This window comes from Mesorhizobium sp. 43Arga, assembly GCF_053714255.1.
Genome location: NZ_JBSKBO010000001.1, coordinates 169,340 through 279,604 on the forward strand (window position 1 = coordinate 169,340; position 110,265 = coordinate 279,604).

Consider the following 110,265-nt stretch of genomic DNA (forward strand, 5'->3'; position numbering starts at 1 on the left):
GCTTGAGCGATGAGGGCAACGCAGCCTCCTACCGGCGGCCGAGCAGAAGGTCGTCGATGTCGTCGCCCGACTCGGCAAGCTCCGAGCGGTCGTCATCGCCGCCCGCCGGCGCTTCGTTCTCGAAATACTGGCGCGCAAATTTCGCGGTGATCGTCGGCAGTTGCTGTTCCGCTGCGGCGTTCATCAGTTCGCGGGCGCGGCTGAGCAGTATGCCGGGGCGGCCGTCGGAGATATCGCGCAGGACTTCGATCGAGCCTGGCTCGAACGGGAGCAGATCATCCTCAGCGCTGTCGATGCGCGCATCTTCGAGATACACACGGAGCAGCTCTTTCGCTTGGTCAACGTCCTTGAGGCCGTAAAGCACGACCACGGACGACGTGTTGCTCGGCGACACCTCGAACGGCGGCAGCCGGTTTTCTTCCCAGAACCGCTCCAGCACCTGCGCTGCGCGGTCATGGAAGGTGAAGATCATGTGCAGCCGCGTCGCGTAAGGCGTGCTTTCCAGCAGGTCCCTGATCCTGCCGATCTCGCGCGAGCGCTTGGAGGCATTGACGGAGCGGTTCGTCGCCAGATCTTCGAGCTGATCGATCATTAGGAACAGATGGTCGATGCCCGCTGCGGCGAGGACCGCAAGGGCGAAATCAAGATACTGAATGCCGTTGCGAAGCCGCGCCGTCGGCGAGACCGCGCCCAGCTCGGCCTTGAGCTGTTTGCCGCCACCTGTCGCGAACGCATTGACGAGTTCCTGGCGCAAGGGGCCGCTCGTACCGCCGATATTGATCCAGGCGTCAGCAACGCCTGCGGCGATCCCGTTGGCGTCATCGCTCTGCGCCTTCCCGGCGATCAGCGCACGGCATTTATCGAAAACCGACTCGCCGGGCGACGGTGCCATCGCGAGGTCGAGGACCGCGTTAAACAGAACCGGATAAAGGCCGGTCGCGTTGAGATTGTTGAGATTGGCGAACGCCGCCGCGACCGGCGCGCCTTTCTTCGCGCCCGCCTTCTCAAGGGTGGCCGCACCGAGATCCGCGTTGATCTCGCGGGCGACTTCCTGCATCAGCGTCGTCTTGCCAAAGCCGGTATCGGCGCGCTGCCCTTTCGACCAGAGGAAGCCAATGGCCTGTCCGCCCCGCACGCAGCCGCGAATGAGCTTCTTGCGAAATTCATTGGTCTCTTCCGGGAACACGGACTCGCTGTACGGCTGCTCGCCATCCTTGATGCGGATCGCTTCCGCCGGGAAGGGATTGCGATCCAGCTTCCACGCCTCTTCCATATGATCAAAGACATCGCTTGACATTGCTTTCTCTCCTTCACTTCAGTTGGGGTTGGATCGTCATCTCGTAGCGCCGGCTCCCGCCGCGCCGGTACAGCGGCTCGGACACGGGCTGGCGCGTCGTTCCCAGGTGCAGCAGGACGCGGGATTGGATTTCGGGCAGCGCGCCGCCCGACAGGCGCTCTATGACCATGTCGACAAGCGCGCGCGTCACGCGGCAGCGGAACGCTGCATCGGCTCTTACCTTGTAGATCGGGATATAGGGGGCGGACAGGCTTGTATCGGCCGCCTCCGCCTGCTTGCGGTAGGCTTCGACAATGGCCGCCGCGATATCGCGTTCATAGCGCGCCATGTCGCGCCGGACGATGACGACTCTCGCGCCGTCCTTGATGTCGGCCGCGAGCCAGATCAGGTTGAAACCCTCAAAGCTGCTGACATAGCGCGACTGGTCGAGCACGCGGAGCTGCGAACCCCAGCTTTTCAGAATGTCGATATCCGTTGCGCCGATCGGCAGGCCGTGCGCGGCGAACGCCGCGACGGCAAAGGCGTCGTTGATCGCCTGCGTCAGCGCCTTGCCGGTGGGCTTCGCTTCGTTGTCGCTGCCGAACCGGCGGCGCACAGTGGCGACGATTGTTTGCTTCACCGCAGCTGCGTCGATGCCGCCGCCCGGCACCTGGGGTCGCAGCTTCTCCGCAATCTGCTCCGCCCAATATTGCGTTCCGCGGCCTTCGCGCGCGGCAGCATCAACTTCGCTTTCGCTCACCTCGGGACAGGCGATCGGCGCGGACTGAAGCTTGCTGATCAGCGAGCGAAAATAGGGATGCGCCTTGTAGATAGCGCTCGCAAGACGATCGCAAAACGCGGCGACATCGTACGCGGCGAGGTTCGCCACCTCGCGTCCCTCGGCGGTCAGCGCGTAGGGGCGGTCGCGATGCGCTTCGACATAGCGGCGCGCCGAAGGCACCTGCTGGCGTTCGACGAACCCCAACCTGATCGCCTCAAGCAGCACTTCGGCGGTCGGAGCCCAATAAGCGTCCTTGTCGCCGACGCGGCTTGCGGTCCGCCGCCCGATCTCCTGCCGGGCCAACTTGTCGACTGTGCCGCTGTAGCGCTGACGGGCCTCCTCGAAGGTCGCGCCTTCCCGAAGCCCAATGAGTTGATCGCGCATATGGGCGAGGATTTGCTGAAGTCGGGGAATGGTGTCCTTGTGTTCGCTCATGGCGGCATGATGCACAATGTCACGTCTCCTTGCAAGAGATATGAGCAAGTGATATTCAGACGCCGCCAGTAGACGGTCAGGTTCTACTCGAGCGCGGTGCCGCTGAGGGCGGCGACCAGGTCAGCCTCCCATTCGTTGGGCGCGCCTTCCTCCATGGTCAGCGTGATTGCGACGGGAGGGAATTCTGCCCCAAAGATATATGTTCGGCTCCAGCGCGGGTTGGCGATGCAATGCCGACTAGTCAGTGCGCCGGGGCGCACTCAGGAGGGATTTTGGACAGCTATCGTGTGGGTGTAGTTCTCATCATCGCCCAGCGCGGTGCGCCGGACGAGATGAAACTGAGAACTCGTATGTTTTGTTTTTTCTACATGATTCCAACCGGAATATCCTGAATAGGCCGAGAATGGTCGAGACACAGTATTTGGATGTGGAACCGGGCAGACCCTGCTATCCATAATTTATGATTGAGGAAGAAATCATTGCTTGGCTTTCGCAGGCGCGCGCGCCTATCCGGCGCGATGGAGTCATGTCGTCAAGCGAAGTGGCGGAGGCCGTCACAGCCTATCTCGATAATGGTCTTAGCTTGTTTGAGGATGCGCTGCTCCTCTGCAAAAACGGCAGAGTGTCACGCGCTGCGGCGCTGGTAGTCCTCGGACTGGAGGAAGTCGGCAAGGTTCCTTTGCTTGTCAACGCGTTTCTGCGCTTTGAGCATGGCGTCGATAAGGAGGCTTGGAAGGCGTACTGGAAATCCGGCGGCTCGCATAAGGCCAAGCAGGCGCTCATTCTTGGATACGGGAAAATCATCCGCCACCAAGTCGATGGCGATCCCGTATTTTCGCGACGGCTCTACAGACATTACGCTCCGGAGAATGTTCTGGAAGCGCTGGATGCGTTCAAGCAATCAAATTTTTATGTCGATCTAAGGCAGGACGGGATACATGCGCCGGGCAATGACGAAAGAACTTTGGCAGCCTTGGACTACCTGCTGACTTTCGGGCAGGAGCGCGCCGACAGCTTTTGTGCTTGGCATGTTTCGGCACGGCGAAGCGCCGACCAGCTGGACGTTGCGCTCGGCCGCAAATCCGTCGCCCGGTGGACACCCCATTACGCAGTGCCTGAAGTCCGCGCGGATATCCTCTACCAAGCCGCGGCGCTCAGCGCCTCTCACGTCCCGGACTACGGAACCTTTTGTGACTTCATTGCGCAATACAAGGCTAAGGTCTCAGAGAAGCATTTTAAGGAAGCGCTGATTTCGCTGGCGGGACTGCTGAAGGACCGGGTGGACGGAACAGAGGCGTTGCCGCTTTACTACGCCCGGTATCTGAATGCCTTTAAGCTGATGATCAGCCTCTCCGATCAGAAACAGGTTTTGGGCGCGAGCTTTGGAAAAAAGCTCCGGGAACTGCTTTTGCCCGGAAGCAAAAATGCGGCCTAGCCTGCAGCGCACCGGCAGCCCGCTTTTCAAGCAGAAGGTGGTTCGCCTTAAGCGGGGGGCAGCTCGATCCCTATGCCCCAGCTCCGCACCGGCCAGGAGTCGCCTGCCTTCTCCTCCACCGTAAAATGAAAATCCTTGAACCGCCGCGCCTCTATGCGCGGCAGCATATCGGAAAACTGCGCTCTCGTTACCTCCAGCGAAAGGCTCAACGACGGCAGGGGGCTGGCCTGGAACAGCGCGCCCGCATCGGGGAACTCTGTCTTCATGGGCGTCGGCGCCATGATCATGACGACGCCTGGCCACATGAAGGCGGCGTTCGGCATGATCAGCGTGGCAGGCAGGATAATGTAGGTGAACTCGACCGACTGCCGGGGCGGTCCCGGCTGGACGACCTGGCCGAAATTGATGCCGGGCGCGCCGACGATCTCGCCGCGCCAATCGCCGGCAACGACCGGCGGCAGCTGAAGGCCGCGGGTCTTTTTGCGCGCGGTCATTCCGTCGAGGCGACGGGAAGCGCGGCGATATCGACGCCGGCGATTTCCAGCCGCTGCCGCGCCGCCGCGACGACCTCCGCGCCGAACCGGCGCGCGTGCCGCAGGACGATGGCTTCGCCGGTCAGCTCCGGCATGTTCCGCTCCAGCAGCATCGTGAAGCCATCGGTGCTTTTGGCGCTCATGGCCCAGTCCTGAAGGGTCTGGACCTCGCCCACCCGCGCCACTTTCTGCCTTGTGCGCGCGAGCCGGGTAGTCTTCCCGCGCTCCTCGGACAGGACATGCTCGAAGGCATGGATCGTCTGCCAGAAATCATGCTCGACGGTTCCCGGCTTTTCCTTCGGCAGTACCGAAACCAGCCGGCGGAAAGCTGCATCGGCGACGCGCGGCTCGCCCTTTTCCCGGGCGTTCCTGATCCATGATCTCAGCCCGTCGGGATCGTCGCAGTTCTCAATCAACTCCAGAACCTTCGCCACATCGGTCATGCTGTCCTCCCTAACCCTCTGATTTACCGGCAGATTGTTGTATAACTGTTTTTAGCCCTTCCGGGGCTAGACTCCAATACAAATCAATCAAATGTCTTGACCAGTCCCTGCGAGGCAGATTATTCTATATGTACGTTTAGCCTTTGGAGGGCTAAAATCAAATGGAAACCAATCTGCGCACGCTGGGAAAGGCCGAAAGCAAGGTGGTGCTGTCGCTCCGCGAGGAGGGCCGCTCGCTGGTGCAGACGGCGGACATCTTCGATATTCTCGGCCCGGACGTACACGAGACCGCCGCGCGCAAGGTCATCCGCAACCTGGTCCGCAAGGGCTGGCTGTCGCGCATCGTCGGCGGCAAGTACATGCTGCTCCCGCCGGAGCACGGCCCCGAGAATCTCGGCGAGAATAACGTTCTGGCCCTCGCCGCCGCCGCCGTCGAACCCTCCTATATAGGCTGGTGGTCTGCCGCCTCCTGGCACGGCTTCACCACGCAAAAGCCGATGACGGTGTTCGTCGCGGTCACGCGCCAGACGCCAGCGAAAGTGATCGAGGGCAGCGCGGTGCGCTTCGTCAAGGTCACTGATCGCAAATTCTTCGGTTATGAGCCGTACGACGTGTACGGCCGCATAGTGGCGCTCTCCACCCCCGCCAAGACGCTTGTCGATTGCCTTGACCGCCCTGACCTCGCGGGCGGCCCGGCGGAACTCGCCCGCATCACGCACGAGGCGCTTGCCGACACCGACGCCGGGGATGTGCTGGAAGCCGCCACGGCCATGAAGTCGAAGGCGGTTCTGCAGCGTCTCGGCTTTCTTTCCGATCTGCTGGGCAGAAAGCTGCCGGAACCCGTCAGGGCGGCCATGCGCGCGAAAATCCCCGGCAGCTCCCGCTCCTATTTCGGGCGGGCAGAGCAGCGCGACGGCGATATCGGCTATGTCGCCGCGTGGGGCCTGTTCGTGCATGCGCGCGAAGCAGACCTGCTGGCCGAAGTGCCGCGCGTTCGCGGGCGGGAGGAAAGTTGATGCTGTCCGCCAACGACCTGCGCAAGGTGGCGGCGCGTTCGGGCGCGCGCGATATCGGCAATGTTGAGATCGACGTAATCCTCACCTACCTTCTCCAGCTCTTCACCGAAAGGGGCATTACCGATCATGTCGCCTTCAAGGGCGGCACGATGCTGCGCAAGATGGTTTTCGGGCCGCGCGGGCGCCTGTCAACGGACCTCGATTTCACACGCCGCACAGACATTCACGTCGATGACCTGATGCTGATGATGCTGGAGGCGCTGAGCGAACCGTATAACGGGCTGTCCTTCCGCTTCGACAAGGACAAGGACTGGTACCTGACGGACGAAGGCTGCGCCGCTAATCCGGTCTGCTTTCACGCGGATAATGAGAAAGGCGTAAAGATCAAGCTCCAGGTCAGCACGCGCGAGACGCCCGTCATGCCGGTCGTGCCGGTGGCGCAGATCGACCAGGATTATTTCAGGTTTCTGCCGTTCAAGCCCGCCGCGATTCCTTCGATCGCCTTTGAGGAGGCGATTGCCGAGAAAATCCGCGCCGCCAGCCAGCGCTCGAAGATACGCGACCTGCACGACCTGGCGGAGATCGCGCGCCGCGCGCTCGACCGTGACCTCGTGCGCGGCCTCGCCGTGCTGAAGCTCTGGAACAGCGGCGGCGCGGGCCTTGACTACGATCGGTTCGCCGCGCGCGTCAAAGGCGGCGGCGACTACGATATCGGAGACCTGACGGCGCTCCTGCGCAAGGATGAAAAACCCGACCTTGACGGCACGATCGGCCGCGTCGTTGGCGGCTTCCGTTTCCTTGCCGATCTTACGGACGTCGAGAAAACGCTCGCGGCGGACGGCGCGCAAAAGAACCGCAAGGAAGAAGCAGCGCTCATCGAAGCGCTGCGCAAACCTCGCTAGGCCAGCCTATTGACTGGAAAGAGAGGGTGCGGCAGCACCCCTGGCCCTTGCCGAAAGCGGGCGGCTCCGGGTCGATGCCTGGCGAAGGCGCATCGGAAGGGAGGGCGGGCAGCGCCCGTCCTGGCCCCTGTTTCTGCCTGGGATCGTCACCCGCATGGGCGCCGACGGCCTGCCGGCGTGCCGGGGCAGCCGCTTTCCTGCCACGGCAACACAGGCTTGCCGCTCCGGCCACGATCTGCATAACTATGCGCAGGCTTGGCAATTCACTTCGGCGCCGAAAGGTTAATGGGCGCGGGGGATGTATCGGGGCGGAATGACCAAGAAAACACCGAAGTCTGTACTCGAAACCATTCTCGACTGGTCGGCGGATCGTTCCGCCTGGCAAAGAGATGCCTTGCGCCGCATCGTAACCGGCGGAACCCCAGACGAAGCCGGCCTGAACGACATTCTGGCTCTTTGCAAAAAGGACCACGGGGCTCAGGACATAACACTGGACGCGGCCGTGCTGGAAGCCGCGCATCTGCCGGCCAATCCGCCCGGCGGCGCGTCGATCGCGCTGGCCGCGCTCAAGGACGTCCTTGGCGTCAATCAGCTGGCAAACGGCCAGACTCTGAAGTTCGAGCCCGCTGGGCTCACCATCGTCTACGGGCCGAACGGGTCGGGAAAATCGGGTTACGCCCGTGTTCTCAAGCGCGCCTGCCGCGCACGCAAGGCCGGCGACATCATGCCCGACGCCTACAACCCCGCCCCGGCGGGCAAGGCGACCGCTAACTTCTCTATCCAGAAGAACGGGACGCCGGAGCCGGTCGTCGCCTGGACCGACGACGGCAAGCCTGACACGGTGCTGTCGGCGATCAGCGTGTTTGACCGAGACTGCGGATCGGTCCATGTGCAGGAGAAGAACGAAGTCGCTTTCCGGCCTTTCGGGCTCGATATTCCCGACGACCTCGCCGGCGTTTGCCAGGCCCTCAAGCAGAAGCTGACGGCCGAAGAAGCGCAGCTCAAGGCGCGGCGCGACCCCGTCTATGAAAAGCCGACCTGGAACGCCGCCACCGCCGTGGGCAGGATCATGGCGGCGCTGGCTCATGACACCGACCCTGGGCCGCTCGAAAAACTGGGAGAGATGACCGAAAACGAGCGGGCAAGGCTCGCGCGGCTTGAAGAAGACCTCCTCAAAAACCCCGTGGACGCCGCTGCCGAGCAGCGCCAGTTCGCAACTGAGGTACGCCAGCTGACCGAAACGCTGGATCGCATAGCGGCAACCTATGCGGATGAGCCTCTCAATAGGCTTAAGGGGCAGGCCGATGCGGCGCGCGATAGGCGGGGGGCGGCGGACATGGCCGCGAAGAACGCTTTCGACGGCCTCGCCATCCCCGGCGTAGGCGGCGAAGTGTGGCGCATACTTTGGGAGGCCGCCCGGCGTTATTCTGAAGAAGTCGCCTATCCGGCGGCTCTCTTTCCGCCGGCGAGCGACGAATCCTGCGTCCTGTGCCATCAGGCGCTTTCACCGGGCGCGAAGGCGAAGCTGGGAAGTTTCGAAGATTTCATAAAGGGGGACTCGGAAGCGCAGGCCACAGCCGCAGAACGGAAGTTCTCCGGCGCGCTCACGGCCTTCAAGGGGCGGAAACTGGAGGTGCGACTCATCGGCCAGGCAAGACGCCGCATTGGCCTCCAGCACCCGGCTCTCGCAAGAAGCGTCCTGCGTTTTGTTGCCAGCGCAGACCTGCGGCGCCTGAGGTGCCTCAGGGCGCTGGCCGCCACTGACGCGCTTGTTCTTCCCCCGTTCTCCCCGTCGCCAAAGCCGCAACTCGAACAGCTGGAAGAAGAGCTTCTGGCCTACGCCGCCCAGCTCGACGAGGCTGCCGATGCCGAAGGGCGGGAGCGCCTCCTTCTGGAGCGCGACGCCCTGAAAGACCGGGCCGCCGTCCCCGGCCTTCTCGATACGGCCAAAAAGGAAATTGCGCGCCTTGGGGAGCTGCGGATCATAGCAGCCTGCACCGCGGACCTCACCACCAACGCCATTACAAAGCTTGGCAATGAGATCGCGGACAACGTCATTACCCCGAAGATGCGCGACCAGTTCCAGTCCGAGATTGTGCGCCTTGCGGCAGAAAAGGTCCGGGTCGAAATCGTGCGCTCCGGAGGGCAATACGGCTCTCCCAACTACCAGGTGCGGCTCTTTGCCAACCCGAAGACGAAGGTTCACATGGTCCTGAGCGAAGGAGAGCAGACTTGCGTTGCGCTCGCCGCGTTCCTCACAGAGCTGGCGACCGCGCCTCACAAATCAGCGCTCGTTTTTGACGATCCGGTCACGTCGCTCGATCATCGCTGGCGGGATAAGGTTGCTGACCGCCTCGTTGAAGAAGCCAGAATCCGGCAGATCATCGTCTTCACCCATGACATGGTTTTCGTGAACGACCTTCACGACAAGGGCGCACGCGAGGGGATTCCGCTGAAGCTGGTGAGCCTGTCGCGGGGGCCAGCCGGCACGGGTATGGTGAACGAAGGTCTCCCCTGGCAGCATGCCGGCGTCCGGGACCGAGTCGACAAGCTTGAAAAGGCTGCGCGGGAAGCCCGCAAGCTTTACGACGCGAACGATGAGGAAGGATACCGCGATGCCGCGGTGAAGATTTACGACCGGCTTCGCGCCACATGGGAGCGCGGGCTTGAGGACGTGGCTTTTGCAGGCGTCATTCACCGGCACCGCGACTATATCGACACCAAAAATCTGCTGCGGGTAACGGCCATCGAGCCATCTGACGTCGAGGTTTTCCGCAAGAATTTCAAAAAATGCAGCGACCTTGTAGACGCCCACGATCCCTCGCGGGCGCGGGACGGCACGGTTCCTCCGCCCGACGATATACTTGCCGACATCAAGACGCTGGCAGACTGGGCCGAATCGATCCGGACAAGGCAAAACGCGCTTTACTGACTGCACGAACGCCCGCCAGAAAGTGTCAAGCACACGTCCTCGTCATCCCGGCGAACGGACGACACAATTTGGAAGGTCGATGAAGCGCGGATATCGCGTCAAATCCGCCTGCTAGACGTTCCCCAGCACTTTTATGGCTGCCGTTTTCGGATCGCCGAAGAAGATGGGGTCCACATGCTCCATGATATCTGCGCTCACATCCAGGAAGTTGCGTTTGTTCTCGATAGGGATGAGCGAACGTTTCGCGCCATTGTCCTTGGCAACCTGAAGCGGCTCCGTGAGCGAACGGAGCGGCTTTATGTTACCCTGAACGCTCATGTCTCCCAGCACGAGCAACGCCGGGCTGACAGGCGCTTTTCGAAGCGCCGAGTACACCGCTACGAACAGCGCGACGCCGACTTCCGCCTCGACGCGATTCCCTAACAGGTCGATCATCTCGACATGTACGTCGGAAGTCTCCAGGTCACGGGCAATTCCAAGCTCTGCCTTCTTCGCATGCATGTGGCTATAGGCGCGCTGCACGGATTCCTTCATCGCCCCGAAGATACCGCCGGCGGTCTTGAGTTTTCCCGTGCCGCTCGAAACCGACACTTCAAGGCGGTACAGCCCCACTGTGCCGTCCGATGTCACGCCGGCGGTGTAAACCGTCCCCGGAGGCAAGGGGTCCGCGGAAATCAAATCCCGCCCGCCTTGCTCCGGCACACCAACGAATCTCTCCTCACCGCTCTCCTGAAGCGTGTAGCTGAAGGAGGTCTGATAGTATTCAAAGGAGCCCATCTTCTTGAGCTGCTCCTTCACGCGCCGCCTTCCCTCAAGAGCCAGCTCCAGTATTTCGGCAAGCTCTTCCTGGCTCACTTCACCATGAGGATGAAGGATTTTAATCAAGCCCGAGACGGTTTTTCTGACAGCTTTCCGATCGCGCGCGTTGAGATGCGCGCCCAGTGAAAAATGACGGTCGATGATCTCGGTGAAGTTATGCTTCCTCATCTCGCGCAAGGCTTCGGCGAGATAGTCCACGACAAACCCGTAGTGGTCCGTGAACAGCTGGTTCCGCATCTGGGGGATTTCCCATCCCGGAACATAGAAATGCAGGCGGTCAATGAACGCCATGTCGTCGCGAATGGTATCGGGCATGGGCGCGAACAGGTGGCCTGTCTGAACCATCACGTCGATGGGCTGATTGGTGTTGCCGAACATCGCGATACTGGCATCCCCGGCGACGGCTTCCTGTCCGCGCTGAAACGTGCCGGACTCGCAGTAGGTTTTCATCGTGGTGATGACTTCCTTGGGCATCTTCTGCAGGTCGGCGACTTCGTCAAAACCGACCACGTCCCAAATCTGGACCATGCCCTTCTGCCGCCCGGACATATGGCCGAAGAGATTTGCGACGGTGCTGCCGCCCGTCAGCAGCGCCGTGTAGGGCGATACTTCCTGGACGACATAGCTTTTGCCGGTCCCTCGCGGCCCCAACTCGACAAGATTGTAGTTGCGCTCGGCAAGGGGGATGAGGCGGACCAGGAAAAGGAGTTTCAGCCGCCGGGACATCTCTTGCGGTTCATACCCCATGCTGCGGATCATGAGGTCGATCCACTCGTCGGTGGAAAACTCCTTGCGGACGTTGCGATACTCATCCAGATCAAAGGTCGCGATCTGGATCGGCGTGAGCTTGTCGATCCAGAACGGGTTCTTGCCCCTCGATTCCTCGTCGCTCTCGAAGCGCATATCGACCTGCGCCCAGACTCCGCCCATGAGCAAGCGCTCATACTCGCGCACGTACTGGCTGGGAATGTGCAGAAACTTGTTGTTGAAGTTTACGCCTTCCGCCCAGTAATCCGAGTCGACAAGACGAACCTTCAGTTTGTCGATGAACGAATATTTCCCCCGTTCCTTGACCTTGCTTTGCGCCTTGGCCGCTTCGTCCGGCCTAATGTAGTTGTTCGCCAATGTCTCGTTAACGACCTGCAGGCCCATCTGGATGGAGACCTCGTCCGACGACGCGCAGTATTTCCCGAGAAGGAACTCAAGCACAAAAACGGGAACGTTCGCGCCGACCTTGACCTTGCGGACAAGATCCTTGCGGACGACCTTGCCGGCAAAGAGTTGATTCGCCTTGTCGTCAAGTCCGTCGCGGGCCGGCGGGGTTCCGTTACTCATGCTTAGACTCCAAGGCGAATGGGTATGTCGGCGGAGGACCGGAACAGCTCCGCGTCCGTGGCCGGGTCTTGTATGACGATCCGAAGGCTGGGAACGCTCTCGTCGCTGAGCAGGAAGGCGACTGTGACCGGCTTTCCGGCCTGCAGCTTGATGCAGCCCGTCGTCCGGTCGAACTCGCCGTCCACAGCCATGCCGACGGCGCCCACTTGCTTGCCGTCAAATATGAGCAAAGGCCTGACCAGCAGATCGCTGGAAAAGAGCGAAAGATTCTTGCCGTCAAGGTGAATGCTCACGCTGAAAATGCGGTTCGTCACCGCGTCCGGCATGCCGCTGGCGGTTACGGGGCCTGCGGATGGACGGTCGCGCGCAGGGGCTTTGGTGCGTACCGCAACGACAGGTATCACCAGCTCCTGCAATGATGGGCCGCCGTGATGGAAGGCGAGATCGCCTCCGCTCTTGAAGACCCCGCTGCCAAAGGGGAACACGAAATCCAGATCGGAATCATATCCAAGCGCCGCAGCCGTCACGCGAATGCAGCCAGGAGGGGTTGCGCCGCCGCGCCCGATCCAGCAGCGGCGATGGAGTTCGACCTGATCCCCTCCCGGAGCCTCGATCCTCATCGACTCGTCGCGGTCGGAAGGATGGAAAAGATGGCCGTGGTCCGCCGTCAGAATGTAATGCTCTATGCCGGCAGCAGCGAGCTTGCGGACCGCTCTCGCCAGATTGTCGATGACGGTGTCCATGACCTGTCGCGCCGCGTGCGAGAAGCCCGCTTCGCCGGCATGATCTATCTCCTGCGAGCGCACGATGACGACCTGCGCCCCCTCGATCTTCTTTGCCAGCCTGGACGGCTGAAGGCTCAGCAACTCATCGAGCGGCATATCGACGAGGCCGGGAATCCGCGAGGCAGCGAATTTTTTCCGCGCAGTGAGGTCCGGAAGGAAGGCGTCGTCGATCTTCGCGCCGAGGGTCCCCTTCTGCTCGACTACGCTGAAACTGGAAGCCGCGCCCGGCTGAAGCGCGGCCATGCAGACCGGCGTAATGCTGGGAAGTGCGCAGACCGCGGGCCGGACGCTTACTTCCGCCGATTTCGGCAGCCGGTCCGCCAGCTCGACGCCCATCTCGAAGCGCATCGCGTCGACGAAGAAGTAGGCGACCGGCTTTGGCTGCTCGGATACGACCTCGCTATAGATGCGGGTTTGGTGCAGCGAGTGCGGTACGGCCCACTTGGCCGCGACGAGAGCCTTCGCGAACCCCTCCGCCATGACGCGGCACGCTTCATCGTAAGCATGCCGGACAACGCCGAGGGGCCGTTCGTCGGGATGGTCGTCAAGATTGACGATCCAGGCTTCGAGGCGCCGCTGCGCCTGGTCCAGTCGGAACCATCCGTCTCTGGATGCGTAAGCTTCAATCCACGCGCCTGCATCGCCCGCGGCTTTGCTTGCCTCCGCCCGGACACTGACGCTGAGGCTGCCGAGTTCTGCCATGCGGCGGCATGCTTCCCACTGGGCTTTGCGCTCAACATCGCGATCAAGCCAGAAGCTGTGTTCCCGCTCGCCGATGATGGCGAGGGCCTCGTCGAACTCCCTGCGTGCGATGAGTTCCCCGCAGTGCGCGAGAAGCGCCCGCTCTTCGAAGCGGAAGGTATCTATTGATCCAAGGGCGCTGGCGGGAACGGAATCTTCGCCAAGCCCGAGTTCCGCTTCCACGCGATCCGCGATCGCCGGATATTGGGCGGCGAACCTTGTGCGCAGGCTCCGCGCCAGATCGCTGACGGCGGACTCCTCCTCCTTGGTTCTGGCGGCCGGCACCGCGTCAAGCGCCGGGGGCGGGGCACAGCGCAAGTCCTTCCTAAATTCCCCGGCAAGAACATAGCGCAAAGCGATGGCCCGCAGTTTCGCAAGGGAAGCGTCCGGAAGCTCCAGCCCGAGTTTGGAGCGCACCAGCTTGACGAGCTCACGGACGGCTTCCTTCGCCTCGATCTCCGCATCACGCTCGTCGCCGGCAAGCCAGGCAGCAAGAATTCCGTCGTGCCCGATGTTGTGAAAGATGGATCGCAGGACCGACGGCGCCGCCGCTTCCGACGTGTCCGACGCGGCGCGCGCGAGGTCGTCGTAAGAAACGCGCTCGGACCCCATCATGTCATCGATGACCCCGTCTGTGTAACGCTGCCGCAAGACGTTACGCGCATAGCGCCTCAGCTGCGGCTCGTAAGATGCCCCGGCCTTCTCCAGCTCCATCAGTACCGAGCCCTGGTGATCGCGCTCACAGCCGGGCAGATAGACCACCACGCATTCGGAAGGGTCGTCGCCGCTGACATAGGGCTCGACGGCGGCGCGCAGCTCGAACATCGAGCCGCAATATTCGGCCAGCCGCACCGACAGCGCTTCTATAGCAACAGATACGGGATCGTTGCCGGTCCGCGCGCCGCCGCGAACCTCCCGGACGTAGGACACGAATTCCTGGCGGGGATCGTACCAGACGACGACCTTGCGGGCTTTCAGCTTCTCGGCGAGCTGCTTAGATATGTAATCATGCAATGGATTCATTCAGCCAAAAACCCCCGCTTCAGTTTTGGACAATTCATGGAAACGGGCGGCGAACCACCGGATGCGAGCAACGCCGTCTGACACCGCGTCGCCTGACGTCGCGACGATGTAGGGGGCTACCTTTGGCAAGAGGAGAACCAGCAAAAGATCGGAAGAATTCCGGTCCAGTAGGAAGCGGCCTTCTCCATTTTCAGTTAGCTTTTTCGCGAAGTCGTCAAGCGCTGCCTGAGCGGCTGCCGTCATCGGTTCGGGCACCGCTATCTGCTTGCGAATACCCTCCGGCGAGTGAAGACGTACGGGTTGCAGGGCCTCATAAAGCGGACCTGCATTTCGACCAAAATCAACATCAGGAAACCATCCGCGAACCCGCGCGACAAAGTCATAAACGTCCGTGAAAACCCCGCCGTGCTCGCGCTGCCGCCGCTCAGTTTCAGCAAACAGGCTTCCGATCGTCATGTCGCCCTGCCGAACGGCGTGTCCCAACATGACGAGAAAATTCCGCTCTGCCTCCGAGAGCGACCCCGTGACAGGCTTATAGCCGAGATCGTGTTCGACCTCATTCCAGACGTGCGCCATCATGCTGCAAACCTGGATCTCGCAAGGCACGTCCGACACGTTGGCGTAGGTGCCGATTACGTCGGAATCGGGCAGAAACGCCTCTATGTGGGACGCCCGATAGAAGTTGTTGTGATCGGCCGCATTCTTGTCTTTTCGCTCAGAAACCGGCGACTTCCCTTTCTGATCAACGAAGCGCTTGCAGACCAGCTGGACGACCTGATCCTCGTGGCGCTGCTCATAGGTCGCTATGCGCACGGCGGCGAGATCACGGATTTCGTCAAAGACCGACTGCACGCTTGAAAGATTCTTCTTCCCGGAGGCCGCAAAGCGGCGCAGCTTCCCCTCCAGGCTCTTGGGGCTCTTGGCGCGAAACGTCACCTGCGCCCGGATGGCGTTGCCCTCGACAATCTCGAAGCGGCAAATCTCCGCCACCCGCGCCGACAGCTTCAGATACCGGTCGTATTCACGATGGTAGCGAAGAACGGCATTCTTAATCGTGTCTTCGGAGATCGCGCTCAAGCCGACCTCCGTGTTCTCGTTCTAGGAGTGGCAATTGCCCCCTTACCCAGTAATTCGTTGAGCGCCGTCTTTATCGCTACTGACGTACGTTCCCTTATAAGTTCCTTGATGATGTCTTCGCGCGCTGACGCCGGTGTCCATCTATCACTCTCGCTCTTGAACCAAAGTTTATCAACCAAGCCGTGAGCAATAGCGAGGCTGCGGTCTTCAGCACAGTTTGGTACGACGCGCTCTGGCCACAAGCGCATCGACAGGCGGGTCCAATCCAACTTTCCAGCCACAAGGTTGTCCCAAGTACTCTTGAGTTCAGCCTGCCAAGGCTTGTTCTGAGATACGAGCGGCCAGAGCGGCGCGAAGCTCGCAATTACGCTGTCATCTAGGTCGACCGACCAAAGCCGTGCGATCTGTTTCACACTATTGAGGAAATTCGTCAGTTCGTCGACAAACGCCGCTTGCGCTTCAATTAGCTTTCTCTGCACCGAAGTGGGGCTAGCCCCCGCCTCTGCTCGAAGTGCTTCGAGTTGCCGCTGCTCATGAGCGAGCTTGGGAACAACATAATCGTTCTGAATTCGGAACAGCGAATCGTTGGAGAGGCTTTGGGTGTAAACCCATACCGAGTAGCTTGCCGACGGCGTTGCCAGCTGCCAATATATTGGACCCTTTCTGCGGCTCTTCGAATAGTTTTTGATATGCGCAGAAAAGAAGTCTTGTGCAATAAATCGGCGCAGCTCCCCCTCTTCGAGGCAATTGTGACCAATCTCGGTGTAGACTGATTCAATGCGCTTAATAATGTCATCCGGGTGACCCGGATCATCCACCAAGATTCCTCCGCAATCCACGAAAGGAGCTTCACCAAGGGGTAGCATTCCTGGGCTCCGGGCTTGTGGCAAGTCAAACGGGTCTGGTTTTGGCGGTCTTGAGCGCTCACCTGTGACGATGCGGATATCGAAGCGGCCAAATGCAACCCCAACCGACCATGAAATGGTGTCCAAGGATGACGGTTCGAAAAAGTTGGGAACCGCTGTTGGCATCAGCCAGCTGGATTCTTCAGATGAAATTTCAAACAAAGAACGGCATATGCGGTCGATCTCATTCGTTATAAGCGCGATCTCCTCCTTGCGGTCTGCAACCTCACTCTCAGGTCTCACCAACTCCGCAGGCCCTAAGAAATTTCTTGATGTTTCGTCAAAACAGTAAGATGCGCACGATATGCTGATCAGTTTCTGCGCAGCATTCCTCAGAATATTGCGAATGGGTTCATCCCAGTTTGGAACGGGTATGCGGCCGATGGCACCGCTTTGCTTATGGAGTCCACACGTATCCCGTACAAATGCGCGAATTACCCCGCTATTCAGGTAAGACATTAAGGGTAGTATGTCCTCATCATCGTGAGGCAGAATAGCCTTTCCTTCACGGGTGGGAAGGAATCCGTTGGGCAAAACGGAGACGTGAAAGGCACTGGACTGCTTCGGGAATGAGAGCCCCTTCTTGAAGTAGGCATGAGTGCCAGATTGGTCATACGGGCGCCAATTGTCTGAAGAGAGCATATCAACCCACGGCCCGCTATTTGGCGATTGCCAATCCGCAATTCCAAGGTCTTGTCGCCAATAAGGCGAATACTCCCCGCCGTTTGAGAGCGGCGCCCACCGATTGTCAGCTCCAAGAGAAGCCGTGGCAACTTCAAACCAAGCGAGATACGTGCGTGAGGCTTTATTTGAGCCGAGTCCCCGTGGAAGGTCAGCAATATCAGCCAGTCTGCGCCATTTCGTCAGCTTCTCAAGAACAGAGTCTGGGACCGAATACGCAAGTACACTGTCTGGCAATTTCGTTAGTTCGTCCGTATTCTTCCAGTGCCAATACGGAGATGCCGGCAGAAGACTCTTTTCCTTATCCGAATGCTCACGTGCGTCAATGAATGCGCACGCTTCATTCGCGTTGTGGGCGAGAACGTATGCACACACTTGGACGTTTGCGTCCAAGACTCCCCACCCTAGATCTGCCAGCAACGTGAGTCGCGGGTCGGACGACAGTAATAAATTCCGAAAACCGTCGAATGTCGCTTGGGTAATGAACGTACGATCAGTTATGCAACCGACCGCGGCAGCACCGAGTTCACGCGCGCGTCGAACGAAAGCAGCGTAGAGGTTTCCCGCATCCAACGGATGAAGCCGGTCAATGGAAGATGGAGGCGGCGCACCGAATGGCGGATTCATGAGTGCGACATCGAATCTGGTGCGCAGTAGATCGATGAGCGCAAGACCGTGAGCTGTGTCGTCCGCAAAGAGACGCCGGCGCACGTTTGCGCCACCAGTCGCCCTCTCCGCAAAACTCCTTAGCGCCTCAAGGAGACGGGCCTCGGCTTCTTGGAAGAATTCGTCGTCGTCGATGCCCGACAGATCGAAAGCTCCCTGTTTAGGGTCTGGTCCTAAGCCTGGTAAGAAACCGGTCGTTTCACTTGCTTTGACAAACTGCTCTCGCGCACGCCGCAACTCTGAGGCGATTGCATCTTCCGCGCGCAACAGAACGCCCAGCACCCCCGCCAGCCGACTTTCAGCAACCATCTTCTTGAAGAGGTCTCCGAGTAGCGGAAGATCGAGACTGGCGGCGAATTCGTCCAGTAGAGCCGCGTCGTCAGGTATGGGCTCTGCGACAACAATATGGGTACGCTGAATCCGCGGTCGCTCGGAAGCAACTACACCAAAATCTTTCCATGCCCGCTGCGCGCGAAGCCACAGCGCCAAGGCAGCAATTTGCGAGCACCTTGGGTCGATGTCCACGCCGTAGAGATTATGCTCGACGATCAACCTTGGTATCGCACTACGCAGGCAGTCTAAATCGGGGTAGTCGTCCTTCAATGATTTGCCGGTCGCCTCAGACTCTACGGCGACCGCGACCGACCAAGCTTCCTCATAAATTGCGATTAGTAGGTCGAAGCTATAAAGAAGAAAATGTCCAGAGCCACACGCGGGGTCGAGAACGCGGATGTCTCTAGGGTCTTTTCTTGGGCGCATCTGTAGCGTCTCGCCATCAGCGGGCCGGAGATACTCACATAGGTCGGTGAGTTGTGAATCGTCACCATACATGTCAGTCCAGATACGTCCGAGGGTGTTATCGACCAAGAATTGAACAACGTAACGTGGAGTAAAGAATTGGTTTCGAATTGCTAGTTCACGACTGTTACGCGGTATAGGATTTTTATCACGTAGAACTCGGCGCTCTTCGTCGCTGTTAAAGAATTGATATATCCAACCGATTGTTTCGTCCTCGCTCCACACTCCGGATAAATCGGCTGAGTTAAGAAGCTCAAGAAGAGTTTCGAACGTCTGCCGCTTCGGCCACAGCACAGACGCGGCGTCGCGCCGGTCGAACAGAACCTTGATCTCTGTCGAGAACTCATCGAAGAGGCTCTCGATATAAAGACGATAGCCTGCGGCGTCCGGCAGCAGCCCGACACCGGGCGCCAACCCGCAAAATTCCTTATAGCCAGACGACTGCTCGCCCCTGGTGATGCACTCCTGCACCAACTGACGCGCTTCAAGCATCTTGAGCGCGACAAACCGATTCAGGGTCGTAAACGCTGCATCGCGGACATATTCCGTAACGGCCTCAACCGTATCCGCCCCCGCCGCAATCTTGTGTTCAATGGCGGCAACGATCTTCCCCCTGTGAGACTGCTGGCGGGCCGACAAATGTGCGCCCCCCTCCGGCGCAATGACGCCGCTACGCAGCACGTCAAACGTCCCTTCGAGCTGCTCCGAAAAATCTACGTCGAGCAGCCTTCGGGCCCGCTGGGTAGCGCGTTCGATCGCGCTGCGTGTTGCCTTATCCATGCCGCCCGCCCGTCATTGAACGATCACTTTCTTGCCGGTCCCGATCAGGCGCGAGCACTCCTCGCGAATGCCTTGGAGCGCGGCTTCCAGCTGCTCTTCGGTTTCGATTCCTCCCGAGAAATATCCACCCAGCCTCACTGTCGCGACGCGGTCGCCGTCGACGATACGGTGCAATTCCGCGATAGCGTCATGAAGGCGGCTCTCGCAGGCATCCAACTCCGAACGGAGTTGAGGGATAGGGACTCTGTCCTGATCCCGGACGGTGCCGCGCTGAAGCGGAGCGGCCAGTCTGTCGCGCCGCTCGGGTGGGATTTCTTCCCATCCGGGTGTAAGCGTCAGACGTTCCAAGGCTTGCGCGTAGGCCACGATCCGCGCGCCCATGGCCTCCTCGAACCGGCGGGCATACTCGGCGTTGATCGCAGTCGCATGTTGCTCGATCGCCGGCAGTTCGCGGTAGAAGGTCTCCCGCTGGAGATAGTCTTCCAGCTCTTCTGCCTTGACGCGCAGCTCATCGGCGATATCAGATTCGTTCTGCAGGAATGGCCATGCCGCGTTCTGCGCCTCCCGCGCGCGTTCCAGGTCATTCAACCGGGGTTCCGTCAGGGCCTGCTCAAGCTCTGTGGCGCGCTTGATCGCGTCCTTGATCGACCGGTGCGAGGCGTTGAACGCGGCGATGGCGTTGTCTTCCGAGCCGCGCAGGACGGCCTTCATCTCACCCAGCGCACCTTCAAGAAGGCCCGTGCCCGGCAGCCGGTATGCGGTCAGCCGCCCCAGCGCGGCTGCGACTGGGTCTTCGTATCGCGCGACTTCCTTGCGAATTTCGGCCACGATGGCGCCGGCGTTCAATTCGCGCACCTCAGTTCCGAAGGTATCGCGGAACGCCTCGGAGGCCTTCACCAACTCTTCGAATTCGATCCCTTTCTTGGGCCTGAAGGAGGCCTGGCGGAAGAAATTGTTATTCGAGAATGTGTCGCGCGCCTCGACCCCGGTCGCGGAGTCGATGGTCTGGCTGCGGCTGGTTACCTGTATCTTTCCGGCGCGCAGCAGGGAAAGAACCAGAAGCCGCACGACTTCAAAATCCCAGCCAAATGGCTCTTTCGCAAACTCGTCGGTAAGATATCGCCCGCTCGCGGTGTCGCCGTAATTGGCCCTGTCTTCTATGCGAGACATGACTTCGGCCATGGCGCCGCTTTCGACGCGGAACACGGTCTTGTTTTTTTCGTCGCGCAAAAGGCCCAGCGTGCCGAACACTGCCGGAAGCCCCTGCAAGTTCTCGGCGACAAAGAGGGCCTCCAGCCCCTTCTTCACATCGGCGGGGCGGGCGGCCGCTTCCTTGAAACGGTCGAAGACCTCGGGCAGCACGTCCCCGAGAATATCGGCGGCGCTCCTGCCCACATCAACAGCCCGGTCATCAGGGCTGCGGTCATTGCCGCGGAAGCTGACGCTGCCTGCAAGGCATGCGACCTTCAGCAGGCGGCGCAGTTCGTCCTGGTGACGCCGCTGCCTGATCTTTTCCTCGCCAATCAGCGCCGTTTCATCGGCTGTCTTCGCTTCGCGCTCCTTCCGCGCGAGCATTTCCCTCGACCGGAATAGCTCGACCGTTTCCCGGTCGATCGCGTCGTTAAGCGCAGCGGACCAGAACACATTTTTCCGCTCCTGCTGGCTGCGGGTGCGGAGTTCGCTGGCCTGCGCGTTGAAAGCGGCGCCATCGTCGGCAAGATGCACATGGAACATCATGTCGCCGCCAACGATTTCACGCCCTTGAATGGCAAGACCAGCCTTGAATGTCTTGGTGTCAAACAGCGTGTGGCTGGGCTGGGGCTGCCAGAACGAGGCCAGTATCTCGGAGTAGATTCGATGCGAGTCGCCCGGTTTGGGGCTGATGCCGTTGCGGATGCGCTCCCAGTCGTCTTCCGCGGGCGTGGGGATGCGATATCCGTCATCGCCAAGGCGCACCTTATTGGCCGCCTCCAGCTGGCGGAGCGCCTCCTTCACCGCCGCGAGCTGCGAGTCCGCGGCAACGCCGGGATGCAGTGCCGTGGCGATATTCTCCGCCGTGCGGTGGACGCTCTTCACATATTGCAAAAGGCAGATCACCTTCGCGACCGGCTGTGCGAGCGGGTGGTCCAGCTCCTTTGAAATGGCAGAAATCTTCGCTCTGACCTCGGAGCCGATATTGCCTTCGACCAGGTCGTAGACTTGATCCAGACGGGCCACGGCGCCGACCGTCTTGTCTGCCAGGTTGACGGCAGGGTTTATCAGCAGCTGCTGCGCAAGCTTGATGATGGTGCGGTTAGCGCCGCCGACATGCTTGCTCGCCCCGCCCTGCGTCCGCAGACCGGAAACCACCTGGATGATGAGGTCGATCTGATACGGAAGCAGCGGGTAGAGATCGATGAAGCCTTCCCGCGTCAATTCAGGCAGCTTGATATCAGCGGTGAGCCGCGTGTGCTCGGTGAACCGTCCGCGATGCTGGTCGAACAACTCTCCCAGAACCTTTTCGGCAGGCCCGTCCTTCGAAAGGACGCGCCGGCTCGTCACTTCCGAAATGTCGGACGGCTCCAGATGGACCTGCAACGGGAAGCGGTCCATCAGCCGGGCGAGTTCGATCTTCTTGTCGTCAAGGCCGCTGACAAGCTCGCCGAGTTTTTCCTGGGAGGTGACGACGATCCAGTGCTTGCCGCGCCCTTTCACGCCCAGGTTCTGCACGACGGCTTGCAGGTCCAGCATCTTCTGGACGTCGCGGGCAACGAACTGGCCCACCTCGTCGATCACGAACATCAAAGCCTGGCCGGGGCGCCTGCGCTTCATCAATTCATTCGCGCGCTCGGCAAGCTTGCCCGGCGAAATATCGGCCTTGTTTTTGACCGCCTTCACCCATGAATCGGCCATGGGATACGTCTCGGGATCAAGGCTGTGAAGCACGCGACTCGCCTCGCTGAGTGCGAACGCCACTTTGCCCTTCTCGGACGCCCATTCCTTGCCGAAGAGCCGATGGTACTCGGCCTCAAAATCTTCGAGCCGTCCTTTTTCCTCCAAGCCGATCTCAAGCTCGGACAAATCCAGATCCTTCGCGTAGCCAAGGCTCTGGAGAAAGAGGCCGTACATGATCTCGGTAAGAGACTGGTTGCCGGTCCTTATGCCGCGGTCGGTCGAAACGTCGAAAATGACGGCGTGAGTCGGGATTTTCTCATTGATGGTCTTGAGAAGAACCTGAAGCTTCTTGACGTCGGCTTTCTGATTGTCCCCGACTCTTTGAGCGAAGCGGTCGGCAGCAGGAACACCGGCGATCACGCGGTTCTCGATCGAGAGGCCGAGCATCTTCGCAAAGCTTGACTTACCCGAACCGAAGAAGCCGGAAACCCATATCGCGATGCCTTCGTGAGGCTTGTTAGGAGTTTGGCTATACGCGTCAAAAATGCCAGCGTAATGAGAACGAATAGCATCCGTAACGACATATTCGCCGATTTCATCGCGGATAACATCGTCTCTGGTCTGATCGACCTTGATGACTTCTTCTATGGGGCGGTGAACATCGTTCGCGAACAGGTTTTTGATTGTTTCGGTCATTATTTGGCCCTGTCAGAAAATTTTGGGGCGATAATTGTGTTCAGCCGCCAGCACGCCCATAAAGCGAAGACCCGCCGCCCCATCCAGATCACCCGGGTAAAAGAGCACGGTCGGCACCGTCACATGCCCCTTCAGCTGCTCCAGCAGCGAAAAAGTCCGGTAGACGGGAAAAAGTGCGCCGGTGCGCATGATGAACACAATATCACGAAGGGGATCGGGATCGCCCGGCATCTGCGCCGCCACCAGGTCGACGAGAGGTGTATAATCAGAAAGGACCGAATGCACCGTCTGGACGATCGTGTCCGTTCCCTGTTCGCGCTCTGCGTCGAACCACTCCTCCAGCGGCCGTTGCAACGTCATCGCCGCGTGAAGGCATTCAGCCAGGGAAATGCGCTTGATCCGCTTCCCCTTTTGCGTGAGTCGCGTTTCCAGCAGCGTTATCTGCCTTCTGAGATCAAACTCTTCTTCGGGATTGTAATGAAAGATAGCATAGGGCATGTCATGATAAGCGCTGATCTTTTCTCTGGGATCTGGCAGAACGAGAATAGGCTCAAGGTCATCTTTCAACCGGTGAATCATTGGATCAGCCAAACTCATGCCGCCATCCTCCCGGCATATTCAGACGCGTTGGCGCACGGCAGCGTCAACTGCACGAGGCTTCCGGCAACCTGGTAGTCCAGCTTGCGGTACTGATGCAACCGCAGCAGATGCTCATGCACCCGATCAGGGCCAATCAGGAGCAGCTTCCACAGTTCGCTGGCCGGCACGCGCGCGGTCGATTTTTCTTCTGTCGCGATCGCGTGGCAGAAGTATAGGAATAAGTCGTCTGACAGCTGCAAAGAAGAGAACTTCTTCGCCGGCCCGTCGCCTTCGAGAATACCGAAGTCCCGGGCCATCCGCAGCAGGTCTCTCGCGGTGCGAACGGCGCCGTACTCGGACAGAGGCGCCCGCACGGCGTTCAGGGCTTTCCAGGACTGCCGCACGTACGGCACAGCATCTTCCGAGCGCAGAAGAAGACGGCCGGATTCGTATTGAGGATACAGCCACTCCTCCAGGAACAGGGCGTATATTGTCTCGCGGAGACCGACCCAGAAGTGAAGACACAGCTTCCAGTCGAGGATATTGTAGTGTTTTTGCGCGAGTTCGATCAGCGGCTTTGCCTCGTCCAGATCGCGGAACCTGCGCCGAAGGGTGGACCGCACTTCCGTCTTCCATCCTTCGCTGCGAAAGCCGCCCTGGAAGACGCGATCAAAGTTTTCGTCGAACGACTGCCGCGGGCTCCATTGCTCAAACAGTGTGTAGGCCTCCTCGACGAGGGCGCCCTTGCGAAGAAGTCTTTGAGAAAACGGGTTTGTAAGATTTTTCACGCCTTACTCCCTGCCGAGTAAGGAACTGCGAGGGCGCCCGGCTCCCCGCGTGCGAACCCCAGCGCGAGCAGCGCGATATCCTGGTCCGTATAGGCAAACGGCGCGGGCAGCGGCACGGCGCGACCCTCTGCCGTACGCCGCAGTTTTGAGAACATCTCGGACTCGGCGTCCGTGATTGAAGCGAATGAGTCGAGCACCGCTTTCAGGTCATCCCCTTGAAGACTTTCCAGTTTCTGGAAAAAGGGAACCCATTCGTCGGCATGGTCAAGCCAGTGCTCCCAGCGCGCATCGAATTCGTCTTCAACGTCTTCCGGAAGCTGCCAGAGGGTTACGCCAGCAGGAGGCGCGAAAACTTCGCGGCAACGATGGGCCGCGACGGCAAAAACGGAGCGGGCCTGAGCGAAATAATGGGTGCGCGGGAATCCCCGGCGGAGAGTAGCTGCGCCGAGCCGGCCGAGCTGGCCGCGGGTATTCCACCATTTAGCCAGGTCCATCTCGCCGAACCGGGCGACGACCAGGCGAAGCTTGAGCAGGCGGTCGAAATCAAGGGCCGAAGACATCAATGGTCGCGCTCCCGCAGCCGGGGCGCGATAACATCTGCGGACACCACGCCGGGGCTCGTCACTCCAACTGATTTCCTATGGCCCCCTGATATACCCCGCAAGTCTCTTCCCCCTCAGCGTTTCTGCCTGTACAGCTCCGTGGACGGCGCGGCGCTAATACGCGTCCTCTCGCCGTCTGAGCCTCCCGCATGCCGGGCCACATAATCGCGCATGAATTCGCGAAGCACCTGGGCGGCGGGCGTGTCATGCGCCCGGCACGCATCCAGAAATTGCTCGCGAAGTTCACGCTGCACCCGTATGCGGAGCCCGGCATCCTTCATGAGGCGGGAGTGTAGCCAATGGATACACAAATGAATAGCGGTTTGTGATAGTTAAACATGCCGGCGAGCCAGAGATGTTTTTTCCATAAATAAATTCAATTACGCTCAAGCCTACTTCGCCGGCGTGTTCCCGAGCCACATTTGGCACGAAGGATCGTCGCCCGCGTGGGCCGAGACGCCCTGCGGCTCAGGGGCGTCAGCCCAGAGCCTGACCCGTCGCGCCGTAGCGAAGCGAGGCGGCAGGGACGCGCGCGTCAACTTGCTACTGATCGACAGATCATTAATGGCTACACTGCGGTCACCAACCAGGGGGGGCAGGATGACCGAAAAGAAGGATGCGCCGAAGATTGCGATTCTGGGTTGGGGGTCTCTTGTCTGGGACGAACGGCCAGAGTTCGACCAGCATCACGAAGAGTGGCTCCCGGATGGCCCTGTTCTGAAACTGGAGTTCTCTCGCATTTCCGAGACCCGCAAGGGCGCGCTCACACTCGTGATCGATAGCGAGAACGGCTCCGGCTGCGTCAGCGCATATGCGATCAGTACCCGCAAGAATCCTGATGACGCGATCGCCGATCTGCGCTGCCGGGAAGGCACGGTCATGAGGCGGATGGGATTTTACTTTCGTGACGGCAGCCGGACCTGCGAGCCGGACGTCCCGGATACGATAGCCCCCTGGGCCGCTGAGAAGGGATTCGATGTGGTGATCTGGACGGGGCTGCCAGGCAATTTCAAGCGGGAGACGGGCAAGGACTTTACCGTCCCGAACGCGATCAGCCACCTCCAGTCGCTAACGCCCGCGGGCAAAGCGCTGGCAGCGGCGTATGTCTGGCGCGCACCGGATTTTGTGAAGACGGAACTGCGGGCGGTGCTCCAGGTTGCGCCATGGTTTCCTGCGCCGCAAGCTGCCGCCGACGCGGAGGATGCTGGATGAAGATGGCGGCAGGAGCCTGGACACCAATCCAGAACCGGCCCGAACCTGGCCGCTCCTATCTGATCTGCGCCACCTACGGCGGCGTGCAGACCTGCGATGTCGCCTTCTATAACGGCACACGCGCCGACGGCTCGCACCGGTGGACGCTCGGAATGGCAAATGGCACCGCGGTCAGATTTCTCATGCCGTCGCATGCTGCCCAGATCAATAGCATCCTACATGATGGGCTTTTTGGCGGGTAAGTTTTGCCAGTTTCTCTAACTTATTGATATTATTGGCGATATGGCGGAGAGGGAGGGATTCGAACCCCCGATGGGCTTGCACCCATGCCGCATTTCGAGTGCGGTGCATTCGACCACTCTGCCACCTCTCCGCGGTCATGGTCGGCCGTTGCCGGCGCGGCGCACTAGATAACGGCTGAACGGGCAGGTTACAAGGCCAAATCCACCGATATTTGGCTTGTCATCCGGCCTGCGGGGCAAGCACCTGAGACAGGGCAGGTCTTTGCTGCCGAACCCATGCGGTTTCAGCGGCCAACCACGCATCCTCGTCGTCAGGCGATGGCAACGCCGGGCGGTGAGATTGACATGCCCGGTCTTTGCCGGCCAATGGCAGTCTTGCCAATGACCGTTTGCCTTGACTCCACCGCAACCTTCGGTTAGGGACAGCGCGCAATCGGCGTGGAGGGTTCTTCCGCGCCGCTTGTTTTTTGAACCCGCAGACTGACAAAAAGACGGCCGAACCGCCTCAGGCGGTTCATCGAGGCCGACCGAACAGCGAAAGGCAAAAAATGTTCGCAGTCATTAAAACGGGCGGTAAGCAGTATCGCGTTGCCGCCAACGATCTCCTGAAGATCGAAAAAGTCGAAGCCAATGTCGGCGATATCGTCGAGATCGGCCACGTGCTCGCGCATGGCGAGGGCGAGAACGTCACGTTCGGCGCGCCGTTCGTCGATGGCGCTCTGGTCACCGCCGAAGTCGTCGAGCAGGGCAAGAACCGCACGGTCATCGCTTTCAAGAAGCGCCGCCGTCAGAATTCGCGCCGCAAGATCGGCCATCGCCAGCTTTTGACCACCGTGCGGATCTCCGAGATCCTGCTGGGTGGCGCGAAGCCCGCCAAGAAGGCCGCCGTGAAGGCGGAAGCCAAGGCTGAAATTGCTGCCGACGCTGCTCCGAAGGAGGCCAAGGCCAAGAAGGAAGCTGCCCCCAAGGCAGACGTGACGGCCGAGACCGCCGCCGCGCCGCTGTTCAAGGCGCCGAAGGGCGAGCCGGACGACCTGACCGTGATCAAGGGCATCGGCCCGGTCGCCGCCAAGGATCTCAACGAGCAGGGCATCATCACCTTCGCGCAGCTCGCCAAGCTGACCGACAAGGATGTCGCCAAGATCGACGAGCACATGCCGTTCAGCGCCGATCAGATCAAGGACTGGCGCGAACAGGCCAAGGAACTGGCGAAGAAGTAGTTTTTCCGGCGAAACATCCGCCGGATCGGACTTGAAACGGAACGCGAACGCGTTCATAAGGCCTTTTAGGCGCCTTGCGGCGCAACGGAGTTAGTTAGATGGCACACAAGAAAGCTGGCGGCTCGTCGCGCAACGGTCGCGACTCGCATTCCAAGCGTCTGGGCGTGAAGAAGTTCGGCGGCGAAGCCGTCATCCCGGGCAACATCATCATTCGTCAACGCGGCACGACCTGGCATCCCGGCGTCAATGTCGGCATGGGCACGGATCATACCCTTTTCGCGCTCGAATCCGGCGCCGTGACGTTCAACAAAAAAGCCAATGGCCGAACCTACGTATCGGTCAACCCGATTGCCAAAGCCGCGGAGTAGCCGGTTCCGCACTAGAACACCGGCACCCATCTCGGGAACCGGTGTCTGGCAACGCCAGGAAAAGGATCAGGGGAGATGGGTTTCCATCTCCCCTTTTTCTTGTGCCTGGAGGACTTTGAAATGGTTGCCGAAGCGGAAGACTCAGAAGACGAAAGTTACGCGATAGACTGCCCGGTGCTGGTCACCGAGCGGCTGGTGATGCGGGCGCCGCGCGAGAGCGACATCGCGCAACTGGTCGAGCTTGCCGACAACCGTCATGTCGCCGAAATGCTGGCGCGAATGCCACACCCCTATGGCGAGGCCGAGGCGCGGGCATTCCTGGCCATGACGCGGTCGCGCCGCGCCGGCATCGCCTATGCCTTGACGCTGGCCGGCACCGACACTTTCGTCGGCTGCGCGGGCCTCAACACCACCGATCGCGGGCTGGAACTCGGCTACTGGATCGGCGAACCCTACTGGAAGCGCGGCTATGCGACGGAGGCCGCCCACGCGCTGGTCGACCTCGCCTTCCAGAAGACATCGGTCCAGGTGCTGCATGCCTCGACGCGGGTCATCAATCCGGCCTCGCGCCGGGTGATCCACAAGTGCGGTTTCCAGTATGCCGGCCAGGGCATGCTGAACTCGATCGTCGCCGGCCAGGTGCCGGTCGAGCGCTACAGGCTGGATCGCAAGACTTGGACGAGCCTGCGCAACTGGGTGCATTTTTGATGGACGGCGCCGGGCAAGCCAATGGTCGATGACAGCAACGATATTGAAACGATCGAGATCGCGCCGATAGCGCCCGATCACATCGAAAGCTTCCATCGCGCGCTTGATCTCGTGGCGCGTGAGCGGAAGTATCTGTCCTTCCTCGAGGCGCCGCCACTGGACCAAACCCGGCGCTTCGTATCGGACCGTATCGCGGCAGGCGATCCAGGTTTCGTCGCCGTTGTTCGTGGCGAGGTTGTCGGCTGGTGCGATATCTCACGCCATGACCGGCTCATCTGTGCCCATCGCGGCAGCCTCGGAATGGGGATTGTTGCCTCCCATCGCGGGCGTGGCCTCGGACCGCGGCTTATCAATGTGACCTTGGCGCAGGCACGCAAGGTGGGCCTTGTCCGCGTCGAGCTGTCCGTACATGCCGACAATGTCCGCGCCGTCGCTCTTTACGACAAGGTCGGGTTTGTCAGGGAGGGTGTGCAGCGCGACGCTATCCGTATCGACGGGCAATATGGCGATACGATCATGATGGCGATCGTCGAACGCGAAAACGCAGCCGGATGAAGAGCCATCAGCTCATTTCGACCCACACGGGCAGGTGGTCCGAACCCGCTGCTTTCCGGTCGACCCACAGGCGCTTCAGCGATCTGGCAAGCGACGCGCTGGTGAAGACATAGTCGATGCGCTTGTGGCGGCTGGTGTTTGCCGGGTCCTTGGGGTCGACCCAGCTGGCGAGATCGTCGCCGGCAACGTTGAGGCGCACGGCGGCATCGACGGCGAAGTCGGCGGTCAGCGGCATGCCGAATTCATGGTCCGGCCGGCCGGCGAGTTCGATATATTCGGGCGAGCCGGCCAGCATGTTGAAATCGCCCATGGCCACAAAAGCCTCGGGATGCGGCAATTCCGGCAGGCCGATCTCGGCGACGCCGGACAGCGCACCGCCTTCGAGCGCATAGTTCAAAAGGCGCCGGCGCAAGAACTGGATCTGCCTGGTGCGTTCGACCGGGCTGCGGTGATCAAGATGGATGGAATAGAAGCGAATGAAACCAAGCGGCGTCTCGATCAGCCCTTCCAGCGCGCCGCGCTGGAAATTCATCATCTCGAAGCTGCGGCTGCGCGGCAAAAGCAGGTTGCGCGACAGATGAATGGGCGTCTTCGACAGCATCATGTTGCCGAGCTGGAAGGTGGTGGTGATGGCGCGGCCGTTCTCGATGCGCGAGCCGATATTGGCCTCGAAATTGCTACCATAGACGGCGAAATAGTCAGGCAGCGCCTCGCCGATCTCGGCGACCATGTCGCGCCCGCCATTTCTAGGATTGTTGCGGGTGACCTCCTGCAGTGCAACCACGTCGGCGCCGCGCACGGCGTCGGCGATACGCTCGACATCGTATTGCCCATCGAGGCCGATGCCGTACTGGATGTTGTAGGTTACAAGCTTCATAGCAACATGTCTCCGGCCGACCCCACGCGGCCATTGTCATAAAACGGCCTCGCCCTTGACCGCGCCTTGGTTTAGAGCAAGGCCCAAGGTTTAGAGCAATGCCGCAAGGCCAATAAAAGAAACTGCAATCCCATGAAATTTCTCGATCAGGCCAAGGTCTATGTCCGCTCCGGTGACGGGGGCGCCGGTTCGGTGTCGTTCCGGCGCGAGAAGTTCATCGAGTTCGGCGGGCCGGATGGCGGCGACGGCGGCCGCGGCGGCGATGTCTGGCTGGAAGCGGTCGACGGGCTGAACACGCTGATCGACTATCGCTACCAGCAGCATTTCAAGGCCAAGACCGGCGTCCACGGCATGGGCCGCAACATGACCGGTGCCAAGGGCGCCGACGTCACGCTGAAAGTGCCGGCCGGAACGCAGGTGTTCGAGGAAGACAATGAGACGCTGATCTGCGACCTCACAGTGGTCGGCCAGCGCTTCCTGCTCGCCAAGGGCGGCAATGGCGGCTTCGGCAACCAGCACTTCAAGACCTCGACCAACCAGGCGCCGCGCCGCGCCAACCCCGGCCTGCCCGGCGAAGAGCTCAACATCTGGCTGCGGCTGAAACTGATCGCCGATGCCGGGCTGGTCGGGCTGCCCAATGCCGGCAAGTCGACTTTCCTGGCCGCCGTCACCGCCGCCAAGCCGAAGATCGCCGACTATCCGTTCACGACGCTGTATCCCGGCCTCGGCGTCGCCCGCATCGACGCGCGCGAATTCGTCATCGCCGATATTCCCGGCCTCATCGAGGGCGCGCATGAGGGCGTCGGCATTGGCGATCGCTTCCTCGGCCATGTCGAGCGCACGCGCGTGCTCTTACATCTGGTTTCGGCGCAAGAGGAAAACCCGGGCAAGGCCTACAAGACCGTGCGCGCCGAATTGGAAGCCTATGGCCACGGGTTGACCGACAAGGTCGAGATCCTGGCACTCAGCCAGGTCGACACGCTCGATGCCGATGAACGCAAGAAGAAGGTCGCCTCGCTGAAGCGTGCCGCAGGGCGCGCGCCTATGCTCTTGTCCGCCGTCACCGGCGAAGGTGTCGAGGCCGCGCTGCGGGCGCTGATGGCCGTCGTTGCCGAGGCGCGGGCGCAGATTGCCGCCCCGGTCGAGACGCGCTGGGAAAAGTAAGGCCATGCAGTCGCTGAAAAAATACCGGCGCATCACCGTCAAGATCGGCTCGGCGCTGCTCGTCGACCGCACGAGCGGCCTGAAGCGCGACTGGCTGGACTCGCTCGCCGACGATATTGCCGTGCTGGCCCAGGGCGGTGCGGAAATCCTCGTCGTCTCCTCCGGCGCCATCGCGCTTGGCCGTACCATCCTTGGCCTTGGCAAGCGCGCGCTGAAGCTCGAGGAAAGCCAGGCGGCGGCGGCCGTCGGGCAGATCGCGCTCGCCGGCGCCTGGTCGGATGCGCTCGGCAGGGGCGCCCTGAAGTCGGGCCAGATTCTGCTGACCCTTAGCGACACCGAGGAGCGCCGCCGCTATCTCAATGCCCGCGCGACGATCTCGACATTGCTCAAGATGAAGGCGGTGCCGGTGATCAACGAGAACGACACGGTGGCCACCTCCGAAATCCGCTATGGCGACAATGACCGGCTGGCCGCGCGCGTTGCCACCATGATGGGCGCCGACCTTCTGGTGCTGCTCTCCGACATTGACGGGCTCTACACCGCGCCGCCGGCGCGCGACCCGCAAGCCAGATTCATCCCGGTGGTCGACCGCATCACGCCCGACATCGAGGCGATGGCGGGGGCTGCCGCCTCCGAACTGTCGCGCGGCGGCATGCGCACCAAGCTCGATGCCGGCAAGATCGCCACCGCCGCGGGCACCGCGATGATCATCACCTCGGGCACGCGGCTGTCGCCGCTGATGGCGATCGAGCGCGGCGAGCGCGCCACCTTCTTCCGACCGAGCGCCAATCCGGTCAAGGGCTACAAGACCTGGATCGCCGGCCAGCTCGAACCGGCCGGCCGGCTGACGGTCGACGCCGGCGCCGTCGGTGCGCTCGCATCGGGCAAATCGCTGCTGCCGGCAGGCGTCAAATTGGTCAGCGGCAATTTTTCGCGCGGCGATACGGTGGCGATCCTGTCGCCCGAGGGCCGGGAGATCGCGCGCGGGCTGGTTGCCTATGATGCCGCCGATGCCGTAAGGATCGCTGGCCTGAAGACGGCCGAGATCGAAACCGTGCTCGGCTACGAAGCGCGTTCGGCGATGATCCACCGCGATGATCTCGTGGTGAGTCACGCGGGAGGCGACATAAGCGGAGGATGAGCCATGCTGAAGCTGCATGAAAAATCCGGGGATGACACCGTGGCGCTGATGGCCGATATCGGCCGCCGTGCCCGCGCTGCCGCTCGACCGTTGGCCATCGCCTCCACTGCCGCCAAGAATGCCGCGCTGCTTGCCATGGCAGACGCGATCCTTGCCCGCGAGCAGGACATTATCGACGCCAATGCCATCGATGTCTCGAATGGCGAGGAGTCGGGACTGTCTGCCTCCTTCATGGACCGGCTGAAGCTCACTCCGGCGCGCATCCGCGCTATCGCCGACGGCATCCGCGAAATCGCCGAACTCAAGGATCCGGTCGGCGACGTGATCGCCGCATGGCAACGGCCGAACGGCTTGCGGATCGAACGCGTGCGCACGCCGCTCGGCGTCGTCGGCGTCATTTATGAGAGCCGGCCGAACGTGACGGCGGATGCCGGCGCGCTCTGCCTCAAGGCCGGCAATCCGGTGATCCTGCGCGGCGGCTCGGATTCGCTCAATTCGTCCGCTGCCATCCATGCCTGCCTGGTGGAGGGCCTGAAGGCCGCCGGCCTGCCGGAAGATGCCATCCAGCTGGTGCCGACCACCGATCGTGCCGCCGTCGGCGAGATGCTAAAGGGGCTAGGTGGTGCGCTCGACGTCATCATCCCGCGCGGCGGCAAAAGCTTGGTCGGCAGGGTGCAGAGCGAGGCGCGCGTGCCGGTCTTCGCCCATCTCGAAGGCATCTGCCACCTCTACATCGACCGCTCCGCCGATCTCGACATGGCGGTGAAGATCGCCGTCAACGCCAAGATGCGGCGCACCGGCGTCTGCGGCGCCGCCGAGACGCTGCTGGTCGACCGTGCGGTGGCGTCCACGCATCTGGTGCCGATCCTCGATGCCTTGCGCGCGGCCGGCTGCGAGATCCATGCCGATCAAGAGGTGCTGAAGGTGTTTTTCGACGCCAAGCCGGCGACCGACGCCGACTGGGTGACCGAATATCTCGACGCCATCATCGCGGTGAAGCTGGTCGACGGCATCGGTGGCGCGATCGAGCATATCGAGACCTTCTCCTCGCATCACACCGAGGCGATCATCGCCGAGGATCCCAAGGCCGTGGAACGGTTCTTCAACGAGATCGATTCGGCGATCCTGCTGCACAATGCCTCGACGCAGTTCGCCGACGGCGGCGAGTTCGGCATGGGCGCCGAGATCGGCATCGCCACCGGCAAGATGCATGCGCGCGGGCCGGTCGGCGTCGAGCAGCTGACCTCGTTCAAATATCGCGTGCGCGGGTCGGGACAGGTGAGGCCTTGAGCGCTCCCCTTACCCTCCCCCTTGTGGGGAGGGTGGCGAGCGCAGCGAGCCGGGTGGGGGAACGACGCTGAATTCCGCGATACCCCCACCCCGTTCCGCTTCGCGGATCGACCCTCCCCACAAGGGGGAGGGTGAGAACGCCGTTTCTTCCCGCTATCTCCGCATGCCGCATGCTGAGAAAGGCCTGGCCGTCGGCCTGTTCGGCGGCTCGTTCAATCCGCCGCATGCCGGCCATGCGCTGGTCGCCGAAATTGCGCTCAGGCGCCTGGCGCTCGACCAGCTTTGGTGGATGGTGACACCGGGCAATCCGCTGAAGAACACGAGGGAATTGGCGCCGCTGGCCGAGCGGCTGCAGCTGTCCGAGCAGATCGCCAGGAACCCGAAGATCAAGGTCACCGCCTTCGAGGCGGCGCATCATGTGCGCTACACCGCCGACACGCTGGCGCTGGTCAAGGCGCGCAATCCCGGCGTCGATTTCGTCTGGATCATGGGCGCGGACAGTTTGCGCGATTTCCATCGCTGGCAGCGCTGGCGCGAAATCGTGCTGACGTTCCCGATCGCGGTCATCGACCGGCCAGGCGCGACGCTGTCGTTCCTGTCATCGGTCGTCGCCAAGACGTTCGACTATGCCCGCATCGACGAAGGCGACGCGCCGCTGCTTGCCCGCATGCAGGCGCCGGCCTGGACCTTCATCCACGGCCCGCGCTCCTCGCTGTCGTCGACCGCGATCCGCAAAATGGCGAAGGGTTAGGGCCCGCACGGATCTTCCTTCTCCCCTTGCGGGAGAAGGGAAGACCACCGATGTCGTTTTTGCGGGGGCTTTTCGCCGCCGCATAGGCGATCTTGTCTGAACATGGTCACTCCCGTGAAGCACCATACCAAAATCGATCCGGAGCACGGCAGCGCGCCGACGCCGCTGATCGCGATTGCCAGTGTCATCGCGTCGATGGCGCTGATCGCCATCGGCAACGGGCTGATGTTTGCCTACATCCCGGTCCGGCTCGGCGTCGAGGCCTTCGATCCGACCTGGGCCGGGCTGATCGTCACCGGTCTGTCGGCCGGCGGTCTTGCCGGCTGCATCCTGACCGGACCGCTGGTGCGCAGGGTCGGCCATGCCCGCGCCTTCATGGTGCTGTCGGCGCTGATCGCGCTTTCCAACGCGGCCATCGGAGCCGGTCCGCACCCCGTGCTGTGGATCGGCGCGCGCGCCCTCTACGGCTTTGCCATATGCGGCCTGTTCATCGTCGCGCAGAGCTGGCTGAACGATGCCGTGGCCAACGCCATACGCGGCCGGGTGATGGCCTTTTTCTACGTCGCCTATGTCGCCGGGCTCGGCGTCGGCTATGCGACGCTGGCGCTGGTCGACATCAAGACCGCGGACGCTCCCTTGATAGGCATAGTCTTCACCGCTTTGTCGATCCTGCCGGTCGGCATGACGCGGCTGGCGCAGCCGCCGGCGCCGCAGGCCGCCTCGGTGGCGCTGCGCCGGGCGTGGCGGATTTCACCGGTCGGCGTTGCCGGCATGCTGGCGGTCGGTGGCCTGTCGATGTCGATTTCCGGTTTCGCGCCGATCCATGCCACGGCCAAGGGCTATAGCCAGGCCGATGTGGCATTGCTGCTTTCGGTGATGCCGCTCGGCACGCTGATCCTGCAGCTTCCCTTCGGCTGGATTTCCGACCGCACCGATCGCCGCTACGTGCTGATCGGGGCGTCCGCGCTGGCCGCCGCGGCCGGCATGCTGGCGCTCGGCTTCGACGGCGGCGCGCTGCCGGCGCTGCTGGTGATCTATGTCTTGTGGGACGGCGCTTCGGAATCGATCTATTCGCTGTCCAGCGCGCACGCCGCCGACCGCGCCGGCAAGGACGATATGGTGGCGCTGTCCAGCTCGCTCCTGTTTGCCTGGTCGCTATCGGGTTTCATCGTGCCGGGCATCGTGACGGCGCTGTCGGCGGTCTTCGGCACACAGGCCTTCATCTATGTGGCTGTCGTCATCGCCTGCGCCTTCTGCCTGTTCGTGCTGTTGCGCGTGTTCACCACACGGGCCGCCACCGAGACCGGCAGCTTCGCACCGATGACGGCGCAGGCGCCGCTGCCGGTGGAACTCGCCTATGCGCCGGACGAGATCGCAGGCCGGGCCAAGGACTGAAGGCTGTTTCTCTTCGCAAGGCCGTAGGGAAACGCTACTTGCCTTTCCCGGGAAAGCGCTCGGGACGCCCCCGCAATCGCCTACTGCTTGCGGGCCTCCGGCGCCGGCGCTTCCGGCGGCGGCAGCGGGATGGAGATGCCTTCTGCGTCAAAGGCCTGCTTTGCGCGCTTCGTCATGTCGATATTCGTGGAGAAGTAGTCGGCGGCCGAAGTCCAATAGCGCAAGGTAAGCGAAACGGTCGTGTCGCCGAGGCTGGCCACGAAGGCGACGGGCGCTGGCTCACGACGGATGCGCTTCTCGGCGCCGGCAATGGCAAGCAATGTTTTCTGGGCGCCGTCGATGTCGTTCCACGAGCCGATGCTCAAGCCGATGTCGGCGCGGCGCACGCCGTTGCGCGAAAAATTGCGCACAGGCTGGTTCCACAGCGTCGAATTGGGCGCCAGTATGTAGACGCCGTCGGGGGTCCTGAGCCTGGTGGCGAACAGGCCGATTTCCTCGATCGAGCCTGATATGGCGCCGACCTCGACGGATTCGCCGATGCGGAACGGCCGCAGCGCCAGAAGCATGATGCCGGCGGCGATGTTCTGGAGCGTGCCTTGCAGCGCCAGGCCGATGGCAAGGCCGATGGCGCCGATCGCGGCGATGATCGAGGCGGTCTGCACGCCGAACTGGCCGAGCACCATGATGACGACCAGGATCAGGATGGCGTAGCGGACGATCTTGGAAAAGAAATGTCGCAGCGTCGCGTCGAAACCATGGATATGGCCGAGGCCAGCAAAGATCGAGCGCTCGGCGAGGCCGGCGACGATGTAGCCGACCACCAGCAGGATGATGGCGCCGATGGCCGAGAAGGAATAGGAGACGATCAGCGTGCTGAGCTGCGCCAGGCCGGCCTGGACGGTGAGAAGGGTGTTTTGCGGGTCGATCGGCATGGCGGGATTCCGGTTGGTCGGTCAGCCGATAACCCATGCCAGACGGCTGGGTTCCGATCTTTTTTGCGCCCCGCATGGAACAAGCGGGCAACCGGCGAGTTCGCGTGAGTTGGGGCTGCGTCTTGAAACTGCAACGGAACTCTGCCTATTTAAGTGGTGTCACCTGCTTTTGAGGTGATTTGGTTGTTCTTGCTGCGAAAGGAAATACACTGAGAACAGCACTGCGGAAGAAGGCCGACATCGTGCCTTCGCCGGCCGGGATCAGCGTAAACGACGCCGTGTCCCGCGCCATCGACACAGTCCTTGCCAGTCTGGAAGACTCCAAGGCCGAAAACATCGTCTCAATCGACATTCAGGGGAAATCGAGCCTCGGCGACTACATGGTCGTCGCATCGGGCCGATCGCACCGTCATGTCTCGGCTGTCGCCGACCATCTCCTCAAGGCGCTCAAGGATGCCGGCCTCGGCACGGCGCGCGTCGAGGGGCTGTCCGGCGCGGACTGGGTCCTGATCGATTCCGGCGATATCATCGTCCATGTCTTCCGCCCCGAAGTCCGCGAATTCTACAATCTCGAAAAGATGTGGCAGGCGCCGGATCTCGAGGAAGAGACCCTCCACTGAGCCGCCTTGTTTTGATGCATGTCATTGCCCAAAACCGCCTCCCACTTTTGGGTGACATGCATTAGCGGCTTATAGAGGCGAGGATGAAGATTTCAGTTCATGCCGTGGGCCGAATGAAAGCCGGCCCCGAGCGGGAGTTGGCCGACCGCTATTTCGAGCGCTTCGCCAAGAGCGGGCCTGCGGTCGGGCTCGAATTCGCCGGGATTGTCGAGATCGCCGAGGGCCGGTCGCAGAGCGCTATCGAGCGCCAGCGCGACGAAGGCTCCCGACTGCAGGCGCAGCTGCAGCCGGGCACGGCGCTGATCCTGCTCGATGAGCGCGGCAAGAGCCTTTCCTCGCAGGATTTAGCCAATCGCATCGGACAGTTGCGCGATGGCGGGCGCAAGGCGCTGGTGCTCGCCATAGGCGGCGCAGACGGCCATGATCCGCCGCTGCGCGACCAAGCCGATCTGGTGCTGTCGTTCGGCGCGCTGACCTGGCCGCACCAGCTGGTGCGGGTGATGCTGGGGGAGCAGCTCTACAGGGTGGCGACGATCCTCTCCGGCCACCCCTATCATCGCGCGTGAGCCTGCCGCTAGAGTTGCCGCCAGCGGTGATTCGTCGCCCATTGCCCGGATTTCCGCCCCAATGCCGCGCCAGACTCAAAATCTGTCGTTCTGATGCACGCCGTTACCCCAAAACGGGGACCACTTTGGGCAACATCCATTCGGGGACCGGCTCGTCAAACATGGTTGATGATTCGTTAACGAAGCCGCGGATAGTATAGATCGCGAATGTCTGAAGGCTGGAAATCGACACCGAGCCCAACAGGGGGCTCCTGGCGCGCGCGCTGCGGCATCGCGGTGACGGCGATCCTTTTGTCGTTCCACGCGGCGCGAGCCGAGAACACGCTCGACATGGCGCCCGATCCCGACCAGAGCCGGGCCGAATATGAGCAGGTTTCCAAGGAAATAACGCTGTCGTCGGAACGGCTTGCCAAGCTCGCCGCCGATATCGCCGCGGTCAAGAAGGACCATGCCTCGATCACCGCCGCGCTGATCCAGTCGGCGATGACCGAGCAGAAACTTGGCCAGGACATCGAGGACATCGGCGCCAAGCTGGAAGGGCTGAAGGACCAGCAACAGAAAATCCGCGCCTCGCTGATCGCGCGGCGCGACGTGCTGGCCGAAGTGCTGGGCGCGCTGCAGCGCATGGGGCTCAACCCGCCGCCGGCGATCCTGGTCAAGCCGGAGGACGCGCTGTCGTCGGTGCGCAGCGCTATCCTGCTCGGCGCCGTGGTGCCGGAATTGCGCCAGCAGACCGACAGCCTGCTGGCCGACCTCAAGGAGCAGACCCGAGTGACGGCCTCGATCGAGGCCGAGCGGGCGCGGCTGACGGACGCCGTCGGCGAGCAGGTGGCGGAAAAGAAGCGGCTCGGTATGCTGCTGGAAGCCAAGCAGAAGCTCGAGGCCGATACGCAGGCGCAATTGGCGGCCGAACAGCAGCGTTCCGAGCAGTTGGCGGCCAAGGCCTCCAGCCTGAAGGACCTGATCGCCTCGCTCGAAGCGCAGGCCGACAAGGCCCGCAAGGCCGCGGATGCCGCAAAGGCAGCCGCCGCGGGCCAGCCGGGTGGCGTTCAGACCACTGATGGAAACGATGGCGGCGACAAAACCGCATCGCTGGCGTCACTGCCGGTTCCCGAAGGCAACCGGCTCACCGCAACGGCCCCCTTCTCGGCGCTGCAGGGGACGATCGCGCTGCCGGTCACCGGCCGCATCAAACGCCGGTTTGGCGCGGACGACGGTAACGGCGCAGTGATGCTTGGTGACATGCTTGCGACACAATCAGGAGCCATCGTCACGGCTCCGGCGGATGGGAATGTGCTTTATGCGGGGCCGTTTCGCTCTTATGGTCAACTCTTGATCCTCAATGCCGGCGACGGCTATCATGTCGTTCTGGCGGGGATGAGCAGAATCAGCGTCGTGACTGGCCAGTCGGTGCTCGCAGGAGAGCCGGTCGGCGCGATGGGAGAGGCCCGGGTGGCAAGCACCTCGGTTTCGAAGAATGGAAATGCCACACCGGAACTCTATGTCGAGTTCCGCAAGGATGGAAAACCCGTCGATCCGGCCCCATGGTGGGCGGACCGTTTTTCTGGAAGGACGTGAAATGATGCGGAAACTGTCGCTTCTGTTTGCCGGTGCGCTGATGGGCGCATCCGCCATGAGCCTTGTCTATGGGGCTCCTGGCTCGTCGGCGAACGCTGCGGGATCGGAGACCTACAAGCAGCTGGCGATCTTCGGCGACATCTTCGAGCGGGTGCGGGCACAATATGTCACGCCGCCCGACGACAAGTCGCTGGTCGAGAACGCCATCAACGGCATGCTTTCCTCTCTCGATCCGCACTCCTCCTACATGAATGCCGAACAGGCGCAGGACATGCGCGTGCAGACCAAGGGCGAGTTCGGCGGCCTCGGTATCGAAGTCACCATGGAGAACGACCTGGTCAAGGTGATCACGCCGATCGACGATACGCCCGCCGCCAAGGCTGGCGTGCTGGCCGGCGACTACATCGCCAAGATCGACGGCGAAGAGGTTCGCGGCCTGACGCTCAACGACGCGGTCGAGAAGATGCGCGGCCTGGTCAACACGCCGATCAAACTCACCATCCTGCGCCAGGGCGCCGACAAGCCGATCGAGCTGACGGTGGTGCGCGACATCATCAAAGTCAAGGCGGTCAAGTTCCGGGTCGAGAACGACATCGGCTACATGAAGATCACCTCCTTCACCGAGAAGACCTATGACGACCTCGAGAACGCCATCGACACCATCAAGAAGCAGGTGCCGGATGACAAGCTCAAGGGCTATGTGCTCGACCTGCGCCTCAATCCGGGTGGCTTGCTCGACCAGGCGGTGAGCGTGTCCGATGCCTTCCTGAAGCGTGGCGAGATCGTCTCGACGCGCGGCCGCGATCCGAAGGACGTCACCCGCTTCGACGCCAAGCCGAAGCAGGTCGACGACGTCAACGGCAAGCCGATGATCGTGCTCGTCAATGGCGGCTCGGCCAGTGCGTCCGAAATCGTCGCCGGCGCGCTGCAGGATCTGCGCCGCGTCACAGTGGTGGGCACGCAGTCCTTCGGCAAGGGTTCGGTGCAGACCATCATTCCGCTCGGCGAGAATGGCGCGCTGCGGTTGACGACGGCGCTCTATTACACGCCGTCGGGCAAGTCGATCCAGGGCAAGGGCATCACGCCCGACATCAAGGTCGACCAGCCGCTGCCGCCGGAACTGCAGGGCAGGGACCTGACGCGCGGCGAGTCCGATCTCAAGGGCCACATCAAGGGCGCCGACGAGAGCGCGACCGGCTCGGGCTCGGCAGCCTATGTGCCGCCGGATCCGAAGGACGATCTGCAGCTGATCTTTGCCGAGAAGCTGCTGCGCGGCGAGAAGACCGATCCGGCCTTCCCGCCCAATCCGGAAAAGGCCGTGCTCAACCAGTAACGGTATGGTCGGCCGGTCTGGCCGCCCGAACCAAGCAATGCGATGCTGCCGGGACCGAAAGGTTCCGGCAGTTTGATTCGGGGAGGCAAGATCAAGCCTCCGGATGCGGCGCCAGGGGCGCCAGGGTTTGATGAATTCGCGCATGTCACCGAAGGGATCGCCTTCGCAACCATGCGCCCCGGGGACAGGCTTGGCTGATATCGGCAAGGACATCGAACGCCCGCTTGGACAGACCGTCCGGGCGCCGCGCGCTGCCCGCAAAGGCAGCACTGGCGTGGTCGCATCGACCGTTATCGTGCTGGCGCTGGTCGGCGTCTCGGCCGCGATCGCGCTCAGGGAAAAGCCGTTCCGCAGGCCGCAAGAGGTCGCTGTTTCGACGCCGAAAGTAACGGCTGCGGCCGAGCCCGCCGCCGCGCCATCCGCTCTGGCCCCAGTCGCGGCGCCAAAGGTCGAAACGCCGTCCAAGACCGGTGGTCCTCAGATCATCCATGTGCAGAAGGAGCAGGGCGATGGTCCTCCGCAGGCCGCCATCGTCATCCGTGATCCATCGAGCGTTGGGCAGAACCTGAAGATCGCGCATCTTCCCGACAAGGCCCTGATCGAAGCCAGCGACACCGGACCACTGCCGATACGCTCCGCCGATGGAAGGCGGCCGTTCGATGTCTATGCGCGGCCGTGGTCCGGCGCGCGCGGGGCGCGGGTGGCGATCGTCATCGGCGGGTTAGCCGTCTCGCAGACCGGCACCCAGGCTGCGATCGCCAAGCTGCCTGCGGAAGTGACGCTGGCCTTCGCGCCGCAAGGCAACAGCATCGGCCGCTGGATGCAGGCCGCCCGGCAAGGCGGCCACGAGATCGTCATGCAGGTGCCTCTCGAACCGTTCGACTATCCCAACGTCAACCCCGGCCGCAACACGCTGACGGTGGCGGGGAGCGCCGAAGAAAACCTCAAGAATCTGCATTGGGCGCTGTCGCGGACGACGAACTACACCGGCGTCATGAACTATATGGGCGCGCGTTTTTCGGCCGACACGGCGGCGATGGAGCCATTCATGGCCGAACTCGGCAAACGGGGTCTTGCCTATATAGACGACGGCTCATCGGCGCGCAGCCTGGCGCCAGACCTCGCGCTGAAGGACGGCGTGCCCTTCGTCGCCGGCGATACGGCGATCGACGCGGTGCAGGATCGCGGTGCCATCCTGAAGAAACTCGACAGTCTGGAAGCCACAGCGCGGGCCAAGGGCACTGCCGTCGGCATCGGCTCGGCCTTCGACCTGACGGTCGACACCGTGTCGTCCTGGATTGCCGAGGCCAGGAAACGCGGCATCGAGATCGTGCCGATTTCAGCGGTGGCGGTCGATCCGCAAAAGGGTTAGCCATCGCAAGATAGCTGGAGAGACTGACTGATGCCGACGACGAAAATGGTCGACCGTGAAACGCTGCCCTATCGCCCCTGTGTCGGGCTGATGATCCTCAATGGCGAGGGTCTGGTCTGGGTCGGGCATCGCATTGCCGAACCCGACAGCGAATTCGCTGGCACGACGCAGCTCTGGCAGATGCCGCAGGGCGGTATCGACAAGGGCGAGGAGCCGCTGCAGGCGGCCGAGCGCGAGCTTTATGAGGAGACCGGCATGCGTAGCGTCTCGCTGCTTGCCGAAGCGCCGGACTGGATCAATTACGACCTGCCGGACCACCTCGTCGGCATTGCTTTCAAGGGCCGGTATCGCGGCCAAACGCAGAAATGGTTCGCCTTCCGCTTCCATGGCGACAGCAGCGAGATCCAGATCAATCCGCCACCGGGCGGCCACACCGCCGAATTCGACAAATGGTCGTGGCGGCCGATGCAGGACCTGCCCGACCTGATCGTGCCGTTCAAGCGCAAGGTCTATGAAGACGTGGTGGCGGCGTTCAGCCATCTGGCGCGTTAGGTCGTTGTTTTTTGTGCATGTCGTTCTCCCAAAACCGGGGCCACTTTTGGGCGACATGCATTGATCACGTCGAGGTTGCCGCGCCGGTAGCGGGGTCGTATTGATGGCCGGTGCTATGAGGTCGCCATGAACGACGCCGTCAACCCGACTGCTGCGAAAACCGTCACCGGTTGGCCGGTCAGCGAGGCGGCGGCTGGCGCGATCCTGACGATCGATCTCGGTGCGATCCGTGAAAACTACCGGCGGCTGAAGGCGCTGCTGGGCGGCGTGCCCTGCGCCGGCGTGGTCAAGGCCAATGGCTATGGCCTCGGCGCGGCCCAGGTGGCGGCGGCCCTGACCCGGGAAGGCTGCGACATCTTCTTCGTCGCGCTGCTGGCCGAAGGCATCGCGCTGCGCAAGGCGGTCGGGGCCGGCCCGGACATCTACGTGCTGAACGGGCTGCCACCAGGCTCCGAACCGGAAGCGGTGGCGGCCGGCCTTTGCGCGGTCATCAACAGCGGCGCGCAGTTGAAGGCCTGGCGCGCGGCGGCGCACGACGCTGGTCGCCGGCTCCCGGTGGCCATCCAGGTCGACAGCGGCATGTCGCGGCTCGGCATGGCGCCGGCCGAAGTCGAGGCGCTGGGCGGGGATAGCAGTGCGTTCGACGGCATCGATGTCAGATATGTGATGAGCCATCTGGCCTGCGCCGACGAGCCGCGCCATCCCGCCAACGAACAGCAGAGGCTGGCCTTTGAACGGCTGCGCGCCATGCTGCCCCGCGCGCCCGCCTCGCTCGCCAATTCTTCCGGCATCTTTCTCGGGCCGTCTTATCACCATGACCTCGCCCGTCCCGGTGCGGCGCTCTACGGCATCAACCCGACGCCCGGCGAACCCAATCCGACCCTGCCTGTCGTGCGGCTGCAGGCCAAGGTGGCGCAGACGCGCCGCGTCGAAAAGGGCGCCGGCATCGGCTATGGCCACAGCCATCACGCGGACGGTCCGCTGAGCCTGGCGACGATTTCGTTCGGCTATGCGGATGGTTGGCTGCGCCGCTCCGCTTCGGCGGCGTGGTTCCAGGGCGTGCGCCTGCCTTTCCTCGGGCGCGTGTCGATGGATTCGATCATTCTCGACACATCCGCCCTGCCGTCCGGCAGGCTGCGAGAGGGCGATCTGGTCGAGCTGCTCGGTCCCTGGCAGAGCGTCGACGATGCTGCCGGCCACGCCGGCACCATCGGCTATGAAATCCTGGCCAGCCTCGGCCCGCGCTTTCACCGCCACTATGTCGGCGGTTGAGCGGTTTGGCCGCGCTTGACAAGCGGGCGCCTGTCGGCAAGGTTCGGGGCATGAGCAACCTCGCTTACACCAGAACCTTGTTCAGGGTCTGCCCGATCGCGGGATCGTAGCCCCGGCGCGGCCGCCTTCTGGCGTCCGTCCGTATCGGGGCATCAAACATCCAGAACCGCCATCACGCCGTACAGCCCTTCGCGGCTGCCGGCCCTTCATCACGCCGCCACCAGTGCGGTGGCAAGCGCGCATCCATTCGATGCGCCGATCCATGAGGTTTGCCATGCAACATGCAACAGGACCGCGTCCATCGAGCCGAATTCTGATCAGCGACACCGACCATGACAGGTTGACCGGCCTGGCGAGAGCCTTGCTCGACCGTGCTCCCGAGACGGCCGAGGAGCTGCTCTTCGAAATGGACCGCGCCGTCATCACGGAGGCAGCGGCGATGCCGGCCGACGTGGTGCGCATGGGTTCGATCGTGACGGTCCGCGGCGAAGGCGGAGACACCCAGCGCATCATGTTGGTCTATCCCGGCGAGGCCGACATTGCCGAAAACAGGATCTCGGTGCTGACGCCGATGGGAACGGCGCTCATCGGGGCGGCGATCGGGCAGGCGGTGTGCTGGAGCAGCCGTGGCGGCCGTGAACTGTCGGTGACTGTCGAAGCGGTCGACACGCCGGCCTCCGGCCCACAGCGGCGCTAATCGTGGAAGCGGTGATGAAGAGCACGAATTGCTGTCTGACGACGAAGGATTGCGCCGTCCTCGAAGTCATGCTGGCGCGCCGGCGAGCATTCGCGGATCCGATCGTTCACATGCTCGAACACAAGCTTTCAAGCGCCGATATCGTGCCGATCGATGCGGTCGGCCCCGATATCGTCACGCTGAACAGCAGGGTGGTGTTCAGCATCGATGCCGGTCACCCCGAGACGCGCACCCTAGTGCAGAACGAGGTGCGCGGACCGGTCGGCTCCAGCCTGTCGGTGGCAACCAGGCGTGGACTCTGCATGCTTGGCATGGCGCAGGGCCAAACGGATTTGATCGAGCACGCCGACGGCCGGCGGGAGTCGATCCTGATCAAGGCCGTGCTTTACCAGCCGGAAGCTGCCCGGCGCGCGGTCAGGCAGAAAGACCGGGCCGACGGGCGGCGACCGCAGCGGCTCACTCTCGTCCACAGCGCCGCAGACGATTGGCGGCCTCTTGGCGAGACGGCCGGAATGCGGCAGACAGAAGACGACGACCCCGGTCCCTCGGCGGCGTGAATGGGCAACAGCGTATGGTTCTCGAAAATCGACATCGATTTTCATTTGGGATCATGCGCAAATCGAGAAAATGCGGTCGCGTCCACGGGCGTCCTGAGGATGCGCGGCGCGGCAAGGAGTGAACGATGCAGATCATGGTGCTGGGCGGCGGCGTCATCGGGGTGACCACGGCCTATTATCTTGCCGAGGCCGGCCACGAGGTGACGGTGCTCGACCGCCAGAAAGGCCCGGCGCTGGAAACCAGCTTTGCCAATGCCGGCGAGATTTCGCCCGGCTATGCCTCGCCCTGGGCCGGGCCCGGCATTCCACTCAAGGCAATCAAATGGCTGTTGATGAAGCATGGCCCGCTGGTGGTGCGGCCGGCCTTCGATCCGCATATGTGGACCTGGCTGGTCAAGATGCTGCGCAACTGCACCGCCGAGCGCTATGCCATCAATAAATCGCGCATGGTGCCGCTGGCCGAATACAGCCGCGACACGCTGAAGGCGCTGCGCGAGGCGACCGGCATCAGCTATGACGAGCGCACCCAGGGCACGCTGCAATTGTTTCGTACGCAAAAGCAGCTCGACGGTACCGGTGGCGATGTCGATGTGCTGAAGAAATATGGCGTGCCCTACGAGGTCCTCGACCAGGACGGCTGCATCGCGGCGGAGCCGGCGCTGGCAGGTGTGCGCGAGAAATTCGTCGGCGGGCTGAGGCTGCCGCATGACGAGACCGGCGACTGCAAGATGTTCACCGAGAAACTGGCCGAGCTCTGCGTGGCGCGTGGCGTCAAGTTCGAATACGACACGACGATCTGGCGTGTCCTGCGCAGCCGCAACCGCATTGCCAACCTCAGCACCAGCAAGGGTTTTAAGGCTTCCGAAGCCTATGTGATGGCGCTGGGCAGCTACTCTGCCGGCTTCATGCGCCGGATAAAACGGTCTATCCCGGTCTATCCGGTCAAGGGCTATTCGATCACTGTGCCGGTCAAGGATGCCGCCCTGGCACCGGTGTCGACCGTGATGGACGAAACCTACAAGGTGGCGATCACCCGGCTGGGCGACCGCATCCGCGTCGGCGGCACGGCCGAGATTTCAGGCTTCGATCTCAGGCTGCACGAATCGCGGCGGCGCACGCTCGAACATTCGGTCGGCGATCTCTTCCCGGGCGCCGGCGCCATGCGCGAGGCGACCTTCTGGTGCGGCCTGCGGCCGATGACGCCAGACGGGCCGCCGCTGATCGGCCGCACCGAGCTCTCCAATCTCTTCCTCAACACCGGCCACGGCACGCTCGGCTGGACCATGGCCTGCGGCTCGGCAAAGGTGCTGGCCGACATCATGTCGAACAAGGTGCCCGACATCGATGCCCGAGCGCTGGCGCAGGAGCGCTACCTGAAATAGCGGGCGAAACAAGAAAGGTGCGGCAAGCACGCCAAGGCCGAGCGGACCTTGATCATTCGATATACGGCGAGACGTTCACGGCCACCTGCGGCAGTCGCTCTATGGCCTGTCTTTTATCCACTCCGAAAACGCTTTGGGCGGCACATTCGACCCGCATATCACCGTCACCACACGCTTGCCGCGGTAATGCGAGGCGTCTTCCAGGATGGCCGCGATGCCGAGAGCCGCCGAGGGCTCGACCACAAGGCCGGCGTGCTTATGCAGCAAGCGCATGCCCGCCTTGATGCTCGCTTCCTCGACGAGCGGCACGTGATCGGCGACGGCGAGCAGGTCCTCAAGGACCGCCGCGATCGGGAAACGGCCAGCGACGCCGTCGGCGATCGTGTCGGTGCGTTCCGTGGTGACGACCGATCGCGCCCGCCAGGACAGAGCCAGGGCGGGTGCTCCGCTGGGTTGGATGCACACCACCTCCGTTGTCGGCGAAAAGCTCTTGACGACGTGGCCGACGCCGGTGGCCAGAGCGCCGCCGCCGAGTGCGAGCAGGATCGTGTCGATGCGATCGCCCCCTTCCATGAGTTCCAACCCGATGGTGGCCGCTCCTTCGCAGGTGTCGAGGTTTTCGCTGTCCTCAACGAGCAAGGCCTTGTCGCCGGCCGCGATCTCGCGGGCGCGCTGTCGCGCCTCTTCGATGTCGCCTTCGACCAGTTCGACGGCGGCCCCGAGCCGACGAATGCTATCGATCTTAGCGGGATTGGCGCTCGTCGCCGCAACAACAGTGACGCCAAGTCCGCGCGCTCGGCCGCTATGCGCGAGCGCCTGCCCGAGATTGCCGGCGCTGGCGCAGACCGCGGTCTTGCGGCCTGGGCTGCTTGCCAGACCGGACATGACGACCTCGGTGCCACGGCCCTTGAAGCATCGGATCGGGTTTGCCGTCTCAAGCTTGATGATGATTTCGCAGCCCAGAACGTCGCCAAGCGCAGGACAAGCAAATTGGGGCGTGTCGCGAAACACCGATGAAATTTTCTCCCTAGCTGCCAGAATGCGGTCGAGGTCGAGCCTTGTGCCTGGTTGCTGGACGTCAGGGAATGCCGCGGATCTTTCGGCGACAGATCTCATGGAATAGTCCTTTGATATTGTATTGGTGCAGCGCAAGGTGTGCGTTATAGCGCATGAAGCGGCTGTGCGCTATAGCGCACAAATGCGAGGTCAGTCTTAAATGAAGCCCATAAGTCCTGTCGAAACGGGGAAGCTGCTGAAGTCGATCAGGCACGAGCTTGGATGGAGCCTTGATCAGACCGCGGGGCAGACCGGCGTGAGCAAGGCAATGCTGGGCCAGATCGAACGCGGCGAATCCACGCCGACCGTTGCGACGCTTTGGAAGATCGCGACGGGCCTGCAAGTTCCGATGACCGCCCTGCTCGAGCCGGCCCGAGAAGAAGGCGATGTGCTGCTCTTTCGTGACGCCGCGAATCTGCGGGTGCGTCCGGCGCCGGAAGGAATGCAGCGCGCCTTGTTGTTCCCTTATGAGGCTCGGTTCGGATTTGAACTCTACGAACTGGCCTTCGCTCCCGGTTTTGAGAGTATATCGGAACCGCATGACGTTGGAGTCGTGGAGCATGTGACCGTCCAGCGCGGCACGGTCGAATTGCTGGTCGGGGAAGAGTGGAGAGAGCTCAGGGAGGGGCAGTCGCTACGGTTCCCTGCTGACCGCCGCCACGGCTACCGCAATCGGACCCAGATCGAGGCTCTCGTCATGGACTTGATCCACTATCGGTTCATTCCGCAGAACGTCGCGGGCCTGTGAAGCGCTAGAAGGCACCAGCGTTCCCAATAAAGCGCGGCCGGACGATCCCGCATCAGAACGCCTGCCTGACCCAGGCCTCGTCGAACAGCAGCCGGTAGGCCCACGGGATCGTCACGTTGCTGGAAACCGGATTCGAGTGGGCGAAATAGTCGTCATAGATCGGCTTCATCCTGACGTAGAAGGCGGGATCGAGCACCATCATGCCGTTCTCTGAATCGTGGAAGAAGCTGCGGTTGTTGAGGTTGACCGAGGAAATGGCGACCAGCCTTTCGTCGATCATCATGATCTTGGAATGCAGCACCACGTCGGGCGCCTTGAACTCGCGGATGTTGATGCGGTCGCCATATTTCTCGACGAACAGCTTGTTGAGCGCGGTGAGGAACTTGCCGCCGATGTCGCCCTTGAGGTCGATGCGGCCGACAACGTCGATCCTGACGCCGCGGGCGAGCGCCCGGTCAAAGGCCCGGGCGAGGCTCGGCGTCAGATTGAGGTAGGGGTTGACGATCTGGATATGCTGCCGGGCGGCGTCGACCAGTTCGACGAAATAGTCCTCCAGTGCATGGCCGTCCTCATAGGGCACCGAAATGAAATGCCGGGCATTGCCCCGGGGGCGGCCATCTCCACGGACGGGGATAGAGAAGGGGCGGGCCAGATTGGTGTCGGCGTCGCGCAACCATATTGTCGACAGATGCGCGGCGAGCGTCTCGACCGTCGCCCTGCCGGCGAACTCGATGTCGAAGTCGCTCCAGTTCGAATAGTAGTTCAACGAAAAGCCGTCGGTCTTGCCGTATTGCTGCAGGTCCGGATAGCGCGACAGGTCGATCGGACTATGGAACAGGAAGCCGTCATGGATGTTGCGGCCGCCGATGATGACGCGCGAGCGCGCGGGGTCCAGCGCCAGCGTCGCCAGCATCTTGATATGATGGGTCTTGTGCAGCTGTGAGATCTGCTCGTCGATCGGCGCGCCGTGATCGGCGCGCCAGCGGTATTCCTGCAATTCGACATTGGGGAACTCCGCCGCCAGCCGGTGCAGCATGGCGTCGTCCTTTTCACGCTCCAGCACGTCGGTGACCAGAATGCGCACCTTGGTGCCAAGGGCGGCATGATGGCGGATCAGCCGCTCGATGATGCGGCCGGAAAAGTCCGCCTTGAACTCCAGCGAGGACAGATAGATCAGCTTCAGCGTTGGCGCCCTGGAGAAATCAAGCGGCAGCTCCGGGTCGCCCTTGTCTATTGCCGCGTCGGACAGCGTTGCGCCCATCAGCGCCTCGACCTTGGCGTTGAAGCCGTCGCGCGACTTGCGCAGCAGCCCAGGCTCGCCGATCGGCAGGGCGCAGGTCTGCGACAGCCACCGGCTGGCATAAAAGACGCGCTCGAGCGCGTCGAGGCCGGCGCTGTCGGGGACCGGGCAACGCTCATAGCGGCTGTCGAAGCTGGCGAGAGCCGCATCGGCGGTCTCTTCGCGCCGGATGGTGAGCGGCGCCCCGGCCGGGACAAGGCTGGAGCGGATCCTTGCCGTGCAGCGGTTCAGGCTGTCACTGGGAAACAGGCTGACCGTGTCGTCCTCGCCCGCCAGGCGAAAGCGAAATGCCGCGCCGGCGGCGATGGTGCGCGAGGCGCCGGCGGCGCGGATCGCCAGAGGACCGTCGCAGGTGGCCTCGATCTCGGCCGGCTGCTCACCGGCCTGGCGCACGGCGATCTCGGTGCTGCGCGCCTGCAGGCCGGAGAAATCGAAACTCTTGGGGGCCGAGGGCCGCGCCGCCGCATCGATGTAGAGCGCCTGCCGCGACACCCGCCAGCGTCCCTCGAAATGACCCTCGCCGATGCCGCCATTGGCCGGCGGCAGATGCGCCCTGGCGAGCGGTCCGGCCAGTTGCTGCAACGTCGAATAGGTCGCCTGGAAATCGCTGTTCTGGACATCGCGGCGGTTGCGCCCGAACGGGCCGGTGCCGTTGGCGCGGTCCATGGCGCCGAGCTGATTGTGGGCGAGCAGCGCCAGAAACCGCCTCTCGTAGTCGCTGGCGCCGGCATCGCCAAAAAACTGCGACGCCGCGACCTGCGGCCCGGGCGTGTCGGCCGACAGAGACGGCCGCGCACAGGCCTCTCCCGACAGGAGATCGCAGGCATTGCGGCCAGTGCCGGCACAACCGGCAAGGGCGGTCAGCCCGACGAGGGCAAGGATGATGAATGCGTGGCGATTCACCCGGTGGCTCCGGCCTTCATGGCACGCAACTGCGCCGGGTCGCGGGGTGGCATGAAGCCCTGCGGAAATACCTTGCAGACGGGGATGGCGAAGGTAGCGATCAGCAATTCCGCCTCGCCGCGCATCTTGCGTGGCGCCGTCTTGTCATCGCGGATTGCCCTGGCGGAGGCGACAAGCGCGCCATCGCAATCGCAATGATTGTGGCGGGCGATGTAGCAGGCGTCGTGGGTCTGGCACACCGCGTCGAGGCGGTCGACCGGCCGCGCCGACAGATCGCCGGTGCGGGTACCAGGGCCGCAGTAATTGCCGAAGACGAAAGGCGAGGGGCGCGCCATGGCGTTGCGGATGGGCTTGGGCAATTCGGCTTCCGGCACTTTTGTCCACGGATTGGCGCAGGCCGAAACGAAAACCAGCGGCAGGATGGCAAGAACGGCTCGCATTTTTTCCGCGCCAGCTTTCTGAACGATTCCCCACCGGCGGCCTGCCCGGCGACCGCACGCCTGATGCCACACTGGCCGGTTTTGTGGCAAGGAAAAGGCGGCGTGTCTTGCGGTCTACCTGCCAGGCGCCTCTGACGGTGCTTTCTACAGGAAAAGGTTTCTCTCCCGCTCCACCGCCTTGGTGATGAAGCCGGCGACGATCTGGATGCGGCGCAGCGGCCTGACCGATTCGTGATAGACCAGCCAGTAGGCGCGGCGGATGGGTGCCACCACATCGACGGTCACCAGCTCGGGCATCGAGCGCGCGACGAAGGTGTGCAGGATGCCGATGCCGGCGCCCGAGCGCACCGCCTCGGCCTGGCCGAGTGCCGAGGAGATGGCGAAACTGGTGCGCCAGTCCGTGCTGAATTCGGCCGCGTAGTCGAGCGAAGGGCTGACGATGAGATCCGGCACATAGCCGATGAGCGTGTGCCGGGCGAGTTCGGCTGCGGTTTTGGGCAGGCCATTCGCATCGGCATAGGCGCGCGAGGCAAACAGGCCGAGCGAATAATCGACCAGCTTTCCCGCCACCAGTCGGCCCTCGGTCGGCCGCTCGACGGTGATGGCGATGTCGGCCTCGCGCCGCGACAGCGAGAAGGAGCGCGGCACCGGCACGAGCTGGATCGTCAGTTCGCGATGCAGCGCGGTCAGTTCGCCGAGACGCCTGGCCAAAAAGGCGACGCCGAAGCCGTCCGGCGCGCCGATGCGCACGGTGCCGGAGATGTCGTCGCCTTCGCCTGATATGGTCGAGCGCGCGGCGATCATGTCGCCCTCCATGCGCTCGGCAATGTCGAGGAAGCGCTCGCCTGCCGGCGTCAGTTCGCTGCCGGTGGTCAGACGGCGGAAGAGCTTTGTGCGCAATGCGTCTTCGAGCGCGGCGATGCGGCGCGAGACGGTGGCGTGGTTCAGCTCCAGTCGCTTGGCGGCGCCAAGGATCTGGCCGGCGCGTGCCACGGCGAGGAAGATGCGGACGTCATCCCAGTTCATGGGAATCCCCAGGAGATATCTTTGCGGTCCTCCATTTGCGAGAATTGATGCTCGCCCGTCAATCGTTATCTATTTGCTGCACAACGGTTGCGTTCTTCCTCGCGTTGCCATCGCCACCGCAAAGGCGGACAATGCGCCAATCACAAACAAGGGAGAGATATCATGATCGAATACGGTCATTTCATCGGCGGCAAGCGTGTGGCCGGGACCAGCGGCCGCAAGCAGGACGTCATGCAGCCCATGGACGGCTCCGTACGCGGCACGGTGGCGCTGGCCTCGCAGGCGGAACTGCGCGCGGCGGTCGAGAACGCCAAGGCGGCGCAGCCGAAATGGGCCGCCACCAACCCGCAGCGCCGCGTGCGCGTGCTGATGAAATTCCTCGAACTGGTCGCCCGCGACTATGACGAACTGGCCGACATACTGGCGCGCGAGCACGGCAAGACCATCGCCGACGCCAAGGGCGACATCCAGCGCGGCCTCGAAGTGGTCGAGGTCTGCATCGGCGCGCCGCATATGATGAAGGGTGAATTCACCGATGGCGCCGGCCCCGGCATCGACGTCTATTCGATGCGCCAGCCGCTCGGCGTCGTCGCCGGCATCACCCCGTTCAATTTCCCGGCGATGATCCCGCTGTGGAAGATCGCGCCGGCGATCGCCTGCGGCAATGCCTTCATCCTGAAGCCGTCGGAGCGCGACCCGGGCGTGCCGATCCGCATCGCCGAACTGTTCCTCGAGGCCGGCCTGCCGGCGGGCATCCTCAACGTCGTCAACGGCGACAAGGAAGTCGTCGACGCCATCCTCGACGATCCCGACATCAAGGCCGTCGGCTTTGTCGGCTCCACGCCGATCGCCCATTACATCTATTCGCGTGGCACCGCGGCCGGCAAGCGCGTGCAGTGCTTCGGCGGCGCCAAGAACCACATGATCATCATGCCCGACGCCGACATGGACCAGACCGTCGACGCGCTGATCGGCGCCGGCTACGGCTCGGCCGGCGAGCGCTGCATGGCGATCTCGGTGGCCGTGCCGGTCGGCAACGACACCGCCAACCGGCTGATGGAAAAGCTGATCCCGCGCGTAGAGAGCCTGAAGGTCGGCCCGTCGACGGATTCGGCCGCCGATTTCGGCCCGCTGGTGACGGCGCAGGCACTGGAGCGCGTGAAGGGCTATGTCGACACCGGCGTCAAGGAAGGCGCCACGCTCGTCGTCGACGGCCGCGGCTTCAAGATGCAAGGCTATGAGGACGGCTACTATATGGGCGGCTGCCTGTTCGACAATGTCACGCCGGACATGCGCATCTACAAGGAAGAGATCTTCGGGCCGGTGCTCTCGGTGGTGCGCGCACCGACCTACGAGAGCGCGATCAAGCTCGCCAACGAGCACGAAATGGGCAATGGCGTCGCCATCTTCACCCGCGACGGGGACGCCGCGCGTGACTTCGCAAGCCGCGTGCAGGTCGGCATGGTCGGCGTCAACGTGCCGATCCCGGTGCCGATCGCCTATTACACGTTCGGCGGCTGGAAGGCGTCTTCCTTCGGCGACCTCAACCAGCACGGTCCGGACGCCTTCCGCTTCTACACCAAGACCAAGACGGTGACCTCGCGCTGGCCGTCCGGCATCAAGGACGGCGCGGAATTCGTCATTCCGACGATGAACTGACCGGACGGTTTTCGTGCTTGCGCGTCCTTGCCTTCGGTTGCGGGCGCGCGGGCCGGCATCAAGCACGGCGCGGAATTCGTTATTCCGACGATGAACTGATCCAACGCAGATCGAACAAAGGCCCGGCATACGCCGGGCCTTTCGCATTTCGATCGCCAAAACGCCGAGGTGATGGAACCAACAGGGCATCATCCGCCTTAGCCCGTATCCCTGCGGAGCTTGCAGGCAACTAACAACTAAATGGCGCGCCGACAGCAGCCGGGGTTCTCGTCTGGCGCAAGGAGGTGTCGGATGACACTACATCTTATGGCGGCAACTTCCCTTACCGTGATCGCACTATGTGCAGGCGCCACCCCGGCCAGTACAGGCGGGCAATGCGCCGCGCGCGTCGACATCGTCAAGGCGCTCGGCGAGAAGTTCCATGAGAGCGAGGCCGGACGTGGCCTGATCAATCCCAACGTGGTCCTCGAGGTCTTTGTGTCCGAGCAAGGCAGCTGGACCGTGCTGGCCTCCGATACAAAGGGCCAGAGTTGCATCCTGTCCGTCGGTGAAGGCTGGGACAGCGCAACGATGAAGGCGGTCCTGCCGGGCGCTTGAGCGACCCGGCGCGTTCGCGGCCACCTCGACAGGCCAGCAAGTTGATTGCGCCGTGATGGGAGACCTTCTTGCGGCGGTCGGAGCGTGGCTTGTTTTCAGATTGGGGCCTCACCATATCGAATCCAGGGAATGCGATAGATTCCCTGACGACAGACCGGAAACCAGAAGGAGTGACGTGATGAAGACGTCGAACCCGGCCTGGAGCGTTCCGATGTATTGAGGCTGCCCCATGTGCCTCCCTTTGCCGGAACGCCAAGGCGAAGGAGGTGCCAAATGGCACACAGATTTTCGTTTCGATGGATCAGGATAGCCGTGATCGGCGCCGCGCTGGCGCTGTCGACGCTGTCGGCGCAGGCGCAATTTATCTGCGGCGGCCACAACGACCTCGTCGCGGGACTGGCGAAGGCCTTTCAACAAAAGCAGATCGGCTACGGTGTGGTCGGGCAATCCGCCATTGTCGAGATCTATGTCTCGGCAAGCGGGACCTGGTCCATGCTGGTGACCGACGTGCAGGGCCGAAGCTGCATCTTCGCGACCGGTGAGGGATGGGAGAATACCGCCATTGCCGCCGCGCAAGGGATCTGATCGCCCGTTCAGCGTGTCGCGGCGACCTCGGCATGGCCACGCAGCAGAGCCATCAGCCGCTTGGCATCCTTGGCGGCTGCCTCCTCGTCGCCGTCGAGGATCGAGCGGATCAGCGCGACATGATGCTCGGCTGACTCGGCCAGGCCGGTATCGGCCTTGTAGCGGAACCAGAAGCGGCGGCTGTGGGTTTGCAGGGGCGCGGCCAGACGCGCGGCGAAGGGGTTGTCGGCGGCCAGCGCCAGGGCCTCGTCCAGCGCCTTGTCGGCCTGGATGAAGGCAAGCACATTGCCCGAGATGACTGCCTTCTGCATGGCAAGCGCCGCCTCGTGGAACAGGTCGGCGGCCTCGCGGGTGACGAAGCGGGCGGCCGAGCGGGCCAGCACCACCTCGACACCGCGCCGGGCGTCGAGCACGCGCAGCCAGTCGCCGGGATGCAGTGGCGCGATCGCGATGCCGGCGCGCGGCCTGACATCAAGCAGCCCCTCCCAGGCCAGCCGCTGGATCGCCTCGCGCACCGGCGTGCGGCCGAGGTCCAGCTTCTCGATAAGCGCCCCCTCGGTGACAAAGCTCGACGGCGCCAGTTCCAGCGTGACGATCATATGCTCGAGCACGCGGTAGGCCTTGGCCGCCGCCGGCTCGGACGTCATGGTTACATCCATGGATATCAAAGGCGATCTCCTGATATATTTTGAATATATCATAACGGATTCCGCATTGACAGCGACTTTCTTAACAGATATACGGCTGATATATCAGATGGAGACGCGATTATGTGGACCGGAGTTTTCCCTGCCGTCACGACCAAATTCACCACCGACGACCGGCTCGACCATGCGGAAATGGAGCGCTGCTTCGGCTTGCAGATGGAGGCCGGTTGCGACGGCGTCATCGTCTGCGGCTCGCTCGGCGAAGGGCCGATGCTGTCGCCCGACGAGAAGATCGAAGTGCTGAAGACCGCGCAGAAAGTCGCCGGCAAGAAGCCGGTGCTGCTGACGGTCAATGAGGCGGGCACCCGAGAGGCCGCCGCTATCGCCAAGCGCGCCGCCAGCGAAGGCGCCAATGGCCTGATGGTGGTGCCGAGCCCGATCTACCACACCAATGCGGAGGAGACCGTCGCGGCGCTGCGCGCGGTCGCCGAGGCCGGCGACCTGCCGGTCATGATCTACTCCAACCGGCTCGCCTATCGCGTCGACGTCACCGTGGACCAGATGGAGGAGCTGGCGTCGGACGAGCGCTTCGTCGCCATCAAGGAGTCCTCCGACGACATCAGGCGCTCGACCGAGATCATCAACCGGCTTGGCGACCGCTACGATCTGTTCACCGGCGTCGACAATCTCGCCTTCGAGGCGCTGTCGGTCGGCGCCATCGGCTGGGTGGCCGGTCTGGTCACCGCCTTCCCGCGCGAGACCGTCGCCATCTTCCAATTGATGAAGCAGGGCCGCCGCGAGGAGGCGCTCGCCATCTACCGCTGGTTCCGGCCGCTGCTCGACCTCGACGTCTCGACCTATCTGGTACAGAACATCAAGCTTGCCGAAGTGCTGGCAATCGGTACCAATGACCGTGTGCGTATGCCGCGGCAGCCGCTGTCGGGCGAACGCCGCAAGGCGGTCGAGAAGATCATACGGGATGCGCTGGCGGCGCGGCCGGAGCTGCCGTCGCTCCAGACGTCTCCTCTATCGGCGGACAGACTGGTGGCAGCCGAATAAGGGACAGCACCGACGTGCCAGGAAATTCCAAATCCCCGGAACAGGAGCAGCGCTCCGCCGCTGGGGCACTTTCTCCCCGTGAATGGGGAGAAAGAAAAAATATCGCCATTGTCGGCGGCGGCATTATCGGCATCTGTGCCGCTGCCTTCCTTGCGGAGGCGGGGCGCAGCGTAACAATCTTCGACCGCACCGGCATCTGCGAGGAGACGAGCTCCGGCAATGCGGCGGCCTTCGCCTTCTCGGACGTGCTGCCGCTGGCGCACAAGGGCATGATCAAGCACCTGCCGAAATGGCTGGCCGATCCGCTCGGCCCGCTCAGCATTCCGCCGGCCTACCTGCCGCGGCTGCTGCCTTGGCTGATCCGCTTCTGGCGCGCCGGCGCGCCAGCGAAATACGAAGCGAGCCTCGCCGCCCAAGCCGGCATGATGAAGCTCGCCGAGGCGGAATGGATGGACCTGCTCGATCGCTCCGGCACGCGGCCGATGCTGCGCGAGGATGGCTCGCTGGAGCTCTACGAGTGCGAAGCCGAGTTCCGCGCCTCGCTGTCCGGCTGGGCCGCGCGCGAGCGTTTCGGCATCGGCTTTCGCCATGTCGAGGGCGGCGGCCTGGCGGAATTGCAGCCAGGCCTCTCCCCGCGCTTCATCAAGGGCACCTTCGTGCCGGGCTGGAAGACGGTCGCCGATCCAAAGCTGCTCGGCAAGGCGGTGTGGGCTTATGCCGAGGCCAAAGGCGCCCGCTTCGAAATGGCCGGAATCGACCGGGTCGCGGCGGACCAGGATGGCGCGACGCTGACGCTTGCCGACGGCACGAACAGGCAGGCAAGGCACCTCATCATCGCCGCCGGCGCCTGGTCGCACCTCCTGGCGCGGCAGCTTGGCGACCGCATTCCGCTGGAGACCGAGCGCGGCTACAACACGACGCTGCCCGGGAGCGCCTTCGACGTGAAGCGGCAGCTGATCTTCTCCGGCCATGGCTTCGTCATCACGCCGCTCGAGACGGGTCTGCGCGTCGGCGGCGCCGTCGAGCTCGGCGGCATCGAGCGACCGCCCAATTTTGCCAGGTCGAAGGCGCTGTTGCGGAAGGCGCAGCAATTCCTGCCCGGGCTCAATCCCTCGGGCGGGCGCGAATGGATGGGGTTCCGGCCCTCGCTGCCGGATTCGGTGCCTGTCATCGGCAAGGCTTCGAGAAGCCGGCCGGTGGTCTATGCTTTCGGCCACGGCCATCTCGGCCTGACCCAGGCCGCGGCGACGGGACGGTTGATCCGGGAAATCATCCTGGGGCAGGTTGCGTCTGTTGACCTCGCCCCCTTCAGTCCACAACGGTTTTGAATTTTTCGAGGAACGACATGGCCAAGAAATCCTTCTTCTGCATCGACGGCCACACATGCGGCAATCCAGTACGGCTGGTCGCCGGCGGCGGCCCGCTGCTCGAGGGGTCGACGATGATGGAACGGCGCGCGCATTTCCTCGCCGAGTATGACTGGATCCGCACCGGGCTGATGTTCGAGCCGCGTGGCCATGACGTGATGTCGGGTTCGATCCTCTATCGGCCGACGCGCGAGGATTGCGACATCGCCATCCTGTTCATCGAAACCTCCGGCTGCCTGCCGATGTGCGGCCACGGCACCATCGGCACGGTGACGATGGCCATCGAACACGGGCTGGTCAAGCCGAGGACGCCCGGTGTGCTGAGGCTCGACACGCCGGCCGGGCTGGTCATCGCCGAATTCAAACAGGTTGGCGAATATGTCGAGGAGGTGCGCATCACCAACGTGCCGTCTTTCCTCCATGCCGAAGGCCTGACGGTCGAATGTCCGGGGCTCGGCGAGATCACCGTCGATGTCGCCTATGGCGGCAATTTCTACGCCATCGTCGAGCCGCAGAAGAACTACCGCGACATGGCGGACTATTCCGCCGGCGACCTCATCGCCTGGAGCCCGGTGGTGCGGCAGCGGCTCAACGAGAAGTATTCCTTCGTGCATCCGGAAAACCCCGGCATCAACAGGCTGTCGCACATGCTGTGGACCGGCAAGCCGACGGTCGAAGGCGCCGACGCCCGCAATGCCGTGTTCTACGGTGACAAGGCGATCGACCGCTCGCCATGCGGCACCGGCACCTCGGCGCGCATGGCGCAGCTCCATGCCAAGGGCAAGCTCAAGGCAGGCGATGCCTTCGTGCATGAATCGATCATCGGTTCGCTGTTCAAGGGCAAGGTCGAAAAGCAGGTCGCCGTGGCGGGCAAACCGGCGATCATTCCCTCGATCGGCGGCTGGGCGCGGATGACCGGACTGAACACGATCTTCATCGACGACCGCGATCCGTTCGCGCATGGTTTCGTGGTCAAGTGAGGAGAATCCTGACCCTGCGGAAGGAGTGTGACGAAAAGACGAACCCTGTCAGGAACGCAACGATTCTTCTTATCACCTAATTTTGACGGTGATTTCTTCGAAGCGGGGCGCATGATGCAGCCGAATCGTCAAAGACATTGCGTTATGCCAATGATAGGGTCCGCGATAGTCCAGGGGTCGGGTGCAGAAAGCGGGCGGTCGGAACGACGTGAATCGGAAACACGCGGGGCGGTCAAAAAAAATCACGTTGCAATCCGGGCTCGAAACTTTACGACTAGGGGAAATACGAAAAGGAATGCGTCTGCATGGGCGACATTCCAGGGGAGCCACGTACACATGCAGTATTTTGTCCAGCAGCTTATCAACGGGCTGACGCTGGGATCGATCTATGGGCTGATCGCAATCGGCTACACGATGGTCTACGGCATCATTGGCATGATCAACTTCGCCCATGGCGACATTTTCATGGTGGGCGCCTTCACGGCGCTGATCGTCTTCCTCATCCTCGGCGCGCTGTTCTATTCGGTGCCCGTGGTCATCGCGCTGCTGGTCATGATGATCGTGGCGATGCTGCTCACCAGTCTCTACAACTGGACGATCGAGAAGGTGGCCTACCGGCCGCTGCGCGGTTCGTTCCGGCTGGCGCCGCTGATTACCGCCATCGGCATGTCGATCGCGCTGTCGAACTTCGTCCAGGTGACGCAAGGTCCGCGCAACAAGCCGATCCCGCCGATGGTCAGCCAAGTCTACAACCTCAATGGCGTCAGCGTGTCGCTGAAGCAGATCATCATCGTCATCGTCACCGCGCTGCTGCTGGTGGTGTTTTGGTACCTGGTCAACAGGACCTCGCTTGGCCGGGCGCAACGCGCCTGCGAACAGGACCGCAAGATGGCCGCACTGCTTGGCGTCGACGTCGACCGCACCATCTCGATCACCTTCATCATGGGTGCCTCGCTTGCCGCCGTCGCCGGCACGCTGTTCCTGATGTACTATGGCGTGGTGGCTTTCTCCGACGGTTTTGTGCCGGGTGTGAAGGCATTCACCGCGGCGGTGCTTGGCGGCATCGGTTCGTTGCCGGGCGCCGTGCTCGGCGGGCTGCTGATCGGCTTCATCGAGAGCATGTGGTCGGCCTATTTCTCGATCGACTACAAGGACGTCGCGGCGTTCTCGATCCTGGCGATCGTGCTGATCTTCCTGCCTTCCGGCATATTGGGCCGGCCAGAAGTCGAAAAGGTCTGAGATCATGGCCGTGACCGTATCTCGTGAGAGCGACAGCGTCGCCACCCCCACTCAACGCGCGCTCAAGGAAGCGTTCTATGCCGGCGCAATCGCGCTTGGCCTGTTCGTATTGTTCATCGGGCTGAAGACCGGTCAGAACATGTCCAATGAACTGGTCCTGACTCAGCGTTGGGGCCTGCTCGCCGCCGTGGTGATCGCCACCGCCGTCGGTCGTTTCCTCTATGTCGCCTATGGCCAGCCCTTCATGGCCAACCAAAAGATCACCAACGTCGCCACCGGTCTGTTGCCGGCCAGCGTGGGGTCACGGTTCTTCACGCTGCCGGCGTTCATCGTGGCTGTCGTCGCGGCGGTGGTGCTGTTCGTGTTCAATGGCTCCCTCGCCGGATGGGTGGGAGCAGAGCCGGCCGGCTATCTGCAATTCCTGCGCGCCCTGGCGGTCATCTATCTGCTGGCTTGCGCGATCTATTACTTCCGCGCCTTCATCCATGCCAACTTCACCAAATTGGGCATCACGGCGCTGGTGCTGTACCCGATCCTCGTGGTCGCGGTGCTGTCGCTCAATGCCTGGTCGATTGCTGGAGGGCTGCAGGGCTCGCTGAAATGGGTCGATAATTTCGGCATCCAGATCCTGATCTACGTGATGCTGGCCTGGGGACTGAACATCGTCGTTGGCCTCGCCGGCCTGCTCGACCTCGGCTACGTCGCCTTTTATGCACTTGGCGCCTATGCCTATGCGCTTCTCGCAACACACTACGGCCTGTCGTTCTGGATCCTGCTGCCGGCCGCGGGCTGTATGGCCGCCCTGTGGGGGGTGTTGCTCGGCTTCCCCGTGCTGCGCCTGCGCGGCGATTATCTGGCGATCGTGACGCTCGCCTTCGGCGAGATCATCCGCCTGGTGCTGATCAACTGGCGCGAGGTCACCAACGGGTCGGCCGGTATCTCCGGCATTCCCAAGGTTTCCTTCTTCGGCCTGATGACCTTCAACGTGTCGGACCCCAACTACATCGCCAAGGTTCTCCATCTCGCGACCTCGAGCGCCTACTACAAGATCTTCCTCTACTATCTGATCCTGGGCCTGTGCCTGCTTACCGCGTTCGTCACCATCAGGCTGCGCCGTCTGCCGGTCGGCCGCGCCTGGGAAGCCTTGCGTGAGGACGAGATCGCCTGCCGCTCGCTCGGCATCAACACCACCACCACCAAGCTGACCGCCTTCGCCACCGGCGCCATGTTCGGTGGCTTCGCCGGCTCGTTCTTCGCCGCGCGGCAAGGCTTCGTCAGCCCGGAATCCTTCGTTTTCCTGGAATCGGCCATCATCCTTGCCATCGTCGTTCTCGGCGGCATGGGCTCGCTGGTCGGCATCGCGGTTGCCGCGATGGTGATGATCGGCGGCACCGAGGCGCTGCGCGAACTCGACTTCCTCAAGCAGATCTTCGGGCCGGACTTCACTCCCGAACTCTACCGCATGCTTCTGTTCGGCATGGCCATGGTCATCGTCATGCTGTGGAAGCCGCGCGGCTTCGTCGGCAGTCGTGAACCCACCGCCTTCCTCAAGGAGCGAAGGGCTGTCTCAAGCTCCTTCACCAAGGAGGGCCACGGCTGATGAATGCGACCACGCAAATGAACGACGCCATCCTGCAGGTCGAACATCTGTCGATGAAGTTCGGCGGCCTGGTCGCCATCGGCGACCTGTCCTTCACCGCCAGACGCGGCGAGATCACGGCGCTGATCGGGCCTAACGGCGCCGGCAAGACCACCGTGTTCAACTGCATCACCGGCTTCTACAAGCCCTCCGAAGGCATGATCACGCTCAACCGGGCCGATGGTTCCAGCTACCTGCTGGAACGGCTGCCCAACCATGAGATCCCGGCGCGCGCCAAGGTGGCGCGCACCTTCCAGAACATCCGCCTGTTCTCGGGCATGACGCTGTTGGAGAACCTTCTGGTTGCCCAGCACAACAAGCTGATGAAGGCATCGGGCTATACGGTGCTTGGCCTGTTCGGCTTCAGCGGTTACCGCAAGGCCTCAGCCGAGTCGATGGAACTGGCCAGGCATTGGCTGGAAAAGGCCGATCTCGTCGATCGCGCCGATGATCCGGCCGGCGACCTGCCCTATGGCGCGCAGCGGCGCCTCGAGATCGCGCGTGCCATGTGCACGGGTCCGGAGCTTCTGTGTCTCGACGAGCCGGCGGCCGGCCTCAACCCGAAGGAATCGGCGGCGCTCAACGAGCTCTTGATGGACATCAAGAACAACACCGACACCTCGATCCTGCTGATCGAGCACGACATGTCGGTGGTCATGCAGATTTCCGACCATGTCGTGGTGCTGGAATATGGCCGCAAGATCTCCGACGGCAATCCGCAGTCGGTGCGCACCGATCCGCGCGTCATTGCCGCCTATCTCGGCGTCGACGACGAGGAGGTCGAGACCGTGCTGACCGAGGTCGGCGACGAGGATGTCATCGAGCAGCTCGACATAGGGCCGGATGCCGCGCATGGCCCGGGAACATCGTCGTCATACCTGGCCGGACCGGTGACCGACACCGTCGGACACAGCGAAGGCGAGCGCGTCACGGTGTCGAAGGGCGCCTCCAAGGCGGCACAGGTCGATGCCCGTGCGGCTACCGTGGCGAGTAAACCTGTCACCAAAAAGCCGGCGGCCACGGCCAAGCCGACCGGAAAATCCTCAACAGCCAAGCCGCGTGGGGGGCGTAAATAATGGCCGGGACAACGCTGCTCGATATCAAGGGCGTGGAGACCTATTACGGCAACATCCGGGCGCTGAACGGCGTCGATGTCACCGTCAAGGAGGGTGAGATCGTGGCGCTGATCGGCGCCAACGGCGCCGGCAAGTCGACACTGATGATGACCATTTTCGGGGCGCCACGCGCCCGCACGGGGACCATCACCTTCGCCGGCACCGACATCACCCAGTTGCCGACGCACGAGATCGCGCGCATGCGCATCGCCCAATCGCCCGAAGGCCGGCGCATCTTCCCGCGCATGACGGTGATGGAAAACCTGCAGATGGGCGCCAGCCTCGACAACCTCAAGCACTATGACGAGGACGTCGAGAAGGTGTTCGCGCTGTTCCCGAGGCTCAAGGAGCGCATCGCGCAGCGCGGCGGCACGCTGTCGGGCGGCGAGCAGCAGATGTTGTCGATCGGACGCGCGCTGATGGCGCGGCCGAAGCTGCTTCTGCTCGACGAGCCGTCGCTGGGCCTGGCGCCGCTGATCGTCAAGCAGATCTTCGACGCCATCCGCGAGCTGAACCGCACGCAAGGGCTGACCGTGTTCCTGGTCGAGCAGAACGCGTTCGGCGCGCTGAAGCTCGCCACGCGCGGCTACGTCATGGTCAACGGCAATGTGACGATGAGCGGCACCGGCAAGGAACTGCTCGCCAATCCGGAAGTGCGCGCCGCCTATCTCGAAGGCGGACATCACTGAGTTTGGAGCGGAATGTGCATCCGGTATCCCGCTCCAACTTGTTCGTTTGTCGCATGATCCTTGTCCGAAAAGTCTGCAACTTTTCGGGATCGTGCTAGGGAGACTTCATCATGCAGGGCATTCTCTATGAGGAACCCTCGATCTGGCAGTTCTTCTTCGTCACCTGCCTGCTCGGCGGCTGGGCGGCCTGGATGACCGGCAAGGCCAGCGCCCAGACATGGCGCTCCTTCATCCAGCTTTTCATCTATCTGCTCGGGCTTGGCATCGGCATCCGCTTCATCCATCACGCGCTGTTCGACGGCACGATGTTCTCGCTGCAATATTATATCGTCGACACCATCGTGCTGATGATATTGGGCTTCGTCGGCTATCAATACACACGGACCAACCAGATGGTCACACAATATAATTGGCTCTACGAAAGAGCTTCAATTTTGAGCTGGAAACCGAAAGGTTGACGTTCATCCTTAACGCCGCGTCAGGGATGAATCGGCGTGACAAGTGCCTGAAAATCGGCAAACTATGCTTTCTGCGATAAGGGTGGGCATCGCATGAAAGCTTCATCCACGCCCACTCCGTTAATGGGAGCGTTTAAATGAAAAAGTCACTATTGTCCGCCGTCGCCCTGACCGCGCTGGTCGCGTTCGGCGGCAACGCGTGGGCTGATGTATTGTTCGGCGTTGCCGGTCCAATTACCGGTCCGAATGCGGCCTTCGGCGCACAGCTGCAGAAGGGCGCAGAGGCGGCGGTCGCTGCGATCAATGCCAAAGGCGGCATCAACGGCGAGCAGATCAAGCTCGAAGTCGGCGACGACGTCTCCGACCCGAAGCAAGGCATCTCGGTCGCCAACAAGTTCGTCGGCGACGGCGTCAAGTTCGTGATCGGCCACTTCAACTCGGGCGTCTCGATCCCGGCCTCGGAAGTCTACGCCGAAAACAACATCGTCGAAATCACGCCGGCCGCGACCAACCCGAAGTTCACCGAGCGCGGCCTGTGGAACGTGTTCCGCACCTGCGGACGCGACGATCAGCAGGGCAGCATCGCCGGCGCCTACATCGCCGCGAACTTCAAGGATGCCAAGGTCGCCGTCGTGCACGACAAGACCCCTTATGGCCAGGGCCTCGCCGATGAAACCAAGAAGGCGATGAACGCCGCCGGCGTCAAGGAAGTGATGTATGAAGGCGTCAATGTCGGCGACAAGGACTTCTCGGCGCTCATCGCCAAGATGAAGGAAGCCGGCGTCACCCTGATCTACTGGGGCGGCCTGCACACCGAAGCCGGCCTGATCATCCGCCAGTCGGCTGACCAGGGCCTCAAGGCGCCGATGATGTCGGGTGACGGCATCGTGACGGACGAACTCGCCGCGATCGCGGGCGACGCCGTCGCCGGCACGCTCAACACGTTCGGTCCCGATCCGCGCCTGATCCCGGCCAACAAGGAACTCGTCGAGAAGTTCCGCGCGCAGGGCTTCGAGCCGGAAGCTTACACGCTCTACGCCTATGCCGCCGTGCAGGTGGTCGCCGAGGCGGCTGCGGCCGCCAAGACCAACGACCCGCAGGCCGTTGCCAAGGCGATGCATGAAAGCGGCCCGTTCCCGACCGTTCTGGGCGATCTCGCCTATGACGCCAAGGGCGACCCGAAGCTGCCGGGCTACATCATGTACGAGTGGAAGAAGAAGGACGACGGCAAGTACTCCTGGTTCCCGAAATAAGCTGCTCTGGCAGGTCTGAAATCCAAGATGCCCGGCGCAACGCGCCGGGCATTTTCTTTGGCGCGTTCCGGTGGCCGATGACCCTCTCTGTCGGCTCCTCTCAACCTGGAGAGATCGCATCCAGGATCGAAATTGTCGCCATTGTTCCGTCCGTTGGGGCCAAGGCGTGCGAGTGTTGGCCGGATAATTGATTTAAATCGGTTTAAACCGGCGCTGATTTTGTTTGCACTGCAGCATTTTCACGCTAATCATTGCACCGATTTCCCGTTCCTTCCGCTGCTGGAGCCCAGTCCTTGGCCATCACGAAGATCCTCGTCGCCAACCGGTCAGAAATCGCCATCCGCGTCTTTCGCGCGGCCAACGAACTGGGCCTCAAAACCGTGGCGATCTGGGCCGAGGAAGACAAATATTCGCTGCACCGCTTCAAGGCCGACGAGAGCTACCAGGTCGGGCGCGGTCCGCATCTCATCAAGGATATGGGGCCGATCGAGAGCTATCTGTCGATCGACGAGGTGATCCGCGTCGCCAGGCTCTCGGGCGCCGACGCCATCCACCCCGGCTACGGACTTCTGTCCGAAAGCCCCGAATTCGCCGAAGCCTGCGCGCAAGCCGGCATAACCTTCATCGGGCCGAAGCCGGACACGATGCGCCGCCTCGGCAACAAGGTCGCGGCGCGCAATCTCGCCATCGAGGTCGGCGTGCCGGTCATTCCCGCCACCGATCCATTGCCGGACGATATGGAGGCGGTCAAGAAACTGGCCAAGGAGATCGGCTATCCGGTGATGCTCAAGGCCTCCTGGGGCGGGGGCGGGCGCGGCATGCGCGCCATCCGCTCCGAGGCCGATCTCGCCCGCGAGGTCACGGAAGGCAAGCGCGAGGCGAAGGCCGCCTTCGGCAAGGACGAGGTCTATCTCGAAAAGCTGATCGAGCGCGCCCGCCACGTCGAGGTGCAGGTGCTTGGCGACACGCATGGCAATGCCGTGCACCTGTTCGAGCGCGACTGCTCGATCCAGCGCCGCAACCAGAAGGTCGTCGAGCGGGCGCCGGCGCCCTATCTCGAAATGTCGCAGCGCGAGGAGCTTTGCGGCTACGCACTGAAGATCGCGCGCGAGACCAGCTATATCGGCGCCGGCACGGTGGAGTTCCTGCAGGATGCCGACAGCGGAAAATTCTATTTCATCGAGGTCAACCCGCGCATCCAGGTCGAGCATACCGTCACCGAGCAGGTGACCGGCATCGACATCGTCAAGGCGCAGATTCACATCCTCGACGGCTTCGCCATCGGCACACCGCAATCGGGCGTGCCGGCACAGCAGGACATCAGGCTGAACGGCCATGCCTTGCAGTGCCGCATCACCACCGAGGATCCCGAGCACAATTTCATCCCGGACTATGGCCGCATCACCGCCTATCGCGGCGCCACCGGCTTCGGCATCCGGCTGGATGGCGGCACCGCCTATTCCGGCGCCGTCATCACCCGCTTCTACGATCCGCTGCTGGAGAAGGTGACGGCGTGGGCGCCGACGCCGGCCGAGACGATTGCCCGCATGAACCGGGCGCTGCGCGAATTCCGCATCCGCGGCGTCGCCACCAACCTTACCTTCCTCGAAGCGATCATCAACCACCCGAGCTTCGCCGACAACTCCTATACGACCAAGTTCATCGACACGACGCCGGAGCTGTTCCAGCAGGTCAAGCGCCAGGACCGGGCGACCAAGCTGCTCAACTATCTGGCCGATGTCAGCGTCAACGGCCACCCCGAGACGCGCGGCCGGCCGATGCCGAAGGCCGATGCGGCCGCACCCGTCGTGCCCTATCTCAACGGCAATGTGCCGGGCGGCAGCAAGCAGAAGCTGGACGTGCTCGGCCCGGAGAAATTCGCCGGCTGGATGCGCGAGCAGAAGCAAGTGCTGGTCACCGACACGACGATGCGCGACGGCCACCAGTCGCTGCTGGCGACCCGCATGCGCACCCATGACATTGCCAACATCGCCGGCACCTATGCGCGCGCCCTGCCGCAGCTTCTGTCGCTAGAATGCTGGGGCGGCGCGACCTTCGACGTCGCCATGCGCTTCCTCACCGAGGATCCGTGGGAGCGGCTGTCGCTGGTGCGCGAGGCGGCGCCCAATCTGTTGCTGCAAATGCTGCTGCGCGGTGCCAACGGTGTCGGCTACACCAATTATCCCGACAATGTCGTGCAGCATTTCGTCAAGCAGGCGGCTGCCGGCGGTATCGATCTGTTCCGCGTCTTCGACTGCCTGAACTGGGTCGAGAACATGCGCGTCGCCATGGACGCGGTCGGCGCCGAGGGCAAGCTGATCGAAGCGGCGATGTGCTACACCGGCGACATTCTCGATCCGGCGCGGGCCAAGTACGATCTGAAATATTATGTCGGCCTGGCCAGCGAATTGCAGGCCGCCGGCGCCCATATCATCGCCGTCAAGGACATGGCTGGCCTGTTGAAGCCGGCCGCCGCCCGCGTGCTGTTCAAGGCGCTGCGCGAAGCGACCGACCTGCCGATTCATTTCCACACCCACGACACGTCTGGCCTGTCGGCGGCGACCGTGCTGGCGGCGGTTGAGAGCGGTGTCGACGCCATCGACGCGGCGATGGATGCCTTTTCCGGCAACACGTCGCAGCCTTGCCTGGGCTCGATCGTCGAGGCGTTGAAGGGCACCGAGCGCGACCCGGGCCTCGATCCGCAATGGATCCGCAAGATCTCGTTCTATTGGGAAGCGGTGCGCAACCAGTACGCCGCCTTCGAAAGCGACCTGAAAGGGCCGGCTTCGGAAGTCTACCTGCATGAAATGCCGGGCGGACAGTTCACCAACCTCAAGGAGCAGGCGCGCTCGCTCGGTCTGGAGACACGCTGGCATGAGGTGGCGCAGACCTATCACGACGTCAATCTGATGTTCGGCGACATCGTCAAGGTGACCCCGTCATCCAAGGTCGTCGGCGACATGGCGCTGATGATGGTCAGCCAGGACCTGACCGTCGCCGATGTCGAGAACCCGGCCAGGGACATCGCCTTCCCGGACTCGGTCGTCTCGATGCTGCGTGGCGATCTCGGCCAGTCGCCCGGCGGTTGGCCGGCGGCGCTGCAGAAGAAGGCGCTCAAAGGCGACAAGCCGATCACGGCCCGGCCCGGCTCGTTGCTCAAGCCCGCCGATCTCAAGGCCAGCCGCAAGGAGATCGAGGAGAAGCTCGAGCGCAAGCTCACGGAATACGAATTCGCCTCCTGGCTGATGTATCCGAAGGTGTTCACCGACTTCGCCGGCGCGCAGGAGACCTATGGCCCGGTCAGCGTCCTGCCGACGCCGACCTATTTCTACGGCATGAAGTCCGAGGACGAGATTTTCGTCGACATCGAGAAGGGCAAGACACTGGTGGTACGGTGCCTTGCCATCGGCGATGTCGACGACAAGGGCATGGTCACGGTGTTCTTCGAGCTCAACGGCCAGCCGCGGCGCGTGAAGGTGCCGGACCGGGCGCATGGCGCTTCCGCCGCCAAGGCGCGCCGCAAGGCAGAGCCTGGCAACGAGGCGCATGTCGGCGCGCCGATGCCGGGCGTGGTTTCTGCGCTTTCGGTCGCCACCGGCCAGGCGGTGAAGGCCGGCGACGTGCTGCTCTCCATCGAGGCGATGAAGATGGAAACGGCGCTGCATGCCGAGCGCGACGGCACCGTTGCCGAGGTGCTGGTCAAGGCCGGCGACCAGATCGATGCCAAGGATCTGCTGATCGCCTTCGCTTGAGAGCCGGCAAAGAGCGGGCAGGCTGTCGGCTTCTGTCGGCTGCCCTCATGCCTTGTTCGATAACAGCTTGACCCGCCGCCGCCGGTCGGGCATCGAACCGGCTCAAATTTGCCGCCGTCCTTCGCCGAGTCGCGGCGCCGAACCCTTTTGGAGAAAAACATGGCCGACGATATCACCGAGACCAGCCAGACTGTTGCCGCCGGCCAGCTGCGTGCCCTCATCGAACGCATCGAGCGGCTCGAAGAAGAGAAGAAGACGATCGCCGACGACATCAAGGAAGTCTTCGCCGAGGCCAAGGGCACGGGGTTCGACACCAAGGCGATACGCACCATCATCCGGCTGCGCAAGAAGGATCAGGCCGAGCGCCAGGAAGAGGATGCCATCCTCGATCTGTATATGGCCGCGCTTGGCATGGAGTAAGAGACTGTCTGGAAATTCTACTCCGGCGGCCATCTGATGGCGTTTTCTGCGCTTCCCCGTTCTACTGCGGCGGCGCAGTAGAACTGAGCTCACGGACAAAAAAGTCCGCTCCGCTCCGGTTCTCGAAACCACCACCATTTGACTCGCCAGAGCGAATTTCGAAACAGTCTCGGCCGAGTGTGATGCTGGAGAGAGCATCGAACCATGAGCGAATTCGACTTCGGCGGTCGCCGCGCCTCGGAATTCCGCCATCGCGGCTTCTGGTCGCTGTTCGCTGAGCGGCATCCTGAAGAAAGAGCCCGGCTGGCGCGGCGCGGGCCCTGGTTCTGGCAGCGAGGGCTGCCTGATTTCGCCCTGGTCATTTCCATGTATGTCGCGCCGGCGCAGAACCATGTCGGCGTCTTTTTCGGCCGCAACGAGAAGTTTGGCGCCACGCAAAGCTGGTCGCGGCTGAAGCCGTTCCAGCCGGCGATCGAGGACAGGCTGAAGCTCAGGCCGGAGCAAAGCTGCGAAGGGCTCGGCATCAATTCGATGTGGCGGGTCAACTGCTTTGCCGAGGACAACTGGCCCGCCATGACCGACTGGCTGGTGACGGAATGCTCGCGCGTCGAGGGCGCCGTTGTCGAGGTGCTCGGAAACGAATCCCTGCCGCAAGCCTGACGGCTTCGTCCGAGCGGGCGGCCCCCGGATTCAGTTCGGCAATGGCTCGCCCTTGCCGATGTCGTCCAGATGTTGCTGCAGAGCCAGATGATCGAGTGACCCTATCGGCAGATTGGTGAACACCGCGATGCGGTTGTTCAGCATGCGATAGGCGTCGGCGAAGGCGAGATGCCGTTCGGCCTCGGTGCCGCTGACCTTGGCTGGATCCGGCACCGCCCAGAGTGCCGTCATCGGATGACCGGGCCAGACAGGGCAGCTCTCATTCGCGGTGTTGTCGCAAACGGTGAAGACGAAACTCATCCGCGGCGCGTCGGGCCCGGAGAACTCGTCCCAGCTCTTCGAGCGGGCAAAGGACGTGTCGTAGTTCAGGCTTTCCAGCAGCTGAAGTGCAAAAGGGTTGACGCTGCCTTTCGGTTGCGCACCGGCGGAATAGGCCCTGAAGCGGCCGGCTCCGATCCGGTTCAAGATGGCTTCGCCGATGATCGAGCGGGCGGAGTTGGCATTGCAAAGAAAGAGAACGTTGTAGACATGATCGCTCATTTCGAACCCCTCCATATTGCGCCGATGGCAGAATGCGATACGGATCCCAGCTCCGTGATCATATATGGTTTGGCGGTAGATTTCAGCGCCATCCGCAGGCTTTTTAGAACATGTTGAAGTAGCGAAGGCTCGATCGATGGACGATCTCGATGCGCCGGGCGGGGCGCCCGACGGGGCCAAACGCAACACCGGCTTCTTGCACGCGCGCTGGCAAGGTGAGGTGCCGATCGACCGGCTGTTCTGGCGCGACATGCTGCTGGTTGGGACGGGGATCAGCATTGCCTCGTCCGTAGTCGCTCTGATCCTGCTTGGGCTGAGGATGCCGCTCGGGCTCGTGCTGGCGGTGCATTTCGCACCGGTGCCGTACAACATCTTCCTCACCATCGCGGTCTGGCGGACGGCCGAGCAATCGGGCGCCAAGGCCGCGCTGATGCTGCTCGGCTCGGCGCTCTGGCTCATCGCCACGGTTGTGGTCTGAGCGGGCGGAACGCAGCACGAAAAAGAGCGGCCGAAGCCGCCCTTTGCCAAAAGCCTACAGGATGTTGTTCAGGCCGCCGGCTCGAATGTCAGCGCCACGCCGTTAATGCAGTAGCGCAGGCCGGTCGGCGGCGGGCCGTCCTCGAAGACGTGGCCAAGATGGCTGCCGCAGCGCGAGCAATGGCACTCGGTGCGGACCATGCCGTAGCTGCGATCAACGGTGGTCTCGATCGAGCCGGGCACCGGGTCGTTGAAACTCGGCCAGCCGGTGCCGCTCTCGAACTTCAGCTTGGATTCGAACAGCGGCTGGTCGCAGCCGACGCAGGAAAATGTACCGGCGCGCTTCTCGTAGAGCAAGGCGCAGCTGCCCGGCCGCTCGGTGCCGTGATCGCGCATGACCGCATATTGCTCCGGCGTCAGCCGGGCGCGCCATTCGGCATCGGTGCGGGTGACGGGGTAGGTGTGGGTGTCCATCTGATCTCCTCAGCCTTGGCGGCTCGTTATTGGTTGCAAGCTATATTCGCCTGAAGATAGGCGTTTGTTACAGACCTGCCCAGTGCCCAGCAAAGTCGAATTCGCCCCATTGGCCTTCTTCCAGGCGTCGGCGCTGTGCTGGCCTGCCTGCTGGCAGGACAGTGAGGGGGCAGCGCCAACGTCCACGATTGGTGATCTCTGGAGCGATAGTCCCGCACGTCTTTAACTAATGCTTTCTCGAAAGCTGCCTCGTCGCACTTTCGAGCCCGGCCAGCGTCAGCGGGAACATGCGGCCGCCGAAAATGTCGCGGATCATGGCGATGGAATGGGTATAGCCCCAATTCTTTTCGCTTTCGGGGTTCAGCCATACCGCGTTCGGCCATTGCTGCAGCAGGCGGCCGAGCCAGACGGCGCCGGCCTCCGGGTTCCAGTGCTCGACCGACCCACCGGGATGAGCGATCTCGTAAGGGCTCATCGAAGCGTCGCCGACGACGATCACCTTGTAGTCCGGTCCATACTTGTGGAGGAGATCGAAGGTCGGGATCACCTCGGCATGGCGGCGGCGATTGTCCTTCCAGACACCCTCATAGAGGCAATTGTGGAAGTAAAAATATTCGAGCTGGCGGAATTCGGCGCGGGCCGCCGAAAACAGCTCCTCGACGCTCTTGATGTGGTCGTCCATCGAGCCGCCGACATCGAAGAACATCAAAAGCTTCACCGCGTTGCGCCGCTCGGGCCGCGTCCGCACGTCGAGATAGCCATGCTCGGCGGTGGCGTGGATGGTGCCGGGCAGGTCGAATTCTTCCTCGGCACCTTCGCGCACCCAGCGGCGCAGCCGTTTCAGCGCGATCTTGATGTTGCGGGTGCCGAGTTCGACGGCATCGTCGAAATTGCGGAACTCGCGCTTGTCCCAGACCTTCACCGCGCGGCGGTTGCGGCTTTCGTGCTGGCCGATGCGCACGCCTTCGGGATTGTAGCCATAGGCGCCGAAGGGCGAGGTGCCGCCGGTGCCGATCCATTTCGATCCGCCCTGGTGGCGGCCCTTCTGTTCCTCGAGCCGCTGCTTCAGCGTCTCCATCAGCTTTTCGAAGCCGCCGAGCGCCTCGACCAGCTTTTTCTCCTCGTCGGTCAGATGCTTTTCGGCAAGCCGGCGCAGCCATTCCTCGGGAATATCGGCGACATCGACCGCATCCGGTCCGCCCAGCGCCTCGATGCCCTTGAAGACATGCGCGAACACCTGATCGAAGCGGTCGATGTGGCGCTCGTCCTTCACCAAAGCGGCACGGGCCAGGTAATAAAAACCCTCGACGTCATAGTCGACCAGCCCGGCTTCCAGCCCTTCCAGCAGCGACAGATATTCCCGGAGCGAAACGGGAACACGTGCAGCCTTCAGTTCGAGGAAGAAGGGGATGAACATTTTCTATCTACAGCAGATCATACTCGATGAAGCCGGTGCGGCGCGCCACGTGGTCGTAGAGCTTGCGCGCCGTCGCGTTGGTCTCGTGCGTCATCCAGTAGACGTTCCTGACGCCGATCTTTGCCGCCTCCTGCTTCACGGCATTGATCAGCGCCGCACCGATGCCCTTGCCGCGCACGTCCGGGTCGGCGAACAGGTCCTGCAGATAGCAGTTGTTTTTCTCCGACCAGCCTGAGCGGTGGTAGAGATAGTGGGTGAGGCCGACCGCCTTGCCGTCGAGCGTGGCGATAAAACCCTTCGGCTCGAATTCACCCTCTGTGAACAGCCGCTTCCAGGTGACGGCATAGACCTCTTCTGGCAGCCTGGTTTCATAGAAGGTTAGATAGTCGGTCCACAGACGCTTCCAGTCGGCGTGGTCGGACTGCGCGAGCGGGCGGACAACAATCTCGGACATTTCATCTCCTCCGAAGGGTTCTGGCCGAAGCTGCCTTCCTGTCCGGCCGGCGGCAACGGTCCACAGAAGGGGAAAGCGCTATTGCTGCCTGCCTATTGCTGTCTTCTGGCCATGAAGGCCAGCCGTTCGAACAGATGGACATCCTGTTCGTTCTTCAGCAGGGCGCCATGCAGCTTGGGCAATGCGTTCTTCGGGTCGGCACGCAAATCCTCGGGCGCGATGTCGTCGGCGACCAGCAGGCGGATCCAGTCGAGCGCCTCGGAGGTCGACGGCTTCTTCTTCAGGCCCGGTACCTCGCGGATCTCGTAGAACTGGGTGAGCGCCGCGCGCACCAAATTCTGCTTGATGCCGGGATAGTGGACGTCGACGATCCTGTGCAGCGTGTCGACGTCGGGAAAGCGGATGTAGTGGAAGAAGCAGCGGCGCAGGAAGGCGTCCGGCAGTTCCTTCTCATTGTTGGAGGTGATGATGACGATCGGGCGGACGACGGCGCGGATGGTCTCGCCGGTCTCGTAGACGAAGAACTCCATCCGGTCGAGTTCCTGCAGCAGGTCGTTGGGGAATTCGATGTCGGCCTTGTCGATCTCGTCGATCAAAAGCACGACCTTCTTGCCGGCCGCGAACGCCTCCCAGAGCTTGCCGCGCTTGATGTAGTTCTTGATGTCGTTGAACCTGGCATCGCCGAGCTGGCTGTCGCGCAGCCGCGACACGGCGTCATATTCGTAAAGGCCTTGCTGCGCCCGCGTCGTCGATTTGACGTGCCATTCGATGAGATCGAGGCCGAGAGCCGCCGCTACCTGGCGGGCAAGCTCGGTCTTGCCGGTACCGGGCTCGCCCTTGACCAGCAAGGGCCGCTCCAGCGCGATCGCCGCGTTGACGGCCACCATCAGATCCTTGTCGGCGACATAGGCCGCCGTGCCTTCGAAACGCATTTTTGCTCCTTGGTTCATTCCATGACCGTAAGGATGCCGCCCGGCTGGTGCAAGGGTCGGCGCGGGAGGCGAATAAAGCCGCCGGGACTGCCTGCGTCACTGGCGCTTGACGGATGAGCGGCCTATATTGGGCGGGACGGTCTGTGCTTCCCGGCAGGAGAACATTTTCCCCGGGGCCTTAACGATCCTTAGGGAGCTGTCCCTGGGAAGACCCGTGGGTTTTCTCACACGGCGCCCACCTACTTTGTAGGTTCCCGGGATCGCTCTCTCCACCGGTTGTGTGGATCGTCACTTCTTGCAGCGCATCCATGCTTTGCGGTGGATGATGCGGTGGAAAACGTCGCTTCCGAAACGCCATCCCGATCCGGCCTTTTCTATCGTCCGCGCATGACATCTCTCAAAGACAAGAAAAAACAGCTGCGGCTCCAGGCGCTTGGACGCCGCGACGCGCTCGACGAGTTCTGGCGGGTGGAGATGGCGCTGGAGATGGCCGAGACGGCGCGCGATCACCTCGCCATCGAGCCCGGCCAGATCGTATCCGGCTTCTGGCCGATGCGTTCGGAAGTCGATGTCAGGCCCTTGATGTTCGCCTTGCGCGAACAGGGCGCCAGGCTTTGCCTGCCCGCCATTCTCGACAAGACCACGATCGTCTTTCGCGAGCTCGTGCGCGGCGCGCCGATGGTGGATATGGGCTTCGGCACGGTCGGACCCCATGAAGAGGCCGAGGTGCTCGACCCCGAGGTGATGCTGGTGCCGCTCGCCGCCTTCGACGCGCGCGGCCACCGCATCGGCTATGGCGCCGGCTACTATGATCGCGCGATCGCGAAGCTTGTCGACAAGGGGCATACGCCCCGGCTGATCGGCATCGCCTTCGACTGCCAGGAGGTGGCGCAGGTTCCGGATGAGAACCATGACGTGGTCATCCCGGAAATACTGACCGAGAGCGGGTTGCGCCGCTTCACGCCAAAATTGTAGATAATGGAGGCATGATCTTTTCGCGGATGTCATGCAGCTTTTGCTTCGCTGACTTTCGGTGCGGGATCATATGAGACTTCTCTTCCTCGGTGACATGGTTGGAAAATCGGGACGCACGGCGGTGTGGGAACAACTGCCTGGCCTGATTTCGGACTTCAAACTCGATTTCGTCATCGTCAATGGCGAGAATGCCGCGGGCGGCTTCGGCATCACCGAAGAGATCTTTCGGGAAACCATCGCGGCGGGCGCCGATGTGGTCACCACCGGCAACCATGTCTGGGATCAGCGCGATGCGCTGGCCTTCGCGCCGCGCGAAGAACGCTTCCTGCGTCCGTCGAATTTTCCCAAGGGTACGCCGGGTCGCGGTTCCGGGGTCTACATCGCCAGGAGCGGCGCGCGCGTGCTGGTCGCCAACATCATGGGCCGGGTGTTCATGCATCCCGAGCTCGACGATCCGTTCCAGGCCGGCGAGCGCGAGCTTGCCGCCTGCCCGCTCGGCGAACAGGCGGATGCGGTGGTGATCGACTTCCATGCCGAGGCGACCTCGGAAAAGATGTGCTTCGCGCATTTCGTCGACGGCCGCGCCAGCCTGGTCGTCGGCACCCACACCCACCAGCCGACCGCGGACCACCAGATCCTCAACGGCGGAACCGGCTATCTGTCGGATGCCGGCATGTGCGGCGACTATGATTCTTCGCTCGGCATGGACAAGGAGGAACCGCTCAACCGGTTCCTGTCGAAAGTGCCGAAGGGGCGCTTCGAGGCTGCGACCGGCCCGGCGACATTGTGTGGGGTTGGTGTCAATATTTCCGATCGCACCGGACTGACCGAGAAGATCGCGCCGTTTCGTCGCGGGCCGAGACTGGAAGAAACGGCTCCGTCCTTCTGGTCGTGACATTGATATAGGCGCGCGCAGTACCTAATTGCCGACGACATCTGCTTCAGATCGTTAAAAGAGGGGACAACGACCTCCATGCAGCTTATCGAATTTCTTGCGCCGCATTTTCACTTCGTTTCCGATCCAACCGCATGGGTCGCGCTACTGACGCTGGTGGTGCTGGAAATTGTGCTCGGCATCGACAATCTGATCTTCATCTCGATCCTGACCAACAAGCTGCCGGAAGCGCAGCGGGCCCGCGCCCGCCGGCTCGGCATTTCGGCGGCGCTGGTCATGCGGCTGGTGCTGCTGGGCACCATATCAGTCATCGTCCAGCTGACGACGCCGGTCTTCACCGCCTTCGGCCATGGCTTCTCCTGGCGCGATCTGATCCTGATCGCCGGGGGCCTGTTCCTAGTGTGGAAGGCGACCAAGGAGATCCATCACACAGTCGATCCCGACGACCACAAGGACACGATGATGGGCGAGACGCTCAAGATCTCGCTTGCCGGCGCGATCTTCCAGATCCTGCTGCTCGATCTTGTGTTTTCGATTGATTCCATCATCACCGCCGTCGGCATGACCGACGAGATCGCGATCATGTACATCGCCGTGATCGTGGCCGTCAGCGTGATGATGCTGGCGGCGGGTCCATTGGCCAACTTCATCGCCAAGAACCCCAGCATCGTCATGCTGGCGTTGGGCTTCCTGTTAATGATCGGCATGACGCTGATCGCCGACGGCATGGGCTACCATGTGCCCAAGGGCTACATCTACGCGGCGATGGGTTTTTCGGCCCTGGTCGAGGGGCTCAACATGCTGGCGCGGCGGCGCAGGAAAGCGAAGCCCGGCGACGGGCATTGAGTAGCCGGGTGCTGGGGTAGCTAACGCCCCGGCGCACCCTTCGGGTGGCGGTCGCCGATCAGGCCCAGCGTCAAGCCTTGTTCCAGCCAGGCCTTGGCGCCGGCCAGCACCAGCGTGAAGCCACCGGTTGATCCGATCGCTTCTTTGACCTGCTCGTCGGGCGTGCCGGCGAAGCCGAAGTTGCGGACCTCGAGAAAGGTCGCATCGCCGGGCATTTCGGTGAAGGTCCAGACTACCGTTGTCGGCGGATCGCTCCATTGCATGACGATCCTTTCATTCCTGACGATCTCGCTGACCTTGGCGGCCGTCGACACGCCGTACATGCGCCACTCCCAGCGGACCTCCTTGCCGCTGTCCAGCCGACCGCTGCCGTGGGTGAACCAGAATCTGGTGGTGATGGCCGGATCGACGATGGCCTCGAACACCTCGGCGACAGGGCGCCGGATCAGCATGCCGGCCTCGGCTGTCGGGGTTTCGCGGATCTCCATGGCGGTCGCCTTTCTGGCCCTGGCGCTCACCAGGCGTCGGGTTCGCGCAGCATGTGGACGATGCTGGCCGGGTTGGTGATCCAGCCGCCGCGAAAGCCTTCGCCCAAGGGTTCGATGGCATCGCAACGCACGATCCCGGCCTCGGCGAGGTGTGCGGCAGCGGTCGTGAAATCTTCGGTGAACAGTTCGAGCCAGACCTCGGCCTGGCTCAACATCGGCGCCTCGTCGATCCACAGGCGGTTGGGGCCGAACTCGAAGCCGACGGCCGGCGCCTTGGCGTCGAATGGCTTCAGGCCGACGATGTCGCGGTAGAAGGCGATCGTCGCCTCATACTGATGCGGCGGCACTTTCATGGCGATGTTGATGCCGCCGGCGATTTTCGCGGTCATTACGGACTCCATCGCTCAAACATTGGTCTCGTTGGCGGGCTCGCCCTTCATCTCGCTGCGGTAGTAGCCGTCGCGCAGATTGATGCCATGTTCGACATAGGCTTTCATGCAGGCCAGCATCTGCGACCAGCCCTCGCAATTGAGGTAGGATTTCTTCAAGCCGACCGCGCCTTCCCGCCAACCGCTTTCGGCGATGGTGACGAAGGTGCCGCCATCGTCCAGCGGCTCGAAGTTCATTTCGATGCGGGTCTTGTAGGCCGGCTTGCCGTCTGCATCGGTGGCGTCCCAGCGCAGCACGATGCGGCTGTTCTTGACCACTTCGTCGACTTCGACCGGCACCTTGCCCCACCAGACGACGCCGGTGCCGGTTTGCAGCGGCGCGCTGGCGCCGCCGATGGTGGTGAAATAGCCGCTCAGCTTCTTGGGGTTGACGACGGCGTCGAAAACTTCGGCGACCGGTTTGCCGATGCGGCCGGAAACGCGGAATCCAAGAGACATATCCACAACTCCTCGCTTGATTGGCTGGACGATATGTTATAGAACTATAACATGTCAAGTCGATCGCAAGACGACAATGTTTTCAAGGCGCTGGCGCATCCGCGCCGGCGTGAAATGCTCGATCGGCTGAAGGACGAGCCGAAGACCACCGGCATGCTGTGCGATGCCTTCCCCGGCATCGACCGCTGCACCGTCATGCTGCACCTGAAGGTGCTGGAGGAGGCGGAGCTGATCGTTGCGCGCCGCGACGGACGCGAGCGCTGGAACCATCTCAACGCCTTGCCGATCAAGCAGATCCACGACCGCTGGATCAGCCAGTATGCCGGCCATGCGCTCAGCATCATCGACCGGCTGAAGTCCGATCTGGAGGCGTGAGTGCTTGCACCCGTCCCTGTTGGCCGCCGGCGCACGGCGCGGCTGGACGAATTGAGCCGATTTATCTATAAGCCGGCCATTCCGACAAAGAGCGCCATACGTCCTGCGGACGCATCAAGGACGCTCTGAAAATTTGAATTCGAGCATTTTGCAAAAAAGGCGAGGTAACGCATCTCGCCGCAGAACGCTCTAGCCGAACACGACAGGGGTGCCATGGCTGGCCATTCACAGTTCAAGAACATCATGCACCGCAAGGGCCGTCAGGACGCGGTGCGGTCGAAAATGTTTTCCAAGCTGGCGCGCGAAATCACCGTGGCCGCCAAGAGCGGTACGCCCGACCCATCGATGAACCCACGCCTGCGGCTGGCGATCCAAAACGCCAAGGCCGTGTCGATGCCGAAGGACAACATCCAGCGCGCCATCAACAAGGCGTCGATGGGCGATGCCGAGAACTACGAGGCCGTGCGCTATGAAGGCTATGGCCCAGGCGGCGTCGCCGTTATCGTCGAGGCCTTGACCGACAACCGCAACCGCTCGGCGTCGAATGTCCGCGCCGCCTTCACCAAGGCCGGCGGCGCGATGGGCGAAACCGGCTCGGTGTCCTTCATGTGGGACCGCGTCGGCGAGATCTATTATCCGGCATCGGCCGGCAGCGCCGACAAGGTCATGGAAGCGGCGATCGAAGCCGGCGCAGACGATGTCGAAAGCGATGAGGAAGGCCACACGATCTATTGCGCCTTCGAGAATCTCGGCGAGGTGTCGAAGGCGCTGGAAGCCGCGCTCGGCGAGGCGGAATCGGTGAAGCTGATCTGGCGGCCGCAGAACAATGTTCCGGTCGACGAGGAGCGGGCACAGTCGCTGATGAAGCTGGTCGCCACGCTCGAGGACGACGACGACGTGCAAAGCGTCTACGCCAACTTCGAAGTCGACGACGAGACCCTGGCCAAGCTCAGCGCGGCCTGATCGGTCGGGATATGAGCGGAGCTCAATCCGATATGAACAGAGCTCAATCCGATATCAGCGAGACGCCGTTGCCCGCCATCAGCATCACCTATTGCACGCAGTGCCAGTGGCTGCTGCGTGCCGGCTGGATGGCGCAGGAACTGCTCTCCACCTTCGGCACCGATCTCGGCGAAGTGACGCTGGTGCCCGGCACCGGCGGCGTCTTCACGATCTCCTGCAATGATGTTCTCATCTGGGATCGCAAGCGCGACGGCGGCTTTCCGGACGCGGCAAAACTCAAGCAGCTGGTGCGCGACGTGATCGATCCGGATCGCGATCTCGGTCATTCCGACCGCAAGGGCCACACGTCAAAGGGGCCAACGCAAAAAGACCCCGCCTGAGCGGAGTCTTTTGCGTTTCGTAAAGTCTCATTAGAGCAATGCGAAGATAAAGCAGGCCATCGCCACGATGGAGGCGATGGTGCGGACGTGGTTCCACATCACCCACTGGCTTAGATGGTTCGCCCACACGGCGGCGCCGTTGCTGCTGGCCGGATCGACGGCGGCGAGCGCATCGTTGAGCGGCACGTTGAAGACCATGGTCACGATCGGGCTGCCGATCACGTAGATCACCGCGCCGGCAAGCAGCCAGTACGAGCCGGACTGGCTCCAGCCCATGATGGCGGCGGCGATGAGCACCAGACAGAGCAGGCCGGTGCCGAAAAGCGCCGTCATGAAAGTCGGCGTGATTACCGTGATGTTAATCGAATTCATCGCGGCGATGCCGCTCGGGACGGGCAGCCGGGCAAGTGCCGCCATGACGAAGTTGGAAAAGGCGAAGAAGACGCCGCCGACGACGCCCGAGCCGATCGCGGCGATGATGGTCAGGGCGGGAACAAGCTTGCTCATCTCAGTTACTCCAGATGCCGGTTGCGGCGGTTTCGGTTGCGTAAGCGGAAAAGTCTTTCGGTGCACGGCCGAGCACGCGCTGGACGCCGTCGGTGAGCGATTCGTTGCGGCCGTCGAGCACCTTGGTGAACAGCTCATCGAGCAGCCAGACGATTTCGGGTGGCAGTTCATGCGACGCGACAGCGGCCGTGAACTCGTCATGTGAGATTCTGACAAAGCGGATGTCGCGCCCAACCGCCTTGGCAATCTCGGCTACCGCGTCTGCGAAGCTCAACAGCCGGGGCCCCGTGAGCTCATAGAGCTGGCCGACATGACCAGGCCCGGTCAGCACCGCTTCGGCGGCGTCAGCGATGTCGTCGACATCGACAAAGGGTTCGCCGACAGGTCCGACCGGCAGGGCCACTTCGCCCGCCAGCAATGGCTCGATAAGAAAGCCTTCGCTGAAATTCTGTGAGAACCATGCGCAGCGCAGGATCGTCCAGTCGGCCCCGGAAGCTTTCAGCATCTCTTCGGCGCGCTGCGCCTCGTGCTCGCCGCGGCCCGACAACAGCACCAGCCGGCGGACGCCATGCTCCACGGCAAGGCGGGTGAAGGCATCGATCACTTCGGCGGCGCCCGGCACGGCGATGTCGGGATAGTAGCTGATATAGGCCGCGCTGACGCCTTCGAGTGCAGGAGCCCAGCTTGCGGGAGCCTCCCAGTCGAAACGCGGCGTGCCGGAACGGGAGCCGATCCGTACCGGTATGCCGCGCGCCGTCAGCCGCTCGGCAAGACGGCGGCCGGTCTTGCCGGTGCCGCCAAGGATCAGAATTGGTTTGGTATCGGTCATGGTGGTTTTCCTCTGTTTGAAAACATGAGCAATCCTCACATTTGCAAAACGTGATAAACCCTCGTATTTTGTGAGTCAAGCCATTATCTCGGCGATAGTGCCAAATGCCTTGTTGGAGACAGTCCATGGAAGACACGCCGGCCAACGAGCAGATCGCTTCGCCAAGGCGGGCGCCAAGCCAGCAGCGCAGCCGCGAGCGGGTGGAGCGCATGCTGGCCGCTGCCTCGGCGCTGATCACCGAGCAAGGCAGCGACGCCATGCGCATGGGCGAGGTCGCGGAACGGGCAGGGGTGTCGATCGGTTCGCTCTACCAGTTCTTTCCCGACAAGCGGGCGATCATCTGGGCACTGGCCGAGCGCTATACGGCCGAGAGCCAGGCCTGTATCTCGGCCACGCTCAAGGATGTCGGCGACACCGAAGGCCTGCGGCGGGCTTTCTCGGAGCTGGTCGATATCTATTACGGGCTGTTCCTGGCCGAGCCGGTGATGCGCGACATCTGGTCGGGAACGCAGGCCGACAAGGCGCTGCGCCAGCTCGAACTCGCCGACAGCCGGGCCAATGCGGAGTTCCTCGTGGCGGTGCTGAAGCGCTTGCGTCCCGGCGCCGACCCCCTCGCCTTGGAGACCACGGCGTTTCTCATCTGGCAAATGGGCGAGGCCGCGGTACGGCTGGCCATCTCGGTCGAGCGGCAGGAGGGCGACAGGCTGGTCGCCGCCTACAAGCGCATGGCGCTGCGGGAACTGGCCGGAGACTGAGTGGCAGGGGACTGCGATCAGCTATTCGGTCGCCGCGACGGCCGCCTCGTCGACAGCACGCTTCCCAACACCGCCGGCACCAAGCCCTCGGTCGTCATCAAGGGAGACTTGGTCAGGGCAACCATTCGCTGAACAAAAAAACCCGCCTCGAAGGCGGGTTTTTGATCTGCGACAATGCCGAAGTTGGCTTAAAGGCCGAAACCTTCGAAGCGCTTCTTGAACTTCGACAGGCGGCCGCCGCGGTCGAGCAGGGTCTGCTGGCCGCCGGTCCAGGCCGGGTGGGTGGTCGGGTCGATATCGAGGTTCATAGTATCGCCTTCCTTGCCCCAGGTCGAACGGGTCGTGTATTCGGTGCCGTCGGTCATGACGACCTTGATGGTGTGGTAGTCGGGATGAATAGCGCTCTTCATGGGTCGGTTCCTGGCTTGCCGGCGCGGCTGACGGGCATGAGCCTGCGTCGATGCGCCTCTTTTTAAAACTCGAAGCCGCAGCTATTGAGGAGCCACGGCTTCTAAAACGGTCGGCGAGCCTATACATCAGGCGGAATTGAATCACAAGGCCGCGGCAAGCGCATATTGTGGCGCATGAAGCCGAAGCGGCTAGAGGACACACCGAGATGGCGCAATCAAGCAGCGCAGACGAGCGCCGACGCTCGCTCAAGCCGCTCAGGCGCCTGTTCCCCTATATCGCTGGATATCGCACGCTGGTCGTCGGCGCCCTCATCTCGCTGGCCATCGCGGCGGCAACGACATTGACGCTGCCGCTGGCCGTACGGCGTATGATCGATCACGGTTTCTCGTCGTCCAGCACCACTTTCATCGCCGAATATTTCGCCGCACTGGTTGCGATGGCCGCCGTGCTGGCGGCGGCGTCCGCCGGCCGCTACTACTTCGTCATCACGCTCGGCGAGCGCGTCGTCGCCGATATCCGCCGCGATGTCTTTGCCCATGTCACGACGCTGTCGCCGGCCTTCTTCGACACCGCCCAGTCGGGCGAGATCGTGTCGCGGCTTGCCGCCGACACCACGCAGGTCAAGTCGGCGGTCGGCGCTACTGCCTCGGTGGCGCTGCGCAATGTCATCCTCGGTCTCGGCGCGGTCGGAATGATGGTCGTCACCAGTCCAAAACTGTCCGGCCTGGTCATCGCGGCCATTCCCGTCATCGTGCTGCCGCTGGTCGCCTTCGGCCGTTCGGTGCGGCGCAAGTCGAGGCAGGCGCAGGACACGCTTGCCGAGGCGACAGCCTATGCCAGCGAGCAGATCGGCGCGGTGCGTACGCTGCAGGCCTTCACCAACGAGAAGCTGGTCACCGGGCGGTTTTCGGGCGCGGTGGAGGCTGCCTTCGAGGCCGCACGCGCCTCGATCTTCGCCCGCTCCTTCCTCACCTTCTTCGCCATCTTCACCATCTTCTCGTCCGTTGTGGCGGTGCTCTGGTTCGGCTCGCGCGACGTGCTCGAAGGCACGATATCGCCGGGCACGCTCGGCCAGTTCCTGCTCTATTCGGTGTTTGCCGCCGGCGCGCTCGGCGCGCTGTCGGAAGTCTGGGGCGAACTTGCCCAGGCAGCAGGTGCGGCCGAGCGGCTGACCGAGATCCTGGCCGAAAAGCCGGCGATCCTGGCGCCGTCCGATCCGAAGCCGCTGCCGGCGGTCGCCAAGGGCGCGATCGTCTTCGACGACGTCTCCTTCTCCTATCCGGCAAGGCCCGACCGTGCCGCCGTCCACGGCCTGAGTTTCCAGGTCATGCCGGGCGAGACGGTGGCCATCGTCGGCCCCTCGGGAGCCGGCAAGAGCACTGTCTTTTCGCTGATCCTGCGTTTCTACGATCCCGAAACCGGCAAGATCCTGATCGATGGCGTCGACGTGCGCGAAGCCGATCCGGTCTCGGTGCGCGAGCGCATCGCCATCGTGCCGCAGGACGTCACCATCTTCGCGGCGAGCGCGCGCGACAATATCGGCTTCGGCCGGCCGGGCGCCGGCAATGCCGAAATCGAGGCAGCGGCGAAGGACGCGCTGGCCGACGAATTCATCCTCAAGCTCGAGAATGGCTATGACAGCCAGGTCGGCGAGCGCGGCGTGACGCTGTCCGGCGGCCAGCGCCAGCGCGTGGCGATCGCCCGCGCCATCCTGCGCGATGCGCCGATCCTGCTGCTCGACGAAGCCACGTCGGCGCTGGACGCCGAAAGCGAGACGCTGGTGCAGACGGCGCTGGAACGGCTGATGCAAGGCCGCACCACGATCGTCATCGCGCACCGGCTGGCGACGGTGCTGAAGGCCGACAGGATACTGGTCATGGATGGCGGCCGCATCGTCGAGGAAGGCACGCATCAGAGTCTGGTCGCCAAGGGCGGCATCTATGCCAGGCTGGCCAAGCTCCAGTTCGAGACCGGCGCCAGCGCCTTCAGGGGCGCGGCGGAGTAAAAAGGGAAGCCCGTTCTGCGTATGATTCGGAATGTCAGTTGTACGGCGGCGCTATGAGCGTCGGAAGGCTTCATGCAAATGCGTCTAGAGGCGTTTAGTACTTCTACCATCTCCGAATAGAGATCCCAATGCTTCGCGAAATTCCTTCTCACGCTTCCATCTATATTGCCCGATCTTAGCACGGAGACTGCTAGGTATCAGAAGTCGATACAGAAAATCGAGCCAAGATATCGAGATTGACGCTCCAGGCTCTCTGAATCTCTGAAGGTTTCGTCGAGAGTCGTGATACTCGCCTAGTCTTTCCTGCTGCTCGTCGGTCAATTTTTGAGGATCGTGCAGGCGATGCTCATACAACCAGAATGCCGCCTTTCGAGATTCTTCCCACCCGTAAGAGCCGTACTGGGCTCGACGATATGCCCAAACCCAGCCAGCTATCAAGAGAATGAATATGCTTTCAATAAAGGTGGATGCAGATTTTATCTCCAAATAGAAATAAAGTATCAGCATTAGAAATATCCAACCAGAAATGTAATCAAATATCCCGGTTGGCGCAGGATACCGCTTTGGCTCCTCCATCGATTTTCTTATTTGGTGGAGCTTTTCTAGCTCGCCAAGGTCCAATTTTTCACTGTAGCACTTCCAAATTAAATCAATGTCATTTTCGAATGGCTCGAAGTTTGGCGCATAGCTGACGAATGTAAATGGAGAAAGTCGGTTCAAAAAATTTAAAATTGCCGAATGAGTCTCTAAAAGTCCGATGATTCCAAATAGGACCAATATGGTTAATACTAGCCCTTGATTTTCAGGCGGCACAAATGGAATTACATTGATAACCGTGTTGTGGTATTTATCAATATAGATTGACATTTCGGAAATCTTCTTGCCGAAATCAAAATTGACGAACAATAAAATTGCCGTAACTATAATAGTTCCCGTTCGGCTTATAAGGTATCCTATGATCCCCCGAACCGGCTCGAAAAACTTCGTAAAATCCATTGTTTCCACCCGCGCCTGGACAAGCACTGTATCGCTTCAGGAGTAGCGGCGGAAGTCGAGCTAGTCACCACGCCATAAATCAAGGCGACTTGCCGAGCGCTACTTTACTGATTTAGCCTCAATTCGCCTCGGTTTCGGCATAGCCGAAATTGTAACTCCAGGAGGCGTTGTCGCCCATCTTCCTGCGCGATCTCAGATACGAACCGATATCCTTGGCGGGAACGCGATCGTTGATCGTCTTGAGAAACCAGTCGACCTGGAATTCGCTCGGCGTGCTCGACCAGCGCGCCTTGAAGGCGACATAGGGCGTGATCACGTCGTCGGACTTTTCAGGGCCGACAAACTCCGCCTTCAGGTTCCGGACGATGCACTGATGACGCTTGAACATCGGGCTGCCGAGCCAGATCGGCCCGGCCCTGCCAACCATGCCCGGCTCCGGCAAATTGCTGATGCCGACATCGGCCTTCAACGGGAAGTTCTTGACGAGATCATCGGCGTCGAGATCCTCGGCCGGCAGCTCGTAGGATTCGACCGTGGTGACGACATTGCCGTCACGGTCGTCCTTTGTCGACAACGGCGCCAGGCTGGTCATCCCCGGATACTGCCGGTTGTAATATTGGAGATAGTCGTCGGCGAGCTTGGTGGCCGATTGCGAAACCAGCCTGTAGCGCATCGAGTCGGCATCCGCGTCCCGGTAGGTCGTGCTGACCGTCAGCTTGAGCGCCTCGCCCGTGTTTTTCGGGAAGTCGAACGCCTCGCTGACGAAGGTGGTCGGCTGGAACAGCTCCTTGCGTTCGATCCGCTCCATCCGGGCGCTGCCGGCGACAACAGGCAAGGCAAAGCCATAGTCGGGCGGAACAAGGTTCTCGGCCCGGCCACCCTGCAAGTAATTGGTCGCATCGATCCAGTATATCTGGCTTTTGATCGTCGCCTTGACGATGACGTGGTCGAAGGCGCGGATCGTCGGCAGCATGTCGCCAAGCGCCAGTCCATCGTCGAGATCGGTCAGGGCAGGCTCAGCCTCAACGCCAAGCCGGCGCAGGCTGGAGGCAAGAAGCAAGGCCTTGTCCTTGCAGTCGCCGAAGCCGGAGGCAATCACGGTGCTCGGGCTGCGGGGAATGTAGGAGCCACGGCCCATCGACAGGCTGACATAACGGATGGTGTCCTGGACCAGCCGCATCGCTTCGATCATGCGGTCTTCGGGCTTGGCGTTTCGGGCGGCGATATCGTCGAGCTTGGATGCGAAAGCGGCCGGCAATTCCTGGTCGAGCCGGTAGTAGGGCAACATCGCGTCGACGACATCCTGCCATTTGGCTGTCGAAGAGATCTGGATCGTCGGATAGGTCAGGAAATCCGCCGGCAGGTTCTCCTCGGGCTTGACCGGGGCAGGGTTGATGCTTTGCCAGGTATAGGTTTTCGAGGCGCCGTCGGTTTTGACATCCGGCTGGATGTCGGTGCGAACCTGGCGGATGTTCAGGGGCTGGTTTGCCGGCCAGACGACCTTCTCGCGGATGAGCGCTATGGGCTCGCCCCAAGCCATGGCGACCGAGTGGAAAAACAGATCCGCGCCGACGATCGGCGTCCTGACGGTGGTCTTGCCATAGTCGATGATGTCGCCGACACGGACATCGTCGACATTCACGTAAGCGGTGAGCCAGCCGTCAAACAGGCCTTTCTCGGCATCCTTCTCACGCCGGAACACATCGAACGTAGCCCCAGGCAGCCGGTCGATGACCACGCCGTCGCGGATGACGTTCAGCCAGTTCATCGTCACTTGCGACGTTGCCGGGTCGAATTCGAAATTTATGGCGGCGCCGCGCTCGAGCCCGGTGCGGTCGACGATCCTGTAGGCATAGCGGTCGAAGGCCTCGATGCCGCCGGGCCGCTGCCGGATCTGATATTCCGAGACAAGGTTGGAGATGCCGTTCTTGATCCGGCTGTCGAAACGCGGGTCAGCCTTCGGAAGCTCGACGCGGTCGATCCAGCTGCCGGAGCTGCCCTTGTGGATTTCGGCGTCGGCCATGGCAGGCGCGCAGAAAAGCGTGAAGGCAATCAAGACGAAAAGCCGCGTGATCGCAGAAGATGTCACCGGAAGTACCCGCCCTCATGGTCCGCACGTCCTGCAATATACGGTCGGATACCACCAGTGATAGAAAAGTAGCGGCGATCCCGCAAGATGGCCGCCGGGCGATGGCGCGTCATCGCCTCCTTGTTCGCCGCCGCCGGCCGCCGAGACCGGGACGGCCGATTTCATCCGCCGTAGCGCTGCTTCAGGTGATTGACGAAATGCACGGCGTTGAGTTTTTCGCCGGTGGCGCGTTCGAGCAGGCCCGGCGTCGACCAGCGCGAGCCCTGCGACCAGATTTTTTCGCGGCGCCAGCCATTGATGGCCGCGAAGTTTCCTTTGGCAAGATCGTCGTCGGCGGAAGGATGTTCCCGGGTCAGCGCGGCCCACTGCTGCGCCGCCATCATCGCGCCAAGCGTGTAGGACGGGAAGTAGCCGAAGGCGGCGCCCGGCCAGTGCACGTCCTGCATCGGCCCATCGGCCGGGTTGTCCAGCGTGGAGAGGCCGAGATAGTCGCGCATCTTGGCATCCCAGGCCTCGAGCAAATCGGCAACCTCCAGCCTGCCCGAGACCAGCTCCTGCTCAAGTTCGTAGCGCAGGATGACATGCAGGGGATAGGTTACCTCGTCGGCGTCGACGCGGATCAGGCCGCGCTCGACGCGATGCACATGCGGCAGGAGATCGTCGAGCGACCAGGCCTCGCCGAGATGTTTTTCCACCACCGGCAGCGCCCAGTGCCAGAAGGCGGGATTGCGGCCGATCTGCTTTTCGACGAACAGGCTCTGGCTTTCATGCACGGCCATGCCGCGCGCCTTGCCGAGCGGCCAGTGCGACCACGCCTTCGGCAGGTTCTGTTCATAGAGCGCATGACCGGTCTCGTGCAGCACGCCCATCAGCGCCGAGAGGAAATCCGATGTTTTGTAACGGGTGGTGATGCGCACGTCGCTGGGCACGCCGCCGCAGAAGGGATGGTGCGACACCGACAGTGAGCCGTGCGTCAGGTCGAAACCGACCGCCGCCATCATGGCAAGGCCAAGCTCGCGCTGCTTGTCGATGGCGTAGGTGCCCGAGAGCGGCTTCAGCGGATGTTTGCGCAGCCGCGCTTCCTGGATCGCCAGCGCCTCCGGCACGAAGCCTTTGAGGAAGGCTTTCAAATCGGCGAAGACGGGGGTGATGTCGGCGGTACGGTTGCCGGGGTCGAATTGCTCCATAAGCGCATCATAGGGGGCGAGGCCGAGCACGTCGGAGCGCAGGGCCGCCTCTTCGCGCACCAGTGCCACAACGCCCTCGAGCGCCGGCTGGAAACCCGCCCAGTCGTTCTTGGCGCGCAGGTCGCGCCACAGCTGCTCGCAGCGCATGCGCGCCGTCGTTTGCCGTTCGACGAATTCGACCGGCAGGCAGGTCAGGTTGGTGTATTGCCGCCGCAGCTCGCCAAGCGCCGCACGCTGCTCGTCGTCGAGCGCCTCGCCTTCGGCGGTGGCGATCCAGTCGGCGATTTCCGGTGCGGTCGCCCTGGCATGGTACATGCCGGCCAATGCCGCCATCGCCTCTGCGCGCTTCTCGCCGCCGCCGACGGCCATGTGCGTCGCTTCATCGGCGCCGAGGATGGCCAGCGCATGCTCAAGCGCTTCGAGCTTGTGGCCGAGGTCGTCGAGTTTCTGAAAGGACATGGCGGGTTCCGTGATTGAGGACGGCGCGAAAAGACACCAACGCAAAAGCCTTGGCAACCCTCAGAGGTTCACCGTTTCACGGAAACGGCAAACCGCTCTAACTCTTTGTTTGACGCAATTCCCTAGGGAAAGCGCTACGCGCTTTTCCCCGGAAAACCGCTGCACACTTTTCCTGGAATTGCTTAGATGCCGTCCGGCGGATGCATCTTGCGCAGCCGATGCCACACATGAAATGCTGTCGGCAACGCGTGAAGGGGGAGCAAATGATCGGCAACATCCTGGTCGGGCTGGTGGCCTTGATCCATGTCTACATCGTCTATCTCGAGATGGCGCTTTGGGACACGCCGCGCGGGCACGAGACATTCCGCCTGACGCCCGAATTCGCCAAGGCGTCGAAGGTGCTGGCCGCCAATCAGGGCCTCTACAACGGATTTCTCGCCGCCGGCCTGCTCTGGGGGCTTTACCTCGGCGCCGCCGGTTTTCAGGTCAAGGTCTTCTTCCTGCTGTGCGTGGCGGTTGCCGGCCTTTACGGCGCGGCAACGGTCAGCGGCAAAATCCTGTTCGTCCAGACCGTGCCGGCGGTGGTCGCCTTGATCGCGGTCTGGCTTGGTTGGTAGGCAAGCCGGGCTGGTGAGAAAAAAAGGACGCCGGCGGGATTGGGGTCCCGAAGGCGCCAGGTGGTCCCTTCCTCTTGGACCTTGCCGGACGGCCTCAGCCGTTCGGATAGTTTCCGCCGTCGGCGCCGTCGCCCATCAGGAAACCGCTGCCGGTATCGACCCGCAGCCGCTGGTCGACATTGTCGAGACGGCGCAGCAGGTCATGATATTGCGCGGCCGGTATCCTGCCGTGATCGGACGCGGCGATCTTCTCGGCCGCCTGGCTGATGCGGGCGGTGCGCATTTCCAGGCGCTCCGCCACCGCCGGGGTGATGTTGTTGGCCTGCCTGGCGTCGACTATGCCCTGGTGGACGCCCTGAACCTGTTCGATGAGAGCCTCGACACGCGGGCCGGTCATGTCGGTCGGGTCGCTCGCGTCGAGAGCGCCCTTGTGATGGCCCGCGGCATAGGCGGCGGCGAGCGGGGCGACGATGAGAATTGCGGCAAGCGTTGCCGTCTTGAGAGATGCTGATGTGCGCATGGGGCGCTTCCTCCTGCAAGGAAGGGAGCGGCCGCGCCGCCTCGCCTTCCGACCGTTTGGGTCGTCAGTTCCGTCGCGTCGCGATGGGGAGGCATCGCCGGCGGTTCTCGGCCCTGCGCGGCAGGCTAGGAGCGCTCCGGCGGGAAGTGTAATTAAAAAAAGATAATCTTTTCAGGCCTTGTCGGCTCCGGCTTGCGCCCTAAAGTTGAGCCGGCGAACAAATTCGCGTGAGCTCGCGTGATGAGAAATCAACGTTCGGTGAGCTTCAGTTCAATGCGGCGGTTCTTGTTGCGAGCCTCGTCGGTGTCGGCGGGGTCGAGCGGCTGGAACTCACCGAAGCCGGCGGCGACCAGGCGGTTGGCCGGCACGCCGTTGTCGATCAGGAACTTGACCACCGAGGTCGAACGCGCCGACGACAATTCCCAATTGTCGCGGTAGCGGCCGGTGCCGGAGAGCGGCTTGTTGTCGGTATGGCCGTCGACGCGCAGCACCCAGTTGATCTCGGGGGGGATTTCCTTCTGCAACTCGATGATGGCGTCGGCGAGCTTCTTCATCTCGACCTTGCCGGCATCGTTGATCACCTCGGAGCCGGTCGGAAACAGCACTTCCGACTGGAAGACGAAGCGGTCGCCGACGATGCGGATGTTCTCGCGGTCGGCGAGGATCTCGCGCAGACGTCCGAAGAAATCGGAGCGGTAGCGGTTCAATTCCTGCACGCGCTGAGCCAGGGCGACGTTCAGCCGGCGGCCGAGATCGGCGATCTTGGTGTTGGAATCGCGGTCGCGGGCTTCGGACACATTGAGGGCGTCTTCAAGCGCGCCGATTTGCTTGCGCAAGGCGGCGATCTGCTGGTTGAGGATTTCGACCTGGCTCAGCGCCTGCTGGCTGATCTGGCGCTGGCTGTCGAGTTCGCCCGAAAGCGCCGCGGCGCGCTGGTTGGCCTGGTCGCCGGCGCCGGCGCCTTGCGCCAGCAACTGTTCGAGCCGGCTCTTCTCCGCCTCGGCCGCCGACAGCGACGCCTGCAGATTGGCCAGCGAATCCTCCTTGTCCTGCGCCGTCGAGCGCTCCAGCGCCAGCAACTGGGTCAGTTCGTTGATCTGCGAGTTGAGGCGGTTGAGCACCGTGTCCTTGCCGGAGATCTCGCGGCCGAGCAGGAACTGCGCCAGCACGAAGACGGTGAGCAGGAACATGATGGCCAAAAGCAGCGTCGACAGCGCGTCGACAAAGCCCGGCCAGTAGTCGATGCGGCGATCGGTACGCCGGCCCCTGGCAAGCGCCATGTCAGTGCACCCCGGGCTTCTTCAGGGCGTCGGCGATCTTTTCCAGTGTGTTGCGCATGGCCTTCTGCTCATCGGACTGGGCCTCGACCCAGTCACGCATGATCTGCTGCTCGGAACGCATGTTCTTGACCAGGCCGGAAATGCCGTCGGCGAGGTTGGCCATGGCGGTGGCGACGCGCGGATTGGAGCCGCCGCCATTCTCCTGCATGCTGCGCAGCCGCTCCGACAACAGACGGATCTCGTCGGATGGTTCGCTCTTGGCCTGATCGGAGACGACGATGTCGGAGGAGAGATCGGTGACCGAGGACAGCCAGTTTTCAAGCTCGGTGTAGAAGCGCGTCTGGGCGCGGCCCGCCTGCAGATCGAGGAAACCGAGCACGAGCGAGCCGGACAGACCGAACAGCGAGGACGAGAAGGCGGTGCCCATGCCGGCCAGCGGCGCCGACAGGCCCTGTTTCAGCGAATCGAGCACCGCCGCGGCGTCACCGGTGCCCGGGTCGAGCGATTCGATGGTCTCGCGGATCGAGCCGATCGTGTTCAACAGGCCCCAGAAGGTGCCGAGCAGGCCGAGAAACACCAGGAGGCCGACCAGGTAGCGCGAGGTGTCGCGGCTTTCGTCGAGGCGCGTGGCGATGGAATCGAGCATGGTGCGCATCGAGGAGGTCGAGAAGGCCATGGTCGAGGAGCGGCCGATCATGGCTTTCATCGGCGCCAGCAGCACCGGTTCGATGGTCTCCGAGCCGGCGCGGAAGGAGTTGAGCCAGCGCACCTCGCGAAACAGCCGCCCGACCTGGGCGAAGGCAAGCAGGATGCCGACCGCGAGCACGCCGATGATCAGGCCGTTGAGCCCGGGATTGGTCACGAAGGCCGTCGAGATCTGGCGGGTCAGGATGGCGGCAATGAAGGCGACGATGGCCAGGAAGATGACCATGGTCAGCAGGAACACCTGCGGACTCGACAGTTTATGGGGATCGTAGATCAGTACGTCAGAGCGCCTGCCCATGCCGAAGGATCTGAGAAAAGCCATCCGTGCCCCGTTTTCGCTGCCGCTGCCGCCGATCACGTCGTTCGCGACTCTAAACGGAATTGTGACCAAATTGAATGGCGCTTGGCAATATTGCCGCAGGCGGATCAGAAACGGTTAATCACCAGGCAGTCGACCATGGCCGCCAGATGCAGGCCCGCGCCAGTGACGACGAAGCCGTGCCACAGCGCGTTGTGGAAGCGCAGACCCTTCCAGGTGAAGAAGATGACGCCGCAGGAATAGACGACGCCACCGGCAACGATGAGCACGATCGACGTCGTCGGCAGCGTCTCGACGAGCGGCTTGACCAGGACGATGCCGCTCCAGCCGATGGCGAGATAGAAGACGATCGCCAGCCGGTCGAAACGGCCGGGAAAGCACACCTTGATGGCGATGCCCGTCGCCGCCGCGGTCCAGACCAGCACGATCATCCAGCGGGCCAGCGGCGAAGCGTCGAGCTGCGCAAGGAAAGGCGTGTAGGTGGCGGCGATCAGAAGATAGATCGCGGCGTGATCGAAACGCCTCAGAACCCATTTGGCCGGAGACGACACCGGCCACAGATTGTAGGCCAGCGACACCGACAGCACGGTGAGCAGCGAAACGACATAGAAGGCGGCGGCGATATACTCGCCAGGTCCGACGCGAAACGCCGCCAGCGCCAGCAGTGCCGAGCCGGCCGCGATCGCCAGCACGATGCCGACAGCATGGACAATGCCGTCGGCGATCATCTCCGCGCGGGAGTAGTGCCAGCGCCCGACAAAGGGGATTTCGAGTTGCGGCGGGATATTGACCATCGATCGTCCTGCTTCGCCCCATATCTGGGCAACCGCCGGACAGTATTTCAAGTTTAGGTGGCGGTTTTGCGACTGCGGCGGTTCGGCGCGCCGGGAGGCTTTAGCGGGATGCCAGGGGCTTTTTCACCGTCTTCAGCAGCGCACGCTGGATGACCTCGTTGCCCGCGACGACCGAGCCGTTGTCCAGCATCTCCTGCCCGCCATCCATGTCGGAGACGAAACCGCCGGCTTCGCGGATCAGGAGCAGGCCCGCGGCGATGTCCCAGGCCGACAGGCCGGTTTCCCAGAAACCGTCCATGCGGCCGGCGGCGACATAGGCGAGATCGAGCGCGGCGGAACCGAGACGGCGCACGCCCGAGACGTCGGCCATGACGTTACGCAATTCCACGAGGAAATTGCCATGGTGGCCGCGTCCCAGATGCGGCATGCCGCAGCCGATCACCGTGTCGACCAGCTTGATGCGTCCGGCCACGCGCAGCCGGCGATCGTTCATGAAAGCGCCGCCACCGCGCTCGGTCGTATAAAGCTCGTCCATGGCCGGATTGTAGATGACGCCGGCTACGATCTGGCCCTGGCGCTCCAGCGCGATCGAGACAGCGAAAAGCGGAATGCCGTGCAGGAAATTGGTGGTGCCGTCGAGCGGATCGACGATCCAGCGGTGCTGGCTGTCTTCGCCTTCCACCGTGCCGCGCTCCTCCATCAGGAAACCGTAGCCCGGGCGCGCCTTCGACAATTCGGCGAAGATGATGTCCTCGGCCTTGCGGTCGGCCTGGCTGACATAGTCGCCCGGACCTTTCAACGAGACCTGCAGGTTCTGGACCTCGCCGAAGTCGCGCGACAGCGAGCGGCCGGCCTTCATTGCGGCCTGGACCATGACATTAAGAAGGGCTGAGCGTGCCATCGTGTGTCTTCCTGTGCCCGCGCGTCAGTCCGCGCGGCGCACGTAAGTGATTTCGTTGGTGTCGACGATGATGCGTTCGCCGGCGCCGATGAAGGGCGGCACCAGCACGCGGATGCCGTTCTCCAGCACCGCCGGCTTGTAGGAGGATGCCGCCGTCTGGCCCTTCACCACCGGGTCGGCCTCGGTGATGGTCAGGGTGACATAGTCGGGCAGCGAGATGCCGATCGGCCTCTCCTCATAGAGCTGAACCGTCACCATCATGCCGTCCTGCAGGAAGGCGGCGCGGTCGCCGACGAAATCCTTGTTCAGTTCGAGCTGTTCGTAGCTCTGGGTGTCCATGAAAACCAGCGCGTCGTCCTGTTCGTAGAGGAAGGAAAAATCCTTCAGGTCGAGGCGGATCTGTTCGACCGTCTCGGCCGAACGGAAGCGCTCGTTGAGCTTGGTGCCGTTGATCAGGTTCTTCAGTTCGACCTGGTTGTAGGCGCCTCCCTTGCCGGGCTTGACGGTGTTGGTCCTGACCGCCACCCACAGGCCGCCATCGTGCTCGATGACGTAGCCGGGACGGATTTCGTTGCCATTGATCTTGGCCATGATGATGGGATCCGGAATGAGATTTTCGCCGGGACAAGCGATTTCGGGCTCCCAAGACCACAAATCGTCCGGAGAGGCAAGGGACGCCGGATCGGCTACGGCCGGTCAGCCCCGATCTTGATGGCTTCGCCGACGGTCTTTGCAATGGCCTCCACGACCTTCGCCAGCCGGTGGAGATGTGGCGAGCGCATTGCCACGACCTGCAATGAAAGGTCGACACCTTCGAGATCGACGAGCGCGAGGCCGTCGGGAAGTCCGTGCGCCGCGAGCCGCAACGGCATGAGGCCGAGGCCGTGTCCCCGACGGACCCATTCCATCTGCATCGCCGGATCCTGGATTTCCGCCGCCACGATGAGCGGATGCCGTTCGCCGCCCAAACTGGAGAGCAGTGTCTGACGGGCGTCGCAAGGCTCGGGGCTGAGAACCCAAGGCATGGGTGCCCGGGCGTCCGTGAGATGGGCGCCCGCCTGCGCTATGATGCAGAGACGTTCGGTGCCGAGCACGTCCGAGCCTCGATGATCGGCAGGTCGCAGAACGATCGCCATATCGAGCTGACCGCGTTCGAACTGCTCGATGAGCTCCGCGCTCCAGCCGGTCTTGAGCCGCAACGATATTCTTGGGAACGCGGCGGCCGCGCCGGCGATAGCGCCCGCAATGCTTGCATCGGACAAGCCATGTGTCAGGCCGACACGCAGCACGCCCTGCGGCTCAGCTTCGGCGGCGAACGCTTTCAGAGCCTCGACCGAAGCCAGTATGTCCCTTGCGCGCGCCAGCACCTCCAATCCCGCTGCGGTCAGCCGCGGCGGCTTCTGCCGGCGATCGAGAAGCGTTGTCGCGAGCATATCCTCCAGCCGCTGCATCTGCCGGGTGACGGCCGGCTGTGTCAAAGGCAGGCGGCGCGCCACATTCTGGATCGAGCCTTCCTCGGCGAAGAGCACAAGCGTGCGTAGTTCCTCCAGCATCCCTGATCCTCATATGCATAATCATCCTGATTATTATGAATTTGAAAATCAGGTCCCGGCAAGCGATTTTCCTTTCGACGGATTTTCAAAAGGAAGGAACGGCAATGCAGGCGATCGAATTGCAGGCCCCCGGCGGCATCGACAATCTCAGACTTGTCGAGCGGCCGATGCCGGAACCCGGCCGCCAGGAGATGATCATCAAGGTCAAGGCAACAGCGCTGAACTACCGCGATGTGGAGATCGCTCGTAGCAGCTACCACACCGCCTTTGCGCTGCCGCTGATACCGCTTTCGGACGGAGTGGGCGAAGTGGTCGCGGTTGGCGCCGAAGTGACCCGTTTCAAGATCGGCGACCGCGTCTGCGGCACGTTCTGGCAGCGCTGGGTCGGCGGCAGTTTCGCCATGGCGGAGCCTTCCTATCAGCGTGGCGGCCCCATCGATGGTCTGCTCAGCGAGTTCGCGCGGCTGGACGAACAGGCGGCCGTGCTCGCACCGCCACATCTGAGCGATGTCGAAGCGGCGACATTGCCTTGCGCCGGGGTCACGGCCTGGCACGCACTGTTCACCGAAGGCCAGGTGAAGCCGGGCGAGACGGTGCTCAGCCTGGGCACCGGCGGTGTCTCGCTGTTTGCGGTGCAGTTCGCCGCGGCAGCCGGCGCACATGTCATCGTCACGTCGAGCAGCGACGACAAGCTCACGCGGGCAAAGGCGCTTGGCGCGCATCACGGCATCAACTATCGCGACAATCCCGATTGGGCACCGGCCGTGCTGGCACTGACCGACGGCCGCGGCGCGGACCATATTATCGAGGTCGGCGGGCCGCAAAGCTTCGCCCAGTCGCTGAAGACTTCGGCGCGTGGCGCCCAGATCAACGTCATCGGCTATCTCGGCGGCAGCGAAGGGTCGATCAATCCCCTCGACATCTTCCGCCGCCAGGTCAGGGCGCGTGGCATACCTGTGGGCTCACGCGAATCCTTCGAGGCGATGAACCGAGGCCTGACAGTCAACCGGATAAGACCCGTGATCGAGAAGGTGTTTGCCTGGAAGGACGCGGCCGCAGCCTTCCGGCACCTCGAGCACGGCTCGCCCTTCGGTAAGGTCGTCCTCGATCACATGCAATAATCGAGCAGCGCCATCAGGGCAGCCGGTTTGCCTTCTGCAGGGCCTGTTTGGTCTGATCGTCGCTCAGCCCTTGCAGGAAATCGTCCATGTCGGGGTCGATGAGACCGGCGCGGCGGGCGACGATGTACCAGGCGCCGGCGAGCACCAGGTCCGGATCTGTGCCGATGCCTTGCATGTAGAGTTTTGCCAGCCGGTTCTGCGCGGCGACGTTGCCGCCCTCGGCGGCCTGCTTCGTCCAGCCGAAAGCCGATTTCAGGTCGCGGGCGCCGCCCCGGCCCTCGATCATCCAGGCGGCGAGATCGATCTGCGCGGTGTCGTAGTTCTGCCGCGCGGCCTGCGCCAGGAAGCGTCTTGCCTGCGTGTCGTCGCGGGGCTTGCCGCCGACGCCGTTGGCATAGATCTGGGACATGGCGTATTGCGCATCGGGGAGACCGGTCGCGGCGGCGCGCTCGTAATAGGAGACTGCCTTGGTCAGACCCGCGTCGCCGGGATCCTGCCGGACCAGCATCTGCGCGAAATTGAACTGTGCCAGCTGGTTGCCGGCTTCGGCGGCGGCCTGCATCAAGGCGTAGGCCTCTTTCGAGTCCTTCTTGACGTAGCGGCCGTCGAGCAGCATCAGCGCATACTGGAACTGCGCCTCAGGCACGCCCTGTTCGGCGGCGAGCGCATACCATTTCGAGGCCTCCGCCGCATTCAACGGCACGCCGAGCCCGCGCGACAGGATTTCGGCCACCAATGTCTGCGCGGCCGGGTCGCCATTCTGGGCGCGGGTCAGCGCCAGATTATAGGCCGTTTTGTAGAGCCCGCGCTGAAAGGCGCCATAGGCCGCGTCCGCCGGCTTGGCGCCGAAGCGGTCGGGATTGATGCTGTCGACCGAGGGCAGCGGTACGGGCTCCGCCGTGGTGGCGGGCTGCGGCAGCTGCCTTTCGATCGGCTTGTCGGTGTGCGCGCCGGTGTCAGGCTGGGGCGGCGGCAAGGGTATGGTTTCGGCGGCGGCGGCCTGGATCAAGACCGCTGCAAGCAAGGCCTGAAGGGGAAGCCTTACCGGAGCCACATCAGTCCTCGAAGCGCGGCGCGGTTTCGTCGAGCAATGCGTTGGCTCGGGCCACGGCCGTTTTCGGATCGACACCGTCGGCAAACACCGCGCTCGACAACGCGACGAACTCGGCGCCTGTGGCGGCCACTTCCTCGACGGAAGCCAGGTCGGATCCGGCCATGACGATGCAGGGAATCTGGATCATCTGCGCCCACCACTCACCCAGCGACAGGTTGCGCGGATGCGGCTCCGGTTGGTTGTCGTAGCCGAAGCGACCGAAGAAGATGTAGTCAGGCCTGACCTCGCCAAGCTCGAGCGCGTCGTCGCGCTTCTTGGCGCCGCCGGCGCCGACCATCATCTTCGCCTGGAAATGTTCGATCGTCTCGGCGAGTTCGGCCTTGGACGTCTCGACATGGATGCCGTCGGCCTGGACACGGCCGGCGATGCGGGTGTCGCCGGCGATGATCACGGCCACGCCCGCGGCCTGAGCCGTCGGCACGATCTGTTCGGCAAAGGCCTGGAAGGAGGCCTCGTCCATGCCGTTCTCGGGCAGGATCAGCGAGGCCACATCGCCGCCGTCGAATGCGGTGGCAATGCGGGCGGCTGGCACGCCGGGTGGCGCGATCAGCACGATGCGGCAACGATTTGGGGGTGTGACGTCGTTCATGGTTCTTCGATCCCGGGTTTCGCCTATGCCGGGCGAAGATGGTTGCATTGCGGCATAGAGCAAACTGCCCGCTTTGAACAGGCGGGCAGTCGGGATCACGTTTCCTGGCCGCCGGGCGACCGGCGTGCCTGCCCTATTTGGCCGGCTCAGGGCTCACGGTGACCGCCTTCGATTTCCACAAGGACCAGCCGAGGTTCATGCCGGCGGCAGCCACCAGGATGGCGGCGGCGCCGGCGACCTGGCTGAGATGCAGCCGATGGCCGAAAGCCACGACATCGACCAGGATGGCAACCACCGGATAGATGAAGGACAGCGATCCCTGCAGATGCGTCGGCAGCTTCTGGATGGCGCCGTACATCAATATGTACATCAGGCCGGTGTGGACAATGCCGAGCGTCGCCAGCATGGCCCAGCTCCACGGGTCGGCGGGAAGATGCGAGAGATTGGCGAAGGGCGCCAGCATGACGACGCCGACGCAGACCTGTATCAGCGCGATCAGATGCGGCGGCGTGCCCTTGAGTTTCTTGGTGACGATAGCCGCGACGGCCCAGAAGAAGGCCGCGGCCAGCGCCATCAGGATGCCGGCAAAATAGTTGGTGCCGACATCGCCGGCGTCAGGCGCGGCCTCGACGATCAGCACCATGCCGGCGAAGGCTATTGCCAGCCATGTCAGCTTGGTCAGCGTGAGCCGTTCGGCGAAGAAAAGTGCGCCGAAGCCGACCAGCATGAAGGGCTGGGTGTTGTAGACGGCGGTGGCGATCGAGATCGACGCGCGGGAGAAGGCGCTGAACAGGAGCAGCCAGTTGATAACGATGGCCGCACCGCCAAGCGCGGCGAGGCCAATGACGCGAGGGGAAAGTCCGCCGCGCAGCAATCCCAGGCAAGCGCAGATGACCAGCAGCGTCACCGCCCCGAACGCGCAGCGCCAGAACACCACATCCATGATCGGCTGGCCGGACATGACGACGAACCATCCGATCGTCCCGAGAATGGCCATTGCGGCCGACATTTCGACCGTGCCGCGCACCGTATCGTTCATGATAACCTCTGAGCTCGTTGAGGCGGCATAATCTCATGCGAGGCGGCCGCTTTCCATCTCATGGAAAAGGCGATATGGAGAGGTGGCCTAATTATATTAGGCTACCGCCGCGAATTTGCGAGAAATCTGAAATGCTTGACGATCTCGACCGAAATCTCCTCGATATCCTGGTGCGTGATGCACGAACCTCGCTGAAGGAGCTGGCTGCCCGGGTCGGGCTGTCGTCGCCAAGTGTTTCGGAGCGGCTTCGGCGGCTCGAGGAGCGCGGCGTCATCCGGTCGTTCACGGTCGAGATCGATCCGCTGGCGCTCGGCTATACGCTGCAGGCGATAGTGCGCATCCGGCCTTTGCCCGGCAAGCTGCACATCGTCCAGAAACTGATCGAGGAGATCGCCGAGTTCGGTGAATGCGACAAGGTGACGGGTGACGACTGTTTCGTCGCCCGGCTGTTCGTGCGCTCGATCGGCGACCTCGACGGCATTCTCGACCGCATTGCCGACAAGGCGGAGACCAGCACCGCCATCATCAAGGCGCAGCCGATCCGGCGGCGGCCGCCGCCGTTCGGGGTTTCATCTTCGTCTTGACCCCACATGGCCGTGGTGGACAGGCGCGACCGGTCCACTAAATGTCAGCCCGCCAGATGGTGGGCTGTGAGACGAGGTAGACATGGCGCAGAATATCTACGACCAGCCGGATTTCTTCGCGGGCTATAGCCAGCTTGGCCGGTCGATCGAAGGTCTGGACGGTGCCGCCGAATGGCCGGCGCTGCGCGCGATGCTGCCTGAAGTCGGCGGCTTGCGGATCGTCGACCTCGGCTGCGGTTTCGGCTGGTTCTGCCGCTGGGCGCATGAGCACGGGGCGAGCCACGTCCTTGGGGTGGACCTGTCGGAGAAGATGCTGGCCCGGGCGAGGGCTGCCGGCCCGGACGCAGGCATCATTTATGAACGGGCCGACCTCGACCAGCTCAGCCTGCCGCAAGACAGCTTCGATCTCGCCTACAGTTCGCTTGCCTTGCACTATGTCGAGGACGTCGCGCGCCTGTTCAGGACGGTACACCAGGCCTTGTCGCCCGGCGGGCATTTCGTCTTCTCGACGGAGCATCCGATCTACATGGCCCCGACCAGGCCCGGCTGGGCGGTCGATGCGGAAGGCCGCAGGACATGGCCTGTCGACCGCTACCTGGTGGAAGGCCCGCGCAAGACCGACTGGCTGGCCAAGGGGGTGGTAAAACACCACCGCACCATCGGCACCACGCTGAACGCGCTGATCCGGTCCGGTTTCGCGATCGAGCATGTAGAGGAATTTTGTCCGACGGATGCCCAGATCGCGGCCAAGCCGGAGCTCGCCGAAGAGCTCGAGCGGCCGATGTTCCTGCTGGTCTCGGCTCGTCGCTAGCACAAGGCGTCCTGGCCGGACGCGCAGCCGCTCGCATTTGCTGTCGCTCCGCCGGGAATTCTGGGCTATTCAGGCGTTGACGCTTTCCCTCCAGACCAGTCCCCTCCCCATGTCAGGCCTGCTTCTCGATCCCTGGTTCTACGCGGCCGCCATTCCGGCGGTCATTCTGGTCGGCCTGTCCAAGGGCGGGTTTGGCGGCGCTGTCGGTTTCGTCGGCGTGCCGCTGATGGCGCTGACCATGCCGCCGGTGCAGGCGGCCGCCATTCTGCTGCCGATCCTGTGCCTGATGGACATCGTTTCGGTTTGGACGTGGTGGGGCGTGTATGACCGCAAGATGCTGGTTGACATGATGCCGGGCGCCGTCATCGGTATCGGACTCGGCTGGCTGACGGCGGCACTTGTCACAGAGGAGGCGGTGCGGCTGATCGTCGGCGCCGTCGCCATCATCTTCGTGCTGCGCTGGCTTTATCTGCAGTTCCGCCACGGCGCCGACCATGCCGCCGAACCCAACCGCGTGGCTGCCGCGATCTGGGGTACGGTCGCCGGCTTCACCAGCTTCGTCGCCCATGTCGGCGGCCCGCCCTTCCAGGTCTATGCGCTGCCGATCCGGCTCGACCCCAAGGTGCTGTCTGGCACGGCCGCGATCTTTTTTGCCGCGACCAATGCGCTGAAGCTCATCCCCTATTTCGCGCTCGGCCAGTTCGACACCGCCAACCTGACGGCGTCGGCCGTGCTGATGCCGCTGGCGCCACTCTCGACCATCGCCGGCGCCTGGCTGGTGCGGCGCATGCGGCCGGAGATTTTTTATCCCTTTACCTACGCGACCGTGGCGGTCGTGGCGCTGAAGCTTTTGTGGGATGGCGTTGCCGGCCTGATGTAGCGAGCCGGCGGCTTTGCTGCCGCGCGCAGTTCACCGCCAGCGTCAGGCGGCGCTTTCCACGAGCCGGCGGCTTCCGCCGAAGGCCAGCGTAGCGCCCGCCACCAGAACCAGTATCATACCGGCGAGGATGCCGACATCATGCGTGGTCGGCTTGAGCACCATGTCGGCGACGATCACCAGCATCACGGCATAGTCGAAGCGTGCCGCGCTCATCATACGCTGACCGATGGCCAGAACAGCCGGCGTGATGCCCTCCTTGGCGAGCATCGCGCCCATGCGCTCGCCGGTCGGCTTGAAGATGAGCATGCCGATCGAGAAGGTCGTGGCATAGCCGGCCAGGCCGATGATGACCCACAGCTCGAAGAAGCCGACCCAGAAGCCGCACATGACGAGGCCGAAGAGCAGGGTCAGCATCGACATCGGTACGAAGAAACGCGCGCCCAACTGCCCGCTGGCCCTTATCGCCTGAAGCTTGTCCTCGATGTTGCCGGCGCGCTCGGCAAGCATGCCGAGCAGGAACAGTGCGAAGCCGCCTCCGACCCACAAAATGGCCGAGATGACGTGGAGGAATTTGACGATCGAGTACCAGTCCATGGCTTGCTCCGGGTAGGTTTGCGGCGGAGCGGATTGCGCCAGCCGTCAGAGGAGCGGGCGTTTAGCGCGGCGGGTGTTTCGGAACGATGTCGCGGAAACCCCGGCTCTGTTTCGGCTGCTTTTTCACGGGCATAACCTGCAGCGACCGCAGATGCCCAGGTTCGCTTCTGCTAATATACGAAATGTCGGGAGGGGTTGGCGCGACATCGTACGGAAACATTTGCCGATGCTAGTGCGCAGACGCCGGGAGCCGGTGGCGACAGGAATCGCCTGACGATCAACCCATTACCGCAACCGGGAAGAGGCAACCAGGGGGAACATTATGCAAGGGGTAGCACGGAATTTCTTCACGCTGGCCATCATCTATTCGCTGTGCGGCATGGCGCTTGGCCTGCATATGGCGATCAGCCAGGATCATGGCCAGATGCCCACCCACGCCCACACCATGGTCGCGGGATGGCTGATGTCGGCGGTGTTCGCCTTCTTCTATCATCTGTTTCCGTCAGCCGGGCAGAAGATGCTCGCCACCATCCATTTCTGGCTAACGGCCGTCAGCGGCATCGGCCTGTTGATCGGCCTCTATTTCCTGCTCGCCGGCAATGCCGCGATCGAACCGCTGGTGGGGATTTCTTCGATGGGCTTCTACGCGGCCATGCTGCTGTTCGCCTTCATCGCCCTGCCGACGGTCTGGAAGAAGGCCTGAATCGCCTGTTTGGAAATTCTACTCTGGCGGCCATCTGAAGGCGTTTTCTGCGCTTCCGGTGCTCACGGACCCGAATGTCCGCTCCGCCATCATACGACTCGCCAGAGCGACTTTCGAAACAGGCTCCGAGGCTGAACTAGGCACCGTCGGCTGTGCTGTTACGGCACAGGATGGGGACGTTCGGTCAAAAAACATTGGGGCCGTTAAAGGTTCATTAAGCTTTACAGGCGTTTACTATGCGCATCCAGTGATCTGGATTCTTACCGAGTGGTTGGAGCCACTTTGTTTGACGCCTCCCTGTTAAACTCCTGAGAGCCGCCTTATCCGCGGCTCTTTTTTTGTCCGCATTCCGGGGACTCGGACGCAGCGGCTCGCCGTTAACCTTCTGTTAAACATGTGCTTGCCTTCACCCCCTGCAAAGCGCATTTTCAACCTTCAGTCATTTAGGGTGCCGGGTGTATCGGCAGGGAGCCGAATCGGCCGGTTGCAAGTGCAGGGGCGTATCAATGAACGAGCCTTCGAAAGGCAGTGCGAAAACCGTCAAACTGGCGGAGCGTCGGGTTTTTTCGCACTCCTTCAAACCGCTCTACCAGGAAGGCATGGGGCTGGTCGAACAGGCGGCTGAATATCTCGACGGCAAGGGCCGCGCCGAGGCCAAGAAACTGTCGCGTCTGGCGGCCACGCTCTACGCGGCCGAATCGATGCGGCTGACGACGAGGCTGATGCAGGTTGCCTCCTGGCTGCTTTTGCAGCGCGCGGCCAATTCCGGCGAGATGACCCGCGACCAAGTCGCTTCGGAAAAGTCCAAGGTGCGCCTCGATACCGCTTCCGCGCATGATGAAGCCGCCGGCTGGGCCGAACTGCCCGAGGATTTCCTCGATCTCGTCAACCGCTCGCTTCGCCTGCAGGCGCTGGTGCGCCGCATGGATGACGAAATCTATGGCGCCGGCGCGGTGGTCGACATGCAGCCGATGGGCCGCCGGCCCAATCCGGTTTCCGACCAGATCAGCCTGCTCAACACGGCCTTCGCCCGCAACTGAGCGGCTTCGGACTATTTCCGGCCCGATAGGCCTTCGTTTCCGGTTTGTTCACATTTCGCTGGCATCGCTGTCCGCCGGAGGTAAAGTGAACGGATGGGGGACGCGATTCGCATCATCGGCATCGATCCGGGGCTCAGGCGTACCGGCTGGGGCATCGTCGAGAGCCTCGGCAATTCCTTGCGCTTCGTCGCGTCCGGCACCGTGCGCTCCGAGGACAAGGCGGCGTTGGCGACGCGGCTCTGCCAATTGCATGACGGGCTCGCCGAAGTCCTGCATACGGCAATGCCGCATGAGGCGGCGGTCGAACAGACCTTTGTCAACAAGGATGCCGTGGCGACGCTGAAGCTCGGCCAGGCGCGCGGCATCGCCATGTTGGTGCCGGCGCGCGCCGGCCTCGTCGTCGCCGAATATGCGCCCAATGCGGTGAAGAAGGCCGTCATCGGCGTTGGTCATGGCGACAAGAAGCAGATCCACATGATGGTGAAGGTGCTGCTGCCGAAAGCGACGTTCGACACCGAACATGCCGCCGACGCACTGGCCATCGCGATTTGCCACGCGCATCATCGCCAGAGCGCTGCCTATCGGATGGCGCTTGCTTCATGAGAGGCTGTCGGAAATGATCGGCAAGCTCAAGGGCACGCTGGACGAGATCGACGAGGATCATTGCCTCGTCGACATCCATGGCGTCGGTTATGTTGCCTATTGCTCGGCGCGCACGCTGGCGGCACTGCCTTCGCCCGGCGAAGCGGTGGTGCTGTTCATCGAGACCTATGTGCGCGAGGATATGCTGCGCCTCTATGGTTTCCAGTCGCAGCTTGAGCGCGAGTGGTTTCGGTTGCTGATGAACAATGTGCCGGGCGTCGGCGCCAAGGTGGCGCTGGCCATCCTGTCGACGCTGGCGCCGGCCGACCTCGCCAATGCCATCGCGCTGCGCGACATCGCCATGGTTTCCCGCGCGCCCGGCGTCGGCAAGAAGGTGGCCGAGCGCATCGTTACCGAGCTGAAGAACAAGGCGCCGGCCTATGCGGGTGTCGCCTCGGGCACCATCGGCCTGAAGCAGGAGCTCGGCGAAGGCGTGGCCGCCGCGCCGATCACCGACGCCGTCTCGGCACTGGTCAATCTCGGCTATTCTCGCGACACCGCCGCCAATGCGGTGGCCGCGGCGCTGAAGACGGCGGGCGAGGACGCGGACGCCTCGAAGCTGATCCGCTTCGGGTTGAAGGAATTGGCGCGGTGAGGGCTCGCTGGTCCGTCCCCCTGCCATATGCAAGGAAGACAGCATGAGCCTGTCGCCCCGTCTCATAGCTCCGGAAAAACGCGGAGAGGATGCCGATCAGACCTTGCGGCCGCAGACGCTCGCCGACTTTGTCGGCCAGGCGGCGGTGCGGGCTAACCTCAAAGTCTTCATCGAGGCCGCCAAGGGCCGCAATGAGGCGCTCGACCATGTGCTGTTCGTCGGGCCGCCGGGGCTGGGCAAGACGACGCTGGCGCAGATCATGGCGCGCGAACTCGGCGTCAATTTCCGCTCGACGTCGGGACCGGTCATCGCCAAGGCCGGCGATCTCGCCGCGCTGCTGACCAATCTTGAAGAAGGCGACGTGCTGTTCATCGACGAGATCCATCGGCTCAACCCTGCGGTGGAAGAGATCCTTTATCCGGCGATGGAGGATTTCCAGCTCGATTTGATCATCGGCGAGGGGCCGGCGGCGCGTTCGGTCAAGATCGACCTCGCCCGTTTCACCCTCGTCGCCGCCACCACGCGGCTTGGCTTGCTGACCAATCCGCTGCGCGACCGGTTCGGCATCCCGGTGCGGCTCAATTTCTACACGGTCGAGGAACTGGAGCAGATCGTCCGTCGCGGCGCGCGCATCCTGCAAATGCCGCTCGGCGACGACGGCGCGCTGGAAATCGCACGGCGCGCGCGCGGCACACCGCGCATAGCAGGGCGGCTGTTGCGCCGCGTGCGCGATTTCGCCTCGGTCGCCGGCGACGGCCATGTCGATCGTCTGATCGCCGACGAGGCGCTGACACGGCTGGAAGTCGACGCGCTCGGCCTCGACGCCCTCGACCGCCGCTATCTCTCGATGATCGCCCGCAATTTCGGTGGCGGACCGGTCGGCATCGAGACGATTGCCGCTGGCCTGTCCGAGCCGCGCGACGCCATCGAGGACATCATAGAGCCCTATCTGATCCAGCAGGGTTTCATCCAGCGCACGCCGCGCGGCCGCATGTTGACGGCCAACGCCTGGCGCCATCTCGGCCTCGACGCGCCAAAGGACCTTGCGCAGCAGCAGATCAACCTGTTCCAGGAAGAATAGCGGCGCAACCGTTCAGCCGCCGGTTCCGGACCAATGATCAAGGATATGTGACCCGTCCTGCGCAAAATCTGCGCGTCTTCGCCGATTTGCCGGCGTAATCCTGTATTTTATCGAAGGCGTGCGGGGAACCGCTGCGATCGAAGGGCCGGGGAGCCAATCCATGATAACCAGACGCGGGTTCCTGCGCTTCATCGGCGGGTCGTTCCTGACGGCCGCCGCGCTCGGCGCTTATGCGGTCGGCATCGAGCCGATGCTCTTGACCCATGTGAAGCGCTATGCGCTGACGCCGCCGCACTGGCCCGATGGCCTCAAGCTGCGGGTTGTGGCGCTCGCCGATATCCATGCCTGCCGGCCATGGATGACGCAGGAGCGGATCGCTTCTCTCGTCGAAGACGCGAATGCCCTGCAGCCGGACCTTATCGTGCTGCTGGGTGACTATATCGCCGGCATGCCCCTTACGGGACCTGTGACGCCGTCGCAATGGGCCTCCGCGCTGTCGGGCCTCAACGCGCCGCTCGGCGTTCTGTCGATTCTTGGCAACCATGATTGGTGGAGCGACGGCTTTGCGCAACGCGCCGGGGCAGGCCCAATCATCGCACGCAAGGCCCTGGAAAAGGTCGGCATCCCGGTGCTTGAGAATGATGTCGTGCGCCTGGAGAAGGATGGCCAGGGCGTGTGGATCGCTGGGCTTGCCGACCAACTGGCGCTGCTGCCGGCCAGGAAGGGCGACGACTGCAAGGGGCTCGACGATCTCGACGGCACGCTGGCCAAGGTTGGCGACACCGGGCCGATCATCCTGCTCGCCCATGAGCCGGATATTTTCCCGACCGTACCGGGGCGGGTTTCGCTGACGCTGTCGGGCCACACCCATGGCGGGCAGGTGCGGCTGTTCGGCTATTCGCCTGTCGTGCCGTCGCGTTTCGGCAACCGCTATGCCTATGGCCATGTCGTCGAGAACGACCGCAATCTGATCGTCTCGGGCGGGCTCGGCTTCAGCATCATGCCGGTGCGTTTCGGCGTGCGGCCGGAAATCCTGCAGATCGACCTCGGCTGAGAGCAGCTCTCAGTGAAGCGAGCGGATCACGTCCATCACACCAGGTTCGGCCTTGTCGCCATTGAAGGCATCGACGATCCCAAAGGCGCCGCCATAGCTCCACACCGACCATGAGAAACCATGTGCCTCGGCGCGGGCGATCATGTCCCGGACATAGGCGGCACGGTACTGCACCGGCATCACATAGGCATTGCCATATTCCTGGCGGATCATGCCGAACTCGCCCAGCGTGACGTTTTCGGGCTTGATGCCGTTGGTCTTCGCCCATGCCTCAACCTTTTTGAACGGCGCGTCCAGGAGGCCGAGCAGCTTGTCGGGGCTGTCCATGCTGGCGACCTGTTCGTCGAGATAGGCAAGCAGGCCGCTCTGCCGTGTCCACGGCGCCTCGGCCTTGATCCGGGCGCGGATGGCGTCGAGCGTCAGATCGAGCCGCTCCTTCGGCACGGCGTCGAGCGGATAAGGCAGGCCGGTCACGTATGGAATAAAGTCGCCGGCCCAGGTCGCGCCCTGATGGGTAAGCAGGAACGGATCATAGGAGTGGAAAGTCCAGATGACATTGTCGTCGGGGATCGCCTTGGGATCGATCTTCTGCAGGGATGAGGCGGCGGAATAGCAGGCGCCGGTCAGCACCAGGGTCAGTCTCGCCGCCGAGGATCGTGCCGCGGCGAACAATTCGCGCTGGCGGTCCGGCCACAGGCTGGTGCCGTCGCTGTCGCAGTCGACGATCGGTTCGTTCATAAGCTCGAAGGCGACCTTTTCGGGGTCCTCGCCGGTCAGGGTGCGGGCCATCTCGCGCACCATATCGACGTAGCGGTCGAAGGTCTGGGGATCGTCCATCACCTCAGCCATGCCGATCTTGCGGCTGCCGCCGGCTGGGATCAGGTGCATGTCGACGATTACCTTCAGGCCGGCGCGGTTGATCATGCGCACCGAGTCCAGCACGCTGGCATAGAGGTCGTCACGCAAAGCCGTTGTCTGGTCGGACAGGAAGGGCGAGGGGTCGACCGGCATGCGCAGGAAATCGAAACCCGCTTCCTTGAGAGCTCCGAGATCGTCATCCCCAAGGAATTTGCGCCATTCCGGATAGGGCAGTATGGTCTTGGCGTCGCCCCACTGATCCTCGCCGGGCCAGGTGACCCACTGGTCGAGATTGAGGCCGCGCTTCATGGTGAAAGTCGTTGCCTGACCAGGTAGCGCCAAGACCATCAGCACCAGCAGCGCCGCCATCAAACTCTTGATCATCGCCGTCAACGGTGCCATCCGATGCCATGTCACGCGCGGAACAGGTGCCCCGCCGCGACTGAAAAAGGAAGCGCAATGGACGATCATGGTGAATCGGCGGCACTGCTGGCCGGGCTTTCCGGGGCGCTGACGGCGTTCGGCCACCGGCTGATGGCGCGTGTCTACTATGCCGACACCGATTTCTCCGGCGTCGTCTACCACGCGCGCTATCTCGAATTCCTCGAGCGCGGCCGCTCGGACTATCTCAGACTCGCCGGCGTGCATCACACGGAACTCGCCGACGGCAAGCATGGCGAGAAGATCGTCTGGGTGGTGCGGCGCATGGAGATCGATTTCCGCAGCCCCGCCCGCATCGACGACATCCTGACCGTCGACACCCGCACCGACACGATTTCCGGCGCGCGCATCTTCATGGCGCAGCAGCTCAAGCGCGACGACGAGATGCTGGTCGAAGCCAAGGTCGAGGCGGCGATCATCGGCGAGAATGGCAGGCCGAGGCGTTTTCCCAGGGAATGGGTTGCAGCGTTCATGCCCAAGTCTCGTATTTCGGCTGATTGAACGGATTTGGCCGACAGCGGAGCTTGCGCACGCATCGGGCCCGTCATCAGGCGCGGCAATGCGCCGCGCCTTATCTACTAACCCATCCTTAACCATAACGGTTCATGAAGAGATTGGTGAAGATTGGCGTTATCCAACGCCTTCCTTTCACCAATATTTGCCCTGAAAAGGCCGCTAACGGCACGGTTTGGGGCGTCCGGTAGCTTCGTGCGAACCGACCACAAGGGATGCCAGGGGCCAGCCGCCAGCTTCGCCCGGAAAATCTTAAGGACGTAACGATGGAAAATATCGCACTGGCCGATCCGGGCGC

108 protein-coding genes, 1 tRNA gene, 1 other RNA gene and 1 pseudogene (1 of these 111 running past the window's edge) are annotated in these 110,265 nt (G+C 62.8%); 65 read left to right on the forward strand and 46 right to left on the reverse strand.

The genetic code is table 11. The features are described 5' to 3' along the window. Positions 1 to 28: 28 nt before the first annotated feature. A complete protein-coding gene (locus ACWGS8_RS00790; RefSeq protein ID WP_454579162.1) occupies positions 29 to 1,297 on the reverse strand; it encodes a hypothetical protein in 1,269 nt (422 codons plus the stop codon). A gap of 13 nt (positions 1,298 to 1,310) precedes the next feature. Continuing rightward, positions 1,311 to 2,492 (reverse strand): hypothetical protein, encoded by a 1,182-nt coding sequence (locus ACWGS8_RS00795; RefSeq protein WP_454579163.1) that lies wholly within the window; start codon positions 2,490 to 2,492, stop codon positions 1,311 to 1,313. A gap of 460 nt (positions 2,493 to 2,952) precedes the next feature. On the opposite strand from ACWGS8_RS00795, the gene ACWGS8_RS00800 reads away from it, so the two are divergent. Then, positions 2,953 to 3,927: an AbiV family abortive infection protein gene (locus tag ACWGS8_RS00800; protein WP_454579164.1), complete on the forward strand. Its 975-nt coding sequence runs from the start codon at positions 2,953 to 2,955 to the stop codon at positions 3,925 to 3,927. 47 nt (positions 3,928 to 3,974) lie between these two features. On the opposite strand, the gene ACWGS8_RS00805 is transcribed toward ACWGS8_RS00800, so the two are convergent. Both ACWGS8_RS00805 and ACWGS8_RS00810 read right to left on the reverse strand, forming a co-directional pair. After that, positions 3,975 to 4,421, reverse strand: coding sequence for a hypothetical protein (locus ACWGS8_RS00805; RefSeq protein ID WP_454579165.1), 447 nt, complete (start codon positions 4,419 to 4,421; stop codon positions 3,975 to 3,977). Continuing rightward, on the reverse strand, positions 4,418 to 4,903 hold the full coding sequence (locus ACWGS8_RS00810) for a hypothetical protein (protein WP_454579166.1): 486 nt from the start codon (positions 4,901 to 4,903) through the stop codon (positions 4,418 to 4,420). Before ACWGS8_RS00810 ends, ACWGS8_RS00805 begins: the two co-directional genes overlap by 4 nt. 161 nt (positions 4,904 to 5,064) lie before the next feature. On the opposite strand from ACWGS8_RS00810, the gene ACWGS8_RS00815 reads away from it, so the two are divergent. From ACWGS8_RS00815 to ACWGS8_RS00825, 3 genes are all read left to right on the forward strand, one after another. Continuing rightward, positions 5,065 to 5,919, forward strand: a complete 855-nt coding sequence (locus ACWGS8_RS00815) for a type IV toxin-antitoxin system AbiEi family antitoxin domain-containing protein (RefSeq protein ID WP_454579167.1) — start codon at positions 5,065 to 5,067, stop codon at positions 5,917 to 5,919. Then, positions 5,919 to 6,821: a nucleotidyl transferase AbiEii/AbiGii toxin family protein gene (locus ACWGS8_RS00820; RefSeq protein WP_454579168.1), complete on the forward strand. Its 903-nt coding sequence runs from the start codon at positions 5,919 to 5,921 to the stop codon at positions 6,819 to 6,821. Before ACWGS8_RS00815 ends, ACWGS8_RS00820 begins: the two co-directional genes overlap by 1 nt. A gap of 313 nt (positions 6,822 to 7,134) precedes the next feature. Further along, positions 7,135 to 9,753, forward strand: coding sequence for an AAA family ATPase (locus ACWGS8_RS00825; protein WP_454579169.1), 2,619 nt, complete (start codon positions 7,135 to 7,137; stop codon positions 9,751 to 9,753). Between the two features lie 111 nt (positions 9,754 to 9,864). On the opposite strand, the gene brxL is transcribed toward ACWGS8_RS00825, so the two are convergent. The 8 genes from brxL to ACWGS8_RS00865 are packed head-to-tail and all read right to left on the reverse strand — an operon-like array spanning position 9,865 to position 24,860. Further along, complete coding sequence (gene brxL / locus ACWGS8_RS00830; protein ID WP_454579170.1) at positions 9,865 to 11,907, reverse strand: protease Lon-related BREX system protein BrxL; 2,043 nt, start codon at positions 11,905 to 11,907, stop codon at positions 9,865 to 9,867. A 2-nt stretch (positions 11,908 to 11,909) separates the two neighbouring features. Next, positions 11,910 to 14,456 (reverse strand): PglZ domain-containing protein, encoded by a 2,547-nt coding sequence (locus ACWGS8_RS00835; RefSeq protein ID WP_454579171.1) that lies wholly within the window; start codon positions 14,454 to 14,456, stop codon positions 11,910 to 11,912. Next, positions 14,457 to 15,533, reverse strand: coding sequence for a GTP pyrophosphokinase (locus ACWGS8_RS00840; protein WP_454579172.1), 1,077 nt, complete (start codon positions 15,531 to 15,533; stop codon positions 14,457 to 14,459). Beyond that, positions 15,530 to 19,363, reverse strand: coding sequence for a BREX-1 system adenine-specific DNA-methyltransferase PglX (gene pglX / locus ACWGS8_RS00845; protein ID WP_454579173.1), 3,834 nt, complete (start codon positions 19,361 to 19,363; stop codon positions 15,530 to 15,532). Before pglX ends, ACWGS8_RS00840 begins: the two co-directional genes overlap by 4 nt. A gap of 12 nt (positions 19,364 to 19,375) precedes the next feature. Further along, complete coding sequence (gene brxC / locus ACWGS8_RS00850; protein ID WP_454579174.1) at positions 19,376 to 22,933, reverse strand: BREX system P-loop protein BrxC; 3,558 nt, start codon at positions 22,931 to 22,933, stop codon at positions 19,376 to 19,378. 12 nt (positions 22,934 to 22,945) lie between these two features. Further along, a complete protein-coding gene (locus ACWGS8_RS00855; protein ID WP_454579175.1) occupies positions 22,946 to 23,530 on the reverse strand; it encodes a BREX protein BrxB domain-containing protein in 585 nt (194 codons plus the stop codon). Continuing rightward, the gene (locus ACWGS8_RS00860; protein WP_454579176.1) at positions 23,527 to 24,300 is read right to left on the reverse strand and encodes a BrxA family protein; all 774 of its coding nucleotides are present in this window, start codon (positions 24,298 to 24,300) and stop codon (positions 23,527 to 23,529) included. Before ACWGS8_RS00860 ends, ACWGS8_RS00855 begins: the two co-directional genes overlap by 4 nt. After that, complete coding sequence (locus tag ACWGS8_RS00865; protein WP_454579177.1) at positions 24,297 to 24,860, reverse strand: BrxE family protein; 564 nt, start codon at positions 24,858 to 24,860, stop codon at positions 24,297 to 24,299. Before ACWGS8_RS00865 ends, ACWGS8_RS00860 begins: the two co-directional genes overlap by 4 nt. A gap of 642 nt (positions 24,861 to 25,502) precedes the next feature. On the opposite strand from ACWGS8_RS00865, the gene ACWGS8_RS00870 reads away from it, so the two are divergent. Further along, positions 25,503 to 26,114: a hypothetical protein gene (locus ACWGS8_RS00870; protein ID WP_454579178.1), complete on the forward strand. Its 612-nt coding sequence runs from the start codon at positions 25,503 to 25,505 to the stop codon at positions 26,112 to 26,114. Continuing rightward, the gene (locus ACWGS8_RS00875) at positions 26,111 to 26,356 is read left to right on the forward strand and encodes a hypothetical protein (RefSeq protein ID WP_454579179.1); all 246 of its coding nucleotides are present in this window, start codon (positions 26,111 to 26,113) and stop codon (positions 26,354 to 26,356) included. The genes ACWGS8_RS00870 and ACWGS8_RS00875 overlap by 4 nt, the downstream gene beginning before the upstream one ends. Before the next feature lie 41 nt (positions 26,357 to 26,397). Here ACWGS8_RS00875 and ACWGS8_RS00880 read toward each other — a convergent pair. After that, positions 26,398 to 26,487, reverse strand: a tRNA-Ser gene (locus tag ACWGS8_RS00880). Between the two features lie 417 nt (positions 26,488 to 26,904). Here ACWGS8_RS00880 and ACWGS8_RS00885 point away from each other — a divergent pair. The 4 genes from ACWGS8_RS00885 to ACWGS8_RS00900 all read left to right on the forward strand — a co-directional run bounded on the left by ACWGS8_RS00885 (position 26,905) and on the right by ACWGS8_RS00900 (position 29,207). After that, on the forward strand, positions 26,905 to 27,576 hold the full coding sequence (locus ACWGS8_RS00885; RefSeq protein ID WP_454579180.1) for a 50S ribosomal protein L21: 672 nt from the start codon (positions 26,905 to 26,907) through the stop codon (positions 27,574 to 27,576). Between the two features lie 98 nt (positions 27,577 to 27,674). Next, positions 27,675 to 27,944: a 50S ribosomal protein L27 gene (rpmA, locus tag ACWGS8_RS00890; protein ID WP_095771984.1), complete on the forward strand. Its 270-nt coding sequence runs from the start codon at positions 27,675 to 27,677 to the stop codon at positions 27,942 to 27,944. Between the two features lie 120 nt (positions 27,945 to 28,064). Beyond that, complete coding sequence (locus ACWGS8_RS00895; RefSeq protein WP_010912119.1) at positions 28,065 to 28,652, forward strand: GNAT family N-acetyltransferase; 588 nt, start codon at positions 28,065 to 28,067, stop codon at positions 28,650 to 28,652. 21 nt (positions 28,653 to 28,673) lie between these two features. Continuing rightward, complete coding sequence (locus ACWGS8_RS00900; RefSeq protein WP_454579181.1) at positions 28,674 to 29,207, forward strand: GNAT family N-acetyltransferase; 534 nt, start codon at positions 28,674 to 28,676, stop codon at positions 29,205 to 29,207. A 7-nt stretch (positions 29,208 to 29,214) separates the two neighbouring features. On the opposite strand, the gene ACWGS8_RS00905 is transcribed toward ACWGS8_RS00900, so the two are convergent. Next, complete coding sequence (locus ACWGS8_RS00905; protein WP_454579182.1) at positions 29,215 to 30,084, reverse strand: endonuclease/exonuclease/phosphatase family protein; 870 nt, start codon at positions 30,082 to 30,084, stop codon at positions 29,215 to 29,217. A 132-nt stretch (positions 30,085 to 30,216) separates the two neighbouring features. On the opposite strand from ACWGS8_RS00905, the gene obgE reads away from it, so the two are divergent. From obgE to ACWGS8_RS00930, 5 genes are all read left to right on the forward strand, one after another. Further along, a complete protein-coding gene (obgE, locus tag ACWGS8_RS00910; protein ID WP_454579183.1) occupies positions 30,217 to 31,248 on the forward strand; it encodes a GTPase ObgE in 1,032 nt (343 codons plus the stop codon). A gap of 4 nt (positions 31,249 to 31,252) precedes the next feature. Further along, complete coding sequence (proB, locus tag ACWGS8_RS00915; protein ID WP_454579184.1) at positions 31,253 to 32,389, forward strand: glutamate 5-kinase; 1,137 nt, start codon at positions 31,253 to 31,255, stop codon at positions 32,387 to 32,389. A 3-nt stretch (positions 32,390 to 32,392) separates the two neighbouring features. Continuing rightward, positions 32,393 to 33,679, forward strand: coding sequence for a glutamate-5-semialdehyde dehydrogenase (locus ACWGS8_RS00920; protein WP_454579185.1), 1,287 nt, complete (start codon positions 32,393 to 32,395; stop codon positions 33,677 to 33,679). Between the two features lie 163 nt (positions 33,680 to 33,842). Continuing rightward, positions 33,843 to 34,430 (forward strand): nicotinate-nucleotide adenylyltransferase, encoded by a 588-nt coding sequence (locus tag ACWGS8_RS00925; RefSeq protein WP_454579186.1) that lies wholly within the window; start codon positions 33,843 to 33,845, stop codon positions 34,428 to 34,430. 102 nt (positions 34,431 to 34,532) lie between these two features. Continuing rightward, complete coding sequence (locus tag ACWGS8_RS00930) at positions 34,533 to 35,825, forward strand: MFS transporter (protein WP_454579187.1); 1,293 nt, start codon at positions 34,533 to 34,535, stop codon at positions 35,823 to 35,825. A gap of 80 nt (positions 35,826 to 35,905) precedes the next feature. On the opposite strand, the gene ACWGS8_RS00935 is transcribed toward ACWGS8_RS00930, so the two are convergent. Further along, positions 35,906 to 36,757 (reverse strand): mechanosensitive ion channel family protein, encoded by an 852-nt coding sequence (locus ACWGS8_RS00935; RefSeq protein ID WP_454579188.1) that lies wholly within the window; start codon positions 36,755 to 36,757, stop codon positions 35,906 to 35,908. Positions 36,758 to 36,996: 239 nt separating this feature from the next. On the opposite strand from ACWGS8_RS00935, the gene rsfS reads away from it, so the two are divergent. From rsfS to ACWGS8_RS00985, 10 genes are all read left to right on the forward strand, one after another. After that, positions 36,997 to 37,377, forward strand: coding sequence for a ribosome silencing factor (gene rsfS / locus ACWGS8_RS00940; protein ID WP_454580103.1), 381 nt, complete (start codon positions 36,997 to 36,999; stop codon positions 37,375 to 37,377). An 83-nt stretch (positions 37,378 to 37,460) separates the two neighbouring features. Next, complete coding sequence (gene rlmH / locus ACWGS8_RS00945) at positions 37,461 to 37,943, forward strand: 23S rRNA (pseudouridine(1915)-N(3))-methyltransferase RlmH (RefSeq protein ID WP_454579189.1); 483 nt, start codon at positions 37,461 to 37,463, stop codon at positions 37,941 to 37,943. 207 nt (positions 37,944 to 38,150) lie between these two features. Further along, on the forward strand, positions 38,151 to 39,521 hold the full coding sequence (locus ACWGS8_RS00950; RefSeq protein ID WP_454579190.1) for a murein hydrolase activator EnvC family protein: 1,371 nt from the start codon (positions 38,151 to 38,153) through the stop codon (positions 39,519 to 39,521). A gap of 1 nt (position 39,522) precedes the next feature. Beyond that, entirely contained in the window at positions 39,523 to 40,854 is a 1,332-nt protein-coding gene (locus ACWGS8_RS00955; RefSeq protein WP_454579191.1) for a S41 family peptidase, read from the forward strand. A gap of 190 nt (positions 40,855 to 41,044) precedes the next feature. After that, a complete protein-coding gene (locus ACWGS8_RS00960; protein ID WP_454579192.1) occupies positions 41,045 to 42,226 on the forward strand; it encodes a divergent polysaccharide deacetylase family protein in 1,182 nt (393 codons plus the stop codon). A gap of 30 nt (positions 42,227 to 42,256) precedes the next feature. Further along, positions 42,257 to 42,778: an RNA pyrophosphohydrolase gene (locus ACWGS8_RS00965; RefSeq protein WP_454579193.1), complete on the forward strand. Its 522-nt coding sequence runs from the start codon at positions 42,257 to 42,259 to the stop codon at positions 42,776 to 42,778. Positions 42,779 to 42,904: 126 nt separating this feature from the next. Further along, positions 42,905 to 44,050 (forward strand): alanine racemase, encoded by a 1,146-nt coding sequence (alr, locus tag ACWGS8_RS00970; RefSeq protein WP_454579194.1) that lies wholly within the window; start codon positions 42,905 to 42,907, stop codon positions 44,048 to 44,050. Between the two features lie 274 nt (positions 44,051 to 44,324). Continuing rightward, positions 44,325 to 44,747, forward strand: coding sequence for a nucleoside diphosphate kinase regulator (rnk, locus tag ACWGS8_RS00975; protein ID WP_454579195.1), 423 nt, complete (start codon positions 44,325 to 44,327; stop codon positions 44,745 to 44,747). Between the two features lie 2 nt (positions 44,748 to 44,749). Further along, complete coding sequence (locus tag ACWGS8_RS00980; RefSeq protein ID WP_454579196.1) at positions 44,750 to 45,304, forward strand: nucleoside-diphosphate kinase; 555 nt, start codon at positions 44,750 to 44,752, stop codon at positions 45,302 to 45,304. Between the two features lie 125 nt (positions 45,305 to 45,429). Beyond that, on the forward strand, positions 45,430 to 46,686 hold the full coding sequence (locus tag ACWGS8_RS00985; RefSeq protein WP_454579197.1) for a D-amino acid dehydrogenase: 1,257 nt from the start codon (positions 45,430 to 45,432) through the stop codon (positions 46,684 to 46,686). A 99-nt stretch (positions 46,687 to 46,785) separates the two neighbouring features. Here ACWGS8_RS00985 and ACWGS8_RS00990 read toward each other — a convergent pair whose 3' ends face one another. Continuing rightward, positions 46,786 to 47,802, reverse strand: a complete 1,017-nt coding sequence (locus tag ACWGS8_RS00990; RefSeq protein ID WP_454579198.1) for a threonine ammonia-lyase — start codon at positions 47,800 to 47,802, stop codon at positions 46,786 to 46,788. 100 nt (positions 47,803 to 47,902) lie between these two features. On the opposite strand from ACWGS8_RS00990, the gene ACWGS8_RS00995 reads away from it, so the two are divergent. Then, positions 47,903 to 48,490, forward strand: a complete 588-nt coding sequence (locus tag ACWGS8_RS00995; RefSeq protein WP_454579199.1) for a helix-turn-helix domain-containing protein — start codon at positions 47,903 to 47,905, stop codon at positions 48,488 to 48,490. Positions 48,491 to 48,542: 52 nt separating this feature from the next. Here ACWGS8_RS00995 and ACWGS8_RS01000 read toward each other — a convergent pair whose 3' ends face one another. From ACWGS8_RS01000 to ACWGS8_RS01010, 3 genes are all read right to left on the reverse strand, one after another. Next, positions 48,543 to 50,693, reverse strand: coding sequence for a phospholipase D-like domain-containing protein (locus ACWGS8_RS01000; RefSeq protein ID WP_454579200.1), 2,151 nt, complete (start codon positions 50,691 to 50,693; stop codon positions 48,543 to 48,545). Then, the gene (locus tag ACWGS8_RS01005; RefSeq protein ID WP_454579201.1) at positions 50,690 to 51,133 is read right to left on the reverse strand and encodes a hypothetical protein; all 444 of its coding nucleotides are present in this window, start codon (positions 51,131 to 51,133) and stop codon (positions 50,690 to 50,692) included. The genes ACWGS8_RS01000 and ACWGS8_RS01005 overlap by 4 nt, the downstream gene beginning before the upstream one ends. A 144-nt stretch (positions 51,134 to 51,277) precedes the next feature. Then, positions 51,278 to 52,159 (reverse strand): LysR family transcriptional regulator, encoded by an 882-nt coding sequence (locus tag ACWGS8_RS01010; protein ID WP_454579202.1) that lies wholly within the window; start codon positions 52,157 to 52,159, stop codon positions 51,278 to 51,280. A 162-nt stretch (positions 52,160 to 52,321) separates the two neighbouring features. Here ACWGS8_RS01010 and ACWGS8_RS01015 point away from each other — a divergent pair, with 162 nt between their 5' ends. From ACWGS8_RS01015 to ACWGS8_RS01025, 3 genes are all read left to right on the forward strand, one after another. Then, on the forward strand, positions 52,322 to 53,818 hold the full coding sequence (locus tag ACWGS8_RS01015; RefSeq protein WP_454579203.1) for a CoA-acylating methylmalonate-semialdehyde dehydrogenase: 1,497 nt from the start codon (positions 52,322 to 52,324) through the stop codon (positions 53,816 to 53,818). 291 nt (positions 53,819 to 54,109) lie between these two features. Then, positions 54,110 to 54,415: a hypothetical protein gene (locus ACWGS8_RS01020; RefSeq protein WP_454579204.1), complete on the forward strand. Its 306-nt coding sequence runs from the start codon at positions 54,110 to 54,112 to the stop codon at positions 54,413 to 54,415. Between the two features lie 312 nt (positions 54,416 to 54,727). Then, positions 54,728 to 55,000 carry a hypothetical protein gene (locus ACWGS8_RS01025; protein WP_454579205.1) on the forward strand — a complete coding sequence of 91 codons (273 nt, stop codon included), beginning with the start codon at positions 54,728 to 54,730 and terminating at the stop codon, positions 54,998 to 55,000. Positions 55,001 to 55,008: 8 nt separating this feature from the next. Here the strand turns inward: ACWGS8_RS01025 and ACWGS8_RS01030 are convergent, their stop codons facing one another. Then, positions 55,009 to 55,647 carry a GntR family transcriptional regulator gene (locus ACWGS8_RS01030; RefSeq protein WP_454579206.1) on the reverse strand — a complete coding sequence of 213 codons (639 nt, stop codon included), beginning with the start codon at positions 55,645 to 55,647 and terminating at the stop codon, positions 55,009 to 55,011. Positions 55,648 to 55,770: 123 nt separating this feature from the next. Here ACWGS8_RS01030 and ACWGS8_RS01035 point away from each other — a divergent pair, with 123 nt between their 5' ends. The 12 genes and pseudogenes from ACWGS8_RS01035 to ACWGS8_RS01090 all read left to right on the forward strand — a co-directional run bounded on the left by ACWGS8_RS01035 (position 55,771) and on the right by ACWGS8_RS01090 (position 70,278). Then, positions 55,771 to 56,706: a dihydrodipicolinate synthase family protein gene (locus tag ACWGS8_RS01035; protein WP_454579207.1), complete on the forward strand. Its 936-nt coding sequence runs from the start codon at positions 55,771 to 55,773 to the stop codon at positions 56,704 to 56,706. 14 nt (positions 56,707 to 56,720) lie between these two features. After that, positions 56,721 to 58,034 carry an NAD(P)/FAD-dependent oxidoreductase gene (locus ACWGS8_RS01040; protein ID WP_454579208.1) on the forward strand — a complete coding sequence of 438 codons (1,314 nt, stop codon included), beginning with the start codon at positions 56,721 to 56,723 and terminating at the stop codon, positions 58,032 to 58,034. Positions 58,035 to 58,051: 17 nt separating this feature from the next. Continuing rightward, positions 58,052 to 59,053: a 4-hydroxyproline epimerase gene (locus ACWGS8_RS01045; protein ID WP_454579209.1), complete on the forward strand. Its 1,002-nt coding sequence runs from the start codon at positions 58,052 to 58,054 to the stop codon at positions 59,051 to 59,053. A gap of 336 nt (positions 59,054 to 59,389) precedes the next feature. After that, on the forward strand, positions 59,390 to 60,292 hold the full coding sequence (locus ACWGS8_RS01050; RefSeq protein WP_454579210.1) for a branched-chain amino acid ABC transporter permease: 903 nt from the start codon (positions 59,390 to 59,392) through the stop codon (positions 60,290 to 60,292). An 88-nt stretch (positions 60,293 to 60,380) separates the two neighbouring features. Next, on the forward strand, positions 60,381 to 61,892 hold the full coding sequence (livM, locus tag ACWGS8_RS01055) for a high-affinity branched-chain amino acid ABC transporter permease LivM (protein ID WP_454580104.1): 1,512 nt from the start codon (positions 60,381 to 60,383) through the stop codon (positions 61,890 to 61,892). Further along, positions 61,892 to 62,995: pseudogene (locus ACWGS8_RS01060) on the forward strand (ABC transporter ATP-binding protein); the annotation flags it as partial. The gene livM and the pseudogene ACWGS8_RS01060, both read left to right, overlap by 1 nt. 11 nt (positions 62,996 to 63,006) lie before the next feature. Further along, positions 63,007 to 63,735, forward strand: coding sequence for an ABC transporter ATP-binding protein (locus tag ACWGS8_RS01065; RefSeq protein ID WP_454579211.1), 729 nt, complete (start codon positions 63,007 to 63,009; stop codon positions 63,733 to 63,735). Positions 63,736 to 63,845: 110 nt separating this feature from the next. After that, entirely contained in the window at positions 63,846 to 64,193 is a 348-nt protein-coding gene (locus ACWGS8_RS01070; RefSeq protein WP_454579212.1) for a DUF6867 family protein, read from the forward strand. Positions 64,194 to 64,330: 137 nt separating this feature from the next. Further along, on the forward strand, positions 64,331 to 65,446 hold the full coding sequence (locus ACWGS8_RS01075) for a branched-chain amino acid ABC transporter substrate-binding protein (protein ID WP_454579213.1): 1,116 nt from the start codon (positions 64,331 to 64,333) through the stop codon (positions 65,444 to 65,446). Positions 65,447 to 65,739: 293 nt separating this feature from the next. Continuing rightward, entirely contained in the window at positions 65,740 to 69,198 is a 3,459-nt protein-coding gene (gene pyc / locus ACWGS8_RS01080; protein ID WP_454579214.1) for a pyruvate carboxylase, read from the forward strand. A 159-nt stretch (positions 69,199 to 69,357) separates the two neighbouring features. After that, positions 69,358 to 69,618 (forward strand): DUF2312 domain-containing protein, encoded by a 261-nt coding sequence (locus ACWGS8_RS01085; RefSeq protein WP_027053014.1) that lies wholly within the window; start codon positions 69,358 to 69,360, stop codon positions 69,616 to 69,618. A gap of 204 nt (positions 69,619 to 69,822) precedes the next feature. Further along, on the forward strand, positions 69,823 to 70,278 hold the full coding sequence (locus ACWGS8_RS01090) for a hypothetical protein (protein ID WP_454579215.1): 456 nt from the start codon (positions 69,823 to 69,825) through the stop codon (positions 70,276 to 70,278). Positions 70,279 to 70,308: 30 nt separating this feature from the next. Here the strand turns inward: ACWGS8_RS01090 and ACWGS8_RS01095 are convergent, their stop codons facing one another. After that, a complete protein-coding gene (locus ACWGS8_RS01095; RefSeq protein ID WP_454579216.1) occupies positions 70,309 to 70,818 on the reverse strand; it encodes an arsenate reductase ArsC in 510 nt (169 codons plus the stop codon). 136 nt (positions 70,819 to 70,954) lie between these two features. Here ACWGS8_RS01095 and ACWGS8_RS01100 point away from each other — a divergent pair, with 136 nt between their 5' ends. Beyond that, on the forward strand, positions 70,955 to 71,296 hold the full coding sequence (locus ACWGS8_RS01100; protein ID WP_454579217.1) for a hypothetical protein: 342 nt from the start codon (positions 70,955 to 70,957) through the stop codon (positions 71,294 to 71,296). A 68-nt stretch (positions 71,297 to 71,364) separates the two neighbouring features. Here the strand turns inward: ACWGS8_RS01100 and msrB are convergent, their stop codons facing one another. From msrB to ACWGS8_RS01120, 4 genes are all read right to left on the reverse strand, one after another. Continuing rightward, on the reverse strand, positions 71,365 to 71,769 hold the full coding sequence (gene msrB, locus ACWGS8_RS01105) for a peptide-methionine (R)-S-oxide reductase MsrB (RefSeq protein WP_454579218.1): 405 nt from the start codon (positions 71,767 to 71,769) through the stop codon (positions 71,365 to 71,367). Positions 71,770 to 71,995: 226 nt separating this feature from the next. Beyond that, positions 71,996 to 73,186 carry a vWA domain-containing protein gene (locus tag ACWGS8_RS01110; RefSeq protein WP_454579219.1) on the reverse strand — a complete coding sequence of 397 codons (1,191 nt, stop codon included), beginning with the start codon at positions 73,184 to 73,186 and terminating at the stop codon, positions 71,996 to 71,998. Positions 73,187 to 73,193: 7 nt separating this feature from the next. Then, complete coding sequence (locus ACWGS8_RS01115) at positions 73,194 to 73,640, reverse strand: N-acetyltransferase family protein (RefSeq protein ID WP_454579220.1); 447 nt, start codon at positions 73,638 to 73,640, stop codon at positions 73,194 to 73,196. 92 nt (positions 73,641 to 73,732) lie between these two features. Then, positions 73,733 to 74,572: an AAA family ATPase gene (locus tag ACWGS8_RS01120; protein WP_454579221.1), complete on the reverse strand. Its 840-nt coding sequence runs from the start codon at positions 74,570 to 74,572 to the stop codon at positions 73,733 to 73,735. Between the two features lie 135 nt (positions 74,573 to 74,707). Here ACWGS8_RS01120 and ssrS point away from each other — a divergent pair. The 4 genes from ssrS (at position 74,708) to ACWGS8_RS01140 (ending at position 77,288) form a co-directional block, all read left to right on the forward strand. Beyond that, positions 74,708 to 74,863: non-coding RNA, 6S RNA (ssrS, locus tag ACWGS8_RS01125), on the forward strand. A 96-nt stretch (positions 74,864 to 74,959) separates the two neighbouring features. Then, the gene (locus ACWGS8_RS01130; protein ID WP_454579222.1) at positions 74,960 to 75,547 is read left to right on the forward strand and encodes a 5-formyltetrahydrofolate cyclo-ligase; all 588 of its coding nucleotides are present in this window, start codon (positions 74,960 to 74,962) and stop codon (positions 75,545 to 75,547) included. Positions 75,548 to 75,617: 70 nt separating this feature from the next. Then, positions 75,618 to 76,442 carry a TIGR00282 family metallophosphoesterase gene (locus ACWGS8_RS01135; protein ID WP_454579223.1) on the forward strand — a complete coding sequence of 275 codons (825 nt, stop codon included), beginning with the start codon at positions 75,618 to 75,620 and terminating at the stop codon, positions 76,440 to 76,442. A 78-nt stretch (positions 76,443 to 76,520) separates the two neighbouring features. Continuing rightward, positions 76,521 to 77,288: a TerC family protein gene (locus ACWGS8_RS01140; RefSeq protein WP_454579224.1), complete on the forward strand. Its 768-nt coding sequence runs from the start codon at positions 76,521 to 76,523 to the stop codon at positions 77,286 to 77,288. Between the two features lie 20 nt (positions 77,289 to 77,308). Here the strand turns inward: ACWGS8_RS01140 and ACWGS8_RS01145 are convergent, their stop codons facing one another. The 3 genes from ACWGS8_RS01145 to ACWGS8_RS01155 are packed head-to-tail and all read right to left on the reverse strand — an operon-like array spanning position 77,309 to position 78,663. Further along, positions 77,309 to 77,776, reverse strand: a complete 468-nt coding sequence (locus ACWGS8_RS01145) for an SRPBCC family protein (protein WP_454579225.1) — start codon at positions 77,774 to 77,776, stop codon at positions 77,309 to 77,311. A gap of 26 nt (positions 77,777 to 77,802) precedes the next feature. Next, on the reverse strand, positions 77,803 to 78,165 hold the full coding sequence (locus tag ACWGS8_RS01150) for a VOC family protein (protein WP_454579226.1): 363 nt from the start codon (positions 78,163 to 78,165) through the stop codon (positions 77,803 to 77,805). A 15-nt stretch (positions 78,166 to 78,180) separates the two neighbouring features. Beyond that, entirely contained in the window at positions 78,181 to 78,663 is a 483-nt protein-coding gene (locus tag ACWGS8_RS01155) for an SRPBCC domain-containing protein (protein ID WP_454579227.1), read from the reverse strand. Positions 78,664 to 78,714: 51 nt separating this feature from the next. Between ACWGS8_RS01155 and ACWGS8_RS01160 the strand changes: the two genes are divergently transcribed. The 3 genes from ACWGS8_RS01160 to ACWGS8_RS01170 all read left to right on the forward strand — a co-directional run bounded on the left by ACWGS8_RS01160 (position 78,715) and on the right by ACWGS8_RS01170 (position 80,381). Then, positions 78,715 to 79,038, forward strand: coding sequence for an ArsR/SmtB family transcription factor (locus tag ACWGS8_RS01160; RefSeq protein ID WP_454579228.1), 324 nt, complete (start codon positions 78,715 to 78,717; stop codon positions 79,036 to 79,038). 213 nt (positions 79,039 to 79,251) lie between these two features. Continuing rightward, entirely contained in the window at positions 79,252 to 80,001 is a 750-nt protein-coding gene (locus tag ACWGS8_RS01165; RefSeq protein WP_010912066.1) for a YebC/PmpR family DNA-binding transcriptional regulator, read from the forward strand. Between the two features lie 32 nt (positions 80,002 to 80,033). Continuing rightward, positions 80,034 to 80,381, forward strand: coding sequence for a SelT/SelW/SelH family protein (locus ACWGS8_RS01170; RefSeq protein WP_454579229.1), 348 nt, complete (start codon positions 80,034 to 80,036; stop codon positions 80,379 to 80,381). Positions 80,382 to 80,411: 30 nt separating this feature from the next. Here the strand turns inward: ACWGS8_RS01170 and ACWGS8_RS01175 are convergent, their stop codons facing one another. Together ACWGS8_RS01175 and ACWGS8_RS01180 are read right to left on the reverse strand one after the other, a co-directional pair. After that, complete coding sequence (locus ACWGS8_RS01175; RefSeq protein WP_454579230.1) at positions 80,412 to 80,888, reverse strand: anthrone oxygenase family protein; 477 nt, start codon at positions 80,886 to 80,888, stop codon at positions 80,412 to 80,414. 1 nt (position 80,889) lies between these two features. After that, positions 80,890 to 81,717 (reverse strand): NAD(P)H-binding protein, encoded by an 828-nt coding sequence (locus ACWGS8_RS01180; RefSeq protein WP_454579231.1) that lies wholly within the window; start codon positions 81,715 to 81,717, stop codon positions 80,890 to 80,892. A 125-nt stretch (positions 81,718 to 81,842) separates the two neighbouring features. Between ACWGS8_RS01180 and ACWGS8_RS01185 the strand changes: the two genes are divergently transcribed. Beyond that, positions 81,843 to 82,472: a TetR/AcrR family transcriptional regulator gene (locus ACWGS8_RS01185; RefSeq protein ID WP_454579232.1), complete on the forward strand. Its 630-nt coding sequence runs from the start codon at positions 81,843 to 81,845 to the stop codon at positions 82,470 to 82,472. After that, positions 82,473 to 82,604, forward strand: a complete 132-nt coding sequence (locus ACWGS8_RS01190; protein ID WP_454579233.1) for a hypothetical protein — start codon at positions 82,473 to 82,475, stop codon at positions 82,602 to 82,604. Positions 82,605 to 82,660: 56 nt separating this feature from the next. Here the strand turns inward: ACWGS8_RS01190 and rpmE are convergent, their stop codons facing one another. Then, positions 82,661 to 82,882 (reverse strand): 50S ribosomal protein L31, encoded by a 222-nt coding sequence (gene rpmE / locus ACWGS8_RS01195; RefSeq protein WP_010912060.1) that lies wholly within the window; start codon positions 82,880 to 82,882, stop codon positions 82,661 to 82,663. A gap of 206 nt (positions 82,883 to 83,088) precedes the next feature. On the opposite strand from rpmE, the gene ACWGS8_RS01200 reads away from it, so the two are divergent. Beyond that, positions 83,089 to 84,888, forward strand: a complete 1,800-nt coding sequence (locus ACWGS8_RS01200) for an ABC transporter transmembrane domain-containing protein (protein WP_454579234.1) — start codon at positions 83,089 to 83,091, stop codon at positions 84,886 to 84,888. An 84-nt stretch (positions 84,889 to 84,972) separates the two neighbouring features. On the opposite strand, the gene ACWGS8_RS01205 is transcribed toward ACWGS8_RS01200, so the two are convergent. The 3 genes from ACWGS8_RS01205 to ACWGS8_RS01215 form a co-directional block, all read right to left on the reverse strand. Then, positions 84,973 to 85,911, reverse strand: coding sequence for a hypothetical protein (locus ACWGS8_RS01205; protein WP_454579235.1), 939 nt, complete (start codon positions 85,909 to 85,911; stop codon positions 84,973 to 84,975). 91 nt (positions 85,912 to 86,002) lie between these two features. Further along, positions 86,003 to 87,973, reverse strand: a complete 1,971-nt coding sequence (locus ACWGS8_RS01210) for a DUF3857 domain-containing protein (RefSeq protein WP_454579236.1) — start codon at positions 87,971 to 87,973, stop codon at positions 86,003 to 86,005. 161 nt (positions 87,974 to 88,134) lie between these two features. Then, complete coding sequence (locus ACWGS8_RS01215) at positions 88,135 to 89,619, reverse strand: carboxypeptidase M32 (RefSeq protein WP_454579237.1); 1,485 nt, start codon at positions 89,617 to 89,619, stop codon at positions 88,135 to 88,137. Between the two features lie 263 nt (positions 89,620 to 89,882). Between ACWGS8_RS01215 and ACWGS8_RS01220 the strand changes: the two genes are divergently transcribed. Beyond that, complete coding sequence (locus tag ACWGS8_RS01220) at positions 89,883 to 90,236, forward strand: DUF1304 domain-containing protein (RefSeq protein ID WP_454579238.1); 354 nt, start codon at positions 89,883 to 89,885, stop codon at positions 90,234 to 90,236. Positions 90,237 to 90,330: 94 nt separating this feature from the next. Here ACWGS8_RS01220 and ACWGS8_RS01225 read toward each other — a convergent pair whose 3' ends face one another. From ACWGS8_RS01225 to ACWGS8_RS01255, 7 genes are all read right to left on the reverse strand, one after another. Then, the gene (locus ACWGS8_RS01225; protein WP_454579239.1) at positions 90,331 to 90,756 is read right to left on the reverse strand and encodes a hypothetical protein; all 426 of its coding nucleotides are present in this window, start codon (positions 90,754 to 90,756) and stop codon (positions 90,331 to 90,333) included. A 248-nt stretch (positions 90,757 to 91,004) separates the two neighbouring features. After that, on the reverse strand, positions 91,005 to 92,036 hold the full coding sequence (locus ACWGS8_RS01230) for a peptidoglycan -binding protein (RefSeq protein ID WP_454579240.1): 1,032 nt from the start codon (positions 92,034 to 92,036) through the stop codon (positions 91,005 to 91,007). A gap of 1 nt (position 92,037) precedes the next feature. Next, positions 92,038 to 93,063, reverse strand: coding sequence for a MotA/TolQ/ExbB proton channel family protein (locus ACWGS8_RS01235; RefSeq protein WP_454579241.1), 1,026 nt, complete (start codon positions 93,061 to 93,063; stop codon positions 92,038 to 92,040). Between the two features lie 104 nt (positions 93,064 to 93,167). Next, a complete protein-coding gene (gene trhA / locus ACWGS8_RS01240) occupies positions 93,168 to 93,854 on the reverse strand; it encodes a PAQR family membrane homeostasis protein TrhA (RefSeq protein WP_454579242.1) in 687 nt (228 codons plus the stop codon). A gap of 100 nt (positions 93,855 to 93,954) precedes the next feature. Further along, positions 93,955 to 94,755, reverse strand: coding sequence for an inositol monophosphatase family protein (locus ACWGS8_RS01245; protein ID WP_454579243.1), 801 nt, complete (start codon positions 94,753 to 94,755; stop codon positions 93,955 to 93,957). Positions 94,756 to 94,779: 24 nt separating this feature from the next. Continuing rightward, positions 94,780 to 95,346, reverse strand: coding sequence for an elongation factor P (gene efp, locus ACWGS8_RS01250; RefSeq protein WP_019861758.1), 567 nt, complete (start codon positions 95,344 to 95,346; stop codon positions 94,780 to 94,782). A 95-nt stretch (positions 95,347 to 95,441) separates the two neighbouring features. Beyond that, complete coding sequence (locus ACWGS8_RS01255; RefSeq protein WP_454579244.1) at positions 95,442 to 96,308, reverse strand: LysR family transcriptional regulator; 867 nt, start codon at positions 96,306 to 96,308, stop codon at positions 95,442 to 95,444. 104 nt (positions 96,309 to 96,412) lie between these two features. On the opposite strand from ACWGS8_RS01255, the gene ACWGS8_RS01260 reads away from it, so the two are divergent. After that, positions 96,413 to 97,429, forward strand: coding sequence for a zinc-dependent alcohol dehydrogenase family protein (locus tag ACWGS8_RS01260; RefSeq protein WP_454579245.1), 1,017 nt, complete (start codon positions 96,413 to 96,415; stop codon positions 97,427 to 97,429). A 13-nt stretch (positions 97,430 to 97,442) separates the two neighbouring features. Here the strand turns inward: ACWGS8_RS01260 and ACWGS8_RS01265 are convergent, their stop codons facing one another. The 3 genes from ACWGS8_RS01265 to ACWGS8_RS01275 all read right to left on the reverse strand — a co-directional run bounded on the left by ACWGS8_RS01265 (position 97,443) and on the right by ACWGS8_RS01275 (position 100,171). Beyond that, complete coding sequence (locus tag ACWGS8_RS01265; RefSeq protein WP_454579246.1) at positions 97,443 to 98,483, reverse strand: tetratricopeptide repeat protein; 1,041 nt, start codon at positions 98,481 to 98,483, stop codon at positions 97,443 to 97,445. Position 98,484: 1 nt separating this feature from the next. After that, complete coding sequence (locus ACWGS8_RS01270) at positions 98,485 to 99,132, reverse strand: thiamine phosphate synthase (protein WP_454579247.1); 648 nt, start codon at positions 99,130 to 99,132, stop codon at positions 98,485 to 98,487. Positions 99,133 to 99,265: 133 nt separating this feature from the next. Next, positions 99,266 to 100,171, reverse strand: a complete 906-nt coding sequence (locus ACWGS8_RS01275) for a DMT family transporter (RefSeq protein ID WP_454579248.1) — start codon at positions 100,169 to 100,171, stop codon at positions 99,266 to 99,268. Between the two features lie 131 nt (positions 100,172 to 100,302). Here ACWGS8_RS01275 and ACWGS8_RS01280 point away from each other — a divergent pair, with 131 nt between their 5' ends. From ACWGS8_RS01280 to ACWGS8_RS01290, 3 genes are all read left to right on the forward strand, one after another. Continuing rightward, complete coding sequence (locus ACWGS8_RS01280) at positions 100,303 to 100,755, forward strand: Lrp/AsnC family transcriptional regulator (RefSeq protein ID WP_454579249.1); 453 nt, start codon at positions 100,303 to 100,305, stop codon at positions 100,753 to 100,755. An 82-nt stretch (positions 100,756 to 100,837) separates the two neighbouring features. Continuing rightward, entirely contained in the window at positions 100,838 to 101,566 is a 729-nt protein-coding gene (locus tag ACWGS8_RS01285; protein ID WP_454579250.1) for a class I SAM-dependent methyltransferase, read from the forward strand. Between the two features lie 109 nt (positions 101,567 to 101,675). After that, positions 101,676 to 102,446 (forward strand): sulfite exporter TauE/SafE family protein, encoded by a 771-nt coding sequence (locus tag ACWGS8_RS01290; protein WP_454579251.1) that lies wholly within the window; start codon positions 101,676 to 101,678, stop codon positions 102,444 to 102,446. A 42-nt stretch (positions 102,447 to 102,488) separates the two neighbouring features. Here ACWGS8_RS01290 and ACWGS8_RS01295 read toward each other — a convergent pair whose 3' ends face one another. Next, positions 102,489 to 103,040, reverse strand: a complete 552-nt coding sequence (locus tag ACWGS8_RS01295) for a DUF2269 family protein (RefSeq protein ID WP_454579252.1) — start codon at positions 103,038 to 103,040, stop codon at positions 102,489 to 102,491. A gap of 322 nt (positions 103,041 to 103,362) precedes the next feature. Between ACWGS8_RS01295 and ACWGS8_RS01300 the strand changes: the two genes are divergently transcribed. The 6 genes from ACWGS8_RS01300 (at position 103,363) to ACWGS8_RS01325 (ending at position 108,155) form a co-directional block, all read left to right on the forward strand. Next, entirely contained in the window at positions 103,363 to 103,743 is a 381-nt protein-coding gene (locus ACWGS8_RS01300) for a hypothetical protein (RefSeq protein ID WP_454579253.1), read from the forward strand. Positions 103,744 to 104,249: 506 nt separating this feature from the next. Next, positions 104,250 to 104,783 (forward strand): protease adaptor protein RcdA, encoded by a 534-nt coding sequence (gene rcdA, locus ACWGS8_RS01305; RefSeq protein ID WP_096451211.1) that lies wholly within the window; start codon positions 104,250 to 104,252, stop codon positions 104,781 to 104,783. Between the two features lie 93 nt (positions 104,784 to 104,876). Beyond that, on the forward strand, positions 104,877 to 105,386 hold the full coding sequence (gene ruvC / locus ACWGS8_RS01310; RefSeq protein ID WP_454579254.1) for a crossover junction endodeoxyribonuclease RuvC: 510 nt from the start codon (positions 104,877 to 104,879) through the stop codon (positions 105,384 to 105,386). Between the two features lie 13 nt (positions 105,387 to 105,399). Continuing rightward, positions 105,400 to 106,020, forward strand: coding sequence for a Holliday junction branch migration protein RuvA (ruvA, locus tag ACWGS8_RS01315; RefSeq protein WP_454580105.1), 621 nt, complete (start codon positions 105,400 to 105,402; stop codon positions 106,018 to 106,020). 43 nt (positions 106,021 to 106,063) lie between these two features. After that, complete coding sequence (gene ruvB / locus ACWGS8_RS01320) at positions 106,064 to 107,101, forward strand: Holliday junction branch migration DNA helicase RuvB (protein WP_010912034.1); 1,038 nt, start codon at positions 106,064 to 106,066, stop codon at positions 107,099 to 107,101. 160 nt (positions 107,102 to 107,261) lie between these two features. After that, entirely contained in the window at positions 107,262 to 108,155 is an 894-nt protein-coding gene (locus tag ACWGS8_RS01325) for a metallophosphoesterase (RefSeq protein ID WP_454579255.1), read from the forward strand. A gap of 9 nt (positions 108,156 to 108,164) precedes the next feature. Here ACWGS8_RS01325 and ACWGS8_RS01330 read toward each other — a convergent pair whose 3' ends face one another. Continuing rightward, positions 108,165 to 109,415: a glycoside hydrolase family 5 protein gene (locus tag ACWGS8_RS01330; protein WP_454579256.1), complete on the reverse strand. Its 1,251-nt coding sequence runs from the start codon at positions 109,413 to 109,415 to the stop codon at positions 108,165 to 108,167. Between the two features lie 57 nt (positions 109,416 to 109,472). Here ACWGS8_RS01330 and ybgC point away from each other — a divergent pair, with 57 nt between their 5' ends. Together ybgC and tolQ are read left to right on the forward strand one after the other, a co-directional pair. Then, entirely contained in the window at positions 109,473 to 109,955 is a 483-nt protein-coding gene (gene ybgC, locus ACWGS8_RS01335) for a tol-pal system-associated acyl-CoA thioesterase (RefSeq protein WP_454579257.1), read from the forward strand. 278 nt (positions 109,956 to 110,233) lie between these two features. Next, positions 110,234 to 110,265, forward strand: partial view of a protein TolQ gene (gene tolQ / locus ACWGS8_RS01340; RefSeq protein ID WP_010912029.1) — the start only. 679 nt of this gene lie beyond the right edge of the window; the window shows 32 of its 711 coding nt (coding positions 1–32); it begins with the start codon at positions 110,234 to 110,236; its stop codon lies off the right edge, out of view.

What these genes read in the sequence shown, in the direction of transcription:
- ACWGS8_RS00790 (WP_454579162.1), bottom strand. Translation starts at nt 1,297, where the DNA reads ATGTCAAGCGATGTCTTTGATCATATGGAAGAGGCGTGGAAGCTGGAT.
- ACWGS8_RS00795 (WP_454579163.1), bottom strand. Translation starts at nt 2,492, where the DNA reads ATGAGCGAACACAAGGACACCATTCCCCGACTTCAGCAAATCCTCGCC.
- ACWGS8_RS00800 (WP_454579164.1), top strand. Translation starts at nt 2,953, where the DNA reads ATGATTGAGGAAGAAATCATTGCTTGGCTTTCGCAGGCGCGCGCGCCT.
- ACWGS8_RS00805 (WP_454579165.1), bottom strand. Translation starts at nt 4,421, where the DNA reads ATGACCGCGCGCAAAAAGACCCGCGGCCTTCAGCTGCCGCCGGTCGTT.
- ACWGS8_RS00810 (WP_454579166.1), bottom strand. Translation starts at nt 4,903, where the DNA reads ATGACCGATGTGGCGAAGGTTCTGGAGTTGATTGAGAACTGCGACGAT.
- ACWGS8_RS00815 (WP_454579167.1), top strand. Translation starts at nt 5,065, where the DNA reads ATGGAAACCAATCTGCGCACGCTGGGAAAGGCCGAAAGCAAGGTGGTG.
- ACWGS8_RS00820 (WP_454579168.1), top strand. Translation starts at nt 5,919, where the DNA reads ATGCTGTCCGCCAACGACCTGCGCAAGGTGGCGGCGCGTTCGGGCGCG.
- ACWGS8_RS00825 (WP_454579169.1), top strand. Translation starts at nt 7,135, where the DNA reads ATGACCAAGAAAACACCGAAGTCTGTACTCGAAACCATTCTCGACTGG.
- brxL (WP_454579170.1), bottom strand. Translation starts at nt 11,907, where the DNA reads ATGAGTAACGGAACCCCGCCGGCCCGCGACGGACTTGACGACAAGGCG.
- ACWGS8_RS00835 (WP_454579171.1), bottom strand. Translation starts at nt 14,456, where the DNA reads ATGAATCCATTGCATGATTACATATCTAAGCAGCTCGCCGAGAAGCTG.
- pglX (WP_454579173.1), bottom strand. Translation starts at nt 19,363, where the DNA reads ATGGATAAGGCAACACGCAGCGCGATCGAACGCGCTACCCAGCGGGCC.
- brxC (WP_454579174.1), bottom strand. Translation starts at nt 22,933, where the DNA reads ATGACCGAAACAATCAAAAACCTGTTCGCGAACGATGTTCACCGCCCC.
- ACWGS8_RS00855 (WP_454579175.1), bottom strand. Translation starts at nt 23,530, where the DNA reads ATGAGTTTGGCTGATCCAATGATTCACCGGTTGAAAGATGACCTTGAG.
- ACWGS8_RS00865 (WP_454579177.1), bottom strand. Translation starts at nt 24,860, where the DNA reads ATGTCTTCGGCCCTTGATTTCGACCGCCTGCTCAAGCTTCGCCTGGTC.
- ACWGS8_RS00870 (WP_454579178.1), top strand. Translation starts at nt 25,503, where the DNA reads ATGACCGAAAAGAAGGATGCGCCGAAGATTGCGATTCTGGGTTGGGGG.
- ACWGS8_RS00875 (WP_454579179.1), top strand. Translation starts at nt 26,111, where the DNA reads ATGAAGATGGCGGCAGGAGCCTGGACACCAATCCAGAACCGGCCCGAA.
- ACWGS8_RS00885 (WP_454579180.1), top strand. Translation starts at nt 26,905, where the DNA reads ATGTTCGCAGTCATTAAAACGGGCGGTAAGCAGTATCGCGTTGCCGCC.
- rpmA (WP_095771984.1), top strand. Translation starts at nt 27,675, where the DNA reads ATGGCACACAAGAAAGCTGGCGGCTCGTCGCGCAACGGTCGCGACTCG.
- ACWGS8_RS00895 (WP_010912119.1), top strand. Translation starts at nt 28,065, where the DNA reads ATGGTTGCCGAAGCGGAAGACTCAGAAGACGAAAGTTACGCGATAGAC.
- ACWGS8_RS00900 (WP_454579181.1), top strand. Translation starts at nt 28,674, where the DNA reads ATGGTCGATGACAGCAACGATATTGAAACGATCGAGATCGCGCCGATA.
- ACWGS8_RS00905 (WP_454579182.1), bottom strand. Translation starts at nt 30,084, where the DNA reads ATGAAGCTTGTAACCTACAACATCCAGTACGGCATCGGCCTCGATGGG.
- obgE (WP_454579183.1), top strand. Translation starts at nt 30,217, where the DNA reads ATGAAATTTCTCGATCAGGCCAAGGTCTATGTCCGCTCCGGTGACGGG.
- proB (WP_454579184.1), top strand. Translation starts at nt 31,253, where the DNA reads ATGCAGTCGCTGAAAAAATACCGGCGCATCACCGTCAAGATCGGCTCG.
- ACWGS8_RS00920 (WP_454579185.1), top strand. Translation starts at nt 32,393, where the DNA reads ATGCTGAAGCTGCATGAAAAATCCGGGGATGACACCGTGGCGCTGATG.
- ACWGS8_RS00925 (WP_454579186.1), top strand. Translation starts at nt 33,843, where the DNA reads ATGCCGCATGCTGAGAAAGGCCTGGCCGTCGGCCTGTTCGGCGGCTCG.
- ACWGS8_RS00930 (WP_454579187.1), top strand. Translation starts at nt 34,533, where the DNA reads ATGGTCACTCCCGTGAAGCACCATACCAAAATCGATCCGGAGCACGGC.
- ACWGS8_RS00935 (WP_454579188.1), bottom strand. Translation starts at nt 36,757, where the DNA reads ATGCCGATCGACCCGCAAAACACCCTTCTCACCGTCCAGGCCGGCCTG.
- rlmH (WP_454579189.1), top strand. Translation starts at nt 37,461, where the DNA reads ATGAAGATTTCAGTTCATGCCGTGGGCCGAATGAAAGCCGGCCCCGAG.
- ACWGS8_RS00950 (WP_454579190.1), top strand. Translation starts at nt 38,151, where the DNA reads ATGTCTGAAGGCTGGAAATCGACACCGAGCCCAACAGGGGGCTCCTGG.
- ACWGS8_RS00955 (WP_454579191.1), top strand. Translation starts at nt 39,523, where the DNA reads ATGATGCGGAAACTGTCGCTTCTGTTTGCCGGTGCGCTGATGGGCGCA.
- ACWGS8_RS00965 (WP_454579193.1), top strand. Translation starts at nt 42,257, where the DNA reads ATGCCGACGACGAAAATGGTCGACCGTGAAACGCTGCCCTATCGCCCC.
- alr (WP_454579194.1), top strand. Translation starts at nt 42,905, where the DNA reads ATGAACGACGCCGTCAACCCGACTGCTGCGAAAACCGTCACCGGTTGG.
- rnk (WP_454579195.1), top strand. Translation starts at nt 44,325, where the DNA reads ATGCAACATGCAACAGGACCGCGTCCATCGAGCCGAATTCTGATCAGC.
- ACWGS8_RS00985 (WP_454579197.1), top strand. Translation starts at nt 45,430, where the DNA reads ATGCAGATCATGGTGCTGGGCGGCGGCGTCATCGGGGTGACCACGGCC.
- ACWGS8_RS00990 (WP_454579198.1), bottom strand. Translation starts at nt 47,802, where the DNA reads ATGAGATCTGTCGCCGAAAGATCCGCGGCATTCCCTGACGTCCAGCAA.
- ACWGS8_RS00995 (WP_454579199.1), top strand. Translation starts at nt 47,903, where the DNA reads ATGAAGCCCATAAGTCCTGTCGAAACGGGGAAGCTGCTGAAGTCGATC.
- ACWGS8_RS01005 (WP_454579201.1), bottom strand. Translation starts at nt 51,133, where the DNA reads ATGCGAGCCGTTCTTGCCATCCTGCCGCTGGTTTTCGTTTCGGCCTGC.
- ACWGS8_RS01010 (WP_454579202.1), bottom strand. Translation starts at nt 52,159, where the DNA reads ATGAACTGGGATGACGTCCGCATCTTCCTCGCCGTGGCACGCGCCGGC.
- ACWGS8_RS01015 (WP_454579203.1), top strand. Translation starts at nt 52,322, where the DNA reads ATGATCGAATACGGTCATTTCATCGGCGGCAAGCGTGTGGCCGGGACC.
- ACWGS8_RS01020 (WP_454579204.1), top strand. Translation starts at nt 54,110, where the DNA reads ATGACACTACATCTTATGGCGGCAACTTCCCTTACCGTGATCGCACTA.
- ACWGS8_RS01030 (WP_454579206.1), bottom strand. Translation starts at nt 55,647, where the DNA reads ATGACGTCCGAGCCGGCGGCGGCCAAGGCCTACCGCGTGCTCGAGCAT.
- ACWGS8_RS01035 (WP_454579207.1), top strand. Translation starts at nt 55,771, where the DNA reads ATGTGGACCGGAGTTTTCCCTGCCGTCACGACCAAATTCACCACCGAC.
- ACWGS8_RS01045 (WP_454579209.1), top strand. Translation starts at nt 58,052, where the DNA reads ATGGCCAAGAAATCCTTCTTCTGCATCGACGGCCACACATGCGGCAAT.
- ACWGS8_RS01050 (WP_454579210.1), top strand. Translation starts at nt 59,390, where the DNA reads ATGCAGTATTTTGTCCAGCAGCTTATCAACGGGCTGACGCTGGGATCG.
- ACWGS8_RS01065 (WP_454579211.1), top strand. Translation starts at nt 63,007, where the DNA reads ATGGCCGGGACAACGCTGCTCGATATCAAGGGCGTGGAGACCTATTAC.
- ACWGS8_RS01070 (WP_454579212.1), top strand. Translation starts at nt 63,846, where the DNA reads ATGCAGGGCATTCTCTATGAGGAACCCTCGATCTGGCAGTTCTTCTTC.
- ACWGS8_RS01075 (WP_454579213.1), top strand. Translation starts at nt 64,331, where the DNA reads ATGAAAAAGTCACTATTGTCCGCCGTCGCCCTGACCGCGCTGGTCGCG.
- ACWGS8_RS01085 (WP_027053014.1), top strand. Translation starts at nt 69,358, where the DNA reads ATGGCCGACGATATCACCGAGACCAGCCAGACTGTTGCCGCCGGCCAG.
- ACWGS8_RS01090 (WP_454579215.1), top strand. Translation starts at nt 69,823, where the DNA reads ATGAGCGAATTCGACTTCGGCGGTCGCCGCGCCTCGGAATTCCGCCAT.
- ACWGS8_RS01095 (WP_454579216.1), bottom strand. Translation starts at nt 70,818, where the DNA reads ATGAGCGATCATGTCTACAACGTTCTCTTTCTTTGCAATGCCAACTCC.
- ACWGS8_RS01100 (WP_454579217.1), top strand. Translation starts at nt 70,955, where the DNA reads ATGGACGATCTCGATGCGCCGGGCGGGGCGCCCGACGGGGCCAAACGC.
- msrB (WP_454579218.1), bottom strand. Translation starts at nt 71,769, where the DNA reads ATGGACACCCACACCTACCCCGTCACCCGCACCGATGCCGAATGGCGC.
- ACWGS8_RS01110 (WP_454579219.1), bottom strand. Translation starts at nt 73,186, where the DNA reads ATGTTCATCCCCTTCTTCCTCGAACTGAAGGCTGCACGTGTTCCCGTT.
- ACWGS8_RS01115 (WP_454579220.1), bottom strand. Translation starts at nt 73,640, where the DNA reads ATGTCCGAGATTGTTGTCCGCCCGCTCGCGCAGTCCGACCACGCCGAC.
- ACWGS8_RS01120 (WP_454579221.1), bottom strand. Translation starts at nt 74,572, where the DNA reads ATGCGTTTCGAAGGCACGGCGGCCTATGTCGCCGACAAGGATCTGATG.
- ACWGS8_RS01130 (WP_454579222.1), top strand. Translation starts at nt 74,960, where the DNA reads ATGACATCTCTCAAAGACAAGAAAAAACAGCTGCGGCTCCAGGCGCTT.
- ACWGS8_RS01135 (WP_454579223.1), top strand. Translation starts at nt 75,618, where the DNA reads ATGAGACTTCTCTTCCTCGGTGACATGGTTGGAAAATCGGGACGCACG.
- ACWGS8_RS01140 (WP_454579224.1), top strand. Translation starts at nt 76,521, where the DNA reads ATGCAGCTTATCGAATTTCTTGCGCCGCATTTTCACTTCGTTTCCGAT.
- ACWGS8_RS01145 (WP_454579225.1), bottom strand. Translation starts at nt 77,776, where the DNA reads ATGGAGATCCGCGAAACCCCGACAGCCGAGGCCGGCATGCTGATCCGG.
- ACWGS8_RS01150 (WP_454579226.1), bottom strand. Translation starts at nt 78,165, where the DNA reads ATGACCGCGAAAATCGCCGGCGGCATCAACATCGCCATGAAAGTGCCG.
- ACWGS8_RS01155 (WP_454579227.1), bottom strand. Translation starts at nt 78,663, where the DNA reads ATGTCTCTTGGATTCCGCGTTTCCGGCCGCATCGGCAAACCGGTCGCC.
- ACWGS8_RS01160 (WP_454579228.1), top strand. Translation starts at nt 78,715, where the DNA reads ATGTCAAGTCGATCGCAAGACGACAATGTTTTCAAGGCGCTGGCGCAT.
- ACWGS8_RS01165 (WP_010912066.1), top strand. Translation starts at nt 79,252, where the DNA reads ATGGCTGGCCATTCACAGTTCAAGAACATCATGCACCGCAAGGGCCGT.
- ACWGS8_RS01170 (WP_454579229.1), top strand. Translation starts at nt 80,034, where the DNA reads ATGAACAGAGCTCAATCCGATATCAGCGAGACGCCGTTGCCCGCCATC.
- ACWGS8_RS01175 (WP_454579230.1), bottom strand. Translation starts at nt 80,888, where the DNA reads ATGAGCAAGCTTGTTCCCGCCCTGACCATCATCGCCGCGATCGGCTCG.
- ACWGS8_RS01180 (WP_454579231.1), bottom strand. Translation starts at nt 81,717, where the DNA reads ATGACCGATACCAAACCAATTCTGATCCTTGGCGGCACCGGCAAGACC.
- ACWGS8_RS01185 (WP_454579232.1), top strand. Translation starts at nt 81,843, where the DNA reads ATGGAAGACACGCCGGCCAACGAGCAGATCGCTTCGCCAAGGCGGGCG.
- rpmE (WP_010912060.1), bottom strand. Translation starts at nt 82,882, where the DNA reads ATGAAGAGCGCTATTCATCCCGACTACCACACCATCAAGGTCGTCATG.
- ACWGS8_RS01200 (WP_454579234.1), top strand. Translation starts at nt 83,089, where the DNA reads ATGGCGCAATCAAGCAGCGCAGACGAGCGCCGACGCTCGCTCAAGCCG.
- ACWGS8_RS01215 (WP_454579237.1), bottom strand. Translation starts at nt 89,619, where the DNA reads ATGTCCTTTCAGAAACTCGACGACCTCGGCCACAAGCTCGAAGCGCTT.
- ACWGS8_RS01220 (WP_454579238.1), top strand. Translation starts at nt 89,883, where the DNA reads ATGATCGGCAACATCCTGGTCGGGCTGGTGGCCTTGATCCATGTCTAC.
- ACWGS8_RS01225 (WP_454579239.1), bottom strand. Translation starts at nt 90,756, where the DNA reads ATGCGCACATCAGCATCTCTCAAGACGGCAACGCTTGCCGCAATTCTC.
- ACWGS8_RS01230 (WP_454579240.1), bottom strand. Translation starts at nt 92,036, where the DNA reads ATGGCGCTTGCCAGGGGCCGGCGTACCGATCGCCGCATCGACTACTGG.
- ACWGS8_RS01235 (WP_454579241.1), bottom strand. Translation starts at nt 93,063, where the DNA reads ATGGCTTTTCTCAGATCCTTCGGCATGGGCAGGCGCTCTGACGTACTG.
- trhA (WP_454579242.1), bottom strand. Translation starts at nt 93,854, where the DNA reads ATGGTCAATATCCCGCCGCAACTCGAAATCCCCTTTGTCGGGCGCTGG.
- ACWGS8_RS01245 (WP_454579243.1), bottom strand. Translation starts at nt 94,755, where the DNA reads ATGGCACGCTCAGCCCTTCTTAATGTCATGGTCCAGGCCGCAATGAAG.
- efp (WP_019861758.1), bottom strand. Translation starts at nt 95,346, where the DNA reads ATGGCCAAGATCAATGGCAACGAAATCCGTCCCGGCTACGTCATCGAG.
- ACWGS8_RS01255 (WP_454579244.1), bottom strand. Translation starts at nt 96,308, where the DNA reads ATGCTGGAGGAACTACGCACGCTTGTGCTCTTCGCCGAGGAAGGCTCG.
- ACWGS8_RS01260 (WP_454579245.1), top strand. Translation starts at nt 96,413, where the DNA reads ATGCAGGCGATCGAATTGCAGGCCCCCGGCGGCATCGACAATCTCAGA.
- ACWGS8_RS01270 (WP_454579247.1), bottom strand. Translation starts at nt 99,132, where the DNA reads ATGAACGACGTCACACCCCCAAATCGTTGCCGCATCGTGCTGATCGCG.
- ACWGS8_RS01275 (WP_454579248.1), bottom strand. Translation starts at nt 100,171, where the DNA reads ATGAACGATACGGTGCGCGGCACGGTCGAAATGTCGGCCGCAATGGCC.
- ACWGS8_RS01280 (WP_454579249.1), top strand. Translation starts at nt 100,303, where the DNA reads ATGCTTGACGATCTCGACCGAAATCTCCTCGATATCCTGGTGCGTGAT.
- ACWGS8_RS01285 (WP_454579250.1), top strand. Translation starts at nt 100,838, where the DNA reads ATGGCGCAGAATATCTACGACCAGCCGGATTTCTTCGCGGGCTATAGC.
- ACWGS8_RS01290 (WP_454579251.1), top strand. Translation starts at nt 101,676, where the DNA reads ATGTCAGGCCTGCTTCTCGATCCCTGGTTCTACGCGGCCGCCATTCCG.
- ACWGS8_RS01295 (WP_454579252.1), bottom strand. Translation starts at nt 103,040, where the DNA reads ATGGACTGGTACTCGATCGTCAAATTCCTCCACGTCATCTCGGCCATT.
- ACWGS8_RS01300 (WP_454579253.1), top strand. Translation starts at nt 103,363, where the DNA reads ATGCAAGGGGTAGCACGGAATTTCTTCACGCTGGCCATCATCTATTCG.
- rcdA (WP_096451211.1), top strand. Translation starts at nt 104,250, where the DNA reads ATGAACGAGCCTTCGAAAGGCAGTGCGAAAACCGTCAAACTGGCGGAG.
- ruvC (WP_454579254.1), top strand. Translation starts at nt 104,877, where the DNA reads ATGGGGGACGCGATTCGCATCATCGGCATCGATCCGGGGCTCAGGCGT.
- ruvA (WP_454580105.1), top strand. Translation starts at nt 105,400, where the DNA reads ATGATCGGCAAGCTCAAGGGCACGCTGGACGAGATCGACGAGGATCAT.
- ruvB (WP_010912034.1), top strand. Translation starts at nt 106,064, where the DNA reads ATGAGCCTGTCGCCCCGTCTCATAGCTCCGGAAAAACGCGGAGAGGAT.
- ACWGS8_RS01325 (WP_454579255.1), top strand. Translation starts at nt 107,262, where the DNA reads ATGATAACCAGACGCGGGTTCCTGCGCTTCATCGGCGGGTCGTTCCTG.
- ACWGS8_RS01330 (WP_454579256.1), bottom strand. Translation starts at nt 109,415, where the DNA reads ATGGCACCGTTGACGGCGATGATCAAGAGTTTGATGGCGGCGCTGCTG.
- ybgC (WP_454579257.1), top strand. Translation starts at nt 109,473, where the DNA reads ATGGACGATCATGGTGAATCGGCGGCACTGCTGGCCGGGCTTTCCGGG.